This window comes from Thermicanus aegyptius DSM 12793 (assembly GCF_000510645.1).
Lineage (GTDB): Bacteria > Bacillota > Bacilli > Thermicanales > Thermicanaceae > Thermicanus > Thermicanus aegyptius.
Map to the genome: position 1 here is coordinate 159,668 of NZ_KI783301.1, position 115,343 is coordinate 275,010.

General features: G+C 49.6%; 103 protein-coding genes, 1 rRNA gene, 4 pseudogenes and 1 other annotated feature (1 of these 109 cut by a window edge). Of the genes and pseudogenes, 78 read left to right on the forward strand and 30 right to left on the reverse strand.

Going from position 1 to position 115,343, the window contains the following annotated elements:
* Window positions 1-125 precede the first annotated feature (125 nt).
* The 15 genes and pseudogenes from rrf (at window position 126) to THEAE_RS0100925 (ending at window position 16,658) form a co-directional block, all read left to right on the forward strand.
* Window positions 126-242: ribosomal RNA gene (rrf, locus tag THEAE_RS0100845) — 5S ribosomal RNA — on the forward strand.
* A 190-nt stretch (window positions 243-432) separates the two neighbouring features.
* Window positions 433-2,793, forward strand: coding sequence for an RNA polymerase recycling motor HelD (helD, locus tag THEAE_RS19560; RefSeq protein ID WP_039944165.1), 2,361 nt, complete (start codon window positions 433-435; stop codon window positions 2,791-2,793).
* Between the two features lie 69 nt (window positions 2,794-2,862).
* Window positions 2,863-4,359, forward strand: coding sequence for a glycerol kinase GlpK (gene glpK / locus THEAE_RS0100855; protein WP_028986224.1), 1,497 nt, complete (start codon window positions 2,863-2,865; stop codon window positions 4,357-4,359).
* A gap of 58 nt (window positions 4,360-4,417) precedes the next feature.
* The gene (locus THEAE_RS0100860) at window positions 4,418-6,139 is read left to right on the forward strand and encodes a glycerol-3-phosphate dehydrogenase/oxidase (RefSeq protein WP_028986225.1); all 1,722 of its coding nucleotides are present in this window, start codon (window positions 4,418-4,420) and stop codon (window positions 6,137-6,139) included.
* A 62-nt stretch (window positions 6,140-6,201) separates the two neighbouring features.
* Window positions 6,202-6,648, forward strand: coding sequence for an Hsp20/alpha crystallin family protein (locus tag THEAE_RS0100865; protein ID WP_005587239.1), 447 nt, complete (start codon window positions 6,202-6,204; stop codon window positions 6,646-6,648).
* A gap of 135 nt (window positions 6,649-6,783) precedes the next feature.
* The gene (locus tag THEAE_RS0100870; protein ID WP_052329662.1) at window positions 6,784-7,611 is read left to right on the forward strand and encodes a sugar phosphate isomerase/epimerase family protein; all 828 of its coding nucleotides are present in this window, start codon (window positions 6,784-6,786) and stop codon (window positions 7,609-7,611) included.
* 117 nt (window positions 7,612-7,728) lie between these two features.
* A complete protein-coding gene (locus tag THEAE_RS0100875; RefSeq protein ID WP_005587241.1) occupies window positions 7,729-8,697 on the forward strand; it encodes a sugar phosphate isomerase/epimerase family protein in 969 nt (322 codons plus the stop codon).
* Window positions 8,698-8,759: 62 nt separating this feature from the next.
* The gene (locus tag THEAE_RS0100880) at window positions 8,760-9,839 is read left to right on the forward strand and encodes a Gfo/Idh/MocA family protein (RefSeq protein ID WP_028986227.1); all 1,080 of its coding nucleotides are present in this window, start codon (window positions 8,760-8,762) and stop codon (window positions 9,837-9,839) included.
* Between the two features lie 66 nt (window positions 9,840-9,905).
* On the forward strand, window positions 9,906-10,973 hold the full coding sequence (locus THEAE_RS19565; protein ID WP_039944168.1) for a Gfo/Idh/MocA family protein: 1,068 nt from the start codon (window positions 9,906-9,908) through the stop codon (window positions 10,971-10,973).
* A gap of 20 nt (window positions 10,974-10,993) precedes the next feature.
* Entirely contained in the window at window positions 10,994-11,164 is a 171-nt protein-coding gene (locus THEAE_RS22780; RefSeq protein WP_156920516.1) for a hypothetical protein, read from the forward strand.
* A 208-nt stretch (window positions 11,165-11,372) separates the two neighbouring features.
* Window positions 11,373-11,648, forward strand: coding sequence for a UPF0236 family transposase-like protein (locus tag THEAE_RS23785; protein ID WP_084213625.1), 276 nt, complete (start codon window positions 11,373-11,375; stop codon window positions 11,646-11,648).
* Window positions 11,639-12,061 (forward strand): annotated as a pseudogene (locus tag THEAE_RS23645) (UPF0236 family transposase-like protein); the annotation flags it as partial. The gene THEAE_RS23785 and the pseudogene THEAE_RS23645, both read left to right, overlap by 10 nt.
* Window positions 12,062-12,131: 70 nt before the next feature.
* A pseudogene (locus tag THEAE_RS23650) lies at window positions 12,132-12,662 on the forward strand (UPF0236 family transposase-like protein); the annotation flags it as partial.
* A gap of 313 nt (window positions 12,663-12,975) precedes the next feature.
* A complete protein-coding gene (locus tag THEAE_RS0100920) occupies window positions 12,976-15,969 on the forward strand; it encodes a DEAD/DEAH box helicase (protein WP_028986230.1) in 2,994 nt (997 codons plus the stop codon).
* A 251-nt stretch (window positions 15,970-16,220) separates the two neighbouring features.
* Window positions 16,221-16,658: a hypothetical protein gene (locus THEAE_RS0100925; protein WP_028986231.1), complete on the forward strand. Its 438-nt coding sequence runs from the start codon at window positions 16,221-16,223 to the stop codon at window positions 16,656-16,658.
* 40 nt (window positions 16,659-16,698) lie between these two features.
* Here THEAE_RS0100925 and THEAE_RS0100930 read toward each other — a convergent pair whose 3' ends face one another.
* On the reverse strand, window positions 16,699-17,928 hold the full coding sequence (locus THEAE_RS0100930; protein WP_028986232.1) for an IS256 family transposase: 1,230 nt from the start codon (window positions 17,926-17,928) through the stop codon (window positions 16,699-16,701).
* 247 nt (window positions 17,929-18,175) lie between these two features.
* Here THEAE_RS0100930 and THEAE_RS0100935 point away from each other — a divergent pair, with 247 nt between their 5' ends.
* Complete coding sequence (locus THEAE_RS0100935; protein WP_028986233.1) at window positions 18,176-18,751, forward strand: S-layer homology domain-containing protein; 576 nt, start codon at window positions 18,176-18,178, stop codon at window positions 18,749-18,751.
* A gap of 239 nt (window positions 18,752-18,990) precedes the next feature.
* On the opposite strand, the gene THEAE_RS0100945 is transcribed toward THEAE_RS0100935, so the two are convergent.
* Window positions 18,991-19,890 (reverse strand): Rpn family recombination-promoting nuclease/putative transposase, encoded by a 900-nt coding sequence (locus tag THEAE_RS0100945; RefSeq protein ID WP_084213396.1) that lies wholly within the window; start codon window positions 19,888-19,890, stop codon window positions 18,991-18,993.
* 391 nt (window positions 19,891-20,281) lie between these two features.
* Between THEAE_RS0100945 and purE the strand changes: the two genes are divergently transcribed.
* The 12 genes and pseudogenes from purE to purD all read left to right on the forward strand — a co-directional run bounded on the left by purE (window position 20,282) and on the right by purD (window position 32,925).
* Window positions 20,282-20,794 carry a 5-(carboxyamino)imidazole ribonucleotide mutase gene (gene purE, locus THEAE_RS0100950; RefSeq protein ID WP_028986235.1) on the forward strand — a complete coding sequence of 171 codons (513 nt, stop codon included), beginning with the start codon at window positions 20,282-20,284 and terminating at the stop codon, window positions 20,792-20,794.
* Window positions 20,795-20,805: 11 nt separating this feature from the next.
* Window positions 20,806-21,000: a hypothetical protein gene (locus tag THEAE_RS0100955; protein WP_028986236.1), complete on the forward strand. Its 195-nt coding sequence runs from the start codon at window positions 20,806-20,808 to the stop codon at window positions 20,998-21,000.
* A gap of 95 nt (window positions 21,001-21,095) precedes the next feature.
* Window positions 21,096-22,406, forward strand: coding sequence for an adenylosuccinate lyase (gene purB, locus THEAE_RS0100960; protein WP_028986237.1), 1,311 nt, complete (start codon window positions 21,096-21,098; stop codon window positions 22,404-22,406).
* A 59-nt stretch (window positions 22,407-22,465) separates the two neighbouring features.
* Window positions 22,466-23,182: pseudogene (gene purC, locus THEAE_RS0100965) on the forward strand (phosphoribosylaminoimidazolesuccinocarboxamide synthase); the annotation flags it as partial.
* Between the two features lie 18 nt (window positions 23,183-23,200).
* Window positions 23,201-23,449, forward strand: coding sequence for a phosphoribosylformylglycinamidine synthase subunit PurS (gene purS, locus THEAE_RS23450; RefSeq protein ID WP_245605593.1), 249 nt, complete (start codon window positions 23,201-23,203; stop codon window positions 23,447-23,449).
* 1 nt (window position 23,450) lies between these two features.
* Window positions 23,451-24,131 (forward strand): phosphoribosylformylglycinamidine synthase subunit PurQ, encoded by a 681-nt coding sequence (gene purQ, locus THEAE_RS0100970; protein ID WP_028986239.1) that lies wholly within the window; start codon window positions 23,451-23,453, stop codon window positions 24,129-24,131.
* Window positions 24,115-26,355 carry a phosphoribosylformylglycinamidine synthase subunit PurL gene (purL, locus tag THEAE_RS0100975; protein WP_005582777.1) on the forward strand — a complete coding sequence of 747 codons (2,241 nt, stop codon included), beginning with the start codon at window positions 24,115-24,117 and terminating at the stop codon, window positions 26,353-26,355. The genes purQ and purL overlap by 17 nt, the downstream gene beginning before the upstream one ends.
* 35 nt (window positions 26,356-26,390) lie before the next feature.
* Window positions 26,391-27,809, forward strand: coding sequence for an amidophosphoribosyltransferase (purF, locus tag THEAE_RS0100980; RefSeq protein ID WP_028986240.1), 1,419 nt, complete (start codon window positions 26,391-26,393; stop codon window positions 27,807-27,809).
* A gap of 200 nt (window positions 27,810-28,009) precedes the next feature.
* Window positions 28,010-29,059 carry a phosphoribosylformylglycinamidine cyclo-ligase gene (gene purM / locus THEAE_RS0100990; protein ID WP_005582776.1) on the forward strand — a complete coding sequence of 350 codons (1,050 nt, stop codon included), beginning with the start codon at window positions 28,010-28,012 and terminating at the stop codon, window positions 29,057-29,059.
* Entirely contained in the window at window positions 29,056-29,706 is a 651-nt protein-coding gene (gene purN / locus THEAE_RS0100995; protein WP_005582775.1) for a phosphoribosylglycinamide formyltransferase, read from the forward strand. Before purM ends, purN begins: the two co-directional genes overlap by 4 nt.
* Window positions 29,706-31,283: a bifunctional phosphoribosylaminoimidazolecarboxamide formyltransferase/IMP cyclohydrolase gene (gene purH, locus THEAE_RS0101000; protein ID WP_052329663.1), complete on the forward strand. Its 1,578-nt coding sequence runs from the start codon at window positions 29,706-29,708 to the stop codon at window positions 31,281-31,283. The genes purN and purH overlap by 1 nt, the downstream gene beginning before the upstream one ends.
* A gap of 385 nt (window positions 31,284-31,668) precedes the next feature.
* Window positions 31,669-32,925 carry a phosphoribosylamine--glycine ligase gene (gene purD, locus THEAE_RS0101010; RefSeq protein WP_005582772.1) on the forward strand — a complete coding sequence of 419 codons (1,257 nt, stop codon included), beginning with the start codon at window positions 31,669-31,671 and terminating at the stop codon, window positions 32,923-32,925.
* A gap of 257 nt (window positions 32,926-33,182) precedes the next feature.
* Here purD and THEAE_RS22345 read toward each other — a convergent pair whose 3' ends face one another.
* A complete protein-coding gene (locus THEAE_RS22345) occupies window positions 33,183-33,689 on the reverse strand; it encodes a YgaP family membrane protein (protein WP_005582771.1) in 507 nt (168 codons plus the stop codon).
* A gap of 442 nt (window positions 33,690-34,131) precedes the next feature.
* Between THEAE_RS22345 and THEAE_RS23790 the strand changes: the two genes are divergently transcribed.
* From THEAE_RS23790 to THEAE_RS23455, 3 genes and pseudogenes are all read left to right on the forward strand, one after another.
* Window positions 34,132-34,287 carry a LuxR C-terminal-related transcriptional regulator gene (locus THEAE_RS23790; RefSeq protein WP_084213626.1) on the forward strand — a complete coding sequence of 52 codons (156 nt, stop codon included), beginning with the start codon at window positions 34,132-34,134 and terminating at the stop codon, window positions 34,285-34,287.
* Between the two features lie 269 nt (window positions 34,288-34,556).
* A pseudogene (locus THEAE_RS23795) lies at window positions 34,557-34,664 on the forward strand (AAA family ATPase); the annotation flags it as partial.
* A gap of 320 nt (window positions 34,665-34,984) precedes the next feature.
* Window positions 34,985-35,170, forward strand: coding sequence for a hypothetical protein (locus THEAE_RS23455; protein ID WP_005582770.1), 186 nt, complete (start codon window positions 34,985-34,987; stop codon window positions 35,168-35,170).
* Window positions 35,171-35,229: 59 nt separating this feature from the next.
* Here THEAE_RS23455 and THEAE_RS19580 read toward each other — a convergent pair whose 3' ends face one another.
* The 6 genes from THEAE_RS19580 to THEAE_RS19590 all read right to left on the reverse strand — a co-directional run bounded on the left by THEAE_RS19580 (window position 35,230) and on the right by THEAE_RS19590 (window position 40,071).
* Entirely contained in the window at window positions 35,230-35,595 is a 366-nt protein-coding gene (locus tag THEAE_RS19580) for a hypothetical protein (protein ID WP_052329664.1), read from the reverse strand.
* A 497-nt stretch (window positions 35,596-36,092) separates the two neighbouring features.
* Window positions 36,093-36,941, reverse strand: a complete 849-nt coding sequence (locus THEAE_RS19585) for a class I SAM-dependent methyltransferase (RefSeq protein ID WP_052329666.1) — start codon at window positions 36,939-36,941, stop codon at window positions 36,093-36,095.
* A 284-nt stretch (window positions 36,942-37,225) separates the two neighbouring features.
* Window positions 37,226-38,653, reverse strand: a complete 1,428-nt coding sequence (locus THEAE_RS0101060; RefSeq protein ID WP_005584994.1) for a zinc ribbon domain-containing protein — start codon at window positions 38,651-38,653, stop codon at window positions 37,226-37,228.
* Window positions 38,607-39,266, reverse strand: a complete 660-nt coding sequence (locus tag THEAE_RS0101065) for an IS607 family transposase (protein WP_005584993.1) — start codon at window positions 39,264-39,266, stop codon at window positions 38,607-38,609. The genes THEAE_RS0101060 and THEAE_RS0101065 overlap by 47 nt, the downstream gene beginning before the upstream one ends.
* Before the next feature lie 87 nt (window positions 39,267-39,353).
* Entirely contained in the window at window positions 39,354-39,512 is a 159-nt protein-coding gene (locus THEAE_RS22790) for a hypothetical protein (RefSeq protein WP_005584992.1), read from the reverse strand.
* 94 nt (window positions 39,513-39,606) lie between these two features.
* Window positions 39,607-40,071, reverse strand: a complete 465-nt coding sequence (locus tag THEAE_RS19590) for a hypothetical protein (RefSeq protein WP_052329668.1) — start codon at window positions 40,069-40,071, stop codon at window positions 39,607-39,609.
* Between the two features lie 239 nt (window positions 40,072-40,310).
* Between THEAE_RS19590 and THEAE_RS19595 the strand changes: the two genes are divergently transcribed.
* The 11 genes from THEAE_RS19595 to THEAE_RS0101140 all read left to right on the forward strand — a co-directional run bounded on the left by THEAE_RS19595 (window position 40,311) and on the right by THEAE_RS0101140 (window position 49,103).
* Entirely contained in the window at window positions 40,311-40,913 is a 603-nt protein-coding gene (locus tag THEAE_RS19595) for a hypothetical protein (RefSeq protein WP_052329669.1), read from the forward strand.
* A gap of 109 nt (window positions 40,914-41,022) precedes the next feature.
* Complete coding sequence (locus THEAE_RS0101085) at window positions 41,023-41,346, forward strand: hypothetical protein (protein ID WP_028986242.1); 324 nt, start codon at window positions 41,023-41,025, stop codon at window positions 41,344-41,346.
* 15 nt (window positions 41,347-41,361) lie between these two features.
* Entirely contained in the window at window positions 41,362-41,838 is a 477-nt protein-coding gene (locus tag THEAE_RS0101090; RefSeq protein ID WP_005585139.1) for a hypothetical protein, read from the forward strand.
* Between the two features lie 412 nt (window positions 41,839-42,250).
* A complete protein-coding gene (locus THEAE_RS19600) occupies window positions 42,251-42,541 on the forward strand; it encodes a helix-turn-helix domain-containing protein (RefSeq protein ID WP_052329671.1) in 291 nt (96 codons plus the stop codon).
* Between the two features lie 15 nt (window positions 42,542-42,556).
* Window positions 42,557-42,877 (forward strand): IS66 family insertion sequence element accessory protein TnpA, encoded by a 321-nt coding sequence (gene tnpA, locus THEAE_RS0101105; protein ID WP_028986164.1) that lies wholly within the window; start codon window positions 42,557-42,559, stop codon window positions 42,875-42,877.
* Complete coding sequence (gene tnpB, locus THEAE_RS0101110; protein ID WP_028986163.1) at window positions 42,874-43,230, forward strand: IS66 family insertion sequence element accessory protein TnpB; 357 nt, start codon at window positions 42,874-42,876, stop codon at window positions 43,228-43,230. Before tnpA ends, tnpB begins: the two co-directional genes overlap by 4 nt.
* Before the next feature lie 71 nt (window positions 43,231-43,301).
* Entirely contained in the window at window positions 43,302-44,894 is a 1,593-nt protein-coding gene (gene tnpC, locus THEAE_RS0101115) for an IS66 family transposase (protein WP_039944592.1), read from the forward strand.
* A gap of 129 nt (window positions 44,895-45,023) precedes the next feature.
* Window positions 45,024-46,031: a tetratricopeptide repeat protein gene (locus THEAE_RS0101120; protein ID WP_028986243.1), complete on the forward strand. Its 1,008-nt coding sequence runs from the start codon at window positions 45,024-45,026 to the stop codon at window positions 46,029-46,031.
* Window positions 46,032-46,211: 180 nt separating this feature from the next.
* Window positions 46,212-46,799 carry a hypothetical protein gene (locus tag THEAE_RS0101125; protein ID WP_005585135.1) on the forward strand — a complete coding sequence of 196 codons (588 nt, stop codon included), beginning with the start codon at window positions 46,212-46,214 and terminating at the stop codon, window positions 46,797-46,799.
* A gap of 1,037 nt (window positions 46,800-47,836) precedes the next feature.
* Window positions 47,837-48,919 (forward strand): hypothetical protein, encoded by a 1,083-nt coding sequence (locus THEAE_RS0101135; protein ID WP_005583427.1) that lies wholly within the window; start codon window positions 47,837-47,839, stop codon window positions 48,917-48,919.
* Window position 48,920: 1 nt separating this feature from the next.
* On the forward strand, window positions 48,921-49,103 hold the full coding sequence (locus THEAE_RS0101140; protein ID WP_005583425.1) for a hypothetical protein: 183 nt from the start codon (window positions 48,921-48,923) through the stop codon (window positions 49,101-49,103).
* Between the two features lie 536 nt (window positions 49,104-49,639).
* Here THEAE_RS0101140 and THEAE_RS0101150 read toward each other — a convergent pair.
* Both THEAE_RS0101150 and THEAE_RS19605 read right to left on the reverse strand, forming a co-directional pair.
* On the reverse strand, window positions 49,640-50,077 hold the full coding sequence (locus tag THEAE_RS0101150) for an HI0074 family nucleotidyltransferase substrate-binding subunit (RefSeq protein ID WP_039944176.1): 438 nt from the start codon (window positions 50,075-50,077) through the stop codon (window positions 49,640-49,642).
* On the reverse strand, window positions 50,032-50,376 hold the full coding sequence (locus THEAE_RS19605; protein WP_052329672.1) for a nucleotidyltransferase family protein: 345 nt from the start codon (window positions 50,374-50,376) through the stop codon (window positions 50,032-50,034). Before THEAE_RS19605 ends, THEAE_RS0101150 begins: the two co-directional genes overlap by 46 nt.
* A 580-nt stretch (window positions 50,377-50,956) precedes the next feature.
* Between THEAE_RS19605 and THEAE_RS0101165 the strand changes: the two genes are divergently transcribed.
* The 6 genes from THEAE_RS0101165 (at window position 50,957) to ligA (ending at window position 59,970) form a co-directional block, all read left to right on the forward strand.
* Window positions 50,957-52,759, forward strand: coding sequence for an adenine deaminase C-terminal domain-containing protein (locus THEAE_RS0101165; protein WP_169729946.1), 1,803 nt, complete (start codon window positions 50,957-50,959; stop codon window positions 52,757-52,759).
* Window positions 52,760-53,120: 361 nt separating this feature from the next.
* Window positions 53,121-54,197: a DUF3048 domain-containing protein gene (locus tag THEAE_RS0101175; protein ID WP_052329675.1), complete on the forward strand. Its 1,077-nt coding sequence runs from the start codon at window positions 53,121-53,123 to the stop codon at window positions 54,195-54,197.
* A gap of 128 nt (window positions 54,198-54,325) precedes the next feature.
* A complete protein-coding gene (locus THEAE_RS19610; protein ID WP_005583416.1) occupies window positions 54,326-54,673 on the forward strand; it encodes a YerC/YecD family TrpR-related protein in 348 nt (115 codons plus the stop codon).
* Window positions 54,674-54,784: 111 nt separating this feature from the next.
* Window positions 54,785-55,501, forward strand: a complete 717-nt coding sequence (locus THEAE_RS0101185; protein ID WP_084213400.1) for a geranylgeranylglyceryl/heptaprenylglyceryl phosphate synthase — start codon at window positions 54,785-54,787, stop codon at window positions 55,499-55,501.
* 139 nt (window positions 55,502-55,640) lie between these two features.
* Window positions 55,641-57,842: a DNA helicase PcrA gene (pcrA, locus tag THEAE_RS0101190; RefSeq protein WP_028986250.1), complete on the forward strand. Its 2,202-nt coding sequence runs from the start codon at window positions 55,641-55,643 to the stop codon at window positions 57,840-57,842.
* Window positions 57,843-57,942: 100 nt separating this feature from the next.
* A complete protein-coding gene (ligA, locus tag THEAE_RS0101195; protein ID WP_245605505.1) occupies window positions 57,943-59,970 on the forward strand; it encodes an NAD-dependent DNA ligase LigA in 2,028 nt (675 codons plus the stop codon).
* Between the two features lie 8 nt (window positions 59,971-59,978).
* Here the strand turns inward: ligA and THEAE_RS19615 are convergent, their stop codons facing one another.
* The gene (locus THEAE_RS19615) at window positions 59,979-62,279 is read right to left on the reverse strand and encodes a GGDEF domain-containing protein (protein ID WP_052329676.1); all 2,301 of its coding nucleotides are present in this window, start codon (window positions 62,277-62,279) and stop codon (window positions 59,979-59,981) included.
* A gap of 314 nt (window positions 62,280-62,593) precedes the next feature.
* On the opposite strand from THEAE_RS19615, the gene THEAE_RS0101210 reads away from it, so the two are divergent.
* The 9 genes from THEAE_RS0101210 (at window position 62,594) to THEAE_RS0101250 (ending at window position 68,843) form a co-directional block, all read left to right on the forward strand.
* Window positions 62,594-63,661, forward strand: coding sequence for a CamS family sex pheromone protein (locus THEAE_RS0101210; protein WP_028986252.1), 1,068 nt, complete (start codon window positions 62,594-62,596; stop codon window positions 63,659-63,661).
* 129 nt (window positions 63,662-63,790) lie between these two features.
* Window positions 63,791-65,338 carry an L-glutamate gamma-semialdehyde dehydrogenase gene (gene pruA / locus THEAE_RS0101215; protein WP_005581962.1) on the forward strand — a complete coding sequence of 516 codons (1,548 nt, stop codon included), beginning with the start codon at window positions 63,791-63,793 and terminating at the stop codon, window positions 65,336-65,338.
* Window positions 65,339-65,471: 133 nt separating this feature from the next.
* Window positions 65,472-65,693, forward strand: coding sequence for a spore germination protein (locus THEAE_RS0101220; RefSeq protein ID WP_005581964.1), 222 nt, complete (start codon window positions 65,472-65,474; stop codon window positions 65,691-65,693).
* 36 nt (window positions 65,694-65,729) lie between these two features.
* A complete protein-coding gene (locus THEAE_RS0101225) occupies window positions 65,730-65,951 on the forward strand; it encodes a spore germination protein GerPB (RefSeq protein WP_028986253.1) in 222 nt (73 codons plus the stop codon).
* Window positions 65,952-65,976: 25 nt separating this feature from the next.
* Window positions 65,977-66,564, forward strand: a complete 588-nt coding sequence (gene gerPC / locus THEAE_RS0101230; RefSeq protein WP_156920519.1) for a spore germination protein GerPC — start codon at window positions 65,977-65,979, stop codon at window positions 66,562-66,564.
* A gap of 3 nt (window positions 66,565-66,567) precedes the next feature.
* Window positions 66,568-66,798 carry a hypothetical protein gene (locus tag THEAE_RS23460; protein ID WP_005581968.1) on the forward strand — a complete coding sequence of 77 codons (231 nt, stop codon included), beginning with the start codon at window positions 66,568-66,570 and terminating at the stop codon, window positions 66,796-66,798.
* Window positions 66,770-67,165, forward strand: coding sequence for a spore germination protein GerPE (locus THEAE_RS0101240; RefSeq protein WP_169729947.1), 396 nt, complete (start codon window positions 66,770-66,772; stop codon window positions 67,163-67,165). Before THEAE_RS23460 ends, THEAE_RS0101240 begins: the two co-directional genes overlap by 29 nt.
* Before the next feature lie 115 nt (window positions 67,166-67,280).
* Window positions 67,281-67,853, forward strand: a complete 573-nt coding sequence (locus THEAE_RS0101245) for a hypothetical protein (protein WP_156920521.1) — start codon at window positions 67,281-67,283, stop codon at window positions 67,851-67,853.
* A 204-nt stretch (window positions 67,854-68,057) separates the two neighbouring features.
* Window positions 68,058-68,843 carry a TIGR00266 family protein gene (locus tag THEAE_RS0101250; RefSeq protein ID WP_005581971.1) on the forward strand — a complete coding sequence of 262 codons (786 nt, stop codon included), beginning with the start codon at window positions 68,058-68,060 and terminating at the stop codon, window positions 68,841-68,843.
* Between the two features lie 103 nt (window positions 68,844-68,946).
* Here the strand turns inward: THEAE_RS0101250 and THEAE_RS0101255 are convergent, their stop codons facing one another.
* The 8 genes from THEAE_RS0101255 to THEAE_RS21810 all read right to left on the reverse strand — a co-directional run bounded on the left by THEAE_RS0101255 (window position 68,947) and on the right by THEAE_RS21810 (window position 78,518).
* Window positions 68,947-69,729 (reverse strand): alpha/beta fold hydrolase, encoded by a 783-nt coding sequence (locus THEAE_RS0101255; RefSeq protein ID WP_028986257.1) that lies wholly within the window; start codon window positions 69,727-69,729, stop codon window positions 68,947-68,949.
* A 124-nt stretch (window positions 69,730-69,853) separates the two neighbouring features.
* Entirely contained in the window at window positions 69,854-70,216 is a 363-nt protein-coding gene (locus THEAE_RS0101260; RefSeq protein WP_169729948.1) for a DUF4830 domain-containing protein, read from the reverse strand.
* A 162-nt stretch (window positions 70,217-70,378) separates the two neighbouring features.
* Window positions 70,379-71,470, reverse strand: coding sequence for a C39 family peptidase (locus THEAE_RS0101265; protein WP_005581974.1), 1,092 nt, complete (start codon window positions 71,468-71,470; stop codon window positions 70,379-70,381).
* A gap of 84 nt (window positions 71,471-71,554) precedes the next feature.
* Entirely contained in the window at window positions 71,555-72,001 is a 447-nt protein-coding gene (locus tag THEAE_RS0101270; RefSeq protein ID WP_245605506.1) for a sigma-70 family RNA polymerase sigma factor, read from the reverse strand.
* Window positions 72,002-72,084: 83 nt separating this feature from the next.
* On the reverse strand, window positions 72,085-72,336 hold the full coding sequence (locus THEAE_RS0101275; protein ID WP_005581976.1) for a helix-turn-helix domain-containing protein: 252 nt from the start codon (window positions 72,334-72,336) through the stop codon (window positions 72,085-72,087).
* Between the two features lie 229 nt (window positions 72,337-72,565).
* The gene (locus THEAE_RS0101280; protein ID WP_028986258.1) at window positions 72,566-73,789 is read right to left on the reverse strand and encodes an S-layer homology domain-containing protein; all 1,224 of its coding nucleotides are present in this window, start codon (window positions 73,787-73,789) and stop codon (window positions 72,566-72,568) included.
* Complete coding sequence (locus THEAE_RS0101285; protein WP_039944179.1) at window positions 73,786-74,442, reverse strand: dockerin type I repeat-containing protein; 657 nt, start codon at window positions 74,440-74,442, stop codon at window positions 73,786-73,788. Before THEAE_RS0101285 ends, THEAE_RS0101280 begins: the two co-directional genes overlap by 4 nt.
* A gap of 143 nt (window positions 74,443-74,585) precedes the next feature.
* A complete protein-coding gene (locus tag THEAE_RS21810) occupies window positions 74,586-78,518 on the reverse strand; it encodes a S8 family serine peptidase (RefSeq protein ID WP_028986260.1) in 3,933 nt (1,310 codons plus the stop codon).
* A gap of 366 nt (window positions 78,519-78,884) precedes the next feature.
* On the opposite strand from THEAE_RS21810, the gene THEAE_RS0101295 reads away from it, so the two are divergent.
* Window positions 78,885-84,188: a S8 family serine peptidase gene (locus THEAE_RS0101295; RefSeq protein ID WP_028986261.1), complete on the forward strand. Its 5,304-nt coding sequence runs from the start codon at window positions 78,885-78,887 to the stop codon at window positions 84,186-84,188.
* Between the two features lie 222 nt (window positions 84,189-84,410).
* On the opposite strand, the gene ptsG is transcribed toward THEAE_RS0101295, so the two are convergent.
* A complete protein-coding gene (ptsG, locus tag THEAE_RS0101305) occupies window positions 84,411-86,447 on the reverse strand; it encodes a glucose-specific PTS transporter subunit IIBC (RefSeq protein WP_028986262.1) in 2,037 nt (678 codons plus the stop codon).
* Between the two features lie 243 nt (window positions 86,448-86,690).
* On the reverse strand, window positions 86,691-87,536 hold the full coding sequence (gene glcT / locus THEAE_RS0101310) for a glucose PTS transporter transcription antiterminator GlcT (protein WP_028986263.1): 846 nt from the start codon (window positions 87,534-87,536) through the stop codon (window positions 86,691-86,693).
* A 149-nt stretch (window positions 87,537-87,685) separates the two neighbouring features.
* Window positions 87,686-87,969: a binding site (T-box leader), on the forward strand.
* Between the two features lie 86 nt (window positions 87,970-88,055).
* On the opposite strand from glcT, the gene THEAE_RS0101315 reads away from it, so the two are divergent.
* The 4 genes from THEAE_RS0101315 to THEAE_RS0101330 all read left to right on the forward strand — a co-directional run bounded on the left by THEAE_RS0101315 (window position 88,056) and on the right by THEAE_RS0101330 (window position 92,318).
* A complete protein-coding gene (locus tag THEAE_RS0101315) occupies window positions 88,056-88,946 on the forward strand; it encodes an SAM hydrolase/SAM-dependent halogenase family protein (protein ID WP_052330178.1) in 891 nt (296 codons plus the stop codon).
* A gap of 41 nt (window positions 88,947-88,987) precedes the next feature.
* The gene (locus THEAE_RS0101320) at window positions 88,988-89,542 is read left to right on the forward strand and encodes an ECF-type riboflavin transporter substrate-binding protein (protein ID WP_005581985.1); all 555 of its coding nucleotides are present in this window, start codon (window positions 88,988-88,990) and stop codon (window positions 89,540-89,542) included.
* Between the two features lie 236 nt (window positions 89,543-89,778).
* Window positions 89,779-91,491, forward strand: coding sequence for an ABC transporter ATP-binding protein (locus THEAE_RS0101325; RefSeq protein ID WP_028986265.1), 1,713 nt, complete (start codon window positions 89,779-89,781; stop codon window positions 91,489-91,491).
* On the forward strand, window positions 91,482-92,318 hold the full coding sequence (locus tag THEAE_RS0101330; protein ID WP_028986266.1) for an energy-coupling factor transporter transmembrane component T family protein: 837 nt from the start codon (window positions 91,482-91,484) through the stop codon (window positions 92,316-92,318). The genes THEAE_RS0101325 and THEAE_RS0101330 overlap by 10 nt, the downstream gene beginning before the upstream one ends.
* A gap of 93 nt (window positions 92,319-92,411) precedes the next feature.
* Here the strand turns inward: THEAE_RS0101330 and THEAE_RS21815 are convergent, their stop codons facing one another.
* Window positions 92,412-92,855: a helix-turn-helix domain-containing protein gene (locus THEAE_RS21815; RefSeq protein ID WP_051430683.1), complete on the reverse strand. Its 444-nt coding sequence runs from the start codon at window positions 92,853-92,855 to the stop codon at window positions 92,412-92,414.
* A gap of 175 nt (window positions 92,856-93,030) precedes the next feature.
* Here THEAE_RS21815 and THEAE_RS0101340 point away from each other — a divergent pair, with 175 nt between their 5' ends.
* Both THEAE_RS0101340 and sda read left to right on the forward strand, forming a co-directional pair.
* On the forward strand, window positions 93,031-93,261 hold the full coding sequence (locus THEAE_RS0101340) for a hypothetical protein (RefSeq protein WP_028986267.1): 231 nt from the start codon (window positions 93,031-93,033) through the stop codon (window positions 93,259-93,261).
* A gap of 100 nt (window positions 93,262-93,361) precedes the next feature.
* Window positions 93,362-93,550: a sporulation histidine kinase inhibitor Sda gene (gene sda / locus THEAE_RS19640; protein WP_039944183.1), complete on the forward strand. Its 189-nt coding sequence runs from the start codon at window positions 93,362-93,364 to the stop codon at window positions 93,548-93,550.
* A 133-nt stretch (window positions 93,551-93,683) separates the two neighbouring features.
* Here the strand turns inward: sda and THEAE_RS0101355 are convergent, their stop codons facing one another.
* The 3 genes from THEAE_RS0101355 to THEAE_RS0101365 form a co-directional block, all read right to left on the reverse strand.
* Window positions 93,684-95,087, reverse strand: a complete 1,404-nt coding sequence (locus tag THEAE_RS0101355; RefSeq protein ID WP_028986268.1) for an ABC transporter substrate-binding protein — start codon at window positions 95,085-95,087, stop codon at window positions 93,684-93,686.
* Between the two features lie 86 nt (window positions 95,088-95,173).
* Window positions 95,174-95,992: a carbohydrate ABC transporter permease gene (locus THEAE_RS0101360; RefSeq protein ID WP_028986269.1), complete on the reverse strand. Its 819-nt coding sequence runs from the start codon at window positions 95,990-95,992 to the stop codon at window positions 95,174-95,176.
* Window positions 95,989-96,957, reverse strand: a complete 969-nt coding sequence (locus tag THEAE_RS0101365) for a carbohydrate ABC transporter permease (RefSeq protein WP_028986270.1) — start codon at window positions 96,955-96,957, stop codon at window positions 95,989-95,991. Before THEAE_RS0101365 ends, THEAE_RS0101360 begins: the two co-directional genes overlap by 4 nt.
* 432 nt (window positions 96,958-97,389) lie before the next feature.
* Between THEAE_RS0101365 and nifB the strand changes: the two genes are divergently transcribed.
* The 13 genes from nifB to THEAE_RS0101430 all read left to right on the forward strand — a co-directional run bounded on the left by nifB (window position 97,390) and on the right by THEAE_RS0101430 (window position 109,778).
* Window positions 97,390-98,805, forward strand: coding sequence for a nitrogenase cofactor biosynthesis protein NifB (nifB, locus tag THEAE_RS19645; RefSeq protein WP_039944184.1), 1,416 nt, complete (start codon window positions 97,390-97,392; stop codon window positions 98,803-98,805).
* A gap of 84 nt (window positions 98,806-98,889) precedes the next feature.
* A complete protein-coding gene (locus THEAE_RS19650; protein WP_039944186.1) occupies window positions 98,890-100,041 on the forward strand; it encodes a homocitrate synthase/isopropylmalate synthase family protein in 1,152 nt (383 codons plus the stop codon).
* 50 nt (window positions 100,042-100,091) lie between these two features.
* On the forward strand, window positions 100,092-100,901 hold the full coding sequence (locus tag THEAE_RS0101380; protein WP_169729949.1) for a helix-turn-helix domain-containing protein: 810 nt from the start codon (window positions 100,092-100,094) through the stop codon (window positions 100,899-100,901).
* Window positions 100,902-101,009: 108 nt separating this feature from the next.
* Window positions 101,010-101,912, forward strand: a complete 903-nt coding sequence (gene nifH, locus THEAE_RS0101385; RefSeq protein WP_028986272.1) for a nitrogenase iron protein — start codon at window positions 101,010-101,012, stop codon at window positions 101,910-101,912.
* Window positions 101,913-101,937: 25 nt separating this feature from the next.
* On the forward strand, window positions 101,938-103,362 hold the full coding sequence (gene nifD / locus THEAE_RS0101390; protein WP_028986273.1) for a nitrogenase molybdenum-iron protein alpha chain: 1,425 nt from the start codon (window positions 101,938-101,940) through the stop codon (window positions 103,360-103,362).
* A 15-nt stretch (window positions 103,363-103,377) separates the two neighbouring features.
* Entirely contained in the window at window positions 103,378-104,913 is a 1,536-nt protein-coding gene (gene nifK / locus THEAE_RS0101395) for a nitrogenase molybdenum-iron protein subunit beta (RefSeq protein ID WP_028986274.1), read from the forward strand.
* Between the two features lie 23 nt (window positions 104,914-104,936).
* A complete protein-coding gene (gene nifE / locus THEAE_RS0101400) occupies window positions 104,937-106,301 on the forward strand; it encodes a nitrogenase iron-molybdenum cofactor biosynthesis protein NifE (protein WP_028986275.1) in 1,365 nt (454 codons plus the stop codon).
* Window positions 106,291-107,589, forward strand: a complete 1,299-nt coding sequence (gene nifN, locus THEAE_RS0101405) for a nitrogenase iron-molybdenum cofactor biosynthesis protein NifN (RefSeq protein ID WP_028986276.1) — start codon at window positions 106,291-106,293, stop codon at window positions 107,587-107,589. Before nifE ends, nifN begins: the two co-directional genes overlap by 11 nt.
* 6 nt (window positions 107,590-107,595) lie before the next feature.
* Window positions 107,596-107,985: a nitrogen fixation protein NifX gene (gene nifX / locus THEAE_RS0101410; RefSeq protein ID WP_005582001.1), complete on the forward strand. Its 390-nt coding sequence runs from the start codon at window positions 107,596-107,598 to the stop codon at window positions 107,983-107,985.
* A complete protein-coding gene (locus tag THEAE_RS0101415; protein WP_028986277.1) occupies window positions 107,982-108,431 on the forward strand; it encodes a DUF269 domain-containing protein in 450 nt (149 codons plus the stop codon). Before nifX ends, THEAE_RS0101415 begins: the two co-directional genes overlap by 4 nt.
* Before the next feature lie 13 nt (window positions 108,432-108,444).
* Window positions 108,445-109,257 (forward strand): HesA/MoeB/ThiF family protein, encoded by an 813-nt coding sequence (locus THEAE_RS0101420; protein ID WP_052329678.1) that lies wholly within the window; start codon window positions 108,445-108,447, stop codon window positions 109,255-109,257.
* Window positions 109,223-109,534: a nitrogenase-stabilizing/protective protein NifW gene (nifW, locus tag THEAE_RS19655; RefSeq protein ID WP_084213404.1), complete on the forward strand. Its 312-nt coding sequence runs from the start codon at window positions 109,223-109,225 to the stop codon at window positions 109,532-109,534. Before THEAE_RS0101420 ends, nifW begins: the two co-directional genes overlap by 35 nt.
* Window position 109,535: 1 nt before the next feature.
* On the forward strand, window positions 109,536-109,778 hold the full coding sequence (locus THEAE_RS0101430; protein ID WP_028986279.1) for a nitrogen fixation protein NifZ: 243 nt from the start codon (window positions 109,536-109,538) through the stop codon (window positions 109,776-109,778).
* A 42-nt stretch (window positions 109,779-109,820) separates the two neighbouring features.
* Here THEAE_RS0101430 and THEAE_RS0101435 read toward each other — a convergent pair whose 3' ends face one another.
* The 4 genes from THEAE_RS0101435 to THEAE_RS0101450 form a co-directional block, all read right to left on the reverse strand.
* A complete protein-coding gene (locus THEAE_RS0101435) occupies window positions 109,821-111,110 on the reverse strand; it encodes an MFS transporter (RefSeq protein WP_028986280.1) in 1,290 nt (429 codons plus the stop codon).
* A 15-nt stretch (window positions 111,111-111,125) separates the two neighbouring features.
* On the reverse strand, window positions 111,126-111,941 hold the full coding sequence (locus THEAE_RS19660; RefSeq protein WP_052329681.1) for a PIG-L deacetylase family protein: 816 nt from the start codon (window positions 111,939-111,941) through the stop codon (window positions 111,126-111,128).
* 146 nt (window positions 111,942-112,087) lie between these two features.
* Window positions 112,088-113,425 (reverse strand): GH1 family beta-glucosidase, encoded by a 1,338-nt coding sequence (locus tag THEAE_RS0101445; RefSeq protein ID WP_028986281.1) that lies wholly within the window; start codon window positions 113,423-113,425, stop codon window positions 112,088-112,090.
* A gap of 147 nt (window positions 113,426-113,572) precedes the next feature.
* A complete protein-coding gene (locus THEAE_RS0101450) occupies window positions 113,573-114,478 on the reverse strand; it encodes an AraC family transcriptional regulator (RefSeq protein ID WP_028986282.1) in 906 nt (301 codons plus the stop codon).
* Window positions 114,479-114,602: 124 nt separating this feature from the next.
* Here THEAE_RS0101450 and yicI point away from each other — a divergent pair, with 124 nt between their 5' ends.
* On the forward strand, window positions 114,603-115,343 hold the 5' portion of the coding sequence (yicI, locus tag THEAE_RS0101455; RefSeq protein ID WP_028986283.1) for an alpha-xylosidase. 1,587 nt of this gene lie beyond the right edge of the window; the window shows 741 of its 2,328 coding nt (coding positions 1-741); its start codon is at window positions 114,603-114,605; its stop codon lies beyond the right edge, outside the window.

Below are 115,343 nucleotides of genomic sequence, written 5' to 3' on the forward strand. Positions count from 1 at the left end.
CATGGAGCTGACGGATACGAATCGGTCGACCCCTTAACCATAGAGAAGCGATCTTCGCTTTTTCCTGATCCGGTTTTGAGGGAACGGAAAGTTCCCGAAAGAAGCCGAAAGGCGAAAGAGAGAAGTCTGGTGACGATGGCGAAGAGGACACACCCGTTTCCATCCCGAACACGGAAGTTAAGCTCTTCAGCGCCGAGGGTACTTGGGGGGCGACCCCCTGGGAGAGTAGGACGTTGCCAGGCAAAAAGAAAGACCACCTTTCAAAAGGGTGGTCTTTTTTGCTATGAATAGGATCTTCTTTTTCTGTTCATAAGCCATGAGGATAGTATACCATAAAATAGTAAAATTTTCTAGTCTGTTCTTTCCACTGCAAATTGTTTAGAATAAGGAATAACAAGAATCTTAGGTATCTGAATTAAAGGAGAAAACGGAATGGCGATAGATGAACGTGAACGTTTGGAAGAAGAGAAAAGGGTAGAGGAAGTTGTAGGGAAGATCAAAAGACGTATTCAGGAATTGCGGGAAGCTACCGGGGAAGAAAAAGGTAAAGTGGTTACAATGCAGGAAGAGTTTTGGGAAGATCTCTCTGTAAATATTGAGAACCCGGATGAGCTCTTTGAGAGCTATGCAGATATCTCCCAACAATCCCTCGTCGTCGCAGAAGAAGAAAAAAAGGTGAAAGAGGCTTTTCTTGCTTTAGAGCGGCTAAAAAAGCTGGCCCATTCTCCCTATTTTGGACGAGTTGATTTTAAGGATGCCGTGATCAATGAAGAAGAGAAGATCTATATCGGAACATCTTCCTTTCTGGATGAAGAGACCGGCGAATTTCTGGTTTACGATTGGCGTGCTCCTATTTCTTCTCTTTTTTATGACCATATCCCAGGAAGAGCAAGCTATGAGGCACCGGGTGGCGTGATTGAAGGAGAGCTCACAAAAAAACGTCAGTATGAGATCAAGGGCGGAAAATTACAATATATGTTTGATACCGGAGTAACCATTGGGGATGAAATTTTAAAAGAAGTATTGGGAAAACAAGCGGAACCCGTTATGCACTCCATCGTTGCCTCGATCCAAAGGGAGCAAAATCGCATCATACGGAATGACAATCGACGCGTCCTTTTGGTTCAAGGAGTAGCCGGGAGCGGGAAAACCTCCGTAGCCCTTCAGCGCATTGCATACCTTCTCTACAAATACCGGAATATCCTGAGTTCCGAAAATATGCTTCTTTTCTCTCCCAATCCCCTTTTTAAGCAGTATGTCTCCAAGGTTTTGCCGGAACTTGGAGAGGCCAATATGTTGCAGACAACACTTTTTGAATATATGGAAAGCCGTTTGGGGAAGACGGTTCTTTTAGAGCATCCATTTACCCAATTGGAAGAGCTTCTGGAAGGTCAACCCACACATGCCGGAAAAGAAGGGGTATACCTACGGCATATCGGGATACGCTTTAAGGGAACCCATGATTTCTATCAGATACTGACCCAGTATGCCAACCTGTTGAAGTGGAAAGGGATGATCTTCAAGGACCTTAAATTCCGTGGGGAGAACCTCATTTCCGGGGAAGAGCTTCGAGAGCAATTTTATCAAATGGAAAGCCGTTTAAACATAAGCAAGCGGATGGAGCTCTTATCGGAATGGGCATTGGCGGAGTTGGACAAGAAAGAGGAGGAGATGCTGAAGGAAGCGTGGGTGGAGGAGGAAGTGCAACTCCTCAGCACGGAGGAATATCATAAAGCGCATCGGTATTTTCTCCGTACCCATAAAAAGCGGCATACCTTTGATGATTTTAAGGAAGAAGAAGCCTTCTTAAAGCGTTTGGTGGTCAAAAGACATTTGAAGAAATATCGAAGGAGGATAAAGGAACGGCGCATAGTGGATCTCCCCGGGTTATATCGACAACTATTTGCCGACGATTCCATTTGGGAAGAGGCATCTAGGGGAATACTATTACCGGCGGAGATCGGCGCTATTCGGAGGGATACCCTGGGGAGATTGGAACGAAATGAAGAATGGCCATTTGAAGATGCGCCTCCTCTCCTCCTTTTAAAAGAATGGGTGGAAGGTTTCCGCACCTATCTTTCGATTCGCCATGTGGTGATCGATGAAGCCCAGGATTACTCCCCCTTTCATTTCCGCTGGTTAAAGCAGATTTTCCCCCGGGCCTCCTTTACGATTCTGGGGGATGTGTACCAAACCATGAGCCTCCATACCTCCATCATGGCCCCGGAGAATCTGAGGTGGATCGAAGAAAATGAGAAAGATGTAGAACGTTTTTCCATGACGAAAAGCTATCGTTCTACAAAGGAGATTGTGGAATTTTCCCGGAGAATTTTGGGAGAGGGAAAAGAGATCGAACCTTTTGAACGTAGTGGAGAACATCCCCGCCTGATTCGGGTGGAGACGAGGGGAGAGCTGGCTGAGAGAATCTCCTCCAGCGTAACCGAACTGCAAAAGAAAGGAGTTGGGTCCATCGCGATCCTCTGTAAGACGGAAAAGGAGTGCGACGAGGCAGAGATGCGCCTTTCCGAATGGGTCACTTTGCAGCGGATCCGCCGAGATACGAGAACCTTGCGGCGTGGCCTCCTCCTGCTTCCCATTTACTTGGCCAAAGGGGTGGAATTTGATGCGGTCATCTTTTATGATGTCTCCAAGGAGAGATATCACCGGGAATTGGAGCGGAATCTCCTTTACACCGGCTGCATGAGAGCTCTGCATGAGCTCCATCTATTCTACGTGGGAGAGCCCTCCCCTTTCCTCCATGAAGCGATGCTTTTTTCCTCCTCTTCCCGTTGAGGAAGGGGAGATGTCTCATAAAGATTTGGAAGGTTAACGAGATGCGTGAGAGCAGGGGGAGGGTGAAGAGTGAGGAAAAAAGTGGTGATTGCCCTGGATCAAGGAACCACCAGCACCCGGGCGATTCTTTTTAATCAGGATGGGGAAATGATGGGCACCGCCCAGGAGGAATTGGCGCAGCATTATCCGAAACCAGGTTGGGTAGAGCATGATGGCCTTGAAATCTGGGAGAGCGCAGTCCGGATGATCAAAAAGGTGTTACAGGAGAATCAGATCCTCCCGTCTGAGGTGGCAGCCATTGGGATTACCAACCAACGGGAGACCTCCCTTCTTTGGGAGAAGGAACGGGGGAATCCCGTTCATCGGGCCATCGTGTGGCAGAGCAGGCAGTCGGAAGAGATCTGCAAGGAGCTAAAGGAGAGGGGATATGAGGATAGGGTGAAGGAGAAAACAGGCCTCCTCCTAGACCCTTACTTTTCCGGGACAAAAGTAACCTGGTTATTGCGCCGATATCCGGAGATGAACAAGAGGGCGGAGCAGGGGGATCTCCTCTTTGGCACCGTCGACACATGGCTCATCTGGAAGCTGACGGGAGGGAGAGTACATGCCACCGATTACACGAATGCCTCCCGCACGTTGATGTACAACATCAGAGAGCTTCGTTGGGATGAGGAATTATTAGAGATCTTGGAAATTCCTCCTACCCTACTGCCGGAGGTTTATCCTTCCAGTCACATCTATGGGGTTACGGATGCCTCACTCTTTGGAGAAGAGATTCCTATTGCCGGCAATGCAGGAGACCAGCAGGCGGCCCTTTTCGGTCAAGCCTGTTTTCGACCTGGGATGGCGAAGAATACCTACGGAACCGGCTGCTTCATGCTGATGAATACCGGCGAGCATGCGGTTTTATCTCAGCATGGGCTTATTACCACCCTGGCCGCCAGCCGATCCGAGGGAGGACGACCCCATTATGCCCTGGAGGGGAGTATCTTTGTTGCCGGAGCGGCGATTCAGTGGCTTCGTGACGGGCTCAGGCTGTTTGGGCGATCCGATGAGACGGAAGCGATCGCCTACTCCGTTCCTTCCAGCGGAGGAGTTTACGTCGTTCCGGCTTTTGTCGGATTAGGGGCCCCCTATTGGGTCAGTGGGGCACGGGGGGCCGTCTTTGGTTTAACCCGCGGGACAGACAGGGCTCACTTGGTGCGGGCTACGTTGGAATCGCTTGCATATCAGACAAAAGATGTCCTTTTGGCCATGGAACAAGATGCGGGTCTCCATTTACACTCTCTCCGGGTGGACGGGGGCGCGGCCGCCAACCGGTTTCTCATGCAATTTCAGGCCGACCTGTTGGGGGTTGAGGTTATCCAACCTAAGGTGTTGGAGACTACGGCCCTGGGTGCAGCCTACCTTGCCGGGCTGGCTGTTGGATTTTGGAAGGATGAGGCGGAGATTGAGGAAAGGTGGGCAATGGACCGCAAGTTTCTTCCGAAAATGGCGGAGGAGGATAGAGAAAGACTCTATCAAGGGTGGAAAAAGGCGATTGAAGCAACGCTCTCCTTTGTATGAGTGGAAACAGCCCAATGACGATGAGAAATGAAAAGAATTTGCAAAAGGGTGGAATGGAATGGCGGATCTAAAGCCGGATCAAGGGTTTATTGACCAATTAAAGGGGGAGTTTGACCTTCTTGTGATCGGAGGAGGGATTACCGGTGCGGGGATTCTGTGGGATGCGGTGAACCGAGGACTGCGAGCCGTATTGGTAGAAAAAGGGGATTTTGCCTCCGGCACAAGCAGTCGCTCTACGAAATTGATTCATGGTGGGCTTCGCTATCTGGAGCAGTTTGAATTTGGTTTGGTAAAGGAGGTAGGCAGAGAACGGGCAATTCTTTACCGGAACTGCCCCCACTTGGTCCATCCCGAAAAAATGCTCCTTCCCCTGATTCGAGGAGGAAAGCTAAACCGCCTTACCGCCTCTTTTGGCATCTGGCTGTATGACCGTTTGGCAGGGGTTAAAAGGAACGAACGCCGAAGGATGCTCTCCAGAGAGGAAACCTTGTCCCTTGTCCCCCTGCTCGATCCCGAGAAAGTGATGGGGGGAGCACTTTATATCGAATACCGGACGGATGATGCCCGCCTCACCATGGAAGTGATCAAATCGGCCGTGGCCCATGGTGCCCTCGCCATGAACTATACCGAAGTGATCGATCTTCTCTACGACGGGGCAGGAAGAGTAAAGGGAGCGCACCTGTTGGATAAACGGACTGGAGAGAGCATGGCTCTAAATGCAAAAGCAGTTGTAAACGCTACAGGACCTTGGGTTGATTTTCTGCGGCGGATGGATCACTCCCTGGATGACAAGAGGATTCATTGGACCAAAGGGGTTCATCTGGTGATCGATCAAAAGGATTTCCCCTTAGCGCATTCGATCTATTTCGACACCCCCGACGGCCGGATGGTTTTTGCCATTCCCCGGGATGGAAAAACGTATGTAGGGACAACGGATACGGATTATAAGGGATCTTTGGAAGAGGTACGCGTGGAATCGGAGGACCGGGATTATTTGCTGAGGGCTATTCGTCATCTCTTTCCCTCCCTTTCCCTTGCTCCGAGTCAAGTCGAATCAGGCTGGGCAGGAATCCGTCCCCTCATCCATGAGGAGGGAAAGGGCGTCTCGGAAATCTCCCGCAAGGATGAAATCTTCCTCTCCCCATCCGGATTGATCACCATCGCAGGAGGAAAGTTAACGGCTTTTCGGAAGATGGCGGAACGGACGGTGGATCTGGTCTGCGCCCAATTGGGCATGGGGAAGGAGAAAAGATGCACCCCTTGCAGAACCGAATATCTCCCACTAAGCGGCAGTGAGGGAGGAGTGGAACGGTTTGAGGAAAAAGAGAAAGAGATGATTCGAAGAGGAATAGAGGAATTTGAGCTTACGGAGAAACGGGCCAGGGAGCTCTTTTCCCGTTACGGAACGAATGTGGGGGAGATTTACGCCCTGATAAGGAAGTTGAATCAGGCTTCAGACCGAGAAGAGGAGAGGCTCATAGAGAAAAACGAGACCAATCATCCTCTGCCTGATTCGGATGTGGGTAAGGACGAAGGGATTTCTTCTGATCTTTTAGCGGAACTTCGTTACACCTGGGAGAAAGAATTCGTCTATACCCCTGCCGATTTTCTCATCCGTCGCACAGGGCTCCTCTTCTTCAACCGCTCTTTATGTCGAGAGATCTTTCCCTTCGTTTCGGAAAGACTAACCGAATGGAACGGATGGAATGAGAGAGAACGGAGAAGATGGGAGGAAGAAATGATCAAAGAATTTGAATGGGGGGATACCCTTTATGCATAATCCTCCGCATCTTCGGCAAACTAAAGAAGGAGCCAGTTGAAATCGCTTAAGGAGGTTTTTTCATGTCGATGATGCCTTATGAACCATTTCGTCATCTCTCCCAGATCAGGAGGGAAATGGGCCGCTTTTTCCAGCTGCCGTGGAACATCCCCTGGTTTTCGGACACCGATTATTTTGGAAATGTCCGGGTTGATGTTTATGAGACAGAGGATGAAGTGGTAGTGCGAGCCGATATTCCTGGAGTAGAAAGGAAAGAAGATATACAGCTTGACCTGGACCGGGATATTCTTACCATGAGTGCTACCATTGAGAAGGAAGCGGAAGCGGCAGAGGATCAATTTCATCGGAAGGAACGGTTTTATGGACGATTTCAGCGTTCTGTCCCCCTTCCCTCCCCCGTAAAGCAAGAAGGAATAAAAGCTTCTTATCGCAACGGGGTTTTGGAGGTGCGAATGGCGAAGGAAAAGGATGCGACAACGCGCAGGAGAATTAATGTGGAGTTTCATTAACCGGAGAAGGATCCCCAGCAAGGGAAAAGAATCGACTTCCCCACTTTATCGTTGAGTGGGGGCTTTTTTTTTTAAACGCCCGATCAAAAAAAGAATTGACAATGAAAGCTGTTTCTATAATAATGGAGGTGGTAAATGAACGCGTGTACATTTATCCCGGGATACAAATCGAACGTAGAGGATGGGATGCTGGAAATGGAGAAAAGAATTCCGATCGGTCTTCAGCTTTATACCTTACGCAATGAACTGCAACAAGACTTTTGGGGGACGCTGAACCGGGTTTCCGAGATGGGTTATGAGACGGTAGAGATGGCGGGGTATTATGGGCTCTCGGCAAAAGAGTTGAAGGAAGGTTTAAGGGAAATTGGACTGACGGCCATCTCCTCTCATGTGGGATTTTCACGTTTGAATGAGAACTTGGAAGAGGAAATCCTTTATGCGAAGGAATTGGGAATTTCCTATTTGGTATGTCCTTATCTTGCTCCAGAACAGCTGGAAACAAAAGAAGAGCGCCGGAAGGTCGCTCTTGCGCTAAAGCAGATCGCCGAAAAGTGCCGTGAGCATGGCCTGATGTTCGCCTATCACAACCATGCCCACGAGATGAAGGAAGAGGAGGGAAAGCGCATATTGGACCGCCTTTTTGAAGAGGCGGATGCATCTTCCCTACAGGCGGAGTTGGACCTTTATTGGGTGAAAAAAGGGGAAGCAGATCCTCTGGAATTGATGGAGAGATATAAAAGCCGCCTGCATCTCTTACATATTAAAGACATGGCTCCAGATGAGGAAAAAAGCTTTGCGGAAGTTGGTCACGGAATCATGGATTATCCCTCGATTTTTGCCAAAGCGTTGGAGTATGGGGTAAGGCACTACATTGTGGAACAGGATTTATGCAAGCGACCTCCTCTACAAAGTGTGGAGATGAGTATTCAATACCTGAAGTCCTTGGGGTTAACGGCAAAATAAGGTCGTGGCGAAGAAGCGCCAGGGTTCGATCTGGTGCCTGATTGCGCGAACGAAAAAAAGAAATCGGGAAGCCTTCCGGTCAGGGGGATAAATAGAAATCATAGGAGGAGAAGAAAGATGAAGTTAGGTGTTTTTACTGTTCTTTTTTCCCAAAAGCCTTTTGAAGAGATGCTGGATTATGTAAAAGACGCCGGCGTAGAGGCGGTAGAAATTGGAGCAGGAGGGTATCCCGGTAACGCCCACTGCAATCCTGATGAGCTGTTGGAAAATCCTGAAAAACTTCGTTCTTTTAGGAATGCTATAGAGAAGAGGGGACTGATGGTTAGCGCCATCAGCGTCCATGGAAATCCCCTTACTCCGGATTCCTCTTTTGCGAAGTATTCCCATGAGGTATTGCGCAAGGGAATTTTACTGGCCGAACAGCTGGAAGTTCCGGTGGTGAACGCCTTCTCCGGAACCCCCGGAGATCATGATGGGGCGAAGTATCCGAATTGGCCGGTTGCCCCATGGCCGAACGAATACCGGGAAGTCCTGGAGTGGCAGTGGAACGAGAAACTCATCCCCTACTGGAAGGAAATGGCCTCTTTTGCCGCTGAACATCATGTAAAAATCGGATTGGAATTGCATGGTGGCTTTCTCGTTCATACCCCCTATACGCTCCTGAAATTACGGGAAGCGGTCGGGGAGGTGATCGGGGCCAATCTTGATCCCTCCCACATGTGGTGGCAGGGCATTGATCCGGTTGCAGCCGTAAAAATTTTGGGTAAGGAAGGGGCGATCCACCATTTCCATGCGAAAGATACTTACATTGATCCGGAGAAAGTGAACCTTTACGGTCTGACCGATATGGGCTCTTACGGAAACCTGAGGGAGAGGGCGTGGTATTTTCGCACCGTAGGGTATGGCCATGATCTGAAGACCTGGGCGGACCTATTAAGCGCTCTTCGGTTGTTCGGCTATGATTACGTGATTAGCATTGAACATGAAGATGCTCTCATGTCCGTTGAAGAGGGATTTCAGAAGGCGGTAAACAACCTAAATTCACTGATCATGAAGGAAAGCCTTCCCAATGCGTGGTGGGTGTAATATAGCGGTTGTCGGCAGGGATATTGTTAGTGTGATCATTAAATGAAAGGGAGAGTTGATCGATGGGGAAATTGCGTGTAGGAATCATCGGATGCGGAGGAATCGCTTTTGGTAAACATATGCCTTCCCTAAAAAAAATCAATGAGGTAGAGATGGTTGCTTTTTGTGATCTGGTGGAGGAGAGGGCGAAAAAGGCGGCCGAAGAATTTGGCGCAGAGGGGGCAAAGGTTTTCACCGATTACCGGGAGCTTTTGAAAGAGCCCCTCGATGTGGTCCATGTTTGCACCCCAAATGCCTCCCATGCGGAGATTACCGTAGCTGCTCTAGAATCGGGAAAGCATGTCATGTGTGAAAAACCGATGGCGAAAACCTCTGCAGAAGCGAGGAAAATGATCGAGGCGGCGAAGCGGACAGGGAAGAAATTGACGATCGGCTATCAGAATCGGTTTCGGCCGGACAGCCTTTATCTCCACCAGGTTTGCGAACGGGGGGATTTAGGAGAGATCTATTTCGCCAAGGCTCACGCGATCCGCCGCCGTGCCGTGCCCACTTGGGGAGTATTTCTGGACGAAGAGCAGCAAGGCGGGGGACCGTTGATCGACATCGGCACTCATGCCCTGGATCTTACTCTCTGGATGATGAACAATTACAGACCGAAGATCGCTCTCGGCACCGCCTATCACAAGCTTGGCTCAAAAGAGAATGCGGCCAATGCCTGGGGGCCATGGGATCCGAAGAAATTTACCGTGGAAGACTCTGCTTTTGGTTTTGTCGTCATGGAAAACGGGGCCACCATCTTTCTGGAATCAAGTTGGGCATTAAACACGCTGCAGACAGGGGAAGCGAAATGCACCCTCGCCGGAACGAAAGCAGGAGCCGATATGGATCATGGGCTAAGGATAAACGGGGAGGAATTCGGAAAACTTTATACCACTGAAGTAAACCTAGGGGCTTCTGGAGTAGACTTCTATGATGGAAGAGAGGAAAGCGCATCGGATCTGGAGGCGAGACTGTGGATCGAGAGCATCCGAGAGGATAAAGAGCCTGTGGTAAAGCCGGAAGAAGCCCTCGTAGTGACGGAAATTCTGGAAGCGATTTATGCCTCGGCGAAGACCGGAGAACCTTATTATTTTCGTAAATGAATCCGGAGGATTGGATTCGATCGATAAAATGAGTCTTCCTATTTAAGATTTAAGGAGTTTTTATGGATGGATCAAGTCAAAGTTGGAATCATCGGTTGTGGGAACATTAGCGGAATTTACATTGAAAATATCCGAAAATCCCCTGAACTGCAGTTGGTAGCCTTGGCAGACCTTGACTCTCGGAAGGCGATGGAAAAGGCGAAGGAAGAACCGGGAGTCAAGGTCCTCTCCCCTGAAGAGCTCATCATGGATCAGGAGGTGGAAGTGGTTCTCAATCTGACGGTCCCGAAGGCCCATGGTGAAGTTTCCAAAGCTTGCCTCCAAGCGAAAAAGCATGTCTATGTTGAAAAGCCGCTCTCCTTGCGGAAGGAAGAGGGAATGAAACTTCTTCAGCTGGCGGAAAAAGAAGGACTTTATCTAGGCGGGGCACCGGATACCTTCTTAGGGGCCGGACTTCAAACGTCCCGGAAGTTGATTCATGAGGGGTGGATCGGTCGTCCCGTAGCCGCTGTCGCCTTTATGATGGGACATGGACCGGAGAGCTGGCATCCGGAACCCGATTTTTTTTATAAAGAAGGGGCGGGTCCCCTCTTTGATATGGGACCTTATTATTTAACAGCTTTTATTCACCTCCTGGGACCCATCCGCAGTGTCATGGCATCCACACAGATCAGTTTCCCGGAACGGCTGATTACCAGCTCCCCGCATGATGGAAACCTTATTCGCGTGGACACGCCGACACATATTGCCGCCAATCTTGAGTTCCATTCAGGAGCCATGGCGACGCTGATCACCAGTTTTGATGTGTGGGAGCACGGTCTGCCCCATATGGAGATCTACGGGAGTGAGGGAACGCTTCGCGTTCCGGATCCGAACACGTTCGGCGGCCCCGTTTTCCTCTTTTCCCTGGGAAATGAAGGGTTTCGGGAGATGCCCCTCACCGGAGGTCCTGTTCATAACGCCCGGGGAATCGGATTAGAAAAAATGGCAAAAGCGATCCGCTCAGGTACGAATCACCCGGCAAACGGGAAATTAATGCTCCATGTCCTGGATGCCATGGAATCGATTTTACAATCGGGGAGGGAGGGAAGAAGAATTTACCTGACCACCACCATTACGAGCCCTGAAGGCTAGAAGAAGGGAAGGGCATTTCGATGGGCAAAGTTCTGGCAAATCATATTGTGATGGGCGACAGCCCATCTTTTTGTATTTTTAACGGGAGGAGAGCTTTAGGAATTGTTCGCCCTATGGGGAATGAAACATTGATATTTGTGGGCAAAATCCCAAAAAATATAGAAAGAGGATCTCTTTCCTTGTATCATTGAAAGTGACGAAACTCCAATGAAAGGAGAAGAGATCCTCATGAATGATTCTAACATGAAGATTCCCACATTCAAAGAGCTTGAACAAATCTTTTTTTCCCTTTTAAGCAACATCTTTGTTGAAGAATTCGTCGACTTTCTTCATACTGATGGACGAAAAGATCATGGAACTTCGGGACAAAAATCGGTATCGGCTTAAAGACCACAAACCCTGTTTGGAGAAGTCACGTTTCAAAGGCGGTTATACGACGATCGAAAAACCGGACAAATCGTCTATCTTCTCAACCAATACTTAAGCATAGAAGAGAGAGAACCGATCAGTCTCCACCGGGACGAATGGGCGATATATCTCACAGCGGAAGGAACCTCCTACCGTAAAGCGGCAAATCTCCTCAAAGAATGGTTTGGGAAGCCGATCTTTCTCACGAACCAAACGGCAAAAGCTGATCGAACGAGGAATCGCCCCCCCAAGAAGAAGCTCCTATGAAAGAAGAAACCAAACCGAAGGCGGAAGTGCTGTTTATCGAAGTGGATGGGATCTATACCTCGATCCAACAATCAAAACGGAAGTCGAAAGAACATCGAATGGCACTTGTGCACCGGGGGTGGGAAAAAAGAGGAGATCGGGTATGAGCTTCAGGATAAGCATTATTACCGGCATGAAGGGGAGATTTTTGGGAAGGATTTGGAGAATTCATCCTTCAACACGATGACGTCGATGAGAAGACCTGGTGGATTGTGGGTGGAGATGGAGCCGAATGGATTAAAGAATATGAGAACCATTTTCGGAACGTGATCTTCGTCATTGATCGCTTTTATCTTGCCCAAGAACTCAAAGAAAACCTAATAAAGGACCATCCGGAAGCGTATAAACAGGCACGGGAAGCCTTTTTGGCCTAAGAAGGAGAAAAGATCGTCCAAATCATAGAGAATCTAACCGTAGGGCACACCGACAGCAAAGCAAAACAAAAATGGGGAACGTTTTGTGACCTACATCCAAAACAACGGGAAATACCATCGAAACTACCGGAACCTTCTCAAAGCCCTAGGCAAAAAGACGTCAACCTACCAACCCATGGGAGGATCGGAAGCGACCATGCGGTTATTCGCGCGGAGGATCAAAAGTGGAGGATACAGCTGGAGTATCCCCGGCGTAAACGCCATGATCCAAGCTCTCCTCTCCCTTAAGACCACCGGGCGGATTCCAGGAGAAAGGGAAACAGGGATCGGCGAAATCCATCAGATCGAACAGAGCCGAAATCTCATGCCAAAGAACATTTCGAGATCCGTTCAAAAGATCAAAGAAATGAGGAACGGAGTGGTTCAAGGCGCACTCCCATATCTAGCGAATACATCGCGTACGAACCCCATGCACCAAGCACGAAGAGGGCTTAGGGATATAAGAGCGATGAAAGCATCCGGCATCGAAGGAGGCACAGCCTCACGTGCAAAGAGGGGGATTCCCTTTTCCCTATTCGCAGAAGCCCTTGCTCGCCGATGAACCTGAAAGGGGCGCTTCCGTCGCGAAGCGATTGAAAACCCTTGACAAGGGCGGGCGAGCAAGGAAGAATCAGCAAGGGAAAAAGGAGAAAAGCTAGGAGACTTTACGGATTACGGATCAAAACATAAAGCCAAGATCATCTCACTTTCAGTGATACCAAAAAGGATTAGAAAATGCACGATATACTACAATGAATATAGTGCAAAAAGGGTTGCCCACATTCACTTGACTAACACCCTATTGATTCATTGATTTCATTGAATTTGTGATCGTGGTATAATTTCACTAATATCAGTATTATTCGGAGGAGAATATGAGCAAAACAAATAACTTGATTAAATATTGGAGAAATAGTCTTGCGGATGCGGAAAGAATGAATATTGATCCGAAAAGGCTGGAGGGTGCCTTTCCAATTTCTAAAGATGCGATAAAAAAAGGCACGATCGATTCCACATTAACAGAGAAAATATTTCAAGAAGTCTTGCGTCTCAAAAAAGAAGACAGTTCTATCCAAGATATATTCAAAGGTTTTGTATATGTATTAATCTGTCCGATTAAGGCGATGGCAAAAGTAGAGCGAGGAGCCGAAAACAATACATATGACCGGATCATTACTCCGCTCTGGATTCCTGCAGTCGTCTCAAAAACCGGCGATATTCAACCTAAAGCGGATAGTTTCCCTTGGATTCCAAGGGATCTGCTCGAACCAAGTTTTGGTAGAACGGTAACCGTCGGGAGTGTCTCGGATGTTGACGACTACTTGACGATTCATAGACAGACATTTAAGCAGGAAGATACCTGGAAATCCCTTTGGGAATACAGTAATGCCCTGTTTAAACATGTGACGAACCAATTGCTTGATGAGTTTGAATTAGAGAATTATGAAGTTGACCCTTATGCATACATACTGATCGAATCAACCGAACAAGGTTCGGCTAAGAATATCATAAAATTGTATGACATGATCATCAGAGACAATCAGATTCCTTCATTGCTGAAACAGTTTGCAAGTCCAGTTGAAGAACGATTGTTACCCCTATTGAACGATGCCGATGAACGAACTATTTGTAAAAAGCATATTGGACAGATGGGATATAAATACCCGCTCTCAAGTTCCCAGCGGGAGGCTTTGCATCATTTTCTTACGCTTGAACATGGAGAGATCTTAGCCGTAAATGGTCCACCTGGAACAGGAAAAACGACGCTTTTACAGAGTGTAATTGCCACGTTGTGGGTAGAGGCGGCATTAAATAGGACAGAACCTCCTGTTATCGTTGCTGCTTCTGCAAACAATCAAGCTGTTACGAATATCATTGATAGTTTTGGTAAAATTGATGAGCCGGAAAATTGGCCACTAGCGGGCAGATGGCTTAATGGTGTTTATAGTTATGGTTTATATTGCCCATCTCAAGTAAAAATTAAGGAAGCGCAAGATAAATTTCAGGTGGCGAACTATTTGCGTGAGGATAAGGGGCCGTTCCCACAGACAGTTGAAGATCCTTCGTATGTGGAAGAAAACAAAAAATATTTCCTAAAGAAATGTTCCGAATATGTGCAACGGAAAGTCTCTACTCTATCTTCATGTCTGAAAATTTTACATGCTAATCTAAAAAATACCGTGTCTGAAATTACAATGGGAGTTGAGTTATTTCAAAGATATACTGAACATAAAGAAGAAGTTACAAACCGCTACCTTCCGTATAATGGAGTCGAGCAATTTATCGAGTTCAAGGAACTTGAATTAAAGCGATTGGACAATGAGATGAATGAACTTAGAGCAGTTGAGGATGGGTGGGAAAAACATTTCAGTACTGAACATTGGCTTTTAACCCTATTTGCTTTTCTACCCCCGGTAAAGAATAGAATAATGATTAGAAATAGATATTACAATAATTCTAATGATTACAAAATCGAGGCGGATTTTTCTAGTAAGATTGACATATTAAACGTAATTGAAGGAAAAAAGAAAGAACTTAAAAAAAAGAAAGAAATGGTTGAAGGTGAGTTGAAATATGCAAAAATGGAAGTAGTGAAATTGAAAGATTTGGAAAATAGCTTTATGCGTTGGTTAGATAAAAACAAGATGGAATGGGAGAAATACGGCGTCAATTCTCATACGGTTAAAATGAAGGAAATTAACAATCTGTATCATATGTTGGAATTTATGGATACAAATTTACGGTATAAAGCCTTTAAGATAGCAACACATTACTGGGAATGCAGTTGGCTTATCCAAATGGAAGAGCAGATAGAGGGGAATTATAAAGAAACATTGAGTAAAGAGAATTTACAGAGAAAATGGCGAAGGTATGCAAAACTTACGCCCTGCATAGTATCAACATTTTATATGATTCCCAAATATTTTAATGCATGGCAGGGAGACGATCAGCCGCTGTATGAATTCATAGACCTTTTAATTATCGATGAGGCTGGACAAGCATCTCCGGAAATTGCCGCGGCTTCCTTTTCTCTGGCTAAGAAATCGATTGTTGTAGGAGATACCCTCCAAATAGAGCCGGTATGGAGTATTGGTAAGCGCATTGACATTGCCAATCTGAAAAGCCATCAGCTAATCACATCTGATAGTGATAGAGAAATCGATGCTTTTTTCGATACTGGTCTTGCTGTATCCTGTGGGAATGTGATGAAAATCGCCCAAAGAGTGAGTAAGTATCAAAAATATCCAGATGAACGTGGGATGTTTCTATCAGAACATAGAAGGTGTTTCGATGATATTATTGCGTATTGTAATGAGCTTGCTTACAAAGGGAGGCTTCAGCCAAAAAGGGGTAATGAGTCCGGCATGATACTACCGTATATGGGGTTCAAGGATATTAAGGGTAAGGCCACAAAATCCGGGGGTAGTTGGGGAAATAAGAAAGAAGCGGAGGCTATTGCTCGATGGATCAAGGGAAATAAGGAAGCCCTTGAACACTTTTATACTGAGAGAGATGAGAAGAAAAGAAAACGAGATATTAAAGATATTATTGGTATTATAACCCCATTCGCCTATCAGGGGAAGTTAATAAAATCAGAACTTAGGCGATTGAATATAAAGGACATTACCGTTGGAACAATTCATTCACTTCAGGGAGCAGAACGGAATGTTATTATCTTCTCATCGGTATATGATTTTAGTCAAAAAGGGGGCAATTATTTTTTTGATAATGGCCCGAATATGTTAAATGTAGCGGTATCCCGAGCGAAAGACAGCTTTTTGGTGTTTGGAGATATGGAAATCTTTAATGCCAATGACGATAAGAAACCATCGAGTATTTTATTAAAGTATTTAAAAAAACTCGAGTAGTTTTTTCCAAATATGTTCGAAAGTGAATTCAACCACAATCGACATTCCTCTATTTACTTCACCTACTTCACCCACCTATGGAAGAAGGGGGAGTACACGATACATGATCTAACAAAATTTATTGCCATATGTAAATGTTGACTTAATTCATGACATTATTATGGAATGGATAAAAGAGTTTGGTGATGAACCTGATTTTATCGCGATCATCGAAGATGTAGAAAAAAGATTTCTAAAGGAGGAGAAAGAACATGAAGCGGATTTTAGGTATCTTTTTAGCTGTTGCCATGCTGTTGATTTTCCCGTTTGGGGGTGTTTACGCTCAAAATCAGGACCAAGACATTGAAGAAATGTTTAGCCAAGACCTGGACCATACGCCGTTAGATCAGTTAAAGGCTTTCTGGGACAAGAATAAGGACAAGCCTCTTGTTAAGAAACAATATAAAGGGGATTTTGATAAATTCTACAAGGCCGTTAAAGGCGGATATGAGATTTATGATAAGGTTCAGGTGGTGAACGAGCCGGATAAAAAACGGGTAAAAGTAATTATTCCTAAATTCGATACGGAGAATTATTATTTCGTTTTTGGATATGCCCCGAATGGGAAATATGATAATGTGATGGTCAACAAAGAAGGGTTTTATTACTTTCCTTACAGTTATGCTAACCCATCACGGGTCAAGTCCTAAATGTGGTGTAAATTCTCCCCTCCCCGGTGATTGCATTATGTTAACTAACCTTTCGGACGCTCTGCTGTGACTCCGCCACCTCCTTCTTCCTACGCTCCTCCCGCCAGACGTAATAGTCTTCCATGTCAAAGTACCGGTGACCAGATTGCCATTTCTCGTCAATCTCCATCAGCAAGGCACCTAGAAGCCGTATCGCCGAGTCTCGATTCGGGTAGATTCGAATCACCCGATCTCGCCTGCGGATTTCCTCATTAAGGCGCTCCTGACCGTTGGTAGTACGCAGACGTTTCCTGTACCGTTCTGGTAGCTCCAGTACTGCCGTGATGTCATCAAAGCCCGACTCGAGGATATCCACAGCCTTACGGGCTTTATCACTGTAATTATCCACAACCTGCTCCATTAATAAACGGGCTGTCTTCACATCCGGCGCATCAAGGATGGCCCGCATTTTCCCATACAGCTCCTCCTGTAAACTCTTAGGCACGGCGTCCAAGAAGTTGCGCATAAAGTGCGTTTGGCATCGTTGCCAGGTACAGCCTTGAAACTGGGTGTGTAGGGCTTTCACAAGCCCGCTGTGGCTGTCAGAGACAACGATATCCACACCATGCAGNCCTCGGTCNTTCAACCAGCCGAAAAACGCACTCCAACTGGCTTCAGACTCGCTATCCCCGATCCGCATTCCTAGCACTTCACGGTATCCGTCTTCACCCACACCAGTAGCAATCAAAGCAGCCCTCGAGCGCACCCTGCCATCCTCACGAATCTTTAGCACCATGGCATCCACGATCACAAAGGGGTATTCCTTGTCCTTCAGGCTTCGTTCGTTCCATCCTTGGACAACGGGGTCCAATCGTTTACAGAGCTCCGATACGGTAGACTTGGAAAACTCTTCACCACATAGCTCCTCCGTGATGGCAGCTACCTTCCTTGTGGATACACCATTAATAACCATCTCCATCATCGCCAGTAAAAGTGCCTGTTCACTGCGCTGATAACGGGCAAAAAGCTCTGTGGAAAACTTGCCGCTACGGAGTCGTGGCACCCGCAATACCAGCGTACCGACGCGGGTCGTAATGGGATGGGGGCGAGTACCATTGCGATAACCCTGACGATCTTCAGACCGTTCGTAGGGCTCCGCATTCAACTGGTCAGTGGCCTGGGCTTGAAGAACCTGATTCAGCACCTGTTCTAGTAAGACAGCCACCCCCTTATCTCCAGAAAATAGATCTTTCAAAATTTCATCGTTCAAGGTAATATTATATTGTGCCATCTCCATACCTCCCTGTAGATTTTGTTCACAAACTCATTCTACCAGAGAAGGGCGGGGGTGGCACCTGTGTATTATGTCACCCAGCTGAACGATTGATTTTACACCAATTATACGGACTCAACTCCCATCACGATTGAATTCTATATTTAATATTAACGTTGTGGATTATAATACCGCTTATCCTATTGTAAGTTATGATTATCTCTTACAGGAAGGAAATCAGATTGTTCGAAAGTCCGGAAAGTGGATGTCCATTCAGCTATACAAGATTGATGAAAGCCAAGGCACTTATTTTTGGGACTTAGAAGGACATTGGGCTTATGATTCAGTCATCAATGGCGCAAAGAAAGGATTCATCAAAGGTTACCCGGATGCTACATTCAAACCAAACAATTCCATCACAAGGGCAGAATTCACAAAAGCCTTAGTTGAAGCTCTTGGTCTTCCGGTTATCTATGGAGAAAAGAGTAACTTGGTAGGAGAAGGTAAATGGTATACGCCATATTATTACTCTGCGGAAAAAAAAGGACTAATCCAACCATTTGACTATGACCGGAAGTCATATAACCCTGACAAATCCATTACTCGCGCAGAGATGGCCCGAATGATTGCGAGAGCCTTTCCTAATGAGACACCAAAAGGGGCGACGGACTTGACGGACATAGAAAACCTTCCAAACGATTTAAAAGATGCCGTTCTCTTGGCTTATGAAAAGGGGATTATCAAGGGTTATCCGGATCATACCTTCCGTCCGGATGGAAAGTCTACTCGTGCGGAAGCGGTCGTAATGATTGTGCGGCTCTTGGAGAAAAAAGCACAGTAAGGAGAGACCTTTAATGAAAAAGAAAAGTATCATTGTCACTTTATTCATTTCCCTGCTTTTCCAGCCGATCGTTATGCGTGTTACGATCCAGGAGGCCAAAGCCTCTCTTTCTAATCCCGAAACCCATAGTATCAGGTTGCGACAAAGTTAAATTCCTTCAAAGGAGTCAATCCGGGAGAAAGAATTAGTCTTCATTCATTTACTTTTGGGTTACAAGGCAATCATGAAGGGCAGTATGCTTACGATCTTTCTAACGACTTTTTCAATTCTTCAATCTTCTGTAACGGTAATTCTGTAATTTCCTGAATAAAATTCATATCCATCCCCTTTAGAAGCAACTTTCGGGCTGCCTCCATTTTTCCTTGCTCAATTCCCTTTTCTATTCCTTTTTCAATCCCCTTTTCAATTCCTTTCTCATATCCTTTCTTCTCATAAGAGTTCATGATATTCAGGATCGCTGCACCTTCCTCTTGCGGCAGCTGCCCAATCTCTTCGCGCAATTTCCTCTCCTCCTCTTCGTTTAAGGTTAGATAAGTATCGAAGAATCCCGTAATCAGGTTGAGCCGAGCGGGATCTAGTTCAAGGCGTGTGATCATCCGTAGAAATTCTTTCTTCACTTCAACTCTCTCTTCTTTAGTATATCCCATTTTACTGAGAAGCGCAGCAGCGATTGGATGATCATAACGGAATTGAAGGACTTGAAGCTCCGGGAACTCAATGGTGAACGTATCCGGTTCATCATGTTTCTCATCATAGGAAAATACCGCAATGGGCAAAATCGGGCGGCGATGATTCTCATAGAGCCGGCTATAGTAAATGAACATCCGCTCATGAAAGTCATTCTGGTAATAGGATTGGGCTTCAATATGGATGATGATAAGACGCTCGACTCCTTTGATCTTCGTTTCTACCAGAAGGTCAACCCTCCGTTCGCCTCCTTTCACCACATCGGTATAGACTTCCTCGGAAAGAAAGGTGACCGAGTCGAAAGAAATGAGAGGGTGAAAATTTGGAAAGAATAATGAAATGAAATCTTCGAAAAAGATTTTAATCAATTCTTTAAATAAACGATCATGATGAATATACTCCGTTTTGTCCTGGTTGTCTTGCAGGAATTGCTGATTCTGTTTCTCCTCCACCGTTCATCACCTCACCGATACAATAGATAAAGCGAACATATATGCCTGTGTTGAGTATAGCAGATGATACGATAGATTGCAAACATATTTTCGATATTTCAACTCATTCCCGCGATTCCTCACACTTTCAGCTTTTATTGCTATGCTGGATCAGACTTTAAAAGCGAGGGGTATGTGCGAAGGGGCTATATTCCTCATCTTTAAAATCCATGTATAAAGCAGTGAACCCTTAGAAAAAAACCGTTCATTAAGAAGGTTCCCTTTCATAAAAACCGAACATTAAACTTCTTGCCGTCATAAAAGTTAAGTTTTTACTTGTCTATTTCCCTGTTTTATGGTTTACTATAGATGTGAAATTCGTTTTTAACAGACTGAAGGGGGATATTACAAAATGCAGAAAGTGCTCATCCTTATGGGGAGCGATTCCGACCTAACCGTGATGAAGGGGGCGGCCGATGCGCTTGCGGAGTGCGGTATTTCTTATGAGATTCGCATCTCCTCGGCACACCGGACGCCGGAGCGAACCGCTCAGATCGTAAAGGAGGCGGAGGCGAAGGGGGTAAAGGTCATCATCGCCGGGGCCGGGCTTGCCGCCCACCTGCCGGGCGTGGTCGCCGCCTATACGACCTTGCCCGTCATTGGGGTTCCCATCCAGGGAGGAGCGCTTTCCGGAGTAGATGCGCTCTACGCCATCGTGCAAATGCCGAAGGGGATTCCGGTGGCTACCGTGGCTGTAAATGGGGCTTATAATGCTGGGCTTTTGGCGGCCGAGATGTTGGCGATCGCCGATCAGGACGTGAAGGAACGGTTGGTTCAGTTGCGGCGCAGGATGGCCGAAGAGGTGGAACGGAAGGATCGGAGCTTGGCTGAGTTGGGGATCGAGAATTATTTGGTTAAGAAATAGGTCTCTTATCTTTGCCATTGAAGTACGGGAACGACGGAGAAAGAGAAGAAATAACGCAAAATAAAGAGAGTAACGCGGGAAGAGCGGAAGAAAAGATAAAGAGGACCGGTAAGAACGAAAGAGAACTGCCAAAAAAGAGCAGTATCCAAAAAAAGAGAGAACCATCAACAGAGGAGAAAAAAACAAAAAAAGAGAGAGAAAGATAGAATGGAGTGCCGGAGTGAATAGGTTATAGGTATCTATGTAGAGAAACAAAGAAGAACGGAAGAAAGTGTATGATGGATAGAACGGGGGGCTTTCGGTGATCGAGCGCTATTCCAGACCGGAAATGCGTAAACTCTGGACGGATGAGAAGAAATATGAGGCGTGGCTTGAGGTGGAGATCCTCGCCTGTGAGGCCTGGTCAAAGCTCGGGGTGATTCCTCCTGCCGATGTGGAGGCGATTCGCAGGAATGCCCGCATCGATGTGCGCCGCATCTTGGAGATCGAGGAGGAGACCCGCCATGACGTGGTCGCCTTTACCCGGCAGATCTCCGAGACGCTGGGGGAAGAGAAGAAGTGGGTTCATTATGGTCTTACCTCCACCGATGTGGTGGATACGGCCCTCTCTTATCTCTTGAAACAAGCGAATGAGATCTTAGAAAGGGATTTAAAACGATTCATCGAAGTGCTTGCCAAGCAGGCGAAGCGGTATAAGTATACCGTCATGATGGGAAGAACCCATGGGGTGCATGCCGAACCGACCACCTTTGGATTGAAGATGGCCCTGTGGTATGAAGAGATGAAGCGGAATTTGGAACGTTTTCAGCAGGCGAAGCAAAGGGTGGCCTACGGGAAATTGTCGGGGGCGGTAGGCACGTATGCCAATATCGATCCCTTTGTAGAAAAATATGTATGCGAACGGCTGGGGCTTACCCCCGCTCCCATCTCCACCCAGACGCTTCAACGGGACCGTCATGCGGAATATATGAGCGTCCTCGCGCTGATCGCCACCTCCCTGGAGAAGTTTGCGGTGGAGATTCGAGGATTGCAGAAGACGGAAGTGCGGGAAGTGGAGGAACCTTTCGGAAAGGGACAGAAAGGCTCCTCCGCCATGCCCCATAAGCGGAACCCCATCGGCTCGGAGAACATTACGGGACTGGCCCGCCTGATGCGGGGCTATATGTTGTCCGCCTATGAGAATGTGCCGCTCTGGCATGAACGGGATATCTCCCATTCCTCCGTGGAACGGGTCATTCTTCCCGATGCCACCATGCTTCTCAATTATATGCTCAACCGTTTTACGGGCATCGTGGAGAATTTGACGGTTTTCCCTGAAAACATGAAGGCGAATATGGAGAGAACCTATGGTCTGATTTATTCCCAACGCGTCCTGCTTGCCCTCATCGATAAAGGGTTAAGTCGGGAAGAAGCATATGACATGGTACAGCGGAGGGCGATGCAGGCTTGGGCGGAGAAGGTTCCTTTCCGCTCCCTCCTTGAACAGGAAGAAGGGGTGATGAAGCACCTCACCCCTGCAGAATTGGATGCCTGCTTCGATATCCATCATCACCTCAAAAACGTTGACTTCATCTTCAAACGCCTCGGCCTTGCCGATGAAGGAGAAGGATGAAGGAAGCATAGAACTGAAAAAACTTTTGCATAAGATGAAAGAAGAAGGGAAGGGGAAGCATGGAAGGCGTAGTTAAGCAAGAGATGATTTATGAAGGGAAGGCAAAGAAGGTATACCGCACTTCCAAGGATGGTATTTATTGGGTGGAATATAAGGATGATGCCACCGCTTTTAACGGGGAAAAAAGGGGGAAGATCCGGGGCAAAGGGGAGCTAAATAACCGGATTAGCAGCATCTTCTTCACCATGTTAAAAGAAAAAGGGGTGGAGAACCACTTTATCGAGCGCTTGTCGGAGACGGAGCAGTTGGTGCGGCAGGTGAAGATCTTGCCCCTTGAGGTGGTGGTTCGCAACATCGCAGCCGGTTCTTTGGCGAAGCGCCTCGGTTTGCCTGAAGGGACGGAACTGCCTAAGCCCGTCGTCGAATTTTATTATAAAGACGATGCGTTGGGTGATCCGATGATTAACCACTCCCATATTGAAGTGTTGAAACTGGCGACGAGGGAAGAGGTGGAGGAGATCACCCGCTCCGCTCTCCGCGTCAACGAGATCTTGAAGGATTATCTCGCCACCCGCAAGGTGATCCTGGTCGATTTTAAATTGGAATATGGCATTACGCCGGATGGGGAACTTCTCCTCGCCGACGAGATCTCGCCGGATACGTGCCGATTCTGGGACAGTGAGACGAAGGAGAAATTGGACAAAGACCGCTTCCGCCGCGATTTGGGCGGGGTGGAAGAAGCGTACCAGGAGATTCTCCGCCGTCTCACCGGAGAGGGAGAAACCACCCATTACTTGGCTCGTGTCTTTGTCACCCTAAAAAAAGGGGTTCTGGATCCCCAAGGAAACGCCACGAAAAAAGCGCTCCACACCCTGGGATATGAAGGAGTCGATGAGGTCAGGGTGGGGAAATATATTGAGCTCACCTTAACGGCGGTAAGCCTCGCGGAGGCGGAGGAGAAGGTATCCAAGATGGCGGAAAAGGTTCTTTCCAATCCCGTCATTGAGAATTTCCGTTATGAGCTGGAAGAGAGGATTGGATAAGATGCGCTTCGCCGTGGTGGTCTTCCCCGGTTCCAATTGCGACCAGGATTGCTACAAGGCCGTAGAGAAAATCGGAGAGCCTGTGGAGTATGTCTGGCATACGGAGAAGGATCTCTCCTCCTTCGATGCCATCATCCTTCCCGGAGGATTCTCCTATGGAGATTACCTCCGTTCCGGAGCCATCGCCCGCTTCTCGCCTGTGATGGAGGCGGTACAAAAGGCGGCGGAGGAAGGAAAGCTGGTTTTAGGAATCTGCAATGGGTTTCAGATTCTTTTGGAAAGCGGTCTTTTGCCTGGGGCAATGCTTAAGAACCAGGGGCTAAAATTCCTTTGCCAAACGGAAGAGTTAGAAGTGGTTAACACCAACACTCCCTTTACCCTTGATTTTAAGGAAGGGGAGAAGATCCGCCTCCCCATCGCCCACGGAGAAGGAAATTACACCTGCGATCCGGATACCCTAAACAGGTTGAAAGAAAATGGGCAGATCGTCTTCCGCTACCGGAGTAATCCCAACGGATCCCTCTTGGATATCGCCGGGATCGTCAATGAGAGGGGAAATGTGCTGGGGATGATGCCCCATCCGGAGAGGGCGGTAGATGCCCTCCTCGGTTCCGAAGACGGCATAAAACTATTTACCTCAATGGTACGTGCTTGGAGGGATCGACATGGGCAAGCCTTTTGAACCGACGCCCCAGGAGATTCGGGAGAAAGGCCTCTACCGGGAGATGGGGCTTACCGATGGGGAATATGAGCGAATCGTTGCCATGATCGGAAGGCTTCCGAACTATGTGGAGACCGGCCTCTTCAGCGTCATGTGGTCGGAACATTGCAGTTATAAGAATTCAAAGCCGGTCCTTCGCCGTTTTCCAACCCAGGGAAAGAGGGTGCTCCAAGGGCCCGGAGAGGGCGCCGGAATTGTAGACATTGGAGATGGATTGGCCGTTGCCTTTAAGATCGAAAGCCATAACCACCCTTCCGCCATCGAGCCCTATCAAGGGGCGGCCACGGGGGTGGGGGGGATCATCCGTGACATCTTCTCCATGGGGGCTCGTCCCATCGCCCTCCTCGATTCTCTTCGATTCGGCTCCCTCAAAAATCCCAGGGTCAAATATCTATTTGAACATGTCGTGGAAGGCATCGCAGGGTATGGAAATTGCATCGGCATCCCTACGGTGGGCGGAGAGGTTCTCTTTGATGAGGCGTATGAAGGAAATCCGCTGGTCAACGTGATGTGCGTAGGTTTGATTCGCCATGAGAAGATCCAAAAGGGGCAGGCCACCGGAGTGGGAAACCGGATCATCTATGTGGGCCCGCCTACGGGCAGGGACGGGATTCACGGAGCCACCTTCGCCTCGGAAGAACTGACCGAAGCTTCGGAGGAAAGGCGGCCTTCGGTGCAGGTGGGAGATCCCTTCATGGAAAAGCTGGTGATGGAGGCTTGCCTGGAACTGATCGAGAAAGACCTCCTGGTGGGAATTCAGGATATGGGAGCGGCAGGCTTAACCAGCTCCAGTTCGGAAATGGCAAGCAAGGCAGGGACCGGGCTCATCCTGGATTTGGATGAAGTGCCTCAGCGGGAGCGGGATCTAAGCGCCTATGAGATGATGCTCTCCGAATCCCAGGAACGGATGCTTCTGGTCGCCACAGGGGAGAAACTGCCGGAGATCGAAGCCGTTCTGGACCGGTGGGGCGTTCCCCATGCGGTTGTAGGGGAAGTGACGGCGGATAAGCGCTACCGCATCAAGCATAAGGGGGAGTGGGTGGTGGATCTTCCGGTCGACGCTCTGGTGAAAGAGGCTCCGGTCTATGAACGGGAGGGCATAGAGCCTCTCTACATTCGGAAGATGAGGCAGGAAGCTCCTGCGGAGATTCCTGCGCCCCAGGGAAATCTGGAGGAACTCTTCTTATCCCTTCTCTCTTCCCCCTCAATTGCCAGCAAGGAATGGGTTTTCAGGCAGTATGATCATATGGTGAGAACCTTAACGGCGGTAGGCCCCGGCTCCGATGCTGCCGTTCTATTGGTGCCTGGAACGAGGAAGGCCATCGCGATGACGACGGATGGAAATGGGCGCTATGTTTACCTCGACCCCGCAACCGGAGGGAAGATCGCGGTGGCGGAAGCGGCTAGGAATCTGGTCTGCGCAGGAGCGGAGCCTCTCGCCGTCACCGATAATTTAAACTTCGGCAATCCGGAAAAACCGGAGATTTTCTGGCAGTTTGAACAGGCGGCGGCGGGGATCTCCGAAGCGTGCAAGGCGTTGGATACCCCGGTGATCGGCGGCAATGTAAGCTTTTATAATGAAGCGAACGGAGTGGCCATCTATCCCACCCCGGTGATCGGGATGACCGGGCTGGTCAGCGACGTGGATCATATCACCCCTTCCTCTTTCCAGGGAGAAGGGGAGGAGATCCTCCTTTTGGGGGAGACCTATCCTGAACTGGAAGGGACGGAGTATCAGAAGATGGTGACGGGGGAGACGGCAGGCCGTCCGCCTCGAATCGATCTGGAACAGGAAAAAGCGGTGCAAACATTTACCCTGGCCGCGATTCGTCAAGGGCTTGTCCGTTCCGCCCATGATCTCTCCGACGGAGGACTGGCGGTGGCGCTGGCGGAATCGGCCATCGGCGGGCGTGTCGGCGTCCAAGTCGATTGGGAGATTTCCCTCACACCGGAAGCCGCTTTATTTAGCGAGAGTCAATCTCGCGTCCTCCTGTCGGTGCGATGTGAAGATGTGGATGAAGTAAAGAGATTGGCCGCATCATTCAAGGTACCCGTCACCCATCTGGGAACAACAGGAGGGGATCGCTTCATCCTTCGCATTCGAGGCGAGAAAATCCTCGACCTGCCGCTTAGCCGGGTTGAGGAAACGTGGAAGGGGGGTCTTTCGTGCTTGATGAGCGAATAACGTCTTTACAGGATCCGCTCCGGCCGGGGGATCGCTTGGAAGAGGAGTCCGCTTTCGATGACCTGCACGAAGAATGCGGCATCTTCGGCCTCTTTGGCCGTCTCGATGCCGCCCTCCTGACCTATTACGGATTGCATTCCCTCCAGCATCGGGGACAGGAGAGCGCCGGCATTTGCGTTTCCGATTTTTCCCGCTTTCATTTTCATAAAGAGATGGGACTTGTTACGGAGGTTTTTAACAAGGATCAAATTCGTAAACTGACCGGTTCCATGGCCATTGGCCATGTTCGCTACTCCACCACAGGGGAAAGCAGGCTTTTAAATGCCCAGCCCCTTATTTTTACCACTGTGGAAGGGGAATTAGCCCTTGCCACCAATGGAAATCTGGTCAATGCGTTGGAGATCCGCAAGGAGTTGGAGAGGAGCGGTTCCATCTTTCAGACGACCAGTGACACGGAGGTGATCGCCCACCTCCTGGCCCGCAGCCGAAAAAGGGAACTTCCGGAGGCGCTTGCCGAAGCTTTGCATCAAATTCGCGGAGCCTATGCCCTGCTGGTGATGACACGGGATCTTCTGATCGCGGTGCAGGATCCGAATGGACTTCGCCCCCTTTCCATGGGGAAATTGGGAGAAAGCTATCTCTTCTCTTCGGAAACCTGCGCTTTCGATGCGGTGGGGGCAGAGTACATCCGGGAGGTGGAGCCGGGGGAGATGGTGATCGTAAGCCGAGAAGGCTTACGTTCGCTGCGCTTTGCTCCGCCGGCGAAACGGGCCATCTGCTCCTTTGAATATATTTACTTTGCCCGACCCGATAGCAATATCGACGGAATTAACGTTCATCTGGCTCGGAAGAGGCTGGGAAAGCAATTGGCCCTCGAAGCTCCGGTAGAGGCCGATCTGGTGACGGGGGTTCCCGATTCTTCCATTTCCGTTGCCATCGGGTACGCGGAGGCGACGGGGATTCCTTATGAATTGGGGTTAATCAAGAACCGCTATGTGGGGCGGACCTTTATTCAACCTTCACAGGAGATGCGGGAACAGGGGGTAAAGATGAAACTCTCCGCGGTCCGGAAGGTGGTGGAGGGGAAACGGGTCATCCTGATCGACGACTCCATCGTGCGGGGAACGACGAGCCGTTATATCGTCCAACTCATTCGGGAAGCCGGGGCAACGGAGGTACACGTCCGCATCAGTTCCCCGCCGGTTAAATATCCTTGTTTTTACGGGATCGATACCTCCCATCGGGAGGATCTCATCGCGGCCAGTAAGAGCGTTGAGGAGATCCGCCGATTGATCGGAGCCGATTCCCTGGCTTATCTCTCCCCCGAAGGGATGGTGGAGGCGATCGGACGCACTTCAACGGAGCAATATCGGGGACATTGTCTTGCCTGTTTTAATGGGGATTATCCAACGCCCCTCGCCGATGACTTGGAAATGCCTTATCAAAAATGTTAAAAAAGGATCGAAAATCCGGGATAAACCGATATTCCCGCTTAAAGCGAAATCAGAGAGAGGAAACCGATCGACAGGGATCGACGGAGAGAGAAAACGGATAGAATAAAGGAAACGGAGAGAGGAAACGGATAGAGTAAAGAAAACGGATAGCACGATGCGGATAAGAAGATAAGGAGTCGCAGTAAAGGGAGGGATGGGGCGTGAGCGAAGCGTATAAGAAAGCCGGGGTTGATATTGAAGCGGGGTATGAAGCGGTATCCCGCATGAAGCGGCATACCGCCCGGACGAAGCGCCCAGGGGTCCTTTCCGATCTCGGCGGTTTCGGCGGGCTCTTTCAATTGGACCTAACGAGATACAGGGAACCGGTCCTCGTATCGGGCACCGATGGCGTGGGGACGAAATTAAAAATCGCCTTTGCCATGGGAAAGCATGACACCATCGGCATCGATTGCGTCGCCATGTGTGTCAACGATATCTTGGTTCAGGGGGCGGAGCCCTTATTCTTTTTAGATTACATCGGGATTGGCAGATTAGATCCGGGAACGGTGGAGGAGATTGTATCCGGGGTGGCGGAAGGGTGCGTCCAAGCCGGGTGTGCCCTCATCGGTGGGGAGACGGCGGAGATGCCCGGACTCTATCAGGAAGGGGAGTATGATCTGGCCGGCTTTGCCGTTGGAGTGGTGGAGAAAGGGGATTTGCTCGATGGCTCCCGCATCCTCCCCGGGGATCTCCTCGTAGGGATCGCCTCCTCGGGACTTCACAGCAACGGATTCTCCTTGGTCCGCCGCCTCCTGCTCTCGGAGAGGGGGTATTCCCTCGAACAGTATCTGCCGGAACTGGGGAAACGTCTGGGGGAGGAACTCCTCACCCCGACGAAAATTTATGTAAAATCCCTCACACCGATCTTAAAGCGTAAAGGGCTGAAAGGAATGGCCCATATTACGGGGGGAGGATTGGTGGAGAACATCCCCCGCATGCTCCCGAAAGGGGTCCGGGCGGAGATTGACTTTGGGTCCTGGCCGATTCCTCCCATCTTTGAGCTTTTGCGTCGCGAAGGCAACCTCTCCTATCGGGAGATGGTAAACACCTTTAACATGGGAATTGGCATGGTCCTCGCCCTCGCCAATGAAGAGGAAGAGGTGATGAGGATCATCCGGGCATTGGAGGATGCCGGGGAGAAGGTTTATTTCATCGGCCGGGTGGCTCATGGAGAGGGCGGTATCTATATTTCCGGGGTGGATCAGGGATGAGAACCCCGATCGCGGTTTTCGCCTCCGGAACCGGAAGCAACTTTCAAGCTTTGGTGGAACATATGGAAAATAGAGAGACCTCCTACCGGATCGTCCTTCTCGTATGTGATCGTCCGGATGCGCCTGTACTTCAAAAGGCGGAGCAGTTCGGTATTAAGGCTCTCGCCCTTCGTCCCAAGGATTACCCGACCAAAGAGGCATATGAGGAGGAGATCCTTGGGCAGCTCAAAACGTTAGGAGTGAAATGGATCATCCTGGCCGGATATATGCGCCTCATCGGTCGGACGCTCCTTCAGTCCTATCCCCAGCGTATCGTCAATCTCCATCCCTCCCTCCTCCCCGCTTTTCCCGGAAAGGATGCCATCGCCCAGGCCTTCCGGTATGGGGTAAAAGTGACGGGAGTGACGGTTCATCTGGTGGATGAAGGACTCGACTCCGGCCCCATTCTGGCGCAAAAGGCGGTTTCCATCCAGGAGGGGGAGAGTTTGGGAAGGATTACGGAAAAGATTCACCATACGGAGCATCTCCTTTATCCCATGGTGGTGGACAGGTTGGTCCGCGAGGGGATCATCGTTGAAGGGCGAAAGGTGACCTGGTTAGGTTCCGCTTCACAGGCCGATATGGGGAATATGCCGGAATTTCAGTAATGCTAGGAATTTTATCAAGATATGAAGGAGGGATACCCTTGTCCATCAAAAGAGCACTCATCAGCGTCTCGGACAAGCGGGGGATCGTTGAATTTGCTAAATTTTTGCAGGATAGGGGAATTGAGATCGTCTCCACGGGAGGAACCTATCGGGTCCTGAAAGAAAACGGAATAAAGGCGACGTATATTAGCGAAGTGACCGGCTTCCCGGAAATATTGGATGGGCGGGTGAAAACCCTTCATCCTCACATTCACGGCGGGTTGCTGGCAAAACAGGACAACCCGAAACACCTGGAAGAGTTAAAAGATCTGGGCATCCAGCCGATTGGGTTGTTGGTGGTTAATCTCTATCCTTTTCAGGAGACGATTCAAAAGCCGGGGGTATCGCTGGAAGAAGCGATTGAGAACATTGATATCGGGGGTCCTACCATGCTCCGGGGAGCCGCCAAGAATTACGCCCATGTTGCCGTCGTTGTAGACCCGGACGATTATGGGCGGGTGATGGAAGAGATTCGGGAAAACGGGCAGGTGAGCGATGAAACGCGGGAGAAGCTGGCAGCCAAGGTATTTCGCCATACCGCCGCTTATGATGCCCACGTGGCCCGTTATTTGAGCGAGAGGGTGTGCGAACCGTTCCCCGAACGGCTTACCATCACCTATGAAAAAGTGCAGGATCTTCGGTATGGAGAGAATCCCCACCAGCAGGCCGCTTTTTACCGCCTACCCTCTCCAGGAAAAGGAAGCCTTCCCGCGGCGGAGCAGCTCCAGGGAAAAGAACTTTCCTATAATAACATTCAGGATGCGGAGGCCGCCTTAAATCTGATCAAGGAATTTCAGGAACCGGCCGCGGTGGTGGTGAAACATTCCAACCCCTGCGGCGTGGCGGTGGGGAGTACGGTTCAAGAAGCGTTTGCCAGGGCGTATGAAGCCGATCCCGTCTCCATCTTCGGAGGAATCGTCGCCTTAAACCGGCCGGTGGATGGGAAGTTGGCGGAACGCCTCAAAGGAATTTTCCTGGAGATCATTCTCGCCCCTGATTTCGAGGATGAGGCGGTAAAGGTTTTGACCGCCAAGAAGAATCTCCGCCTGCTGAAAGTGGGGGTTTCCCCTGAACATGAGAAGGAATGGAAGCTCACCTCGGTGACCGGAGGGCTCCTCATACAATCCCCCGATGATGGCCGGGTGGCGAGAGAGGAGATGAAGGTGGTCACCGATCGCGCCCCCACCGAAGAGGAATGGGCCGATCTCCTCTTTGCCTGGAAGGTGGTAAAGCACGTGAAGTCAAATGCCATCGTGGTCGCCAAGGGAGGGTCAACCCTCGGGGTAGGAGCCGGGCAGATGAACCGGGTCGGAGCGGCCAGGATCGCCCTCGCGGAAGCGGGAGAAAAAGGAAAGGGGGCCGTTCTCTCCTCCGATGCGTTCTTTCCGATGCCGGATACGGTGGAGGAGGCGGCGAAAGCGGGAATTACCGCCATCATCCAGCCGGGGGGCTCGATCAAGGATCAAGATTCCATTGATGAAGCGAACAAGCACGGGATCGCCATGGTCTTTACCGGGATGCGCCATTTCCGCCATTGACCGGTGGTTTGCAGGAGCCCCCAAAACCTCAGGGAATGGACGGAAACGGTTTTGGTACACGTGCAGTTCATTTTCATGGGTTCTTATGTCCTTACCCGCCTAGGGGTGCGGACGGATTCAGCGCACTTGAGGTTCAATCCATGAGCTCTTATGCCCCTTACCGCCCACAGGTGGCGGAAGGGAATTCATTCAGCGTGAATGATGTTCAAATTCATGCGTTCTTCTTCCTTCACCTTCCCAAGGATGCGGGCGGAAATTGAGCTAGCGATTCGGATCTCACGATTCAACGCACAATCGAAATCGAGTCATCCATTGAAGATGCATAACATTGAAGATGCATAAAGAAATGTTTAATAAATAAAGCATAAATAAAGGAGGCGATGGGATGAAAGTGCTTGTCATCGGAGGCGGGGGCAGGGAACATGCGCTGGTATGGAAGATGGCCCAAAGCCCAAAGGTGGAGAAGATTTTTGTGGCTCCCGGAAATGGGGGGACGAGAGATTTCGCCGAAAACGTCCCCATCGGGGCCAATGAAGTGGAGGAACTCCTCACCTTTGCCCGGGAAAAGAAGATCGACCTCACCGTGGTGGGGCCTGAAGAACCCCTTTTATTGGGCATCGTCGACCGTTTTGAGGAAGAAGGGCTCCCCATCTATGGTCCGAATCGGAGGGCTGCCCTGATCGAAGGAAGCAAATCCTTTGCCAAAGGATTGATGAAAAAGTACGGTATTCCCACCGCCCGCTATGAGGAGTTTACCTCCTATGAAGAGGCGGCGGAAGCCCTCCGCGAAGCACATTACCCCCTCGTCTTGAAAGCCGATGGCCTGGCTGCCGGCAAAGGGGTGGTGATCGTCCGTTCCCAGGCGGAAGCGGAGAAGGCATTGCGGGAGATGATGGTGGACCGCATCTTCGGCAAAGCAGGGGAGAAGATCGTCATAGAAGAATTCCTCGAAGGGGAGGAAGTAACCCTCCTTGCCTTCGTAGATGGAAAAACCGTCCTTCCGATGGAGGAAGCCCAGGATCATAAACCGGTCTTTGACGGGAATAGGGGGCCGAACACAGGGGGGATGGGGGCTTATTCTCCGGTTCCGCACCTTCCTTCCGGATGGAAGGAGATGGCTTATCGTACGATTTTATTCCCCATCGTAGAAGCGATGTGGCGGGAGGGGATTCACTACCGGGGCGTCCTCTACGCGGGCCTGATGCTGACGCAGGAGGGGCCCAAGGTGATCGAATTTAATTGCCGCTTTGGAGACCCGGAAGCCCAGGTGATCCTCCCCCGCCTGGAAAATGATCTGCTCGAAATCATGGAAAAAAGCTTGGAGGGGCGATTACATGAGGTCACCTTAACGTGGAAAGAAGAAGCCTGCCTCACGGTGATCCTCACCTCGCCGGGATATCCCGGGGCGTATCCGAAGGGGCTTCCCATCTCCATGAAAGGAGAGCTCTCGCCTGAACTCCTCCTCTTCCACGCGGGGACGAAAGAAGAGGCAGGACGGCTTGTCACCGCCGGAGGAAGGGTATTGGCGGTTACCGCCCTGGGCTCTACCATATACGAAGCCCGGGAAAAGGCATATAGAGAGGTGGGAAAGATTGATTTCGAGGGAATGCATTATCGGACCGACATCGGACTGAAAGGGTGAAGAAGTCTCTCAAGGGATTCTATTCGGATGTCCGTTCCCTTGATCTCTTCTTTAAACCTTTTTATCATCTCCAATTGACATCAGGGGTTGCTCCCAAGATGTCTCCTAACGCCCTTCCGGCATCTCTAATTGCCATGCGGCATGGGGTTTTTTCCTATCAAGTCTTCTTACGCTCCCGCCTGGGCCGATAAAGAAGGAGGACGGCGAGGAGGGAACCGATCGCCAGGATTCCTGCAAACCACGAATGGCTTAAGAACTCATAGAGATTCATCTTCTCCCCTCCTGTTCGTGCCTCCTTCATGGCGGCCTTCTCTCCAGGAAGTGCCGCCATCGCTATGGTCTTCTTTCCTGTTTGTGCTGCCATCATTCTGTTCTTCTCTCCTATTCGAGCTGCCTTCACCGCGGCGCAGGCTTGCCCTCAGGGAGCGGTATTTCCCAGACTCCCCTCGCAGTCCGATCTCCCCCCGGATTTCCCGCTTACCCTCATCTTCCCTTTTTCCTTCGCCCTCCGAGGATTGAATCCGACGAGATTCTCCACTTTTTTGTGCCCCTGGGGCGATGCTGTCCATGCCGAAATAGGCGAGCAGGGGGCAAAAGCGGGTGATACCTTCCGCCACTTTCATCGCCGAGAGGAAGGCGACGAGACCGGCCCCGCCGCTTGAGCGGCGGCGGACCATTCTGGCGGTGGCCCAGGCTAGTCCGGTCAAGCCAAGCGTGATGCGGAACAATGCGTCCACAGTGCCTACATTTTTTTCAACTTTCATCATATGTCCTCCATTTTTCATTCCTTTTTTCCGGGGTCTTTTTGTTCCCCAAATCCCTTATCTCTGTTTCCCCGACAATCCATCAATAGTCTGCCCCTTTTTTCCGAACTTACCCATTTTCGGTCCTTTTGGGGCCAAAGATTTACAACCCCCCCTGCAAATCCCTACCTGATTTGGCCTTTTAAAAGCATCAACGGCCCCATGCAGAAGACTATGCATTCCCTCCTTTCATACGGTGGCTGTCCCCTCATAAGGTTTGTCCTATTTCTAGGGGGACGAAAAAGATCGTGAAGATAAAAAAAGTACTACTTTTGGTAGGACAGACCCGAAAAGAGATTGGTATAAGAACTTCAAACGGATTAGGCCATCTGTGGCCGTTCGTCTTCCTGAAGTGGTGATGAAATCATTAACACCGCGTGAAATCGAGGTGTTGGAGTGATTAATCGCCGGCTTTAATATCAAAGCCATTGAGAAGAAACTTTTCGTAGAAAAAACGACGGTTAAAACCTATATTCGACGCATTGCGGAGAAGTTCAATATCGAAAATAGTATTGAAGCTTTGTTCCGCTGCATAGACGATGTGAATCGTCAAGGATGAATCAATAGAAGTTAGTTACCGCTCCTCCCGTAGACTTTCAAAAAAGTTCATCAGGGTTATTTATCGGCGCTCTGGTAACGATCATTCTCTTTTTATTCATCGGATGGAGGATGAAGAAGTTTATATCAAAAAGATATCCATTAATTGGAATCATTTTGATTCTGATCTCTCCAATTGGTGAAAAAGCGATCCCATGACTTCGAGCCCAAATGATTGCGAATGATCCCTTTCAATTATAAAATGCTTATCCACTTGAAGGTGAGCTCTATTACTTTTTTGATGAAGCGCAATATGCAGAGAATTGGGAGAGGTGGATTAAATCCTTATATGACTCACGTCCACGCCTGCGATTAGTGGCGACCGGCTCCACAAGCCCTACGCTTGAAAAGGGTTCTTATTGCGATTTATTGCAATTACCCGCAAGACCCGAGTTGCCGGCCGGCATCCGACCAACGCAGTTGCACAGAATGAGCAAGGGTGAATTAAGCGAGTCGATGAATAAACTATCTCCCTTGCAACAGCATTTTAATCGCTATTTAACGGTTGACGGTTTTCCGGAGCTGGCCCTTTCCCATGATGATGCGTTTTCTCAACGTATGCTTCGTGAGGATGTTGTCGACAAGGTCGTTAAATGGGATATTCTAAGCCTTTTTACTGTTCGGAATCCATTACAGCTTGAGAAGGTTTTCCTGTATTTATGCATGAACTATTCAGCAACCCGGTTGCAGTGGATGGAAAAGGAATCCTCAAAGGGCGTCCAAAAATCTATGTCGCTGATGCCGCCATTCGCAATGCGGTTTTAATGCTTGAAGATGTGATAACCGACCCCGATCAACACATCGCCGCTTTTTACTATACGACGAATGCTCAGGTGGGACTGTGATATCCGACTCTCTCGTGTGTTTTAGTACGATGTGGATATGGAGAAAAAAAGCATCGCCTCTATCTTTTTTCAAAAGACAACGTAAAAAAGCCGTTATGGATTGTCATATGAATGGTTTTATTGTTTTTTTCAAATACGTACAATGCTCCCAGTTGGGCCTCATTCTTTTCCGTCCAACCCCATTTTTCGATCTCTCTGTGATAATAATCAGGGATGCCTTCTTCAAAATTTAATCCCTTCAATTCGTACGCTACATAAATTTGATTTGGGTTATTCGATTTATGTTCTGTCTTGATGGCTTCTTTGGGAACGGGAAAGTCCTGATCAATCGCCGAACCAACAAACGGATCCTGTGATGACAATGAGCACCCTGTCAGATCGATTAAGGTTAATAAGCTCATAAAAATAGTAAGAATCACCCGCATTGGAATCCCCCTTTTTTATGCAATAGGAATTAATCAGGAAAATTTTCCGAGACAGAGCTTAAAAAAACTCGTTTTTGAGGGTGGAAACTCCTGAAGTTTATCAATACACAGAGATGGAAAAACGGGATAATATAGAAATGTGTAAGTTCGTATCTATTACATTATAAAGAGGTGAGCGTGATAGGGAGAGAAGAGTCTAACGATTGAAGAGATTGTAACCTACATCGAAAATCAGTCGGATAGGAGACGTCAAATATGGAAGGGGTAGATTTTTATGATGCTCAAAGTGGCATTTGGTCTCTTGTTGGTAATAGGACTTTTACTAATGATTCGAGTACTTAAAAAATCTAAAAAGAGATCTGTTCATTCATTAGAATCGCTTCTCCTACTCGTATATGATTCGATTCTCATTTACTTTGCCGTTTTAGTGGTTGGCATTCTGCTTGGTCTTCTTTCTTCGTACCTTTTTGAGTGAATCATGGGCGAAGATGGTCATTCTATATCTGCGAAGGATTCTTTCCGCCCTTTTTTGCCTTAATGAGTACCGATTCGGCGGTAAATCCGATCACTTGATGATCTACGATCTCCACATTGAAGTAGCCTTTAATGAATGGAGCGGCGGAAAGGATTTTTTGTGTCAGGGACTCTCTTTCCGGTGAAGAGAGTTGTACACGGTCACACCAGTCTGGAAAGTGAAACCTTTTTTCATATCTAATCATCACTTCGATAAGAAAGCCTTCTTCTTCTAGAAAGCGAATCCATTCACTTTTCTTCCATGCTCGATGATGAGTATGGTCTCGTTCTTTTTCGATCCCGTTATAAAATTGATCAAGTTCTTCTCGTTCGGGAGCGACGTTATCAATCAGTAAGAGGTAGCCATCCCTTTTTAATACTCTATAACTTTCTTGGATAAAAAGATCAACCCTGGGAAAATGATGTGCCGCAAGTCGACATGTCACATAATCAAAGGTCTCACTTTCAAAGGGTAATGCCTCCGCGTCTCCTTGAACAAAAGTAACGTTTTTATGGCCATTCCCCTCGATAAACCTACTTGCCGCTTCCAGCATCTGCGGCGTAAGATCATACGCGATCACTTCTTTCACCAAAGGTGCAAATGCATTTGCCGTATGTCCGCCTGTTTCAATTTTACTATCAACTTCTATCAACCAATCATAAAGTTGACAGCAAAAGCAGTTTACGCTCTCCGAGAGGCTGGCTTTGACCCTGGATTTCCGGCTGGCGGAAAAGCGGAGCCAAGCGTCTGGAGTCCCGCCCGAAACAGTCACGCTGCAAAGTCGAGGAGCGTCATCCGGCAACCGTAAGTCACCGTCTTCTTCCAGCTCCACAACGCTTCCAAACGGCGGGGTGGTGTTGACACCCGGCGCACAGTTGCCTGAGTACCGGGCTCCCACCTGAAGGGCAGGAACGGTTTGGCCGGCCAAAATGCCGTTCGCCGTACATCTCAGCCCCAGCTACCCGGCGGCGCTCAGTTTCCCGGAGGGGAAACCTCATCGTTAAAGCCCGCTTCGCGTGCGGCTCAGAAGCCAGCCGGCCGCACGTTCCGCGGGAGCTTTCTCCCGCCCGGGCCAATCCCTGCCCTTTCCCGGGAACATCCCGGGAGACTAAAAGGTTAATTGGCTTGTTGATAATAACGCTGGAGCAATATTTCTTTCACTCTTTTATACGGGGTGTAACGGGTTATCTCTTCGTCGTGCAGCCTTTTTTTCAGGTTCATGGCTGCTACCTGGTCAGCATCGGCAGTAAAACCGCATTGGCGGCATTTGAAAATGTCTCCATTGCGATTCTTGGCGTCAACCCACCCGCACTGCGGGCACTCCTGGCTGGAATAGGCCGCGTTTTGCGGTCCGGGGTCGGTGACGGAGTAGACGTAGTTCTTGTATTCCCGGCGCTCCTTAATGATGTTTCGCTGCCAGCCGCTCACCTTGCGGGAGAGGCCTTTGCTTTTGGCTTTGCCGCGCAGGTGGGCGAGGTCTTCGTAAGCGATGATCTGCGGCCAGCGTTCTTTGTAGAGTTCGTTAAACGCCCGGTTGATTTCGTTTTCGCACCTGGTCCGGTATCTTTTATTCCTTTTCGTCTGCTTGATCAGGCCGAGGTTGTGCCTGAGAATCCGCCGGGCTTTGTTGGGATCTTGCTCCAGGAATTTCCGGCGCAAGGCCCAGAGTTTTCCGCGTTTCCGGCTCTTGTCCAAAATATGGTCGGACATCTCCTGCAGGGCTTCGCCGTACTCGGGCCGGTACTTTTTGCCAGTATCATCGGTAAATACTTCCGTCACGCCCAGGTCGATGCCGGCTTCTTCCTCGCCGGACGGGCGGATTCGCGGTTCCCTGCTCAGGTGGATTTCCACCGCTTGTTCGTCCGGCAAGAGGACTACCCGCAAGTTGCCTCGCATGGCGTGTATCCCAGTCAAGGGTATGACCGCCCTTTCGCCGGGGGTTAATGTCGCTACGGCGATATACTGCCGCTTTCCCGTGTTAAATACCCGGTACATTTGCTGGTCTACCACGAAACTGCGTGCTTTTTTGACGCAAGGCCTTGTGCCTAAGATGCGGCGAAAGGCGCGCTTCAGATAATTTCTCACCTTGGCACGGCCCCCTGAGTCCAAACTTATTTTTTGATTAACCACGTCTTCATGAGTGAAAATCGCCTGGAGCCTCTTCCAATCCCGGCCGCGCTTTTCATCTCTATATAAAAGCCAGAAGGCGTAGTGCTTTTCTTCGTCAGACAGGCCTTCATGACGGTAAAGCCGCTCTTTGACCCCGACGATGGCGGCCTCCCACTGCCTCTCCAGGGTGAACAGGGCGTCGTCCAAAGCCAGCTTCCACTGGCGGGCCTGTAGCCCGAAAGGGCTGGTGAAACCGGCTGCAACCAGCTCGTCCCGCAGTCTGCGCTTTGCACCTAAGTGATGCAGGTATTGGACGTGCCCGTATTTAACCAGAAACGTGTCCTTCTGGCGGGCGTAGGCTTCTATTGTTTGTGCGATTTTGATCCACTTATCCTTGTTCAGCGGCAGACTTTTCTGCTTGACCGTCTGTTGCACTGGCTAACGCCTCCCTCACCGTTTTGGTCAACTTGCGGGCTTTATAGGTCCTCTGGCCGTACAGCCGTGCCGCGAAATGCTGGACGATGCTGATCAGGTCTTCGGCCAACTCCTGGGCTGGGGACATGTCTTCGGCTTTGTTGACCACGAGGATTTCGCAGCCGAATTTGGCGAACAATTCCTCGAAGAAGTCGAATCCAAACCGCACCAGCCGGTCTTTATGGGCGACGATGACCGTTTTGACTTCTCCCCGGGTGACCATCCCGCACAACTTCAAAAAATTCTTGCGCTTATAATTGAGGGCGGAGCCGACATCGGAAAGTATTTCGTCCACAGCCAGCCCTTTGCCGGCGGCGAATTCCTTCAGATAATGCAACTGGTTTTCCAGATCAGGCTTTTGCCTGGAGGACGATACCCGGGCGTATAATACGATTTTTTGGGGTTCCTGGCGGTTCTTTATTCCCAGCGCCCGGTATAACATTTCTTCCGTGTATCTTCTTTTATTGGTAGGCGTGCGCAGGGGGACCAATTTGCCTTCTTTGTCCCATGCACGCAAGGTCGATACGCTTACCCCAAGTTTTTCAGCGAATTCGCTCACTGTGTAAAGTTTCATAAAACATCACCTGACATTAGTTTATATCAGGTGATATTGGTTGACAATGCCTATTTTGGATAATTGTTAAAAGAAAAGAAGCTGTTTCTAACCTCCTGTTGCCACATCCAAGAGGATATCGTCTCGGTCAACACCTGAAAACTCTACCATCAATTTCAGATCGTTGCCTTTGGCATGAATTCCGCTCTTAACATAGTGATCCGCATGACTCCCAAACCGGTTGATGATCTCTTTTTTGATATCCATGAAAACCCTCCTTTGTGATCATCTTCATTTAAGTTCCGTACCAATTTTCGATTTTAGAAACCCTATACAAAAGTCCTGCTGTTCTTTAATACCATCATATCAGAAGAGGTATTCCAAATGAAAAAGATGTTAAATTTCGTGGGTCCTCTTTTAGTATATGAACTCTTTTGGAGAGAGGAAGAGGGTACCCGTATTCGTAATATTCAAAAGACAATGTAAAAAAGCCGTTATGGATTGTCATACGAATGGTTTTATTGTTTTTTTCAAATACGTACAATGCTCCCAGTTGGGCCTCATTCTTTTCCGTCCAACCCCATTTTTCGATCTCTCTGTGATAATAATCAGGGATGCCTTCTTCAAAATTTAATCCCTTCAATTCGTACGCTACATAAATTAGATTTGGGTTATTCGATTTATGTTCGGTCTTGATGGCTTCTTTGGGAACGGGAAAGTCCTGATCAATCGCCGAACCAACAAACGGATCCTGTGATGACAATGAGCACCCTGTCAGATCGATTAAGGTTAATAAGCTCATAAAAATAGTAAGAATCACCCGCATTGGAATCCCCCTTTTTTATGCAATAGGAATTAATCAGGAAAATTTTCCGAGACGAGATCTAAAAGACCTCATTTTAAAGGACGAAAGAACCGAATTTTATCAATACACAGATATAATAAAACATGCTATGATCTTAGTGAACATAGAATATCATTCTGCCGGAATAACGATTTGATGTCGGTCGGGTGTTGTGACATTTATATTTTATTCTTTTTAAGGAGGTATTCCGAGATACTTCAATGAAACTGAAGGTGATCTATTTAACCCTGGTTCTAGTTCTGGTTGGAATTGTAGGTGTAGGTAACTTAGAGGCTTCTTCAAGGGCAAGTGGAGCAAAAAGTGATGCGGTTAAGGAAAAGAGTATTGCTGCATTGGAAGCATATTGGAACATTCTTCTGACAGGGGAACCGAAGCTTGAACAGATTTACGATTTGACAGGATCCGAAGCTGTAAAAAATATGGAGGAGATGAAGTCTAGGATTATCCGACACTACCTAGATCCTGCAAAACGCGCCGGCTTTAAGTACACCTCTATGAAAGTTATACCCTTTTTTGAAAGCGTAGAATTTTCGGATGAAATTGTCAAGGTTCGCGTTCGTGTTAATCTCGAATACACCAGCCAATATCCTAACTCTACAGAAACTATTGTAACAAAAGAGGAAGATATTCCTTATGAACTTATTTTTATCGAACGCGATAACGCCTGGAAACTTACTCATTTAAGTTCATCTGATGTTTTTTCAAAGCGTGGGAATATGAAATTCCTTAATTCTACGGAACAATCGCAGGAATCATCACTGATACTTAACAAAAATAAAGATGTAGGCATTAATGGATTCTAAATATAACTATGATCGCTCCGGTGCTGCCGCTTGCCCAATTCTATGATGATATTCGTCATGAATCAGAAAAATTTTCCGAGGTAGGGTCTAAAAAACCTAGTTTTTGAGGGTGAAAAAACTGAATAGTGTATCAGTTATCGGAGAGGATGGTGAGGCTGAAGAATACTTTGATTATACTCCATCAGAAGTAGAAGCGAATCATGAATCTATTTATGCTGATTTGTGGAGAGGGGATGTAATACAGATTATGAAGAAGACTTGGTGGTGGTATGAAGGGTATCACACCATGATTGTTTCGAATTATATTAATGGGGATTTAGCTATGTCTTATCATACAGATGATGTACAAGATAAACCATTATTAGACATTGTTGAAACATATAATACAGATACTTGGCATTTTGATTTCTTTGAGATAAAAAGTGATTTTTAATTAGGTTTAGAAAAAATGATTATTTCTAAAAAGGATCTATTACAAGTCTTGATTGTTGCCATTGTTGGATTAGCTATTTTACTGCTGATCTATTATTGGTTCTATGAACGAAATGATTATTCTCTCGAAGATAAACAGCGTATAATCGCTCAGTTTTATGAGCAGGCTAACGATCCTGTGGTAGTTGTGGAAACTTTTATGTGGGGACTGGTACATGAAGATAGTCAAATATTAGAATTAACTGCTAGAGCCCCAGAAAATTTCTTAACCAATATGGATGGGATATACAGTTGGGATATTGAAAAAGTTGAGGATATTAAATACGAAGAAGGTAAAGCAAAAGTTACTATTCGAACAAGATCAAGAGTAGGATTATTTTTTGAGCAGAGGAATCAAAAATTTAAAAAAATAATACCAGCTGGTATATCGGTTTTTTCACTAGTCAAAGATGACCTCGATTATTGGAAAGTGGATGAAGTAGGGAAACCTTAGTTGGATATTTCATTATCTTTAAGCCTACTTCTATGGTTGTAGTCTCAGGGTGAATCTATCTTGAGATTACACGATCATCAAGAATGTGGAAGGTAATTCATCAAGACAAACTGACGAAAAGAAAATATAACCGAAAGGAGGGACTAAATATGCGGAAGGTGCTATTCCTCGTTTTGGCTCTCTTCACTTTCCTTTTCACCGGCGTTGCGGGCGCCGAAGAGCATCCGCCGCCAAATTCGGCCTTTACAGTGACCAAATAATTTCAGCATGATCATTCATTTGACTTACAATGAATTATTGAGCAGTAACTGTAGGACGGTTACTGCTCTTCTTTTTTATCTTTACATTTTTGCATTATTCATGTTAACCTATTTCCAGATACAGATAATGCAAAACAAGGAGGGGGTTCGATTTGCAGATAGGGAGACTCATTTTGCGAAGGCGTAAGGAACTTCATTTAACGCAGGATGCCTTAGCTGTAGGAATCTGTTCCACCTCTTATTTAAGCAAAATTGAAAATGGACAAGTGACCCCGCATACTGAGGTATTGTCTGCTTTACTAAAAAGACTCGGGCTAGATCCGGATTTAGCCAGGGAAACGGATAAGAGAGAGATGGAATTTGACGATCAGCTACGTAAGCGTCAAATAAAACCCACCTACAATCTTCACCGCCTTCGTGAGATAATCCTCCAAAAAGAATAGAATGGAGGCTTTTTCATGACGAAACTCACTTTACGTGAAGAATGGGAAGCTCGGGTGGCTGACTTTAGGGCAAGTGGGAAGACAGCGAAAGCATGGTGTGACGAACATCAATTAAAGCTACATCAGTTATGGTACTGGGTTCGAAAGATTGAATCCACCAGACTGTCTAAATCAAGTGGGAAAGCCTTGTCTCCTCAATGGGTTCGCCTCCCAATGGAAGGTCCATCATCCCATGATGCCTTGACTTTAAAAGTGGGAAATGTCGCCCTCGAGGTAAGGCCCGGAATTGATCTTGCCTTCCTCGCCGATGTAATCAAGGTGCTGAAGGCGTTATGATCCCAGACGTGAGTGCGGCACAGGTTTATCTTGCCTTGGGCAGTACCGATATGCGTAAATCGATCGATGGACTCGCTGTACTTGTGAAAGAGAGTTTTCGGCTTGATCCTTTCTCCAATGCCCTCTTTGTTTTCTGTAATCGGAAACGGGACAAACTAAAGATCCTCTATTGGGAAAACAATGGTTTTTGGCTCTATTACCGGCGCCTTGAACGGGGGAGGTTTCAATGGCCGGATCACGTGACAGACCAAACGATGCATGTGACGAAGCGTCAGTTGCGCTGGCTGCTCGATGGGCTTTCCCTTGACCAAAAACAGGCGCATCCCCCGGTTACGGCGCGTACCATCCTTTAAATCCCGGGAGAATTTTTTCTTTTCTTTCGCTATTAAAAGGGTTTAAGGGGGGAATGTCGAATAAAGAAAGTATGGACAAAACGACGACCCTAACCATCGAACAACTTCAAAATCAAATAGAAGAACAGAATCAGCAAATTGCACTTCAAAATCAGCAAATTGCTGAACTAACGTTAAAGCTGAAATGGTATGAGGAGAGACTTCTCCTAAACCAGAAAAAGCGGTTTGGCTCATCCAGCGAGAAAACGGATGAGGCTCAACTAACACTTCCCCTCTTTAACGAAGCGGAAGAAACCGCCGATCCTGCTGCCGAAGAGCCGACGCTTGAAACGATTACTTACAGCCGTCATAAACAAAGTGGAAAGCGCGAGAAAGAGCTGAAAGACCTGCCGGTAGAAGTGATCGAGTACCACTTACCTGAGAACGAACAAACCTGTTCTTCCTGTGGGAATCCCCTGCATGAAATGAGCGTAGAGGTCCGGCAAGAGTTAAAGGTCATTCCTGCTCAAGTGAAGGTTGTAAAGCATGTCCGGCACGTTTATGCCTGCCGCCACTGCGAGCACCATGAAGCGCACACCCCCATCGTCACGGCACCCATGCCTACGCCAGTATTTCCAGGGAGCTTAGCTTCTCCGTCCGCAATGGCCTACATTATGTCGCAAAAATATGTGTATGCCCAGCCGCTCTACCGGCAAGAGAAGCATTTAGAACGCTTGGGAGTGCCCTTATCCCGGCAAACCTTGGCCAATTGGATGCTCTATGGTGCTCACCAATGGCTTCATCCGCTCTATGAACGGATGAAGGAGCACCTCATTCGTCAAGAGATCCTGCATGCGGACGAAACGACGGTACAAGTACTCCGGGAAGAGAATCGGGCTGCGGAAACCACCTCCTACATGTGGCTATACCGTACCGGAAGAGATGGACCGCCCATTATCCTCTTTGATTACCAAAAGACAAGAGCGGGAGAACATCCCAAAGCCTTCTTAGCTGGGTTCCGCGGATTCCTCCATGTGGATGGATATGCCGGATACAACCAATTAAAACCGGAGGTTACGCTAGTAGGATGTTTCGCCCATGCCAGAAGGAAATTTGATGAGGCACTAAATGCCCTTCCTCCATCGGATCGAAATAAAAACGTAGCAGCCAAAATCGGGCTTGGGTTTTGCAACCAGCTTTATGCCGTCGAACGGGATTTAAAAGAGGCTTCCCCGGAAGAACGGTATGAAGAACGCTTAAAACGAAGTAAGCCCATTTTGGAGGCTTTTTCCGTATGGCTTCACCAAATGAAGGATCAAGTCCTACCCAAAAGCACCTTTGGGCAGGCGGTTCAGTATTGCCTTAATCAGTGGGAGAGCCTCACAAACTATCTCAAAGATGGGAGACTTGAAATCGATAATAACAGAAGCGAACGCTCTATTAAGCCATTTGTCATTGGGAGGAAGAACTGGCTCTTTAGCAACACACCAAGGGGAGCGAAGGCGAGCGCGATCATCTACAGTATCATAGAGACTGCGAAAGAGAATAACCTTAATCCGTACAACTACCTCACCTATCTCTTTGAGCGGCTACCGAATATCGATTTGAAGGATAAAGACATGATCGATCAGCTCCTTCCTTGGTCGGCCGCCTTGCCTTCAAATTGCCGGGTAAACCAAAAGTAAATTTAACGAAACGAAGCTTCGTCTCCTTCTTGGTGACGGAGCTTTTAATTTTGGCGGCATGTGGTCCGTATTTGACGCTTACATCAGCTACATCAATGGTATGCGGCGATCAAGCAACATGACCTCCATTTGGCGTGGAAGCTATATCAAAATTTAAAACAAACCAAAGGAATAGTCGTTGACTCTGCTCTCCTCATCACCTATACATTATTTGAAGTGCGTTATTTCCTCATGAATAAAGAGCTGAAGCAGGCGATGAAGGGTTTAACCGCATTAAAAAAGGAAGAGAATCTTTTCTCCCCGCTTCAGTCCTCCTACTATTATCAATTTCTCGGTCTCTATCATCTCCTGATGGAAGAATACGATCTATCACTTAAAGCCTACGCCACAGCGGAACAATATGCCAAAGAAGCTCGGATCGAGGACCCTGAACTTTACTACCAACTGGCGAATCTCCGCAGTCGTCTCTATCATATTTCGTATGCTTTATTTTACGCCGCCACAGCATTAGAAAAGTATACGGATGAGAGTAATCTTTTTCGTGTGATTGATACATTAATCCTCATGGGAATTAATCAGCAACGGTTGAACATGTTCGACGAATCCTATCAGTCCTTTGCTCGGGCATTAAAGATCGCCGATCAAATCTCTGAGGAACAGAAGAAAGCAACGATCTATCACAATATGGGATATCTTTACTTCAAACAATCGCGGTTTGAAGAAGCGATTGAGATGTACCGTCAGAGCCTCCAGTTAGGAGAAGAAAGAGAAAAAGAGAAAAAAGCAAACACGTATTACTATCTAGCTATGGTCTATCATGCGCTGGGGGATAAAGAGAATGCCGAATCGGCCAATCAAGCCGGAATGGAATTGATTCGCGAAGAACCATCTGCGCAGACGACGTTCTATCATCTGACTTTGCAATCCTTACGCTTTAAGACCGAAATACATACTCAAGACCTTGAGCTCGTTGAAAAAACGATTTTGCCCTATTTTCAGAAAAAAGGGATCTGGATCACAGTCGCGGAATGCGCAGAATTTCTCGCAGGGAAATATCGTGAATTGAAACGAACCGGCAAGGTGATTCGATACCAACAGGTAGAGATTGAAGCGCTTCGCCGCATGAGAGACATATAAATTGGGAATTAGTCAGGAAAATTTTCCGGTCTAGGGTCTAGAAACCCCCTGTTTTTTAGAGGAAAAGGCCGAATTATTTCAATACACAAAAATAAGAAAACGCGATATCATCATACTAAACATAAAGTCACTTTTCTGTCGAAGAGAAACTTTAAAAGTTAGATCCTTGGAGGGATTTCGTTGGGAAAATTCGTATTAAGTATTTTTGGGATATTTGTAACTGTTGCGTTGCTTTTTTTGCTTTGGCTTTCTCAAACCCCAACGATCTCACCGAAAGATGTAGAGCTAAAAATCACTATGGACAATATTCCTGGCTCAGGACTGTCAGAAGAAAACCAAGTTCCTAGGCAAAAGTTGACGATTCTCCTCGATAATAAATCCTCCAATCCTCTGATTGACATGTCAAAAGGCTATTTTTATACGGTGTATGTCTATCACCCTCTTAACTATAGATATATATTTATTGAAAAATCTCATCTTTTAAGTCCAAAGGAATTGGTTATGGGTGGTGATTCTCGTACCGAAAGACAGGCAATTAAGGATTTAAAAAAAATTATTCCGCAGTTAAATGATCATTTTTTTTCTATTGGAACTCCAGGTTTTTATTATATGGGCAAAGAGATCCCAATTATAATAGACTATTATTTCAGTAAGGATCAGCAAATTGAGGATGAACAGAATTTTTATGTAATCTTTTCATTCTACCAGAAGAAGTTCGGAAAAAATCTAAGCTGGTCTAAAATCTATACAGTAGAACCCTCTGAATAAAATGAAAGGAAATCGAATCATGGATAATAACACAAAAAAAGAAATCATCGTTCGGTAATTTAGCTGAATTATCACTTGGAGTGGTTGTCAAATACCATTGATAGGCCATTGACAATTTATCTCATAAGATGATTAAAAGGAGTTTCTACCATGAAATCTATTTATGCTCGCTATTCCTATAATATCTAATGATAAGTGAAAATTCTTAGCAAAAGGAGGAAGCCCTTGTCTACTAAAATATTGCATGCTGCATTCGTTCTGATTATCTCCATCCCCATAAGCTATATAAATTTCAGTGCATATTTAAAAGGGTACCAACCAAATACCGTGCAAATTCTTTTTTCCGTTGCATATGTATTTATTTGGGGCGTCTATGGTTTTCTCTTAGGAAGGAAAGGGCTTCAGTTCGTCAGATTCTCAACATATTATTGGGGGATCGGAACTTTGCTATTGATCGTGAGCGGCTCGTTCCGTCTTTTGATTGTTGCTTTTCCCTTACTATTCATTCTCGCGGGACCTTTATACGGGTTAAGGTATTTCTTCGGACTTCCGCCGGGGGTTGCCTTGATTAGCATAAATTCGCTGATCGTCTATGCCTTTAGCATACTTGGATACTGGCTTGGGAAAAGAATCCGCGAAACAACCAAAAACCGGTGAACACTTTTAGCGATGCGGTTGAATGGACGATCTTCGGTTTATCTCGCTATGGCGTGGCGATTTATTCTGGTATGCTATTAAGGATCGAATTGAGAAAATATAGTACCATTACCATCGATTAGGCCAACTACATGCTATCGGCCGATTTATAAATTGGGAATGAGTCAGGAAAATTTTCCGAGAAGAGACCTAAAAACACCATTTTTCAAAGCCAAAAAAACGGAATTATATCAATATACAGATATGGAAAATCGTGCTATGATGATCGTGGACATAATATTCCTCTCTGGCCAGAAAGAATATGTAGGTTTGAATAATCAGTTTCGATCTTTCGAAAAGCTGCAAAACACTGTGTAATTTTAATGGAGAGGAGAAATGAAATGAAGCACAAGTTAAAAGTCATTGTTGCGGGAATCGGCGTGTCGCTCATGCTTTTCGTAGGCGTAGTTAGCGCCTTCAATTACGATGCCTTGCAAAAATATTTCTCGAAGGATGAAGAAACAATTCAAAACAATATTAAGGCTATGTCGACGGAAAAGCTGATCTCAGAAATGAACATGCTTAGCCCCGTGCTAGTAGGCGCGAATGAAGTTGATTCTCTTATTCCATTTGCCGCCGAGTTGCGCAGGAGAAAAGATGTAATTCAAAATTCGGACATTATCAAAGAACTGAAAAAAAATACCAATTCACAGTTAACGAAGGAAATCCTAGTTGACTTATATGCTGACAAAAATGCAAATCAACCGAATCAAGATGATCTTAAACAACTTCTTCAAGACGAATCGATCGATAATCGGTTGAAAACCAAGATCGTGAATGTAGCTCAATTTAACTCCAATGATACAAAGATCTTAAAAAAATTGATTGAAGGACAAGACGCCGGATTGGCTTTCGCCAGCTTGAAGCAGATGTCGCGTATCGATCTCGAGGAAGCGGATAAAAATTCGAACCAGATTCTTTTGAATTACAAGACGGAGCCGGCAGAGAAGGTTTCTGCGGCTTTAAAAGCAAAATCCAAGTATTTAGTGACAAAGAAATCGAAAGGCGATTTTGAAGCACAAGCAAAAGAGTTTATACAATTAGGTTTTGACATTATCACTACTTCCAACGATACCAAATTAAGGGATGCTGCGTTTTTTGCCATTTCCGATCTTAGGATCAAAGAATCAATTAAAAACATTCTAAAAAACGATCTTATCGATCGAGAATTGAAAGTGTATGCTGTAGATCAACATTTTGAGGTATTAAACGAAATGTTAATCAATCAGCCGACAGAAGAAGAGATCGAAACTGTCGTGGAAGCAATGGAATTACTCCCAATTTCGGATCTTATCGTTCCTCTGGAAGAATCATCGAAACGAATCGAGAACGCTGATTTAAAGCAGCGTTGCGAGGAAGTCCTAGCTTTCATGAAGACGAACGGAGTTAGCGGAAACAAAAAATGGTCAGATGGGGTGAAGTAAGATGAAAAAAGGAATTTGGTTTTTTTCAATTTTGTTGCTTTCAGCGGTACTTTTCACCTCAGCTTTTTTACGTGTTCACGCGGCAACGGGATATCAAGGGTATGCCATTTATGGTGACGGAGTCAATTTTCCGCTTTTAGGAGATATGTGGCATGCGGGTTTAATGGATTCACCTGATATGTAATGGGAAATAGGAAAACGAGGTAAATGGAAGACAACTATGTCCACAAAAATATTGCATGCTGCATTCGCTTTGGTCACCTCTATCCCATTAGGTTATATAAATTTCAGCGCATTAATGCTATCTCGTGAACCAAATACCGTTCAAATTTTGCTTTCTGTTATCTATGTCCTTATGTGGGGGGTCTACGGTTTTCTCTTAGGAAGAAAAGGACTTAAATTTGTGCGTTTCTCCACTTACTATTGGGTGATGGGAACGCTGATTCTTATCGTTAGTAGCTTATTTACCTTTTGGTTTATTAAATTTATCCTTTTTCCCTTACTATTCATTCTCTTAGGGCCTTTATACGGATTAAGGTATTTCTTTGATCTCTGTGGTCTTCCGTGGGGCCACCTAGGAATCATTCTTACGCTGGTGGTCTATGCCTTTAGCATGCTTGGATACTGGCTTGGGAAAAGAATCCGCGAAACATCCCAAAACCGGTGAACACTTTTAGCGACACGATTGAATGGACGATCTTCGGTTTATCTCGCTTTCGATTACTCTCTATCGGCATTCTCTCTTTTCATAACTGAATCGATCGCATTTGACCTTGCTTCCATTTCTTTAATCCATTCGGTTAGAATCTGATAGTAGGACGGCAGAGATTCGGAGATTTGCAAAACCAGTTTCTCAGTATAGGCGTGAACGGTAAGATTCCGGTCATCCGCCATCGTTAATGCGAGTACCGTTTCTTCATCGGTTAAAAGTCCTATCTCCCTCGATGAGCGGATTACTCCCTTCGGCGAGGCAAGATCAATCCCCTCATATTCATAAAGAAAGTGTTTAGCCGCTTTCCATACTGCCTCAAAGCTAAACTCAAAGCGTTGGATCGCCGCATCTCTCTCAATACCGGTATGATCCTTTAATGCGAGCACTTCCGCAAAGGCGTTTAAGGCTTGTTTCGCAAACTTGATTCTTTCTCTAACGTCAACCATGAAATTCCCTCCTTCATCACCTTCTCCCGGAACGAATCCTCCGCTTTCGATAAATCGACAAGATCAACGCGATACGGAATGGGGGACTCCTCAATTCGTTCGCGAAGCATTGCCCATACTCCCCTGGGAATTTCCCCTCTCGGTAAGATCCCTACGTCGATATCGGAGCTCCTTTTTTCTTCCCTATGGGCCCAGGAACCAAAGAGATATACATCTGCCGGAAAATCTCCAATTGCTTTACGGACGATCTCCCTAAGGTTATTTAAAATCTCCTCTCTTGCATCAGTTTGACGATTCATCTCGCCCCTCCTCCGTATATGAAATTTACATTTCCCTATCAACACAGTCTCCATATGATTCTTTTTGCTACATTGATGCTGATTTCAATCAAACCATCACACTTTTATTATACATATCCCATTCCATGCGAACGTGAACGGTCTCTTGGGATTCCATTATTTTTCCTTTACTCACCTCAGAAAAGCCGGCCTCTTTCCCTCGACTCGGAGGAACGTTTCTGATGGTGGATCGAGGGAATGAACAGAAAATTTAAGGAATGTCATTAACCATACAATGTTTACTCAGATATAATATGGATTATTGGACATACAACAAAGTGATGACAAGAATGGAATGTTAAGTGAAGAAGGCATGAGCCATCTAAAAACGATTGAGGAGGTAATGCATTCCGTCAACGAAGCATTGCGGAATCCGGTAAGTTGGTTTGACCAACAAACGTTAGAGAAAGCCGTTAAAAAATGTAAATATTGCAAACAGAAAAACGGAGGTTTTAAATTTCTATTTTTTAACCCCATCGCAAATTAGGCATGAAATGGTATGATGGAGGAAAAAGGGAGAGGAAAAGGGGGAGGAGATATCGTGGAAATAAACCGTTTAGCTCCCATGGGAGTGGAAGAACGGAGGAATCTGATCCAGGTGGTCCGGGGGGAGAAATCTCCCACCGTCTGGATCCGACGGGCCCGTTACGCCAACGTGGTGACCGGCGAATGGGAGGAGGGGGAGATCCTCCTCTACGGACGAAGAATCGCCTACATGGGGAAGAAAGAGCCCAACGTTTCATCGGAAACGCAGATCATCGATGGGCGGGGTTTCTATCTCGTGCCCGGATATATAGAGCCCCATGCCCATCCCTTCCAGCTCTATCATCCCCTTACTCTGGCCGACTATGCCCTGGAGAGGGGGACAACCCTCCTTATTAACGACAATATGATCCTTTTCCACACCTTTTCCCCGGATGAAGTGATCGCTTACATGGAACGGTTTGCCCGGCATCCGGTGAAGCTTCTCTGGTGGGTGCGGTTAAGCCCCCAAGCGACGGATCAGACCCTCGCGAAAAGGTTCCGTCGGGAAGAGATCCGCCGTCTGGCGGAGCATCCCCTCGTCCTCCAGGGAGGGGAGGTGACGGACCTTTTTCCCTTATTTCAGGGGGATAGAGAGGCTTTAGAAAAACTTCAGGAAGTGACGGAGGCGGGGAAACGGATCGAGGGACATGCTCCCGGCGCCTCCCTCGAAACCCTGACCGCCCTCGTCCATGCCGGCATCACTTCCGATCATGAAGCGATCAATGGGGAAGAGGCGTTGAGGCGCCTCCGCCTCGGTCTCTACGTTCCCCTGCGCCATTCTTCCATCCGCAGGGATTTGCCGGAATTGTTGCGCGGTTTGCGAGATCTTCGCTATGGATGGGAGCGGCTCATGTTTACGACGGACGGCTCCACCCCTCCATTCCTCCGCCACGGTCTGACGGACTACCTTCTTCGCATCGCCATGGAGGAAGGTATGGATCCCCTCCTCGCCTACCGAATCGCTTCCCTGAACCCGGCGGCTTATTACCGCATTGACGGGGAAGTGGGCATGATCGCTCCAGGAAGGTTGGCCGACCTTAATTTCCTGGAGGATCCGAGAAATCCCACCCCTGTCCGGGTGATGATCGAAGGAGAGATGATGTGGGACACGGAGGGGAAGACCGGTAAAGCGGCAAAAAAGAACGATCCTAGGATAAACGCAGAGCGCAGGGAACGGATTGAGGTGGATTGGACCGCCTGGGCGAAAGGAGGCGCCTCCTTTTCCCGGTCCATCGCACCGAACCAATTTCGCATTCCCTGGGAAGATGGGAAACCTTTTCCCGTGGTTCATTTTATAAGTGATGTGATTACCGTGGGACGCGAGGTGCTCCTCCCGGTCCGGGACGGATATGTAGAACCAGATGGGGAAGATCTTCTCTATGCCGCATTAATCGACAAGAACGGCCGATGGATCACGAGGGGGGTGGTGAGCGGTTTTGCCAAAGAAGTCGACGCATTAGCCAGTACCTATACGGCAAGCCAGGATCTCCTTCTCCTGGGGAAGGATGTGGAACGTATGGCGGAGGCGTACCGAAGGGCGCAGGAGCAACCAGGAATTTTCATCTATCATGGAGATGAAGTGGAACATCTCCCCCTCCCCATCGGGGGCGGATTAAGCCCTCTTGCCCTATCCGACCTGATCGGGGAGAGCGCGAGGATACAAAAAAGCATGGAGGAGATGGGATTTTCTCATCTCGATTTATTCTATGCCCTGCTCTTCTTCACCTCGACCCATCTTCCCAAATGGCGCTTCACCGAACAGGGAATCCTCTCGGTGAAGGACCGGCGCATCATTCTCCCCTCGGTGCCCCTCGTCTAGGGAAAGGGTTAACGGTATTTTAAAGCGCTTTAACCATATAACTTTTTTGCCACGAAAACCCGGCGACTTGGCCGTCAGGATGAATGGGATCAAGACAGGAGCTTTGAACCATGAGATCAAAAAGTCTACCTGTGGTGTACCCGCGAACGGAAGGAAATAGAACGCCCGCGGGGATCCCAGGTGGTGAAGGGGATGAAGCAGGAATAAAAGGCAAGCCATCGGGACGGAGAAGAAATCGATGAGACCTCGTTGTAAAGGGGATGAAGCGGCAATTGGCGGGGTTTGCTCCATGTATCCGTCAAAAGAGAGGGTTTTTCAGGTTCCGTGGAGAATTTCTTAAAGGAGGCCATGTGAAAGGAGGATGACTGAAGCGTTGCAGGCTTCGGTCCTCGACAGGATGAAACGGAAAAAATTTGTCCCCATCCTCATCATTTTGATCGCCCTATTGGGAAGTGCGTGTACCAATACCCAGCAAGAACCGCAAAATCAGGATACGACGCTCCCCCCTTCCAATGTGGAACCGATAGAGCCCACTGCCCCGGCGCCCCCCGCCTATACCTCCCCTTTAACCGGCATGGGTGGGGATGAACCCTTTACCCAGCGCCTCTTCATGGTGATGGTGGAGAATGCCCCGGCCGCTCGCCCCCAATCGGGGCTCAACAAGGCCGACCTCGTCTATGAAGTGCTGGCGGAGGGGGGGATTACCCGGTTCGCCGCCTTTTACCAGAGTGAATACCCGGAAAACGTAGGCCCTGTCCGCAGCATCCGCCCCTATTTCCTCGACCTGGGCGGAGGGTTTGACGCCATCCTGGTCCATGCGGGCGGGAGTGAAGAGGCGAAGTCGATCATCACCAAGAAAGGGCTTCCCAGCATTAACGGCCTAAATGGCGGAATGGAGCCCGACTATTTCTGGCGTGTCCCGTTCCGCAAGAAGCCCCATAATCTCTATACCGATTTTACCAAGCTAAAGGCGGCCGCGGAGGCATTAAAACTTCGGAAAGAGAGTGAGATCCCGGAGTTTTACTTTCATGATCCCGATGATCCCGTCATCGGGGAGGATGCGGCGAAGATCACCATTACGTATAATCCCAGCTATACCGTAGAGTACCAATATGATCCGGTCAAAAAAGCATATCTCCGCAGCATGGATGGAAAGCCCCATAAGGACCTGATTACCGATGAGCAGATTGCGCCCACCAACATTTTGGTGATCAAGGCGAAGCATCGGGTCTTGGACCGGGAAGGGAGATTGGCCGTCGATCTTCGAAGCGGGGGAAGCGGCACCCTATTTGAACGGGGCAAAGGAATTCCCGTGAAATGGGTGAACGTCAAGGGAGTGATCCGCGCCTCCGTAAATGGGGAAGAGGTGAAGTTCTATCCGGGGAAGACATGGATAGAAATCATCCCGGAGGAAGGAGCCTCTCTCTCTTATGAATAGGCGTTTGAATAGGCGTTTCTTTAGTGAATCAAAATTTTTATGTTTTACAACGGCAAAGCGGGGTCGTATAATAAGAGATAAACATGTCAAATCAAGGATGAGGGTCTTCTTCTTGGGAGCGTGAGATCGTGAGATTGGAGAAATTAAAAAAGCATGGAATCGATCAACTATTCGAAGCCGTCCTATCGTTGGAGACCAGCGAAGAGTGTTACCGCTTTTTTGATGACCTATGCACGGTAAATGAACTAAAAGCGTTGGCCCAACGTTTGGAAGTGGCCCGCATGTTGAAAGAGGGCCATACCTATAACGTGATTGAGGAGAAGACGGGGGCGAGCACCGCCACCATCTCCCGGGTGAAACGAAGCCTCCACTATGGAAACGACGGCTATGAGTTGGTCTTTGAACGGCTGAAAGAGAAGAAAGGGAAAGATGGAGATCGAGAAGATCTCAATGAAAATGCCAACCATGGAGAATAATCAAAGAGGAGGGGAGCTCCCTCCTTTTCTTATAGATTCCCATCGGGTAGAATGATAAAGTGGAACGGTAAGCGGAAAAGCTCGGATTTGCAAAGGATAGGCAAATAAAAAATGAAGAAGAGAAACGATTGGACAGGGAAGAACATGCTGGAGAAGATACGCCATCTGTTTAAATTAGATCCGGCTAGGGAACTTTCCGATCCCGCCTTAAGCCGGGTGCTCCACTCGGGAACCGGAGGAATCGTGATCGGTGGAACGGACGGAATTACGAGGGAGAATACGGAGAGGTTGATCCGGCGTGTGCGGCGAGAAGCTCCTCCCCATCTCCCTCTTTTCTTGGAAGTCTCCTCGTATGAAGCCGTTTTTCCGGGGATGGATGGATACCTCATCCCCTTTGTCCTGAATGCGACGGACCCTTACTGGATCCTGGGAGCCCATGTGGCGGCGGTCAAAAAAACGGGACTCTTTATTCCCTGGGAAAAGATTCAGGTTGAAGGTTATATCATCCTGAATCCCGCAGCGAAAGCCTTTCAAGTGACGAAGGCACACCTTCCCCGGGATGAGGAAGAGGCGTTGGCCTATGCGGAGACGGGGGGACATCTCCTCCGCCTTCCCCTCCTTTACCTGGAGTACAGCGGCCGATACGGGGATCCCGCTCTGGTCCGCAAGGTGAAGGAAAGACTCCCGGAGACGCATCTCCTCTATGGAGGAGGAATCACCTCCAGGGAGGAGGCGGAAGAGATGGGGCGGTATGCCGACACCGTCGTCGTCGGCAATATTCTTTATGAGGACCTGGAGAAAGGGCTCTCCACCGTCCTCCCGGCGTAAATCGCAGGGGACCACTTCGCCATTTGGCGATCCTAAAAGCACCGGGAGCGTGACTCGTCGTTCCTCATATCAATAAGCGAGCTTGCGCCATGGCAATCTAGAACGAAACGATAAAGATGGATAAGATTCGGAGGAGAACATGTCTGAAACGATCATCCAATCCCTGTTGCAAGGGTTAAACGAGACGCAGAGAAAAGCCGTTTTAAGCACGGAAGGTCCTTTATTGATCCTGGCCGGAGCCGGCAGCGGAAAAACGAGGGTGCTGACCCACCGGGTGGCCTACCTGATCGCCCAAGGAATATCCCCATGGAGCATCCTGGCCATCACCTTTACCAACAAAGCGGCGAAAGAGATGAAGGAGCGGGTTGAAAAACTGGTGGGGCAGGGGAGTGAGGAGATCTGGATCTCCACCTTCCACGCCCTCTGCGTCCGCATCTTGCGCAGAGATGGGGAGCAGATTGGTCTTAGCCGGAACTTTTCCATTTTAGACACCCAAGACAGCTTGTCCGTCATCAGGGGGGTACTGAAGGAGAAAAATTTGGATCCGAAAAAGTATGAGCCGAGATCCGTGTTGGGAAAAATAAGCGGATGGAAGAACGAAGGGAAGAAACCCGCCGATGTGGAAAGGGAACTTTCCCACCGGGATGTTGCCTTGCGCACTTTCCTGGAGATCTATAAAGGGTACGAGGCGAAGCTTGCGGCGGCGCAGGCCCTCGATTTTGACGATCTTCTTCTGAAAACGATCGACCTCTTCGGTTCCGCCCCCGAGACGCTCCGCTATTACCAAAATAAATTCCGCTACATCCATGTGGATGAATACCAAGATACCAACCATATCCAATACCTGTTGGTGAAGATGCTTGCTTCCCTGCACCGGAATCTTTGCGTGGTGGGAGATGGAGACCAATCCATTTACCGCTTCCGTGGGGCCGACGTCCGGAATATCCTCCTGTTTGAGAGGGATTATCCGGAGGCGAAGACGATCCTTTTGGAGCAAAATTACCGCTCCACCCAGACCATCCTGGATGCGGCGAACGCGGTGATCGCCAACAACCGAGCCAGGAAAGAGAAGAATCTTTGGACCGAGAATGGGCAAGGGGGGAAGATTCGCCTCTTCCGCGGCTTGACGGAGGAAGAGGAGGCTTTATTTCTCGCCGCCGAGATCAAAAAAACGGTGGAGGAAGGATACCGCTATGGGGAGATTGCCGTCCTCTATCGGACCAACGCCCAGTCCCGTCTCTTTGAAGAAACGCTGATGAAGGCGAATATCCCTTATACGATCGTGGGCGGCATCCGCTTCTATGAGCGGAAAGAGATTAAGGATCTAACCGCCTATCTTCGCCTCATCGCCAATCCCCACGACGACATCAGTTTCCAACGGGTCGTCAACGTACCCAAGCGGGGGATCGGCGAGGCGACCCTGGACCGCCTGGAGGAAATCGCCGCCCGGGAGGGCATCTCCCTCTTTACGGCGGTGGAGGAAGGGGAGGAGTGGGGCATCTCGCCGGCCATCCTTTCCCGCCTCCGCCAGTTCCGGGATCTCATCCTCTCCCTGAACGAATTGAGCAAGGAGCTTACCGTGACGGAAATCACCCGGGAAGTGTTGGAGAAAACCGGATACCGCCTGGCGTTGGCTGCAGAAAAAGATCTGGAAGGGCAAAGCCGCCTGGAAAACCTGGAGGAGTTTCTCACCGTAACGAAAGCCTTTGATGAAGAACACGAGGGAGAGAGGGGCCTGCTCATCGATTTCCTGAGCGACCTGGCGTTGGTCTCCGATATCGACCAACTGGAAGAAGGGGAGGGGAGCCCCGTCACCCTGATGACCCTCCACAGCGCCAAGGGGCTGGAGTTTCCTGTCGTTTTCCTCGTCGGCATGGAGGAGGGGATCTTTCCCCACAGCCGTTCCCTCATGGACGAAGAGGAGATGGAGGAAGAACGGCGCCTCTGCTACGTGGGGATTACCCGGGCGAAGGAGCGCCTCACCCTTACCTATGCGCTGAGCCGCACTCTTTACGGGCGAACCAATGCAAATCCCCCTTCCAGATTTCTTCGGGAAATCCCGGATGATCTCATCGAGGAGATCGGAAAGGAAGAGAGACGGTATCCTGTGGCGGAAACCAAGATTCCCTTCACGAAAAAGGGTTTCGCTCCCACCCCTTCTGTCGGGGAAAAAGAGCGGGACTGGAAGGTGGGGGAGAAGGCGAAGCACCGGAAATGGGGAGTGGGGACCGTGGTGGCCGTAAAGGGAGAAGGGGAGAACATGGAGGTGACCATCGCCTTCCCAGCACCCACCGGCATAAAGAAACTGCTCGTCGCCTTCGCTCCCATCGAGAAGGCGTAAAACATCCCTATGATGAGCCGATCGTCATGAGGGTTCATTTTCTTCCGCTAGCGATGATGTGAAGTTCAAAACAAGTGAAAAATCATACATGAACGGGAGGATGGACGTGGATTCTCGCAAGCGAATGGAAGAATTGGTGGCGCTCTTAAACCGCTATAATTATGAATATTATACCTTGGGGGAGCCTACGGTAAGCGATCCGGACTATGACGCCCTTTACGATGAACTGGTGCGTCTGGAGAAGGAGACGGGGGAGATTCTGCCCGATTCTCCCACCCGCAAGGTGGGGGGGGAGATTCTGCCCGGCTTTCTCCCCCATACCCACCTCAATCCCTTGTGGAGTCTCGATAAGGCACAAAACATGGGGGAACTGGAAGAGTGGTACAACCGCTTGCTCCGCCTGATCCGAGAGTATAACCGGACCGCGGAAAAGCCGTTGCCGGAGCGGCCCACCCTCGTGATGGAACAGAAATATGATGGGCTAACCATCAACCTCACCTATGAGAATGGGATTTTGACCAAGGCGGCCACCCGGGGGAACGGAGTGGTGGGGGAGATGGTTTACGATACGGTGAAGGTCATCCCCACGGTTCCCCTTTCCATTCCCGAGAAAGAGGGGGTCTTTGAATTTCAGGGAGAGGCGATCATGCCCCTCTCCGCATTGGAACGGTATAATCAAACGCACTCCAATCCGTTGGCCAATCCCCGGAACGGGGTGGCGGGGGCGCTCCGCAACCAGCGGAACGAAGAGGTAAAGGAGCGGGGGATCGACGCCTTCTTCTACCACGTCAACTATTCCAATAGCCGCACCTTTGCCACCCATACCGAAATGATTCAATTCATGAAAGAGATGAGGCTAAAAGTAAACCCATACCTAAAAGTTTTCCATTCGCTGGATGAAGTAAAAAAGGAGATTCAGGATTTTACCGGGAAGCGTTTTTCCCTCGATTATGAGATCGACGGCTTGGTCATTAAGGTAAACGAGATTCCGATTCGGGAAGCGGTGGGCTTTACCGCCAAGTTTCCCCGCTGGGCGGTGGCCTGGAAGTTTGAGGCGGTGGAAGTAACCACCTTTCTAACGGATGTGGTCTGGAACGTGGGCAGGACCGGCGTCCTCACCCCGGCCGCCAAGCTAAGCCCGGTGCAGGTGGCGGGGGTAACGGTACAAAACGCCACGTTAAACAACATGGACGACATCCGGCGGAAAGGGTTGGAGTTTGCCCTGGGGAGGAGAGTACGCCTCCGCCGGAGCAATGATGTGATCCCCCAGATCTTAGGGCTTGCCGAAGGGGAGGAGGAGACGCCCTCCCCCGAACACCGCATCGTGCCTCCTACCCATTGTCCGGCCTGCGGAACGCCTCTGGAGTGGGACGGGATTCATCTCTTCTGTCCCAATTCCCTGAGCTGCAAACCCCAATTGGTTCGCCTCCTGGCCCATTTTGCCGGCCGTGACGCCATGGATATTGAGGGCTTTAGCGAAAAGACGGCCGCACAATTCATCGATGATCTCAACCTGACCGACATCGCCGATCTGTATGCCCTCACCTTTGATGATCTGATCGGCCTCCCCCGCTTTGCCAAAAAGAAGGCGGAGAACCTCCTGAACGCCATCGAAAAGAGCAAAGAGGTTCCCCTGCACCGCTTCCTCTATGCCTTGGGAATTCACAACGTGGGGAAAGAGACGGCGAAATTGTTGGCCAACCATTTCCATACCTTGGAGAGGGTCTGCGAGGCGGAGGAAGAGGAGTTGACCGCCATTGAAGGAATCGGCCCGATCATGGCGGCAAGCATCGTCCGTTTTTTCCGTTCGGACCGGGTGAAAAATTCCATCTCCCGTATGTTATCCCTTGGCGTTCATCCCCTCCCCCAGGAAGAAAAGAGGGAAGAGATCCGGGAGAATCCCTTTAAGGGAAAGAAGATCGTCCTTACGGGCAGCTTCTCATCCATGACCCGGGAAGAGGCGACCCGGAGGATTGAAGCCCTCGGGGGTAAGGTAGTGGGGAGCGTTTCGAAAAAGACGGACTTGGTCATCGCCGGGGAGCAGGCAGGCTCCAAGCTGGAGAAAGCGAGGGAATTAGGGATTCCCGTTTTGGAAGGGGAGGAAAACTTTCTAAAGCTGCTCTCCTAGAGAATTATTTATTCCCCGGCGAGGGGGAGGGTGCCCTGGGTTGACCCCGACTCCTGCTCCGGGTAGGTATAGACGGCATAAGCGCTTCCACTCAACTGCTTTGCCTCTTTTTTTACCTTCGCCGAGATGAAGGAGAGGTGCTCGGTTGTAAGCCCGCCGGGATTTGAAATCTGCAAAACTCCCAGGGAGAGGGTAAGACCGGTATAGGGGACGGCATTCCCTTCCCGGTCATAGATCACCTTCTCCGTTTCGTCGAAGGAATCATAAAACCCCTTGATTTGCTCGTCAAATAGCCGAATCAGCTCTTGGGCGATCGGGACTCCTTTCTCGAGGGAGGTAATGAGGAGGAAGTCGTCGCCGCCGATGTGGCCGATAAAGTCGGAGTCATTCCCCTTTAGGGAGACCACTTCCATCAAGAGTTGGGAAAGATAGCGGATCACCTGGTCACCCCGCTGGAAGCCGTATTGGTCGTTGTACCACTTAAAATAATCCAGATCGGCGTAGATCAAGGAAAAAGGAATTTCACTCTGCAGCCGATTGGAGAGCATCTTGTCGATCACCTGATTCCCGGGGAGGCCTGTGAGGGGATTGGAGAGACGGACCATTTCTACCTTCACGTGGGCCAGATAGTCGAGGATCGCTTCGACGGAGACCACTCCCTTTAACTGATCCTCATCCCGGACGATAATCAGATCATAGATCTGTTCCGAAGGGCGTGAAATGGCAAGCTGCGCCACCGCGTCGATGGGGATGTTCTGATCCACGATCAAAGCATCGGTATCCGTAATCTTCTCGATGGGTTGCCGCGCATACAGGGCGCTTCCATACTGGGTGGCGAGGATCTGGTTTAACTTCGACTTCATGACCAATCCGAAGACCTTTCCATCCTTTAGGATGACGACGCCTTGTTCTCCCCGCACCTGTTGGAAGTATTCGGCGACCAGGGCTGTGGGCATGGCCGCCAGGAAGGACTTCGCCGAACTGGTGATTTCCCCGACCCTCATCCTGGAGAGGGAGAGATTAATCACGCGCCGGTTCCTGTCGATGATCTCCAGCGCTTCCGAGGCGCAAGCGTGGGGAGGATCGTGGGGACGAGCCAGGAAAAAGCCTTGTCCATAATGGACGCCGAGGCGGATCACCCGTTCCAACTCGGCGGGGGTTTCGATCCCTTCCGCGATCACCTTGCTGTTCATCTTCAAGGCGAAGTTGACGAAACTCTCCAGCATATTCTCCTTCACCTTATTCTGTTCGATGTTCTGGATGAGGGAACGGTCCACTTTAATATAATCGGGTTTCAGCTCCAGGATGGCTTGCAGGGAAGCATACCCTGCCCCCGCGTCATCGACGGCGATGAGGAAGCCCTGGTTCCGGTAATGGGCAATCGCTTTCTTAAAGGCGTCAAAATCCTCGATGGCATTCCGCTCCGTAATCTCAAAGACGATATTTCGAGGGGTAAGCCCGGCTTCTTCCACCCTTAGAAGGGTGTGTCCGGGGGTAAACATGGGGTCATAGATGACATGCGAGTTCATGTTGATAAAGAGCTTCTGCGTCGCATGGATGAGGGGAGCCCCCTTTTGAATCGCCCTTTCCCTAGCGATTTTCTCCAAGGTGTAGAGGGAGTTTTCCCATTCCGCGAATTGGAAGAGATTAAGGGGAGAATGAAAATAGCTGCCTTCCGGTCCCCGGGTTAACGCTTCAAATCCAAGGGGTGTACCTGTGGAAAGGGAGATAATGGGTTGAAACAGGGTGCCGATTTTTTGGTTCAGCAGAATCTCCTGGAATTCTTTTTGGTGAATGGTGTGCAGATCGCTGTGATAAGACTCTTTTGCGCGTTGAAGAGCTTGTTTTATGGCGTCATAGAGGATGATCTCCGTACTTTGCCCGTCCTTTTTCGTCATGATTACCAGGCTTAAATGGAGTTCAATCCGCTCCCGGAGAAAAGGAAACTCCTTCTCCAAGGAAGTAACCAGGTGGGTATAGAGGACCTGGGTCTTATTCTTCAGCATCTCTTCCAGGGATTCATGGGATGCGGGATGAAGCTGCACGAAGATGTAGAAATCATCCCCCAGGGCGCGAAAACTGTGGAGGACGAAAGGGAACCGTTTAGAAAGGCGATCCAGATGCTGCTCTATGGAGGAGAGAATCTTTTCGCTCACCTCCCTCCCATATTCCTGCTCAACCTGGGAAAAATGGACGATATCAAAGTAGATGAGTCCTACGGGACCTTGGGCTAATCCCATCTGGATCTCTTTTGCCAGGGTGCTTTCCGCATCCTGTGTTTTATAACGAAACGGAAGGTAAGGGTACACGGAACAAGCCCTTCTTTCTCAATGAAAACATGCTCTCTAGTTCTTTACGCCTATCACGTTATCAGAGGGAAGTAAAGAGGATGTGAAGGATTTGTAAATTTATTGTTGAGAGATGGGAAAAAAGATCGATTACTATCATCATAAATGGGAAAGAAGAACGAGGCAAGCATTTTTTACCGGATCAATATCCCGCGTCTGAAGATCGTGAAAGGATGGTCAGAAAGAATTGCCGGCAAGAGAAAAATGTGATTCTCCCTGGGAGGATGATATAATAAGGAAGAGTTTTAGGAGAGAGGGAGAAAAGATTGAAGAGAATGAAGCGAGTGATTCCCTTTACCGTTCTGTCCTTTCTGCTCTTCTTATCCGGGTGTATTCCCCTGGGTGAACCGAAGGCACCGACGACTCCCCAGGATCAGACGGTGATTACCCCGTCCATTCCGGTGGGGGAGGAGTATTATCAGACCCTTCTTCCCTATGTGAAGAGCAGTGCGGAGGGGACGTATGCGGAGATGGGCAATCGTGTCGATGCCGATCGCCTGGAACTAGGATTGATGGAACTATCCCAGAAGATTTTTTCGCCCAGCCGGTATATTCTTCAGGAAGGACAAATCATCTCCGCTGATGATGCGGTGGATTGGCTGGCCCGTTACGACGCCTCAAAGAATTCCCAGGGGTTAAATCCGGCTTCCGGGAGTAAGCCCATCGTCCATATTTATGAACAAGATTATCTGGACATGGGGACAAAGAAACTGGCCGGTTTGTCCATCGCGATCTCCTTAAATCCGATGACCACCGTGACGGAGAATGGAAAGGAGAAGGAGGTTCGCCGGAGTGATGAGGCGTTGCAAGGAATCTTACAGGAAGCCTCGGCCAAAATCGTGGACCGGATTCGGGCGAAAGGGATGAAGGGCCCCCTCCTCATCGCCGGTTTTTTGCAAGAGCCGGCCATCTCCCTCGTCCCCGGCCATTACTTTGTTTATGGCACCGTTCCCGCAAATGGGACCGGGGCCGAGTGGAAGCCTTTTAAGGAACGGTATCTCCTCTATCCGGGGAGAATGGCGAAAAGCGATCTGGAGAAACAGGTAGGGGCCAATTTTTCCGACTTTCAAGGGAAGCTACAAGAATTTTTCGGCCGCTATGCCGGAGCGATGGGGCTCGCCCGTTTTGTCGATGATCAATTGGTGGAGTTTACCGTTACTTTGGAGACGGAGTATTCCTCTAAGACGGAGGTCCTTTCGCTGACGCAATACATTGCCGGGCTAATCCCCCAGTATTTCCCCCAAAAAGCGCAAGTAAACGTGTATATCCGGTCGGTGGATCGGCCTGAGGCCCTCTATGTCCGCCCGACGAAAGGAGATCCCCTCTTCCATATTTATCGGTAGACGGGTCTTTGCAATTTCACGGCTGGAACGGGAGTCTGTCCAAAAAAGCCGTCCGGTTGAACTTCCTTCGGATTGAGGATAGAATGGAATGGAAGCGGTGCATGATTCCTATACAAAGGAGGAAAAAGAATGATCCCTCTATTTCGCCCTGAACCGTTAACCGATTTTTCCCTGGAAGAAAATCGTAAAGCCTTCGCCCAAGCCCTCGCAAAGGTTGAGCAGGAATTGGGCAGAGAGTACGATCTGGTGATTGGCGGGGAAAGGATTAAGACGGAGAAAAAGATCATTTCCACCAATCCGGCCAACACCCGTGAAGTGGTGGGCATCGTCTCCAAAGCGGATCAAGCTCTAGCGGAGAAGGCGATTCAGACCGCAGCCAAAACGTTTGAAAGTTGGAAGGCGATTCCCGGAGAACACCGGGCCCGTTTTCTTTATAAAGCGGCCGCCATTTTAAGGCGCCGGAAACATGAATTTAGCGCGTGGATGGTGAAGGAGGCGGGGAAGAGCTGGGCCGAAGCCGATGCGGATACGGCGGAAGCCATCGATTTCATGGAATATTATGGGCGTGAGATGGAACGATATGCGGCTCCCCAACCTTTAATCCCTTATCCGGGGGAGAATAATCACCTTTTTTACATTCCATTAGGCGTCGGCGTCGTGATTCCGCCGTGGAACTTTCCCCTTGCCATCATGGTAGGGATGACCACATCCGCCTTCGTCACCGGAAACACCGTGGTGCTAAAACCGGCCAGTTCAACCCCCGTGGTGGCTGCTAAATTTTTCGAGATTCTCCAAGAAGCGGGAGTCCCGGACGGTGTGGTAAACTTCGTGCCCGGCAGCGGTGCCGAGGTGGGGGATTACCTGGTAGATCATCCCCTCACCCGTTTCATCTCCTTCACAGGGTCCAGGGAAGTGGGACTTCGGATTAACGAACGGGCTGCAAAACGGGCTCCCGGCCAGAAGTGGATTAAGCGGGTGGTCGCCGAGATGGGGGGCAAGGATGCCATCATCGTCGATCAGGATGCGGATCTGGATGAAGCGGCCAAGGCGATCGTCACCTCCGCCTTTGGCTTCCAGGGACAGAAATGCTCCGCCTGCTCCAGGGCGATTGTGGTGGAAGAGGTATACGATGCCGTCTTGGAGAAGGTGGTGGAGCGGACCAAAGCCTTAAAACAGGGAGATCCCACCCTTCAAGAAAATACCGTCGGTCCCGTCGTCGATGAAGCCGCATTTCAAAAAATTATGGATTACATCGAGATCGGAAAGAAGGAAGGGCGCCTCGTATACGGTGGGGAAGGAAAGAGCGAGACGGGCTGGTTTATTACGCCCACCATCTTCGCCGATGTGGACCCGAAAGCCCGCATTGCCCAGGAGGAGATCTTTGGTCCCGTCCTCGCCTTTATTAAAGCGAAGGATTTCGACCATGCCCTGGAGATCGCCAATGATACGGAATACGGGTTAACCGGTTCCGTCTTTACCCGAAACCGCGCTCATATTGAGAAGGCTCGGACGGAATTTCACGTGGGGAATCTCTACTTTAACCGGAAATGTACCGGGGCCATCGTAGGGGTTCATCCCTTTGGCGGATTTAACATGTCCGGCACCGATTCGAAGACGGGCGGTCCCGACTACCTCCTTCTCTTTTTGCAAGCGAAGGTAGCTTCTGAGGTTTTATAAGCAAAAGCATAGATCAAAAAAGAATAGAGGCATGAAAGAAGACCGGGGAGATCCGGCCTTCTTTTTTTGTCGCACACTCGAACCCGCCCACATAGTATAAAGGGTGAAAACCTGAAAAAAGGGTGTTTGCCCTATGCCCTCCATCGTTGGTGTTGTAAAAGTGATCAGCGTGTCCTCAAGTGCGGTGGTGAACTTTGGAGATGTCCTAAACATGGCGCCGAAAAGCGCAACCAAAACCTATGCTGGATCCGGTTCTTTCAGCACAGGGGATTTTCCGGTCACGTATAATCCCATCAGTTCCACCAACACGGTGGACCCCGATCTCTTTGATAACGACACGCTAAGCGGGAATTAATAGCGGGAATTAGCATAGAGGAGGACAGGAAGCACGATGCGCTTTTTTATCAGCCAGAACATCATCATTTACACCCTATCGATTCGGGATCTCTCAACGGCATCCGTTCTTCAGATCGGAAGTTCAGGCAAGATCGAAACGCTGGCCAATGTTTACAACACGGGGGGATTTCCGGATCGCCCCGCAGTTTTCCCCCCTGTGAGGCGCACCGTTCTGGTCCCCCTTCCCCCCACCTCACCTTCTCAAACCGGCAGGTAAACTTTAGGAAAAGCGGGGTTTGATCATGTACACCGATCCTTACGTGGAGAGTTACCTCCTTCAAGTATCCGAGTATCTGAAGCAACAATATGAGAAAATCGTGGAACTGGAACGAGAGATTGTTACCCTCCGCCAAGGATTGGAAGAACTTCAAATGCGCCCACCTTTTCATATTGACAAGATGGAATACAAATTTGACCAATTAAAAATCGAAACCCTGGAGGGGACATTGAACATCGGGATTAGTCCGGAGAACGGGAGAACCTTAAAGGAGATCTCCTTGGGTAAACAGAATCTTACCAATCCCCATCCCGATTGGGATGAAGAAAAGGAAAAACGCTTTAGGGAGGTGAAGGAGGAAATGGATCGTTTTCTCAAGGAAGAGATTCCCCCACGTATTATTGCCCTGGCAAAAGAAGCGAAACAAAAGATTGACCCCTTTGCGGTCTCTTTTATCACGGAAGATCTGAAAAATCAGGTGGAGGACCGGCTCCGTCATTACATTCTCATTCATCCCGAGTGGACCGCAGAGAAAGTAACGACGAAGACAAAGGAAGATCTGATGCAGGCGGTCCGTGACTTTATCGCCATCTGGCCAAAAATGGAGGAATAAAACATGGATTTTCAGGTGATTAACCGCAGCATCCATGCGGGTGAAATTCGGGTGTCTTTGGTGACCACCGCTTCCATTCTCCTCGTGGGGGATGCGGAGAAGATCTCTCTATCTTCCCTCTTTGATACCCCTCCCGAATCGGTGGAGTTTATGACAGAACCACGCTTTGGAATCGAAATGAAGAATCATGGGGTGGGGGGATGCGATGAGGAATCGTTTGACGGCCATCCGTGAGATCGATGTAAACGTGGTGGGACAAAGTTCCATTCTCCTCGTAGGGGACGGAGGGGAGGCACGACTGGAGAACAAAGGGATCGCCCTGATCTTCGCAGATGCTCAGGCGAGCGGAGCCACGGAAAGGAACTTTAGCGACTATCCCATTTTCCGGCGAACCCCACCACCTCCTCGAGGCCGAACGGAGGATGTTCTGTTTAGCCGGAGAAATGAAATCCCCCTCATTTCGGTAAAGAAGGTAAGAGTGGTTGGAGCAAGCTCCTCCTCACTGATCCAGGCGGGTTCCATCGGCAGTATCGAGTCGATTTCCAGATTGCATTTTATTCGGCAAATTTCTGCCGAAGCGCTGGGGGAAGAAGCGTTATGATCAATGCGTTATGATCACAAGATCATTCATGGGAAGAGGCATTTTTTATGGCGTTCATTCGATAGAACGATCGATAACGATAGGTCAAAAAGTATGGATGAGGAGCGTGAAAATGATGTTTAAGAATCCTAGCCTTGAGCAGGATCAAATCCCCTTTCCCCTAGAAGTTGAGCGTCACTTCCCCGGTCATCCCGGCTTACCGGGCCACCCGGGCATTCCCGGGGTGCCCGCCCCTTTGGGGTTTCCCGGCTATCCCGGGATTTCTCTTTATCCCTTTGTTCCCGGTTCGCCCGCTTATCCCGGTACCCATCTTTATCCCGGCTCTCCTTTTTATCCCGGAACTCCCTATTATTCCGGTTTTCCTATATACTCCTTTCCTTTCACAGCTCCGGCGTCTCCCCTGTTTTCTCCTTTTCATAGACATTTCCCTCCCCTTTTCCATCCTTCCTATTTTCCCGGCCATCCAACCCATTACCTAAGCCATCCCTTCCCTTTTATTTACGGCCACGATTCACATACTTTTTTTCCCAAGGGGTATGATGGAGAATGGGAGGTAAATGTCCACGTAGGAGTGGAGAAGGACCCGGGACCGCCGGGAGTGCCCGGCCATCCCGGAGTGCCCGGCCATCCGGGAATCCCGCCCCATCCGGGAATCCCGCCCCATCCGGGAATTCCTGCCCAAGGGTAAGGGTATTGAAGTGTATCGGAACAATATGTTCCCCCTTTTCACAACATCTCGAGGAAGATATGATGAGAAGGGGGTTTTTCTACATAATCAAGGGACGGGGTGCAAAGGGGATGTGAGCCCCGTCGAAAACAGGTAAATCCATGGATCGATCTTTACCATGGATGTTGAAGAATCGGAAATAAGCGAAAAAGGAGACGTGAATGAATGAACGCTCATCAAATTGATTACCGGATTTATGGGGAAGAGATGCAGTTTGTGGAGGTAGAACTTGATCCGGGCGAATCGGTGATTGCCGAGGCAGGGGCTCTCATGATGATGGATGATGAGATTCAAATGGAGACCATCTTCGGGGACGGGACCCATCAAGGCGGGTTTATGAGCAAACTCTTTGCCGCGGGAAAACGGGTTTTGACGGGGGAGAGCCTCTTTATGACCGTCTTTACCAATGAAGGCCGGGGGAAGAAAAGGGTCTCCTTCGCCTCCCCTTATCCCGGCCGCATTATCCCTTTGGACCTTAGTGAGTTAGACGGAAAAGTGATCTGCCAAAAGGACGCCTTCCTCTGTGCGGCGAAGGGGGTATCGGTGGGCATTGATTTTCAGCGCAAACTGGGAACCGGATTTTTCGGCGGGGAAGGGTTTATCATGCAGAAGCTGGAGGGGGATGGCCTCGCCTTCGTTCATGCCGGAGGGACGATTGTGGAGCGGACGTTGGCTCCCGGCGAGAGGCTGAAGGTGGATACGGGCTGCCTGGTCGCCCTGACGCAGGATGTGGATTACGACATCCAGTTCGTCGGGGGCATTAAAAACACCCTCTTTGGGGGAGAGGGCCTCTTCTTCGCTACCCTGACCGGACCGGGAAAGGTATGGATCCAATCCCTGCCCTTCGCCCGTCTCGCCGACCGGATCTTCGCCAACGCTCCTTTCCGGGGAGGAAGAAAGGATGAGGGAAGCATCCTTGGACCGATCGGCAATCTCTTCGACGGGGATTAACGATGCACCGTTCATCCCGTACGGTTAAAGCTTCACTGAAGGCGGATCGAAGTGAATCGGATTCTGACGAAGGAAACTGACCGGGCGACGGATAGAGGCAGGATCAGGTCGGATCGGAGGAGAGCACCTCCCCGATGTATTCCTCCATGATTCGGTTGAGTGAATCCGTGGCTTTTAGAGGCATTTGATGTCCCGCTTTTTCAATCCATCTCAGCCTGCCCTGGGGGAGATTTTCCTGCAGGGTGCGGGCGAGGGGATAAAAGGCGGGTTGTTTTTTTCCTTGAATATCGAGGATGGGGAGTTGGATCTCCGTTAACCTCTCCACGAGGGAATAGGTTGCGCTTTCGTCCAAATACTCCCGGAATGAGGCGGAGTGGCCCATCCGGGCTTCGGAATAAAGGCGGAAGAAATGGGAGAGGTTGGCGCTGTTCCCCAGGGAAAAGTGGAAGGCGAGCCAGCGCTTCATTCCCATCCCGGCTAAGGAGCCGGCCAGTCGGGTGAGACGGATCAGGGAGGGGTGGTCCATTTTCGCCATGCCTCCGATCAGAATCCCCGCCTTGATCCGGGAGGGACATACCAGTGCGGCCTTAAGAACCGCCATGGCGGCGGCGGAATAGCCGATCAGGATGGCTTCCTTCTCTCCCATTTGATCGAGGAGGGCGAAGAGGTCTTTCACAATGAGGGGGTAGGTGAGGGGTTCCTCCCCTTTTTCACTTCTCCCGTGGCCCCGGATGTCGAAGGCGATCACCTTATACTTCTTCTTAAAGTGCCGGATCTGATTCATGAAGACGGAATGGGCGATGACCGGAGGATGGAGAAAGAGGAGGGGAAAGCCTTCCCCTTCGATCTGAACCCAGATCTTCACCCCGTTGAGAAGAATATGCATCGTTCGCCTCCCATAAGTTACCTCCCCTCTATATTCTTTTTCCCAAAACCATTTTTTATGCCAATAAACGGAGTTGATCTTCTTTTCCTTTAATGCAGAATAAGCGGTAGCATGTGCTCTCTGGTCATTTATTTCCTTGCCTCGAATAGAAATGGGAATAAAATTGTTCTTTTTCTTCAAGTTTGACAATACCGGGTATATAATCTTCGATACTGATCACCCCGCCAACGATCTGCTTGTCGGTGAAAAAAATTTCTACGATTAATTCTAAATTCTTTCCATTATCATATAATTTATCTTTTAAATCATAGCTTTTCGTTTTAAGGTTTTGCCCTTTATATGGGAGGAGATCTAGGCCGGCATTTTTGTAAACCTGAAGAAATTCAGGGAAATTAAAACGTGTTTCGTCAAATGGAGTAGCATCTCCTCTTGCCTTTTCAATGGTCCACCCCAATGATTCAATATATTTCACGTGCTCCTGGATCAAAGGGTATGTTTTTTCCTCCTCTTTGTTACAGGCGCTTATCCCTGTGCTGACCAACAGCAAAAGACTTAAGAGAAGCACGCTCCTCATTTTCTCCTTCAAAGTGGATCTCTCCTTTATTACAGAATAAGCGGCAGCATAGGCTACCGCAAAAAAACATCAAAATCATGGGACCACCGTCCATATATCGGTTGTTTCACCTCCACCCCTGCCGAAGGATATCCATACATCTTCAGGAGTAATTTCCCAATTGTCGTGAATAACTAGGTTATAATAGTAATTCCAATCCTCCGTATCCATGTACGATTCGGTTCCAACGATTGTTACTAAATGTCCGTCGTCTTTTTCAGGCCATTTTGTATAACCATATCCTTCAAGTCTTAATAGCGTAGGCTGATCTCTCTCGATCTGGTAATCAATATCTGAAAATGTAGGTGATGTGTCTCGGCCGACCGAAAAATTGGTATAGTTGCGCCCTGTTATATACGACTCGATGGCAGGCTCAATTTTGTCGGATGTAACACCATTTTCATCGTTGTGGTCCATTAAATCACCTAAAACGTTTGCGACGTCTATCCAGTTGTTGGTTGAAGATAGATTTGGATAGCCATGGGAGTCCCAATACATTATAACAGTAGCTGCAGCCGTCGGTGCACAGTCGTTATCCATACTTGTATTATCGGATTGTTGATAATCAGGTACATTATCAATATAGTCATAGTCGTAATAGATGATCGTGTCTGGGGAAATCGACTTTGATGTGAAATCTGCCTTTCGTTTCCGTATTTTCTCCAAGATATCTTCACTAATTTCCTTCTTGGTCCGAAGATCTATGATTTTCCCGGCATTATCCACTTCACCATAAAACAGAGGACCTAAGTAAAAGATCTCACCTGTTTTATGCAGTAAAGGATGGACATTACCTAACGCGAATTCGACAACCATGCCTTCAAGTGAATCCACAACCATATACCCAGCTAAACTCCCGTTTTTCTCTAGCTCAACTAAGTACTTCGTTTCTTTTCGGTTTTCATCCTTCATGTTGAAAACTTTCCCCGGAGTCAATCCCTGAAAATCTTTAAAGCCTAAATGGATCCGCTCCTTCAGCTTGTTTTCGATAATTTGATAGACTTCACCTTTATAATCGGTACTTTCTTCTGCAAAGATAGGTTGAGAATCAATCAATGATAAAAAGGAACCTAACATGAACGAAATGCATAAGAAGAAAGGGGTAAACATAGTTCTTAATTTTTCCATCTTCATACCTCCTCGCAAAAAATTTGTAAACCATTTAATTGGTAATTCAAGGATAGCTAAAGACAGATACTATGTTGCTTCATCTTAAACGGGGTCTGCTGAACGAGTGTCTCCCATCGTATAATGTTTCCTTAACCTTTTTAACGCCCGCCTTTTCATTCGGTGTACTACGGGTTGTGAAATTCCCAATTGTTTGGCTACTTCCTGTTCTGAATATCCTTCCAAGATCGTTGCTATTATTACAGTCTTCTGCATCGCTGTGAGCAACGAAAGGGCTTCTTGAAGAAATACATTTTCCTCAACTTCTGCACGAGAATGATAATTAACAGCAAAGATATCAACCGATTCTGCCGTGTCATTTTCATAATTCTTTTGCAAATTGTCGTTTAAAATCAATCGTTCATATTGTTGCAATCGTTTCTGTTTCTTAGCTAACCGGACAGCTTCGTGACGCAAGCCGATTATAAACCACGCCATGATTCGTGCTTCTTCCATATCATCCGCTTCAACTGTAGGGAACAATTCGATCAACCTCCTTTCAGATTTGTCATTTGCCCTCTACTATATAAAGAGAAAATACAGCTGAATTTAATACCCACCGTATCAAAAATTTTTCAATTCTTACCATCATTACTTTTATTGATATGATCTTTTTTTGACTCATCATCCCTCGCAGTTGCAGGTGCGTAGCGGTGAACAGCATTCACTACCCATAGAACCAAGTCTGAATATGCTTCATCATAACCCAGATCCCTGCTGATTTTTTTAATCATTGGGTTGAGTTTGCTGATGATCTGTTCCAACGCTTCTAAATCACCACTTTTGGCGCGTACCATCAATTCTCGAAGTTTTGGGCTTCGTTCCATTGGCATCCCCTCGACTTCGCTCTTTTAAAAGATATAACGTTTTTACACCAGAAAAGGTTGCATTATCCTTTTAAATTTTAAATCCTCGTTTTCAATCCATCAAAATCAGGGGAGAAACGAGAAAGACCCAAGGGATGCGTTCGATAGGAAGAATAGACCCAAAAGGCGCAACGAGACCCCCATCCCCGTTTATAGGGTGGGGGTGCAGCCTTTTTTACGGCATTCTGGGTCACTTATCCCTTTGCAGGAGGCGGTAGATGAGGGTGCTGATCTCCGCCCGGGTGGCTTCTTCCATCGGAGCGAAATGATCGGGGGATCTTCCTTTCAAGATGCCCGCCCGATAGAGGGAGGCGATCTCGTTCTTCGCCCAGAGGGAGGCGTCGATGTCGAGGAAGGGAAGGTCGGCGGCGGGAGGCAGCTCTTTCTTGCGCAGGAGGGTTTCCCCCCGGGCTAGAATCGCGGCGATCTCCGCCCGCGTGATGGGGTCCTGGGGGGCGAAGCGGAGAACTCCGTTCACCGGTTTTCCTTTGATGAGCCCGTGGATTCGCGCCGTTTCCACATCATCATAGAACCAATCCTTTTTGTTCACATCGGGAAAGGAGGGGGTGCCCACCTGTTCCATGTCGAGGCCGAAAGCCTGAACGGCGATTTTGGCGAATTCGGCCCGGGTCATGGGGCGACTGGGGTAGAAGCGGCCGTCGGGCATGCCCACCAGGATCCGTTTCGCCGCAAGATCATAGACGGCATCGACGGCCCAGGAGAGGCGGTACAGATCCTCCCTGTCCAAGAAACGCCCCAGAAGCTCTTCCTTGCCGGCGAGGGGGAGGGGAGCCTTCACCGGATCGCCGACGGTGAGGATCTTCTCCTCTCCTGCCGCTTTCTTTCCGATGCTAACCGTTGCTTCATTGGCTGTATGGCGGATGTTGATTCCCGGGTTGCCGGGGAGGATGAGGATCGATTTTTCCGGGGTTAAGCGAGTTGTTCCTTCTTTTAAGGCCCGGAAGGTGAGGGTGCCGATCTTGCCGTAGCCGTAGAAGAGATGGTCATACCCCTCCACCGCCTGGGCGATTTCGATCGTGCCGTCCCTTCCGATCCGGTTGGCCAAGGTGATGGGAGAGGCGGATGGCGGGAAAATGGACGGATGTTCAAATTTCCCTTCTTCCCCATCCGGGACGGGTTGAAGAAAGAGGGGGTCATAGCTCAGTTTCAGTTGATACCCCTGTACTCCGCCAAATGGCCCTGTCCACCCCTGCAGCCAGATCCCTACCTCCAGGAGATCCCCCACCTCCAGCCGCTGGCCGGAGAGGGCGATCCGCACCTTTGGCTCTTTCATTCCCGACTCCGCTGCCGCAGTGGAGAGGGAAAGGAGGAGGAAGGAGAAGAATAGGCAGAGGGTGAGGAAAGGGGCGCAGGTCCGCTTTAGGCCTCTTTTTTTGCTCTTTTCGATCATCATTCGAAAATCCCCCTATCCGTCGCACTTGCATTTTGCAGGCTGATCCTTAAGTTTTGCAGGATATAGTGAGCGTCGAGGAGGTTGACTTCTTGGTCACGGTTCAGGTCGGGCAAGGCATGTTCCCGGTCGGTCCAGGGGCCCTTTTCTTGAAAATGCTTCGCCAGTCGGAAGAGGTCTTTCAAGTCGATGGCGCCGTCTCCGTTCACATCCCCTGCGATGAGCATGGGAAACGTCACGGTGAGATCCCGGGTGGCTTCCAGCCGAATCGTCTGGGGAAGGTGTCCGGGAACCCTTGCCTGTAAGATCACGGAAGAGGGGGGCAGGATCAATTGAAAGGAACCGTCCGGATTTAAGGGGAACTGGGCGGTATGAAGGTCGTTCGGAGGGCCGTAAACGGCATGGATGACGCCGGGTAACGGGGGCTCTTCTCCCTGAAACTTAAGTTCCGCGTATTGACCGCTCCCCATGAACGCCTCCGCCGAGATCTTCCCGGTGAGGGTGACGAGGGGCAGATAGACCTCCCCATAGACGCTCTCCACAACGGAGGGAGGTTCCGGAGGAGAGGCTTGTACCCTTGGCGAAGATGGAAGCAAGAAGAGAATGGCAAGGAAGAGGAGAAGAGCAGGGATAGGAAGAATGGCGCTTTTGTTCACGATAAACCTCCTTTGCGTTGGGCGAACCCAATCGGGATTGGGAAGAGGGGAAAACGATGGGGAGGAGGAGGGATGGGGTGGATCTCCCATCCTTCCTCTCCTTTTATTTCCCGTATGCCTTTTGACGAAGTCCTTCCGTCCTCTTATTTTCTTTCTCCATAGCGGTTCAGGATGAAGGAGATGTCGAGGAGGTCGATGCTGCCGTCCCGGTTCAGATCGGCGGCGCTTATGCGGGCGTTGGGCCAGCCGCTTCCCTTTGCCTTGCCGAATGCTTTGGCGGCCTGCTGCAGGTCTTTGAGGTCGATCACTTCATCCCCGTTCACATCTCCGGCAGGGAGGGGACCGAAGTGAAGGGTGGTATCGGCATTTACATTAACGCCTTGAGCCGCGCCGAAGTGGCCGGGCACCGCTACCCGCACCGTGTAGGTCCCTGCGGGAACCGTGATGCGATACGATCCGTCCGGTGCGACGCGTCCTACTCCTTTCACATTTCCTTGAGCGTCGACGGCCTCGACGGTTACCTTGTGGACACCGTCCGTTCCTTCATACCAGGTCTCGCTGTAATCTACCCCCGCACCGAAGGCTTCGGCCAAGATGTTCCCTGTGATGGTGTATTGATCTTCACCGCCTCCTCCGGATGGGAGAATCTCAATCGATGCGCCGCTTGAGGTTCCCATGGTGAGATCCTCCCCGTTGCTGTTTAACATCCGGGCATTGGAGAGGCTGAAGAGATAGGTTCCGGGCTCCTCGCCGCTAAAGTGGAAGGTGGCGAGCGTTCCGTCACCGGTGTAACCGGAGAAATCACCGGCGAGGCTTACCACATAATCGGAACGGAGGAGCCCATCGGGAAGCTCATAAACGCTTTCGTGGACGATGAGACCCGCCTCTCCATGTTCCGCTTGATACCCTGAGAGCTCTGGGCTCGGATCAATGCTTCCTTTATTGAGGGATGCGTCATAGGTGAGGCTAAATTGGGCCGAATAGAGGTCCTCGGCGGGGGAGAAACGAACGCCGATGGTAAAGGCTTCCCCACGATGCACCTGTTCCGAAGAGGAAACCGCGCTCAGATCGACCGGCCCGGGTTCCTCCTCCGCCTGATAAGAAACATGATGAGCCGGTTCCAAGACCCCGTTCATGGCCGCATCGTAAACGTAGATGTCAAAGTTGTTCTCGCCGCTGACGATCGGGACGGAGATGCTGAAGTGGCCGTTCCCATCGATGGTTCCATCCGCCTGGGCCACATGACCGTTTGTTTCATACAGGGCGGCCACACCGACGGCGGAGAAATCGCCGAAGAGGCGAACGAGGAGGTCGTCATGGATCACGCCGGTGATCGTTCCGACCCCGTTGGCCACGGCAATGGCCGGATCATCCATCGTCGATACGGGGGATTCCCGATCGATGACAAAGGCGGTTGCCTCTTCTTCGATGGGATAATAGCCTTCCGCGTCTCCCCAGTAGGGAACCGCAAAATAGACCCCATCCGGGAGAGAGAAGCTGTTCTCATAATCGGAGACCGTCCCGTCCCAACCGCTGATTCCATAACTTCCGGGGGGAAGGCCCCCTTCTTCTTCCGTGATCACTCCCACCCAATCCCCGTTTTCGTCGAACACATCGAGGGAGACGTAATCGGTGGCCAGATTTACCTTAAACCCGATCTCCGTGGTATCTTGGGCTCCATCCCCATTGGGGGAGAAGAACGGGGGAGCAAATTGCACATCGGAGATCACATTGGGCAAATCGGCTTGCCCCACATAGACCAGCAAGGGGAGATGAAGTTCATTTCCTCCTTCACCGGTGAGGAGAAGCTCCCCTTCATACTTCCTATCCGCCGTCCCTTCCGGAATGCTCAATTGCAACGAGAAGGAGGATTCTCCCCCGGCGGGAACGGTAAGGGTAGAACGGCTTGTGGTTACCGTACCGCCTTCGGCGCCGAACCAGTGGAAGGAGACGGCATAGGAAGAAGAGGTGCCGGCGATGTCCCTCACCGTGACCGTTCGTTCCGCCCCGCTTCCGGCGTTCAAGATCCCGAAGGAGAAACTTCCCGTTTCATAGGGGGTATTCACCCCGTCCCGGACGGCGTCACTCCTCTCTTCCACGAGGGCGACCGCCTTTGCCCCCGCTGTCTTCGTCAGGTCAAGGCGTCCCGCCCCCTGGGCGAGAAGGGAATAGCGGTCCCCCTGGAGATCGGAGATTTCCGTGGCATTGTTCGTAAGGATTCCTTTGACCTCAAAGGGGAGAAGGGTGGGATTTTTATCCAAGAGGAGGGCGGCGGCTCCGGCGACATGGGGGCTCGCCATGCTGGTTCCCTCCAAATCCGCATAGGCGTCGGAATAATCCCCATTCCAGGAAGGAACCGAGGAGCGGATCCCCACGCCGGGAGCGGTGAGGTCGGGTTTTAATCCCAATCCGGGAAGAGACGGGCCCCGGGAACTAAAATCGGCCATCACGTCTTGCTGGAATTCATGGCTGAAGCGGATGGTGAGGCTCCCTTCCTCTTCCTTTTTCGCCTTTAAGGCGCGTCCCTCTTCCTGGGATAAGCTCAGGGTGGGGATATAATCGCCGGGCGAACCCAGCGTTCCGCCGAAATTCCCAGGGGCGTTGTTATAGATTACTGCGGCGACGGCTCCGGCAGCCCGGGCGTTCTCGCTTTTTTCTTTAAAGGTGCGGGCCCCTCGCTCGATGAGGGCCACTTTTCCGTGAAAATCTTTCCCTTGGAAATCTTCCGGTGCACCCAGTCCGGCCGTTTCCACTTCGAAATCCCGTCCGACCAGCTCTCCCAAGTCAGGGGAGTAGGCCATGATGCTGGCGTACATCGTAGCCAATCCGTCGGCTGAGATGGTGGGGACCTGCAGGGGAGGGGTGGATGCTCCTACGGAGATCGCCATTTGGGCTGCGGCAGGGCTTCCTGTGGTATATTCATCGGGGCCGTTGTTTCCATTGGAGGTAACGGTAACGACGCCGGCCAGCATCGCATTGTTTAAGGCGATGGAATCGGCGGCGTATTGATCGTTGGCGTCGGAACCGAGAGAGAGGTTGATTACATCCATGCCGTCCAGGACCGCCTGTTCAACCCCGGCGATGACATCTTCCTCCGTTCCGTAACCGCCCGGTCCCAGGACCCGGTAGGCATATAGATCGGCTCCGGGCGCCACACCCCGGACCCAGCCCGTCGGGCCGTCGGGATGCCCGGGATCTCCCCTCCCCAAGACGGTGCCTGAGACGTGGGTGCCATGCTCCGTAGCCGCATTGGGATCACGAGGGTCGGGAGGAGTCTCCATCGGATCGCCGTCATCATCGACGAAATCGTACCCTCCCTTATATGCGTCCCGCAGGCTGGGATGGCGGTAGTCTACCCCGGTATCAATGACCCCTACTTTAATGCCGGTTCCATTGATTCCCTGGTCCCAATAGGTTTGGGCGCCGATGAAGGGGGCGCTTTCATCCATATTGGGGGTAATGCTCTTTAATGGAGCGGCGAACACCTTGTGATTGGGATAGATGGCCTTAACTCCGGGCAAAGAGAGGAGTCTTTCCACCTGATTGGCGGGAATGGAAAGGGAAAATCCGTTAAAGACCTCCTTGTACGATCTCCGAATACCTGCCTTTAGTTTCTTGACGGCGGCGGAGAATTCCGTCTGTTCCCTTTCCAACTGCGCTTTTCCTGCGGCGAAGGACTTCAACGGATCTTTCTCCGCTTTTGTTCTCTGGACCGCCAACGGTTCACTCTTCAATTCTACGATGACGGTTATTTTCTCTCCGCTCGTGGAAGCCGGAACATAGTTGAACGGTTTTACGCCCTCATTCGCCGTGGGGGAGAGGGCTTCCCTCTTTTCCGCATGAAACGGAGAAGGGGAGGTTATCCCTTCCTTCTTTGCCGACCATTTCCGATCATGGTGATAGACGGAAGGCCTTTTCCCGGCCGGAATTTGCAATGAATCGACGGGAATCTTGGCGTTAATTCCCCTTTTCCCTCCCTGGTCCACCCTTTCCCGGGCATTCGAAATCCCCAGCGGAAGGATGAGAAGGAAGATGAGAAAAAGGAGAAACGCTCTTTTTGCCACTTTGCTCTTCAATCCACTTCCCTCCTTGATAGACGATGAATGGATGCCCCATCAACAAAAAGTCCCTCTTTTATTTCCCCTCTCAATCCTCCCTTTTTGAAAATCGACCGACATCACGCAAATCTCATCCTGCTGCAGAAAGCCCTGCTGAAACCGTGGATCTTCGCCGATGTCCTTTCTATCTCTATGTCTCGCTGCGCAAAACATGCTAAAAAGTTGGGACAAAACTCAAAAAAAATTACAATTCCCATGGTTATAGACCTTGCGGAAGGTCCATAAGATTAGCTATGGATCAACCCGCTTGACAGGTTGCTTTTCACCTGTGAGCAGGTGGATCCGGGTGGGTTAAAGTTGATAAGAAAAAGGAGGAGAAATGGCTTGAAGAGGAAGAGCTGGAAGAGGAGTTTATCTCTTCTGCTTACGGCGATACTCGTCTTTTCCCTGTGGATGCCGGTGATGGCCGCCGAAGCGGCGAGTCCGGCGTCTGTCAAGGCAGAGCGAGGGGCCGTAACGGCAGTCGAGGCTCCGGCCAAGGTAAGCGAGGAGGTTGTCTCGCAGTTCAAGGAAGATACCTATGTAACCTATCTCGTGAAATGGAAAGAGCAGACGGATGTGGGGAAAGTCTCCCAGGAGGCTTACCAAAAGGCGGTTTCCGCCAAAGCGACTCCCCATGCCCAAAAGATGGCGATGAGGAATGCCGTCGTGAGTGCCTTGCGGGAGACGGCCATCCGGACCCAGGCCGAGGTTTTAAAATATCTCAATCTCATGAAAAAAGAGGGGAAAGTAAAAGAGTTTAAGAATTTCTTCATCGTAAACGGTTTGGCCGTCACCAGCACCAAGGAGGTGATGGAGGAACTGGCCAAGAGAAAGGATATCGAACGGATTGATCTTAACCATGAGATTGCTCCACCTGAGGTGGAAAAAGGGAAAGAGGTAAAGGGAGTCTCCCCGAATCAGGTCGAATGGAACGTGGATAAGATCGGGGCGCCGGCCGTTTGGCAGATGGGCATCGACGGGACGGGAATTGTGGTGGCCAACCTGGATACGGGAGTCGATTACACCCATCCCGCCCTGGCCCGGAAATGGCGGGGATTGGAGACGGGTCCCGCGTTGAGCTGGTACGATGCTCATAGCCATAGCCCATTGCCGCGGGATGATCACGGACACGGGACCCATACCATGGGAACCATGGTGGGTTCGGAGGAGGATGGATCGAATCAGGTGGGAGTGGCACCCGGGGCAAAATGGATTGCGGTTCGCATCTTTAACCCCTCCACCACCGATGCCATCATCCTGGATGGGGCGCAATGGCTCCTCGCCCCGGTGGATGAGGAGGGGAATCTCCATCCGGAGTTGGCTCCCGATGTGGTGAACAATTCCTGGGGTGGGGGGCCCGGAATGGATGAATGGTTCCGCCCCATGGTGGAGGCCTGGAGAGCGGCCCAGATCTTCCCCGAGTTCTCGGCGGGAAATGATGGGCCCGGAGATGGGACGATCGCCAATCCGGCCAATTACCCGGAATCCTTTGCCACCGGCGCGACAGATATCCAAGATCACTTAGCCTCTTTCTCCTCCAGAGGTCCTTCTCCTTATGGGGAGATGAAGCCGGAAGTCTCTGCCCCTGGGGTCAATGTCCGCTCTTCCGTCCCGGGAGGAGGCTATGAAGGGGGCTGGAGCGGCACTTCGATGGCGGGCCCCCATGCGACGGCGACTGCGGCTCTCTTGCTCTCCGCCGATCCTTCTCTCACGGTGGATCAATTGGAATACATCCTAAAGAGTACGGCGACGCCGCTGACGGACTCCCAGTATCCGAATAGCCCCAACAACGGCTATGGATCGGGATTGGTCAATGCCTTGGATGCAGTGGGTTCCGTGGTAAGCGGCCTTGGGACCATCGCCGGGCGGGTGACGGTGTCCGGAGATGATTTTGATGCGCCCGTCATGGAACACACTCCGGTTACCCATGCGTTTACGGGCTTCGATATTCCCCTCACCGTCCATGCCGCCGATAACGTGGGAGTGGTGCGGGTGGAAGGCTTCGCCCGGAAGGTGGGGGAGACATATTGGACCTATATTCCCTTTACCCGTACCTCAGGCGATGCGAAAGACGGAATCTATGCGGGGACCATCCCCTATACCCTGGTCACGACGGCGGGTGTGGAATATTATCTCCGCATTAACGACTACGGCAACAACGGCTTCGATAGTGAAACGTATCGGGTAGAAGTCTCCAACGGGGTAACCCCGGGATATTTTCAGGATTTTGAGAATGACGCGGCAGGATTTGAAATGGGCGGTGAAAACAGCACATGGCAATGGGGTGTACCCACCGGTGGACCGGGTGCGGCCTACTCCGGAGAGAAATTGGTCGCCACCAATCTGTCCGGCAATTATGCCAATAACTCCAATTCCTATCTCCTCATGCCACCCATCGATTTGACCGGAAGCGGAACAGGGGTAAGCCTAAGCTTTAAACACTGGTATAGTTTGGAGAATAACTACGATTACGGCGTCGTCTTTATCGCCTCCCCGGAGAGCGGTTATGAGTTCCAACCCGTGTTGGAATTTACGGGAGATAGCAATGGGTGGAGGAACCAGATCATCGATCTATCCCCCTATGCCGGAGAGAGGGTTTATCTCCTCTTCAACCTCTTCAGCGACGGTTCGGTGACGCGGCCCGGCTGGTACATCGATGACATTGCCGTCCATGAACCGGATCGGACGGCCCCCGGTGCTCCCGCCGATCTGACGGCGACGACAGGGCCTACAGGAAATGTGAGTCTGACCTGGAGGCCCGTTTCCGATGCGGACTTGAAGGAATATCACGTCTATCGTTCCACCACCTCGGGGAGCGGATATGAACAGATCGCGACGGCAACCGATCCTTCCTATACTGACGGCGGCGTGGTGGCGTCACAAACCTATTATTACGTGGTGACCGCTGTCGATTATAGCGGGAACGAGAGCGGATATTCCAATGAAGCCTCCGTCACTACGCCCGGCATCCAAGTGATCTACAGCGACGGTTTTGAAGGGGCCGACGATAACGGCTGGACCCACTCCGGGACGAATGATGAGTGGCAGCGGGGAACGCCGACCTCAGGTCCGGGAAGCGCTTATACCGGGGAGAAGGTGTGGGCGACGGATCTTACCGGCAATTACGAAAATGGTACGAATGCCTTCCTCTATTCTCCTGTCATCAACCTCTCAGGTGTGACGAATGCTTCTCTCTCCCTCATGCACTGGTATGAGGTGGAACGAAACTACGATAAGCTCTTTGTAGAGATCACCACCGACGGGGGAGCCACCTGGACGGAGTTGGCCCGTTTTTCCGATGCGGAGGCAGGGAAGACATGGACCAACCTCATCCTTGATTTAACCCCTTATGTCGGAGGAAATGTTCAGTTCCGTTTTCATATCACCTCCGATTCATCGGTGGTTAAAGCGGGATGGTACCTGGACGATTTCAAGGTTTTAACCGTCTCGGCTCCGAGTTCCGTCGCGCCTCCCAAAGAGGAGAAAGGAGAAGCGGTTAAGAAAAAGACCGAGTACGGCAAACCCGCCTTCTCCTTAACCCGTACGGAACCGGTAAAGAGCTCTCCTCCGAAGGCGGAGGGAGAAAAGGGCGTGACCAGTCTCCCGGCGGGGGCCGTCGTTACGGTTCTGGAGACGGGACGATCGGCCCATACCGATCCGGCCACCGGACGCTACAGCCTCACCCATGTGGCAGGGGACTACACCTTGCGGGCGGAAAGCTATGGTTATTATCCTGCGGAGCAATCGGTCACGGTTGCCGATGGCGGAACGACGACAGCCAATTTCCAACTGCAGCCCATTCCCCACGGATGGATCAGCGGCCGGATCACCGATGAGCGGACCGGTGAAGCTATTGCCGGCGCCACGGTGTTGGTGAAGGAAGACGCCCACGTCACTCCCGCGGTTACCGATGAGACGGGACGCTACACCCTGGAGGTGATGGAGGGGAGCTATACCCTCTCCGTTTCTGCCGCAGATTACTACGGCAAAGAGCAAAGCGTAACGGTAACAGGGGGAGAGACGCTCCCTGTGGATATGGCTCTGAAGCCTTTTGTCGGCGTTCCGGGGGAATTGGGTTATGACGATGGAACGGCGGAAAATGCCCGGGCTTTCTACGACGCAGGGAACGGTTGGGCGGTTCGCATGACTCCGCCGGGAGGGGCGGCGATGGTAACGGGAGGGCTCTTCCGCTTCTGGGATACGGAGTGGCCGGTACCCGGAGGGACCGATTTCCAATATGCCATCTATGATGCCTCCGGTCCGGATGGAGCTCCCGGGCGCCTGATCGCCGGACCCTTCCAAGCGACGGCCAAGCGGGACGGAACCTGGACCGAAGTCACGTTACCCACTCCCGTGATGATTCAAGGCGATTTCTACATGACCTATATTCAGACAGCGCCTTACCCGAATTCTCCCGGCCTTTCTACCGATGAGGACGGCGAAAATGCAGGCCGGAGCTGGCAACTGGTGGGAGGCGGGTGGAGTCTATCTCCTGCAGATGAAGGAAACTATATGATCCGGGCCAAGATCGTAAACGAGGTAACCGTGCCCATCATCACCAGCCCCGAAGATCACTCATACACCCATCAGCCTGAAATCACCGTAACAGGTGCAACGGCCAAAGGGGAGGGCATCTCGGTCCAGCTCTTTAACGGAGAGGAATTGGCCGGAACCGCCCCGGCGACCGAAGGGGTCTTTACTCTGCCCATCACCCTCCACGAAGGAGAAAACCGCCTCACCGCAGTGGCCGTGGTGAATGGGAAGAACACCGATCCCTCCCAACCTGTGGTGGTCACGCTGGATCGGGAAGCGCCCCTCTTGACCGTTTCCACACCCGCCGATGGAACCGTGACCGATAAAGAGGTGGTTTATGTTACAGGGCAGAGCAGCGACGATCACCTTGAAGGAGTTTACGTGAATGGAACGAAAGCCAACCTGCGCACCAACGGTACTTTTACGGTACGCATCCTGGTGGATGAGGGGGAAAATACGATTACCGTTCGTGCGGTTGACTTGGCAGGAAATGAGACCATCGTGACGAGGACGGTGGTGGTCGATCTCCAGATTCCGGAGATTACAAATGTTGAACCGTCCCAGGATGTGCATATCGCCGCAGGAGATCCGGTCCATGTCTCCTTTGACAGTGAGCCGGGACTCCACGCTTCTTTCCGCATCGAGCTGCCTCTCGCTCCGTCGGGCCGCAATGAGATCTCCATGACCGAAACCTCCCCCGGCCATTATGAGGGAAGCTACACCACCCCGGACAACTTGAACGTGGAAGGGGCCGTGATCGTCGTCAAGGCGGTTGATGCGGCTGGGAATGTGGTGGAAGCGGAAGCGACGGGGAAACTTTATGTGACCGCCGGAGGCGGTGGGGATGAACCGGAGAATCAGGCTCCCATCGCCGTCATCCGGGCGATCAGCTCCACGAAGCAGAATAAACCCACCACCTTTGACGCCTCCCAGTCGCGGGATGTAGACGGGACGATCGTAAGCTACTCCTGGGACTTCGGGGATGGTGGGACCGCCGGCGGGGCCAACGTCTCCCACCGCTTCACCGCGCCCGGCACCTACACGGTCACCTTAACGGTAACCGATAACGATGGAGCGACCGACACCGTCACCCACATCATCGAAGTTCATTAGTCCGCATCGATTTTTTCCGAGTGAACGGATTTTCCACACCCCCCGATGGGAGGACGCTAAAGAATGAGAAAAAAGGCTGCCCAAGGTTCGCTTTTTGCGAACCTCCGGGCAGCCCCCGTTTTTCCCCATTCGCCGATCGCCTGGGAAAGATGAGCCTATTCCATCATTTCCTTTGCATTGCAAAAAACTCTCACTCTCTTTTGAAAATGGACCTGTCCTCTCTTATGACCTTCCAATGATGGCGATGATCTCTTCCCCTTTTTTCACGTTCCCACTTTTCTCGATTTGGACCGATTCATTCTCCTTCAGGTTCGTCAAGATGACGGGAGTAATGATCGAAGGGGCATTCTTTTTCACATATTCCAAATCCACCTTTAATAACGGCTGTCCTTTTTTCACCTTATCTCCTTCCGCCACCAAGGGTTCAAATCCCTGTCCATTTAATTTGACGGTATCAATGCCGACATGAATCAAAATTTCCCGCCCCTCTTTTGATACAATGCCAATCGCATGTTTCGTGGGGAAAAACGTTGCAATTTCCCCGTCTACCGGAGAAACGACGATTTCTTCCGTGGGCATAATCGCAAAGCCATCCCCCATCAATTTCTGGGAAAAAACTTGGTCCGGCACTTCAGAGAGGGGAAGCACCTCGCCTGTGATGGGCGCGGCAATCGCTTCCTCCCCTGCTTCTCTATCGTTTTTTTCCCGAGAATCCGTTTCGTTTTCTTCCCCTTTTCCCGGGGAGGGGGTGCGTCCTTCCATAATTTGTTTCATTTGACCTTTTAAAATGTCCGATTTCGGACCGAAAATGGCCTGTACGTTGTTTCCCACTTCAAGCACTCCTGCGGCCCCCAAGGTTTTTAAGCGCTCCTTATCCACCCGGTTGATGTCGTTCACGGAGACCCGCAGGCGGGTAATGCACGCATCGAGATGAGCGATATTCTCTTTGCCGCCGAATGCTGCCAATACTTGATGGGGAAGATCGCCGGCCCCCTCCATTATGGTTGTTTTCTCTTCCGTATTCTTTTCACGTCCCGGCGTCGCCAAGTCCCATTTGCGAATCGCAAAACGGAACCCAAAGTAGTAAATGGCCGAAAACACCAAGCCCACCGGGATGACCAGCCACCATGGGGTGCGATTCGGCAACACGCCAAACAACAAGAAATCGATGACGCCGCCGGAAAAGGTCATTCCGATCTTAACGTTTAAAATGTGCATCATCATAAACGACAGACCGGCAAAAATCGTGTGAATCGCAAACAGCACCGGGGCTACGAATAAAAAGGAGAATTCGATGGGTTCCGTAATCCCCGTTAAGAACGAGGTTAATGCGGCGGAGCCCATAATCCCGGCAACCAGTTTTTTATTTTCCGGCCGTGCCTCATGATAAATCGCTAGCGCCGCCGCCGGAAGTCCGAACATCATGAAGGGGAATTTTCCCGTCATAAATGTACCTGCGGTTAATGCAACGCCATCTTTTAATTGGGCGAAAAAGATTTTTTGGTCGCCGTGGACAATCTCTCCCGTTTTGCTGATATACTCACCAAATTCATACCAGAACGGTGCATAAAAGATATGGTGTAAACCGAAGGGAATGAGTGCACGCTCAATGACGCCGAAAACAAAAGCAGCCAATGTTTTGTTGGCGTCAATCATGTTATGGGAGAAAAGGTTTAAGCCTTGTTGGACGGGAGGCCACAAAAAGGTCATTGCAATCCCTAAAATGACGGCGGAGGCGGCGGTGACGATGGGAACGAAGCGCTTTCCGGCGAAGAAGCCTAAATATTGAGGAAGCTCAATGTTGTAATACTTGTTGTACATATAAGCAGCCAATATTCCCACAATAATGCCGCCGAAGACTCCAGTTTGCAAAGTAGGAATCCCTAAGACGTTTGCAAAGGCCGGGTTTGCACCGACACTTTCAGGGGTAACCCCCAAAATAACGCTCATCGTAATGTTCATGATCAGATAGCCGATGATGGCGGCAAGGCCGGCAACTCCTTCCCCCCCTGCTAAACCGATCGCTACTCCGACCGCAAAAAGCAAAGAAAGGTTGGAGAAGACAATTCCCCCAGCTTGCTCCATAACCTTCATAATGAGGACCACCCACTCCGCTTTCAGCGCCGGAAGTTTGTCGGTTAACGCCGTGTTTTGCAAGGCATTCCCGATGGCTAGCAAAATACCGGCCGCCGGTAAAATCGCCACGGGAAGCATTAAAGCTTTCCCCACTTTCTGTAATGTACCAAATGCTCTTTTCATCATGACGAACCTCCGTTTTGTATTTTTTTTGGATTACTTATGCATACACTGCGAAGTTTAAGGGCAGAGCGCCGAATAATGTAAGCATTTGCAAAGGAGGAAAGCGTTATAACACAAAAAGGCATGAATAAAGAACAAACAAAATAGAGCGCTTCCAAAAGGGGCATTTGAGCCTCTCGCACCTATTTTGCCTTCTTTACTCATGCCTGATCTACTCAGTAACACGTAAAACGAAGACTGCATTTATTCAGTTTTCTCTGCAAGCCTTTGCAAATGCATGGTCAAAAAGACCGTTTCGGCCTCATCAACGGGTGCCTGCAATGCCTGTTGCATCACTTTGACGAGCTTCCATGCGAGATTATAACATATTGGGTACTCTTCTTTCAAGATATTCGACATTTTTTTCGGTTCCGTCATCCGTTCCCCTTTTTTGATGCGTTCGATGGCATATCGCAGATGGCGGATGAATCGCAAATAATGAACGCTTTCCCGGTCAATGGAGATGCCAAGCTGTTCTTCCACGATTTCAGTAAGCTTTGCGATTAACTGGGAATGCCGATTTACATCGGAGAGGCTCTGTTGGGAAATACCGCTGTGGATGTGTAAAGCGATAAAGCCGGCTTCTCCTTCGGGCAATTTCACATGCAGTTTTTCATTTAGCATTTTGACCGTTTCCAGGGCGATCTCATATTCCAGCGGATACAAGCTTTTGGTTTCGAGTAAGAAGGGGTTTTTTAATTCAAGGCCTTGTTCTATCCTTTTGACGGTGAAGGAAATATGGTCGGTCAGAGCGACGTGGATATGTTCATTGAGCGGTGCCTTGACTCGCTTTTGAATCAGTTGTAAAACCTCGTTCATAAGACCGATAAATTCCTCATCAAGCTCGGGGAGGAGTCTTTTGTATTGTTCCTTTTCCCGTTCACTTTTTAAAATGAACCATTTTTCGACTGCGCTATGCTCGATTTGGTCCCCTTTATTCTTGCCGAATCCGATCCCTTTCCCTAATAAGACGACTTCCTCGTACTCAGGGTGGGAGGCAATTAAAACATTGTTATTGAGTACCTTTTCCACGCGAAAGGACTTTTCCACGAAGTCCAGCTCCCTTGGCTTATATTATCCCCTTGTTCATCTTACGAAAGGAATTTCTCTTCGTCAACGGCTCTGCTCCAATCTTGATTAAAACCCTATTGATTTTTATCCGACTTTCGTGTATATTGGAAAAAACGACGGTACAGAACACAAAGGCGATGAGGAGAAAAAGTAGAATCTGGCCATTTTTTACAGAGAGCTTCGGTTGGTGAAAAGAAGCAAAAATGCGGATTCGAACATGGTCTCTAAGCTCCGTGCTGAACGTGCTCTTATTCATAAGGGCATTAGTAGGTTCCGGCGAGGTTGGCACTCGTTACAAAGGCCGCAGTATAAGAGTTCAAACCGGTTTTTGAGCTCCGTACTGGCTGAGGCTGCTTTGCGCGAGCGGGCAGCGAAGTAAGGTGGTACCACGTAAGTCAACCACGTCCTTATCGAGATGATAAGAACGTGGTTTTTTATTTTAGCGAAAGGGGGGATTTCATGCAGCCGTGTATCCCTTTACGAGGAAGAGAGGGGAGCATGCCACAGGTAGATTATGAACCGCGGACCAGGGAGAAGAGAGTAAGAAGGCTATTGGTTTTGCAGACGGATTTCGGAACCAGCGACGGCGCCGTTTGTGCCATGTACGGTGTGGCCAATTTGGTGGACCCGTCCATACGGATTTTCGATTTAACCCATGATATTCCTCAATTTAACATTTGGGAAGCTTCGTATCGCCTTTATCAAACGATTTCTTACTGGCCGCAGGGGACCGTCTTTGTTTCCGTCGTGGATCCTGGGGTCGGTTCGGATCGCCGAAGCATAGCGGTTCGGACGGAAAGCCATCATTTTATCATCACGCCGGATAACGGAACGCTTACCCATATAAAGAGATGCATCGGGATTAAAGAAGCGCGCATCCTCGATGAGATGGCTAATCGGCTGCCGCATTCCGGGGAATCCTATACCTTTCATGGCCGGGATATCTACGCCTATACAGGGGCCAGACTCGCCTCGCGCCAGATTTCCTTCGCCCAATTGGGGCCGGAAGCGGAGATTCGTTCCATTGTGGAGCTGCCTGTGTCGGAAGCCTGCATAAAAGAAGGATATGTGATCGGAACGATCGACATCCTGGATATTCGGTTCGGCAACCTCTGGACCAACATCCATCGCCATCTTCTCCGGAAAGCGGGGATAGAATATGGGGATCGGTTGGAAGTGGTGATTCATCACGATTTTCGCGAAGTATTTAAAAATACGATGAAGTTTAGCCGTACATTTGCCGATACAAAGATCGGGGAACCGCTGGTTTATGTCAATTCGCTGGACCATCTGGGCGTAGCCATCAATCAGGGCTCTTTCGCTGAGGCAAACCGCATCGGAACGGGCAGGAATTGGCGAATTTCCATTCGGAAGGTCTCTCATTTATAAATTCTTATGTATAAAATGATGAAAAAAGGAGATGAATTGGTTTGCGGCAAGAAAAATTGTCTATTCAAACGATTGTTGCCATCGGAATTGGCGCCGCGGTATTTGTGATTTTAGGAAGGTTCGTATCCATCCCTACCGGAATTCCCAATACCACCATTGAAACCTCCTATGCTTTTCTCGCTTTAATGGCGGTCATCTTTGGCCCCGTCGCGGGGGGATTGATCGGCTTGATCGGACATGCTCTTAAGGATCTCATCATGTACGGTTCTCCGTGGTGGAGTTGGGTGGTTGTATCCGCGTTGGTAGGATTGCTCATTGGTTTGTTATCTAAGCGGATTAATATTCAAGAGGGAGAGTTTGGCGGGAAGCAGATCATCTCGTTCAATCTCTTTCAGGTGATTTCCCAGGCCGTCGGATGGTTTCTCGTCGCCCCGACCCTGGATATTCTCATCTATGCGGAACCGGCGAATAAGGTATATGTGCAGGGAATCGTGGCCGGCATTTCCAATATGGTGACCGTCGGTGTCATCGGAACGCTTTTGCTCATCGCCTATGCCAAAACCCGCCATAAGAGCGGAAGTCTTGATAAAGAGTAGCCTTAAACGGCGACCTCCTTGCGCCGTTTAGGTCCGGAGAAAAGCAGAATCCGCATAACCTCTTTGTCCGGGGGATTTCCTCCGGTTTTTTTCTGAACCGATCAGAACACCATCGGCGCTTAATCACCGGAATCGCAGATGGCATATCAGATGAGGATCATGAACTCGGTCCATGAGGAAGTGGCTCATCCGTACGGCCATCGATCAATTTAATCGTGTATTGGATGGAGAAACCGATGAGAAAACCCGTCATTCAATTCGAAAACTTCGGCTTTAAATATCGCAGCCAGGCGAAACCCACCCTGTATGATATAAATCTCACCGTCTACGAAGGGGAGAAAGTTCTGATCGTAGGCCCTTCCGGATCGGGAAAGAGCACGCTGGCCCATTGCATTAACGGATTGGTCCCCTCTTCATACAAGGGGGATGTAACCGGAAGCTTGAAGATCATGGGCAAGGAGGCGAGGGAAGAGGGGATTTTCTCCCTTTCCAAAATGGTCGGCACCGTTTTGCAAGATCCGGACGGGCAATTTATCGGACTGACCGTGGGGGAAGATATTGCCTTTACCTTGGAAAACGAATGCGTGCCTCAAGGGAAGATGAGGGAACGCGTTGAGGAAGTTTCCAAGATGGTAGATATGGAGAAGCATCTTCAATCATCCGTTCATCAGCTCTCCGGAGGGCAAAAACAGAGGGTAGCCCTTGCCGGAGTTATGGTCGATCGCGTCCAAATCCTCCTCTTCGACGAGCCTTTGGCCAATCTGGATCCCGCCACGGGGAAGCGGGCCATCGCCCTCATTGATCGCATCCAAAAGGAGACCAACACCACGGTGGTGATCATCGAACATCGGTTAGAGGATGTGCTGCACGGGAATGTGGATCGCATTATTGTGATGTATGACGGCCGCATCGTGAGCGATACAACCCCAGATCAACTGCTTTCTTCTTCGATATTAGAAGAATATGGCATCATGGAACCTCTCTATGTGAAAGCGATAAAATATGCCGGATGCCGGGTAACCCCCGAGATGCACCCGGCCCATCTCGATTCCATGGATCTAAGCGGCGCGAAAGAGAAACTGATACGGTGGTATGAATCAACCCATCCCCCCATCGTATCGCCTAAAGAAACGCCGGCCTTGGAATTACAAGAGATTCATTTTGGCTATACTCCCGATCGCCGGATCATCCATGGGATCTCCTTTGCGATAGGAAAAGGAGAGATGGTAAGCATCGTCGGGAAAAACGGAGCCGGGAAATCGACGCTTACGAAACTGATCTGCGGATTTGAAACGCCGAATTCCGGGAGAATTCTCGTGAACGGAGAGGATATAACGGGGGATACCATCAAGGAACGCGCTTTAAAAATCGGATTGGTGATGCAAAATCCGAACCAAATGATCTCAAAGCATAGGATTTTCGATGAAGTGGCTTTGGGGCTTCTGGTCAGAGGTTGTCCCAAAGAGGAAATTAACGAACGGGTTGAAAAAACCTTAAAAATCTGCGGCCTTTACCCTTTCCGTAACTGGCCTATCTCGGCGCTCAGTTTCGGGCAAAAAAAGCGGGTTACGATTGCCTCCATCCTGGTGCTGGAGCCGGAGATCCTGATCCTCGACGAACCTACGGCGGGACAGGATTTCCGACGTTATACGGAGATCATGGAATTCCTGACGGAGTTAAACCGCCAAGGGGTTACGATTCTCATGATTACCCATGATATGCATCTCATGCTCGAATATACTCCCCGTGCCATCGTAATCGCCGATGGGGAAAAAATCGCCGACGATACCGCCGTTCATGTTCTCACCGACCCTGATGTGATTCGGCGGGCCAACTTGAAACAGACCTCCCTGTTTGAACTGGCGGAGCGGGCCGGTATCGGGGATGCGAAGGGGTTTGTGCAGCGTTTTATTGCCTACGACAAGGAGATGAGACAGGGATGGCGGTAGAGATGTTATCCTATATCGAGAGAAATTCCCCGATCCATCGGCTGACCGGGGTGACGAAACTGCTCTCGTTTATCCTATGGTCCACGGCGGCCATGCTCACGTATGATACCAGAATCTTATTCTTTTTGCTCATGGCGAGCATCGCTGTTTTTGCCGTTTCAAAGGTAAAATGGAGGGAAATCTCCTTTGTTTTGATCTTTATTCTGATCTTTCTTTTGCTGAACGATGTCGCCATCTATCTCTTTTCACCCCAGGAAGGGGTTAAGATCTACGGAACGAGGCACGTCTTGTTTAACCTTCCCGGAGATTATGACCTCACCCTGGAGCAGCTCTTTTACCAGTTGAACATCACCATCAAATACTTAACCGTCATTCCCGCCGCCCTTCTTTTTATCGTTACGACCCATCCCAGTGAATTCGCCTCGTCGCTCAACCGAATCGGAGTAAGTTATCGGATCGCTTATTCCGTCGCTCTCGCTCTTCGTTATATCCCCGACATTCAGCGGGATTACCGGAATATCGCCCTTTCCCAGCAGGCCCGGGGGATCGATTTGTCTCGAAAGGAAAAGTTGACCAAACGAATAAAAAATGCGCTTTCCATCATTATCCCGCTTATCTTTTCCAGCCTGGATCGGATTGAGGTGATTAGCAATGCGATGGAGCTTCGCGGATTTGGAAAAAAGAAGGAGAGGACCTGGTATAGCGCCCGCCCCTTCACGAAAGGGGATTATATCGCTTTGGGTTTAGTAACCGCCTTTTTCATTCTTTCTCTGATCATCACATTTCACGACGGCACACGTTTTTATAATCCTTTTTTGAAACCGTAGCGCTTCCGCTTTGAATCATACTTCAAAGTCACCCCTCCCGATTTCTCTTCCCCTGTTTTAATCTATTGGGGGATCGATGAACTGTGGTTGATATTATGGCGCATCCTTTCCCGTGAGCCTGGAGAGAAGGACGCCGAGCAGTTCAATGTCCCTCTCCGAAAGGAGCGTTATCTTTTCGATGAGAGAGAGGATCGCCTCTTGGCGGTGCTTGTCGTCCTCCGTCATATAGTGGCTTGAACGGCAAAAAATTTGCCACTTGTCGTGAAAAAAAATAAGCCGATCGTTTTTCTCATAGACCTGTTCATTTTCCGGCAACGTCCCCCTTAGGATCCAATCGGAAGAGACGTGAAACGCCTTGGAGATGTTGAGCAAGATGGCCCCACCGGGGATGCTTTTCCCATTTTCGATATTTGAAATCGTTGCCGACGTGGCATGAATCCGTTGGGCAAATTCCTCCATGGATAATCCTGCTCCGGTCCGTAATTTCCTCACTCGTTCACCGATCTGTTTTTTTAATTCCTTCTCTCTTTCCTTCACGATCCGTTCCTCCATGGTCCAAAATGTAAGGGGAAAATCGAGCAGATCTGGACACTAAATAAAATTAGTGTTAGAATTTATGTATAAATAAAACTAATAAAAGAATCGACGCGATATGCCAATACTCATTATATCAAGAATCAATTCGATCGTCATTTCGGGGAGGAGTTGGCTCATGTCTAAAAAGCAGAAGCCAATCACACCGCTGGGCTGGTTAATTATTAAGAGATTGGCAGAAAGAAAGATGACGAGGAAAGAATTTTGCCTTAAGGAGAACATCCCGGAGAGCCGCCTGTCCAATTTAATCACAGGGCTTAGACCGGCGTTGAAGTATCGGAAAAAGGTGATGGATGCCCTCGGGATTAAGGAAGAAGAGATTACGGCCCACGAGGAGAGGAAACTGTGAAAGAAATCGGGCATTGGATTCCGATCCACTCGGAGTGGGTCATTCACTGGGAAACGCGATGGAAAGTACTTCGCATTACATAGGAGAGAGGGGAGGCATCATGAGGGAGCTATCGGATGAGAGCTTAATAGAGGTTTATCGAAAAGCGGTTCAATATCATCTGGACAAGGAATTTATCGATTTGATCCTGGAGGAAATGATGCGGAGGAAACTCTATCTTCCAAAGGAACAGAATAGCATGGCGTCTCCGGATCCATCGTCCGAAGGGGAACCTGACAGGCTCTCTTAAATTCTCTGATTTTTTTGCAGTTAATGATTTCCTCGCTGGTGGGACACAAACGATAAGATCACCCTGGCAAAAAACAAAGGCTGCCTGGAGATTCCGTGAGGAACCTCCGGGCAGCCTTTCTTTTTGGGAAGAATTATTTTCCCACCGTTTTGTTATATTCCTGGATCTTGGCCGTGATCTCCTGCGCAGCCTGATCCAAGGCATCTTTAGGTGATTTTTGGCCGTTTAAGGCTTCTTCTATGGCTCGTTCCGTAATCTGTCTTGCTTCCGGGAAAACACCCATGAGGGCTCCCTGTGTAGCCCGGTTCAGCTTCGTAGCATGGAGTTGATCCACGGCAGTCTGGAATTGAGGGAACTTCCGCATATTCTCCTTCAGGATCGGTTCATCATAGGCCGCTTTGGTGATGGGGAAATATCCCGTGTTAATATGCCACTGGGCTTGTTGAGCGGGAGAGACGAGGAACTTAATAAATTCCCAGGCGGCTTTCTGCTCTTCTTCCGGCCGATTGTTCAAGATATAGAGGCTGGCTCCTCCTACGATAACGCCTCCATCCTTTGCGTCTTGGGGTCGAGGGAGGAAGGCGGTACCTACTTCAAACTTATTTCCCACCGCATCGACGATCCCTCGGAGAGAGGCGGTGGAATCCAGGGTCATGGCCACTTGTCCCCCTACGAAGGCCGCCTTCGTGTCATTGGTCTTCCTTCCCAGGTTTAGCATCACCTTATCATCCACCATCTTCTTCCACCATTCCAGGGTTTTTACCCCTGCATCGCTGTTTACTAAGGATTTTGTCGCCATTCCATCCCGCCCGTTTCCATGATCAACCAGTTCCGCTCCCTGATTGGCGAAGAATTGCTCCATAAACCAACCGTAGATGGCAAAAGAGGCGCCGTATTTTCCATCCTTGGTTAACGCCTTGGCCGCCTGAGCTACCTCTTCATAGGTTCGGGGCGGTTTATCCGGATCAAGTCCGGCCGCTTTAAACATATCCTTGTTGTAGTAGAGGATGGGATTGGAGGTGTTGAAGGGCATAGAATTTAATTGGCCATCGATGGTGTAATAGCCCAGAATGTTTTCTTCCAGCCGGGAGAGGTCAAAGTGATCGGCATCCACAAACGTCTGGATGGGGGTAATCGCCTTGGAGTCGATCATAAACCGGCTGCCGATCTCATAGACCTGCATGAGGGTAGGGCCTGAATTACTTCCCAAGGAAGCTTTCAGCTTATTGAGCGCTTCGTCATAGGTACCCTGGAAGACCGCCTCCACTTGGATATCGGCGTGGGAGGCGTTAAAATCGCTCACGATCTGGTCGACGGCTTTTCCCAGTTCGCCGCCCATGGCGTGCCACCAAATCACCTTTATCGGTTTTTTCTCCGACATTCCGGAGTTCTGGGTGTTCTGGCTGTTGGCAGGCTCCGTTCCGCCGTCATTTTGGGTACCCGTCTGGGCAGGGGCTTGTCCGCAGCCGCTTAAGAGCAGAACGAAGAAGCTTAACAAAATAAGAAGAGAGCGCATTTTGCCAAAAGACCGATTCATGGGGTGGATTCCTCCTTCGCTTTCGAATGGGATTTATATGAACCTGCCGGATGGCAGGAGAATACCCGCAAAGGGTCTTGTCGCCTCTATCCCTTCAGGGCTCCGGCGGATAAACCTTGGATCAGTTGTTTTAGGCCAAAGAGGAGAACGAAAAGGCTTGGGAGGAGGACGATGGTAATTCCGGCCAGTACCAGATTCCATGCGGTAGACTCCTGCCACTGGAGCATGCCGACGCCGATCTGGACGGTGCGCATCGTCTCACTGTTGGTGATCAGAAGGGGCCACAGGTACATGTTCCATGTGGTGAGAAAGGCGTAGACACCCAGCGTGGCTAGGGCAGGCCTTGCGATGGGGAGCACGATGCCGGCATAGATGCGCAAATGGCCTGCTCCGTCGATCTTGGCCGCTTCGATGAGATCCTTCGGCAATTGCAGGAAGGACTGACGGAGGAGGAAGGTGCCGAAGGCGCTGGCGAGGAATGGGACGGTTAGCCCCTGGTAGCTGTCCAACCACCCCCAGGATTTGATGGTCAGATAATTGGGGATGACGGCCACCTCCCATGGGATCATCATGGTGGAGAGGAAGAGGGAGAAGAGTAAATTTCGACCCTTAAACGGAATAAAGGCAAAGGCATAGGCGGCAAGGCTTGATGTGAGAAGTTGTCCAACGGTAACGATCAGGGAAACGGCGGTGCTATTGAGGAGAAACCGGACGAGCGGAGCCGTCTCCAACGACTCCTTAAAATTAGCGAGATAAAGGTGACTGGGGAGGAGTTTGGGCGGATAAAGCCCCGATTCTTCCGGCGTCATAAGGGAGGTGGAAAAGGTGAAGAAGAGGGGATAAAGCAGAAAGAGACCGGCTACCATGAGGAAGAGATAAAGGAGGAGATGTTTGATACCTCTCATTGATAATGCACCTTCCTTTCCAAGAAGAGAAATTGAATCGCGGTAAGGAGCAAAACGAGGAGGAAAAGGAAGATGGCTTCCGCACTGCCGATGCCAAACCGATAGTTGATAAAAGCATCCTGATAAAGGCGGTAAACCAAGACATTGGTCGCCTCGGCGGGTCCACCCTGGGTGAGGAGATGAATCTGGCCAAAGGTTTGCAACGCGCTGATGGAGGAAACGATGACGAGGAAGAAGAGATTCGGCGTAAGAAGGGGAAAAGTGATGCGGAAGAAGCTTCGAACAAGTCCCGCCCCGTCGATCTTAGCACTCTCGTATACCTCTTCCGGGATGGACTGCATTCCACTTAAAAGAATGAGATAAGCGAAGCCGAAATTAAGCCAAATGGTCATCAGGGAAACGGAGGGCAAGGCCCAACGGGGATCGGATAGCCAGAAGATGGGGGATAAACCCAACCAACTGAGAAAATAGTTCAGCATCCCCATGCTGGGATGAAAGAGAAGCAGCCAGATGATGGAGGCTGTCCCTACCGACAAAGCGAGGGGAAGGGAGAAGATGAATTGAAAGACTCGCCTCCCTTTGATCTTCTGATGGGTGAGATAAGCGATCGGCAAGGCGAGGAGAATGGTGGTTGGGACGGTATAAAGGGCGAATAACCCTGTGGTTTTAAGACTTTGGAAGAAATGGGGATCGGTGAAGAGGGCTACGTAGTTTCCCATCCCCACATACTCGACGATCCTGCCCTGGGGATCCGTGAGGTAGAGGCTCATATAAATGGAACGGAGGAGGGGAAAGAAGAGAAAGAGGGCAAAAAGGGTCAGGGATGGCATGAGAAAGAGATATGCCCATCCATTCTCTTTCAGATGATTTATGGAATAGGTACGGGTGATCCGAGAGGTTTCTTCTTCGACGTTCAAACCGGTCTCGATGGAAAATTCGGATTCTTGCCGACCATGAAAAGACATGGATCCGCCTCCCTTCGATCTGTGCCTTACCATTGTATCAAGGGAGTGTGGATTCTTTGTAATGTTAGGGTAAAGGTTTCGTAAAGAAGCTCCTCAAATAGGTTGGGACCTGTAACGAGAAAAAACATTCCCCCGGCATTTGTCGTATAAGAAAATACGTTTCCTCCCCCCACGATAGGTTACCGATAGGTCATACATAAAATGTAATATAATATAACAGTCAGCGTAATAAATAAGAAAAAAATCACAAAAACTTACGGAAAAATATGAAAGTCATTAGGATTCTTTTTTCATAATGGTATATAATTTAACCGAACAACTCAATATAAGCCGCTCATCCTTTAGGATTCATTTGATTACCACTGAAAAGAGAGAAATGAAAGGGGTGTATGTTAGGAAATATGACAAGAAAGAAAGGAGAGGATCAGGAGAATGAATGAAAATTCTTGTTCCATGGTGGAAGGAACGGGAGCGCATGGAAAATCGACCTTAAACCTGCCGGAAGAAGTCGTTAACCGAGTCAAAAGGCATCCTTGTTACAGTGAAGAAGCTCATCATTTTTTTGCCCGTTTGCATGTGGCGGTCGCGCCGGCTTGCAATATTCAGTGCAAATACTGTAACCGGAAGTATGACTGTGTGAATGAAAGCAGGCCAGGCGTTACCAGCGAGGTTCTTACACCGGAGGAGGCGGTGGAGAAAGTATTGGCGGTGGGCACCGTGATAAAGCAAACCAGCGTCGTCGGCATCGCAGGTCCGGGAGATCCTTTGGCCAACCCGAAGCGAACCTTTAAAACCTTTTCCCTTTTGCGGGAAAAAGCGCCGGATATGAAATTATGTTTGAGCACAAACGGTCTGGCTTTACCGGATTACATCGATGCGATAAAGGAGTTGGGGATTGATCATGTCACCATTACCATAAATGCCGTAGATCCTGAGATCGGGAAACATATATACAGGTATGTGGTATGGAAAGGAAAAAAGCTGACCGGATACGATGCGGCGGCGGTATTGCTGGAACGGCAACTTACCGGATTGGAAAAACTGGTGGAAAACGATATTCTTGTCAAGGTTAATTCGGTGCTGATTCCAGGCATCAATGATGCGCATATGAAAGAAGTGTCCCAAATCATACGGAAGAAAGGGGCGTTTTTACACAATATTATGCCCCTGATCATCGCCGACGGTTCAGATTTTGAAAGGGAAGGACGAAGGCCCGCCTTGATGGAGGATGTGGCATTGGCGCAACAAAGCTGCGAACGAGAAAGCCGCTTGATGAGGCACTGCCGTCAATGCAGGGCCGATGCGGTGGGGTTATTGGGAGAAGAACGGAGTGAAGAGTTTACAAAAGAAAAAGTCCGTCAGCTATCGGCAACCTATGATGTTTCTTCCCGCCAAGCTTTACATGCCGAGCTGGATGAACGGATTGAAAAAATGAAAGAAGCCCGTAAAAAAGCGGCGCGACTCATGGAACTGAGGGCAAGAGCCGATTTTATCCCCTTTAACGTAGCGGTCGCAACAAAAGGGGATGGAAAAGTAAACCAACATTTTGGGCAAGCCAAAGAATTTCAAATCTTCGAGGTCTCCAGGAAAGGCTTAAAATTTATAACGGTTCGGCGAGTTTCCTCTTACTGCTCCGGAAAGGAAACATGCGGCGATCATATCGAACGGATGGGTGAGATTGCCGGGATGCTCGGGGATTGTCGGTATCTTTTATGCAAGCGCATCGGAACGGAACCGATGAATCGTCTCCGAGAATACGGCATCGAATCGGTGATGGCCAATGGCTCGATTGATGATGAACTTCTTCGTCTTGCGGAACGGCAATATCCCGTCCAAAACCAGGTTTAAGCCTTTAGTGCGACGATAATTTTTTAAAAAATCAGTCCATTCGTCCCGGATCATTCTATTTTATCGAAGGAAGATGAGGAAAGGATGAAAATTTATTTTTGCGATACCACTCTTCGAGATGGGGAACAAGCGGCTGGGGTTTCTTTTTATCCGGAAGAGCGCATAGCCCTAGCCAAAGCGCTTGACCGGGCCGGCTTGGATCTGATCGAGGTTGGGATCCCGGCGATGGGAGAGGCGGAACAGGAGAATATCGCCGCCATCCTCTCCCTCCCCATGCAGGCGAAGCGAAGCACATGGAATCGGGCGCGCCGGGAGGATATCGATGCTTCGCTTAAGTGTGGAGCTCAAATCGTTCACATCGCTTTGCCCGTTTCCGATCGAATGCTTCGCTGGAAATTGGGGACGGATTACCGCGGGGCAAAACTCCGCTTACTTGAAGTTATCGACTATGCGAGGGGAAGAGGGCTGGAAGTATCGGTGGGGTTTGAGGATGCGTCCAGGGCGAAACCTTCCTTTTTAAGGGAACTGGCCGAAGCGATTGAACCGTTCGGAGTGATGCGGATCCGTTTTGCGGACACGGTGGGAATCCTTACCCCGTGGGATACGGAGCTATTAATCGGGCATTTGCGGAAATCAACATCGATCCCCATCGAATTTCACGGACATAACGATTTTGGTTTGGCGGTGGCCAATTCCCTGGCGGCTGTGCGCAAGGGAGCCGATTGGGTAAGTACGACCGTTTTAGGGCTCGGTGAACGGACGGGAAACGCTCCGATGGAGGTTGTAGCCCTTGCGGTAAAGCGATTGCTTGACTTTGATGTGGAACTTCGCTTCGATTCCTTTCAGCCCTTAGCCGAGATGGTTGCCACAATGTCCGGAAGAGCCATTCCTGAACAAGCGCCCGTCGTTGGGTCCCATGCTTTTACCCACGAGTCCGGAATTCATGTGGATGGTTTATTGAAATCGAGCGATATGTACGAGTCTTATCCTCCGGATGTGGTGGGGCGAAAGCGCATTTTCTTATACGGAAAACATTCCGGAAGAAATGGTGTGCGAAAAGTTTTAGAAAATGCCGGTGAGACGCCAACGCCGGAAGCGGTGGAACTTCTTCTTGAGGAAGTTCGAAAATTTTCAAGAGAATGTAAACAATCGTTAGAAGCGCGCCAAATCCTTGATCTCTATTACCGGGAGGTACGACCCAAAATTTCCTTTCAGACGATCGGTCAGACAAGTTGATCGGGCGATTGGAAAGGGAAGGGGGAAAAATGAACGGGGAGGTGGCTCTATTGGAAGTCGGGTTGTTTAGTGCAAGGGGGCTTTTGACAAGAATTATATCCGCCATCCTGGAAGAGGACGGTCATCACTTATACTCCAGCCGTTACTGGTCGATTTTTGAGAAAGGGGCAAAAAATCATTTTTTTGACCTTTTACTTTACGATTGCCCCGGCCAATGTCCGTTTTCAAAAAAACGGTGTCTTATTCTTGCCGATATGCTGAGAACACCTTGTGTCGTCATCAGTCCCGACCCCGACCATCTCAAAAACGATTTGAGGTGGTCAAGCGATTTTGCCGTCTTGCAAGATCCATTTTATCCAGTAGAACTCCTCCAAATCATCCGGGAAATGGTAAACCGGTATGATCCGATTCAAAAAAACAGGCCGGCACCTTTTCGTGAACATCATCGAAAACAACTGGTTATTGCAGATGAAAAGATGATTGAACTATCACCCGTCATATTTCTTGACACAATTGCGGAAGTGTTGATTCACGAAGGGCTTCGGTTACAGCTTTCATCGAGGGAATACCGGTTGTTGGAAACCTTGCTTCGCAACGAGGGAAAAGTGGTTGATTATGATACGCTTTTAACCGCCATCTGGGGTGATGAAGACAAAGGAAGTTTCGATAATTTGTACACCGTCGTTCGCTCTTTGCGAAAAAAACTCGGGGACAAAGGAGATCCGGACGATATCATCCAGAATAAATATGGCCGGGGGTATGTGTTGAAGCGGCGGGAAGTGAAAGAAAATGAAAAATGTTATGGAACGACTCAATCCTTACAAATAGAGAAAAAAGCAAAAAAAGGGAATTCTTATTAAAACGGCGGTTTCATGTAAGGATATTTAACATACAACGTGGTATGGTTATGGCAGGCCGGTGCTGTTGTAAGCTGCCGATGAAAAATGATCAAGAAGGGAGAAAAAGAGATGCGACAAATCGCTTTTTATGGAAAAGGCGGAATTGGAAAGTCAACCACGTCCCAGAATACGTTGGCTCAACTGGCAACAAGGTTCGGGCAAAGGATCATGATCGTCGGGTGTGACCCCAAAGCGGATTCAACGCGGCTGATTTTAAACACCAAGGCCCAGAAGACGGTTTTGCACCTGGCGGCCGAAAGGGGTTCCGTCGAAGATCTGGAGTTGGAAGATGTGCTGGCGACCGGCTTTGGCGGAATTAAGTGTGTGGAATCAGGGGGGCCTGAACCAGGCGTGGGTTGCGCAGGAAGAGGAATCATTACCTCAATCAATTTCCTGGAGGATAACGGGGCATACGAAGATTTGGATTTCGTCTCCTATGACGTATTGGGAGATGTGGTTTGCGGCGGTTTTGCCATGCCGATCCGGGAGAATAAAGCACAGGAAATCTATATTGTCGTCTCCGGTGAAATGATGGCGATGTATGCGGCGAATAATATTGCCCGGGGAATATTAAAGTACGCCTATAGCGGCGGCGTCCGCCTCGGCGGATTAATCTGCAACAGCCGCAATGTGGACCGGGAGGCGGACCTGATTACCGAATTGGCTAAACGATTAAATACCCAAATGATTCACTTCCTCCCCCGGAACAATATCGTTCAACATGCGGAACTGAGAAAAATGACGGTAGCCCAATATGCTCCGGAGCATCCCATGGCGAAAGAATATGAAACGTTGGCAAAGAAAATTCTTGAAAACGATCGGTTAACCATTCCGACCCCGATTAGCATGGATGAATTGGAAGATCTCCTCATGGAGTACGGAGTCATTGAAGACGAAGAGACGCAAATCAAGAAGTTGGAGGCGGCCGAGGCGGCTGAAACCAATTCATTATATCTTGGAATCAAGGGATAAATCTACCATCACGGAGGTGGGGCACATGGCTGAGGTTGGGGGACAGAACGTGATCGAGGAATTGTTGGAAGCCTATCCCGAAAAAGCGCGAAAAGAACGGAAGAAACATTTTGAAATCAATGATATTGAAAAGATTTCCACCGGGAAGTGCTCCATCAAATCAAACGTAAAATCCCGTCCCGGTGTCATGACGGTTCGCGGATGCGCCTACGCCGGTTCTAAAGGGGTGGTGTGGGGACCGATTAAGGATATGGTTCATATCAGTCACGGGCCGGTTGGCTGCGGCCAGTACAGCTGGGGTACCCGCCGGAACTACAGCAATGGAGTCCTAGGTGTCAATAATTTTGTGGCCATGCAGGTGACCAGCGACTTCCAGGAACGGGACATCGTATTCGGCGGAGACAAGAAACTGGAAAAAGTATGCCGGGAAATTAAGGAAATGTTTCCCCTTGCGAAGGGGATCACCATTCAATCCGAATGTCCCATCGGGTTGATCGGGGATGATATTGAAGCCGTGGCGAAAAAGATGACGAAGGAATTGGGCATACCGGTCGTTCCCGTTCGATGCGAAGGCTTTCGGGGTGTGAGCCAGTCCCTGGGCCATCACATTGCCAACGATTCGATTCGGGACCATGTTTTGGGGACCCGGGATCTAAATGAACCGGGCCCGTACGACGTGGCGATCATCGGGGATTACAATATCGGTGGGGATGCCTGGGCGGCCAGAATTTTGCTCGAAGAAATGGGCCTTCGGGTGATTGCCCAATGGTCGGGGGATGGAACCCTCAATGAATTGGCCATCACCCACAAGGCGAAGCTAAACCTGATCCACTGTTATCGTTCTATGAACTACATCGCACGACACATGGAAGAGAAATACGGCATCCCTTGGATGGAGTATAATTTCTTCGGCCCCACGAAAACGATTGAAAGCCTGCGCAAGATAGCGGCCTTCTTTGATGATCAGATTCAGGAACAAGCGGAACGGGTGATCGCGAAATATAAGCCGGAGATGGATGCGGTCATTGAAAAATATCGCCCGCGGCTTGAGGGGAAAAAAGTGATGCTATTGGTTGGCGGCTTGCGTCCACGCCATACGGTGGGCGCCTATGAAGATCTGGGGATGGAAGTGGTGGGAACCGGATACGAGTTTGCCCATAAGGATGACTATGAGCGCACGTATAAGGAACTGAAAGAGGGTGCGGTGATTTACGACGATCCCTCCGAATACGATCTGGAATACCTGGCCAAAGCGCTCGGGGTAGACTTGGTGGGTTCGGGCATTAAGGAGAAATATGTGTTTCAAAAAATGGGGCTTCCTTTCAGACAGATGCATTCCTGGGATTATAGTGGCCCCTACCATGGCTTTGACGGGTTTAAAGTTTTTGCCCGGGATATGGATATCGCCATGAATAGCCCGGTGTGGAATCTCATGCAAGTTCCATTTTAAGGGAGGTGAGGAGTTATGGCCAAAAACGTGGAGATCAAAGACCATAACACGTTATTCCAATCGGAAGAGTATATGAAATCGGCGGAAAAGAAGATGGAGTTTGAGGCCCCTTGCTCCCTGGAAGAAGTGGAAGATACGGCGGCCTATTTAAAAACGGAAGAATATAAAGAAAAAAATTTTGCCCGGGAAGCTCTTACCATTAATCCGGCGAAAGCCTGCCAGCCCCTCGGCGCGGTTTTGGCCGCCTTGGGTTTTGAAAAAACGTTGCCTTTTGTCCACGGCTCACAAGGATGTGTGGCTTATTTCCGGAGCCATTTTGCCAGGCATTTTAAAGAACCGGTGCCGACGGTATCCACCTCGATGACCGAAGATGCGGCTGTCTTTGGCGGACTTCGCAACTTGATCGAAGGATTGGAAAACGCCGTTTCCTTGTATAAACCGGATATGGTGGCCGTGAGCACCACTTGCATGGCGGAGGTGATCGGAGATGACCTGCAGGCATTTATTGAAACGGCCAGGAACGAGGGGGCGATTAGCAAATCCTTCCCCGTGCCCTTTGCCAATACGCCCAGTTTCGTCGGCTCCCACATTGTCGGCTACGACAGCATGATGAAGTCGATTCTAAGTTATCTGAACGGGCGGGAGGGCGATGGGGAGAAGATGGCGGCTGAGGCGGCGGAAAAGATTAACGTTATCCCCGGATTTGAACCGTATACGGGCAACATCAGGGAGGCAAAACGGATCCTTGACCTGATGGATGTTCGCTACACCATTCTGGGAGATCATAGCGATATGCTCGATTCGCCGGCAAACGGAGAGTATCGGACCTATTACGGCGGAACGAAGCTTTCAGACGCGGCTTATGCCTCAAGGGGAAAAGGAACGATCGCATTGCAAAAGTATTCCACGAGGAAAACGGCGAAATATATCGAAGAAAATTGGGGCCATCCGTTCATTGCCGGTCCGATTCCCATCGGCATTCGAAACACCGATGCGCTCCTCATGCGAATCAGCGAATTAACCGGCAAACCGATTCCCCAATCGCTAAAAGATGAAAGGGGACGTGTGGTGGACGCGATGACCGATTCCCATCCATATCTTCAAGGGAAACGAGTGGCGATGGCCGGCGATCCGGACCTCTTGTTGGGGCTCATCTCGTTGTCCCTGGAGTTGGGAATTGAACCGGTTCATATCCTTTGTACCAATGGCGATAAGGAATTTGAAGAAGAGGCACAGCGATTGCTTGCAGAAAGCCCCTACGGTTTGGATGGAAAGGTTTATGTGGGGAAAGACTTATGGCACTTAAGATCTCTGTTACTCACGGACCCCGTTGATTTTGCCATCGGCAGCACCTTTTTAAAATTCGCGGCAAAAGATGCGAATATTCCATTGGTTCGTGTCGGCTTCCCCATTTTTGACCGCCATCATATGCACCGCTATCCGATTATCGGATACCAGGGAACATTAAACCTCTTATCCTTAATGGTCAATATGGTTTTGGAGCGTTTGGACGAGGAGGCACCGGGTCATAGCTTTGATGTGGTCCGTTAATCTTTATCAAAGGGGGGAGGAACGTGAGGCGTCAAGTGTTAGAAGCGCTGGAAGAGCCGGCTTGTGAGCATAGTACAAACGAGAATCTTAAAGTTTGTGCGAGACCTAAGCCGGGCCAAGCCTCAGGAGGCTGTTCATTTGATGGGGCGCAAATCGCGCTTCTCCCCATCGCCGATGCGGCTCATCTGGTCCATGGACCTTTGGGATGCAGCGGAAACAGTTGGGAAGGAAGAGGCAGCCTGTCGTCAGGCCCTCACCTTTACCAATATGGACTTACGACCGATCTGAAAGAATCGGAAATTATCTTCGGCGGTGAAAAAAAATTACGGGAAGCGATTGGGGAAATCATGGAGCGTTTTTCACCTCCCGCCGTATTTGTTTATTCGACCTGTGTTACCGCATTAATTGGAGACGATTTAGAGGCGATCTGCCGGGAAGAAACGAGGAAATGGGGCGTTCCGGTCATTCCGGTAAACAGCCCGGGATTTGTGGGAAGCAAAAATTTGGGGACGCGTCTTGCCGGAGAAACACTCTTCCAATATGTTATCGGTACCTCCGATCCTCCGGAAACGACTCCCTACGACATCAATTTAATAGGAGAATACAATATTGCCGGAGAGATGTGGGAGATAAAGGAATTGTTGGACAAGGTGGGGATCCGAATCTTATCGCGAATTACAGGAGACGGGCGGTTTCAGGAAATCCGGTGGGCGCATCATGCCAAGGTAAACATGGTGGTTTGTAGCCGGGCATTGATCAATTTAGCCCGCAAAATGGAGGAACATTACCAGATCCCCTATTTTGAAGGTTCCTTCTACGGGGCGGGAGAAACCGGATCTTCCTTGCGGAAAATCGCCGGTTTGCTGAAAGACCGGGAATTGGAACGGCGAGTAGAGGAGCTGATTCAAGAGGAAGAGAAAAAGTTGCATCGTGACCTGCTTCAGTATCGCCCGGTCTTAAAGGGGAAAAAGGTCGTTTTGTATACGGGAGGAGTAAAAAGCTGGTCCGTCATCAGCGCTTTACAGGAGCTGGGGATGGAAGTGGTGGCGGTGGGAACGAACAAAAGCACCCAAGAGGATATTGCCCGCATTAAAGAGAGGGTAGGAGCCGATACGGAGCTGATCGATGAGGGGGGATCCGGCAGCATTTTAAAAGCCGTTCGATCCAAAAAAGCAGATATGATGATCGCAGGAGGGCGCAACATGTATGTGGCGCTAAAGGAAAAGATCCCTTTTTTGGAGATTAATCAAGAGCGCCACACCGCTTATGCGGGCTATACAGGGTTAAAAAGGTTGGCGAAACATATCGCCCATACCCTTTCCCACCCCGTATGGCAATTGGCCCATAAAAAAGCGCCGTGGTGTGAGGGGTGGGCTGATGACCGTTAAAATAAAGAAAAAATCCGTATCGGTCAATCCGTTAAAAGTAAGCCAACCGTTGGGAGGTTCCCTAGCCCTGCAAGGGTTTTATCGTTCCATTCCCATCCTCCACGGTTCACAGGGATGCGCTTCATTTGCCAAGACGCTTTTAACCCGGCATTACCGGGAGACGATCGCCATGCAAACCACAGCGCTGCAAGAGATGAACGTGATCTTCGGGGCCGGAAAATCATTGTTTGAGGCGTTGGATACCATCATTCATAAACTTAAACCCGATCTTATCGGGGTTCTCAGTACCGGTTTAACCGAAGTGGCCGGCGATGATCTGGTCGGAAACATTAACGAGTACATCAAAGAGAGAAACATGGAACAACCTTTCATCATTCCCGTAAGTCTCCCCGATTACCAAGGGTCGCTGGAATCGGGTTATGCAAAAACGGTGGAGGCGATCGTTGGGCGCCTTTTGGAATCAAAGGATCAATGGCCGACGGAGATCGTGCGGGGGCGAGTCAATCTATTGCCTGCCTCCCACTTGACGCCGGGAGATGTGATGGAAATCAAAGAAATTATCCGAGCGTTCGGATTGGAGGTGATTTCCATCCCCGATTTATCCACTTCCTTATCGGGACATCTCATCACCGGTTTTTCTCCCCTTAGCCGTGGAGGAATTCCCCTCGATGCTCTTCCTAAAATGATTACGGCCGAACGAACCCTTGTGATCGGAGCCAGCATGGAGAAGGTGGCGAAAAAAATCGAAGAAGCCGCAGAGATCCCATATCATGTTTTTCCCAGCCTGACCGGGCTGGAAGCAAGTGATCGGTTTTTCACCTTCCTTCAATCCGTGACAGGTCATGAGATCCCCTTGAAGTATGTATGGCAACGTGAAAATCTGCTGGACAGCATGCTTGATGCCCATTTTTACTTTGCAGGCAAGTCGGCGGTGGTCGCCCTGGAACCGGACCTCCTTTATTCGGTCATCACTTGGCTGCATGAGATGGGAGTGGATTTGAAAGGAATCGTGACAACGGAATCTTCTCCGGTGCTTATGCAATTGGATGAAGAAATTTGGGTGGGGGATTTGGGAGATCTTGAAGAATGGGCCGACGGGGTTGACCTTTGGATAAGCAATTCCCATGGAAAACGAGGGGCCAAACGCAAAGGAGCGGTCTTTATGCCTTTGGGATTTCCGATTTTTGACCGGATTGGGGCTTCGTTATTTACCGGCATAGGTTACCGGGGCACGACGGAGCTGGTGATTCAGGTAGGCAATCTACTGATGGAGAAAGAGGAGGTATAATCTCCCATGAAAGTGGCGTTTGCGACCGAAGATGGATCCTTAGTCAACAGCCATTTTGGTCAGTGTAACACCTTTATCATCTATGAAGTGACCCTGGACGGTTACAGACTGGACGGGGTAAGGGAAATCATGGGAAAAAAAGAGGAAGAGGGGGATGAATATGGTCGCCTTGATCGACGGATTGATGCCATTGAAGATTGCACGCTGTTATTTATCACTCAAATCGGCCCGTCCGCCGCGGCAAGAGTGACCCGCAAAAAGATTATGCCGATTAAGGTGGAAGAGGGGACCCCCATCCTCCAACAATTGGATCGCTTATTGGTCATGCTGCATACAAAACCTCCTCTCTGGCTGGCTAAGGCATTAAAGCACCAAAAAGGAGAGGAAGAGAGTTGACGGGTGAAGAGAGAACCACAGCACATTCTCCCGCATTTCGGGAATCCCTTGTACAAGTGATCGATGCTTATGACACCCTGTCCGTCTTTCGGAAATGGACGGAAGAAGAAAAGATTAAAAAATGGTTTCTATCACCGGAAGAAGAAAAGAAAAAGACGGAATCCTGCGGGCTGACCAACGAAAAAATAGAAAGGCAAATCGGCCTTTTCTTTCAGGCCGTCGCATTGGCGATTGAAAAACGCTCGGGGAAAATGACAAGCAGTATGATTGAAATCGATCATGAAGGGATGGGGCGGGCCATCGTCTATTCCGGTCGGACCATTTTGATCAACCAAGGATTGCGCGGCATAAAGCAGTTTATGTTTACTCATGTTGAAGACCTGATGAATAAGGGGGCCAGGTTTGTAGAAAAAGGGCTTTCCCAGTTGGAGAAACCCGGCATTTAAATGGGGTGGAAAAATGGGGGGAAGAGAAGTGGATAAGGCCGGACCGGATGGAACCGTGGATCCCCACGAACGTTATCGAAGGCAGATCAAACTGATCGGAGAGAAGGGCCAGGAAAAATTAAAAAATTCAACGGTCTTTATTGCCGGAATCGGCGGACTGGGAGGAACGGCGGCGATTTATTTAGCCGCCGCCGGAATCGGCAAATTGATCATAGCCCATGAAGGAACGGTGTCCCTGCCCGATTTAAACCGACAAATTCTAATGGACAGCAGGAGAATCGGAGAGGAAAGAGTTGCGTTGGCCGTGGAAAACCTTCGTCGCATCAATCCAAATGTGATCATCGAAGCACACCCCGAACGGATTCGCTATGAACGGGCAAAGGCATGGGTTGAATCGTCCGATATTGTCGTCGATGCCCGCTATGATTTTTTGGAACGGTACGCGTTGAACAAGGCGTGCATAGATTGGAACAAGCCGATGGTGGAAGCGGCCATGTATGGGTTTGAAGTATCCATCACGACGATATGGCCGGGAAAGACCGCATGTCTTAACTGCATTTATCCGGAGCAATCGTATTCATGGGAGCCCTACGGTTTTCCGGTATTGGGAGCTACGTCGGGGATCGCCGGGGCTTATGCGGCGATTGAGGTGATAAAGGTAATCACCGGAATCGGGAAGCCTTATTTTAATCAAATGCACCGTTTTGACACGTTACATTTTCATTCGTATACGGTTTCGTTCAAACGGAACGAACGGTGCTCACATTGCGGTGAACAGGAGGGCGAATCTTATGAATCGGTCTATGAACGATTTGCACGACGCTGAGGATTTCTTTCATTTCTACCGGCTCACCTATGATCCAAAGGTTTTGTCCATCGCCAGGTTGCACATTCTTCAACGCTATAAACAGTATTTGGAACAAAATGATTTACACGAAGGGGACTCTACGGATCCCGAGATTTGGGGGAAAAAAAGATCCTTATTAAATCAAGCCTATCACGATTTTATCCGTTCAACCCCCTTGCAAGAAAAGGTTTTTCCCGTTTTTTACCGGAGGAGATCCTGCTTCATTTCCTTTTGCAGGATAGAGGGGGAACCCTAATTTGCTCGGGAAATTTGATCTTGAAGATATTGTAAGGACAACGAAAAAAATTCGTAATGACGGAACTTACCCCGGGATGGATCGGGGCGCGATCATCATCCGTGAAGGTGAAGTAGGAACCATTGTAGACTATGGATATTTCTTGCAGGATATATTGGTTTATACCGTTTTTTTTAACCGGGGACTCTTGGTCGGATGTTTGGAAAATGAACTGGAATTGGTTGAGAGGGGGAATCGGAAATAATTCCGGTATCCCCCTCTGCTCTTTCTCTTTTTCGTTATTTTTTTAATTCCTATTCCCTTCTTTTCTTCCCAACGGATAGAGATAGTAGAATAGGAGAGCGAGAAGAAGGGAGGCGATGGGGATTCCCGTCATCATGAGGCGGATGCCCGCCTCCACCGAGGCGGGCTGGGTGGCGGAATGTTGCACATAGCCGCTCCATTCTAGGACCGCCCCCATGACGATGGCTTGAAGGGAAATCCCCCAGCGGATGATAAACCCGTTCATGCCGAAATACATTCCTTCTCTCCGGGCTCCGCTTCGCTTCTCATCGTCGTCGATCACCTCGGCCAGGAGGACATCGAGGAGAATGATGATCCCCGCCAGACTGATCCCGATGGCGATGGCGGAAAGTGCCGCCGTGAGAAGAGTGGTGACGAATGCGAAAGGGATCAGGGAGAGGAGGAAGAGTAAGACCGCCGTCAGGATGGTCTTCCGCGGTCCCATCCTTTTTACGATGAAGCTCCAGAGGTAGACCATGGGAATGGCGGCGATGAAAATCGCTCCGGTCAGTATGGAATTCTCCGATTCTGGGATCTTCAGGACATATTTCCCATAAAAAGGAATAACCGCAGGGAGCAGAACAAAAGCGAATTGAACGAGAAAGCTGCCCACCACATAGGTCACAAAGGCTTTATTGACAAAGGTGTAGCGAAGCGCTTCCAAAAATGACGGAGAGGTGAACGAGAGATTGGGATTCTCTTTTGAACCGTAAAGGGAGAAAATGAAGCTGAGAAGAATAAGAAGTCCGAAAAGGATCCCCATCCGGCTCCAACCGATCGAAGTATAGAGGAGAGGAGGGATTGCAACCCCCAGAATCATGCCGATGAGGCCAAACATCTGCCGCCAAGCGGAGACGAATGACCGTTCGATCAACGTGGTAAACATTTCCGGAAAGAGGGAGGTCCAGTTGAGGACCACCACCACGAAGAAGATGTCGTAGAGGAGAACGGTGATCAGGAAGTACCAGAAGAGGTTCGCCCCTTGGAGAAGGGGAACCCAGATCATCGTAAAGGCGGCGGCGAGGGGAAGGATCCCCATGACGATATAGGGAAGGCGCCTGCCCCAGCGGGAATGGGTCCGATCGGAAATGTAGCCGAAGATGGGATTCATGAAGGCGTTAAAGATCCCATGGATAAACATGGCGAGGCCAATCCATCCGGGACGAACTCCTAAAACATCCACATAGAAAAAAACCGCATAGGTGGCAAAGGTTTGCGCCATTAAATTTATGGCAAAGTTTCCATTGCTGTAGGCCACCTTTTGGATCACGGTAAGAGATAGACCCGAATTCATCGCAGATTCCCCTCCCTACATTCTCTCCGCATCCACATTCATGTGGAGCATTTGCGGGGTTAATATTTTAAATCCTTCTCCATACGAGGCCCCTATCTTTCTTCCCCATTCGATTCCCTTTAGGGTTAGGTATTGTTGGACAAAGAGGAGTTCCTCCCCCTGGAATTGGCTTTGGTGAAGACTGATCGCCTTCATCTTACGGTCCCAATAGGAGCTGACATCTTCAATGTGGTTGGAGCGGGAAGAGGAGTAAAATGCGACATAACGGGGAACGTGGGGCATCACTCCTCTTCTGAGATGTTCGGGAAAAGCCAGGGGGAAAGCGGCGATGATCGCCGCGTAGGCGACCGCTTTTCCGGTATAAAGGTGATCAAAGTGAGCTTCATAGGGATTCCAAGGGTCCACGGTGAAGAGGAGATCGGGCCGCACCTCCCGTATGAGGCGAACCAGGGCCTCCCGGAGGGAAGGAGCATCATAGAGTTCGCCGTCCGGAAAACCGAGCCAATGGAAAACCGAGGCGCCGAGAAAACGGCCGCTCTCTTCATGTTCCCGGCGGCGGCAGGAGATGAGCTCCTCAGGAGTGATCTCCGGATCTAGCGTTCCCAGGCTACCATCGGTCACGGTGGCATAATGAACCTCCACCCCATGGGCTGCCAGTTTAGCGACGGTTGCTCCGGCTCCCACCTCGTTATCGTCCGGATGGGGTTGGATAAAAAGCACCTTTTTAAAGGAAGAGAGCGACAGGGATTGAAGCTCCTCCATTTGTTTTTGGATCATACCGGAATCCCCGTAGAGGGAAGGAGATGAATGTTCCACAGTTTGATGTTCCATCGGTGAACCCCTCTCGTTCATGAATGTAAAGTACAGGCTCCCTCCAACTCATTCAATCTCTCTAAAATTTTAATGATTGAAATATTTATTATCATAAGATTATACCAAAATTCATCTTGCTGCTTAATCAACTCATTGGCCATCATCTAGATCGTTACCGTTTTCGCGATAAGCTCACGGTACCAATAGAAACTCTCTTTGGGAATGCGCTTTAACGTGGCGTAGTCGATGTACAAAAGCCCGAAGCGCTTGCTGTACCCGTAAGCCCACTCGAAGTTGTCCATGAGGGACCAGACGCAATACCCGATCACCGGGATCCCCTGGGCGATGGCTTCGTCCACCTTTTCCAAATGGGATTTTAGGAATTGAATCCTTTTCCGATCCTCCACTCTTCCGTCAGGGGTGAGTAGATCGTCGTAGGCGGCGCCGTTTTCCGTAATCAGGATGGGAATGGATCCATATTGGGAGTGAACGTTCTTTAGAACCTCTAACAATCCTTGGGGATAAACTTCCCATCCCATCGCGGTCAACTCTCCCTGGGGAGGAAGGATTTCAAATCCCAGGGGCTGCGCTTCCGGAGCGTGGCGGACGATGTTTCTAAAGTAGTAATTGATGCCGAGAAAATCGATGGGTTGGTTGATCTTCTCCATATCCCCTTCTTTAATAAAGGAAAAATCGCTGTAAGAGGCCAGGATGGGGATAAGTTCGAGGGGATAGCTTCCTGTAAAGATCGGGTCGAGGAACCATCCGTTTTGCAACCGTTCGAACAGTAGGGCAATCTGCCGATCTTCATCTTTATCACTTGCCGGATACCCCTTTGTTAATACGTTGGTGATGCCGATCTTTCCATCGGGGAGGTGAAAGGTCCGGAATGCCTCCACCGCCTTGCTGTGGGAGAGGAGGAGATGGTGGGCGACCGTGAGGGCCGTGGGGAGATCTTGAATCCCCGGCGCATGTTCGCCTGTGAAGTGTCCCATAAAGGAGGCGACCCAAGGTTCGTTATGGGTGATCCAGTAAGGGACGAGATCGCCAAACCGCCGAAAGAGAAGATCGGCGTACTCCGCATACCGGTCGGTGGTATCCCGATTGGCCCATCCCCCTTTCTCCTGGAGGGCTTGTGGAAGATCCCAGTGATAAATGGTGAGAATCGGGGTGATCCCCCTATTGAGCAGGCCGTCGATGAGGCGGGCGTAGAAATCGAGCCCTTTTTCGTTGACTCTCCTCTTCCCTTCCGGTAAGACCCGGGACCATGAGACGGAAAAACGGTAGGCGGTAAGCCCCAGCTTTTCCATCCAGTCCAGATCTTCTTCATAGCGATGATAATGATCGCAGGCCACATCCCCATCATCCCCGTTTAACGTCTTCCTCGGAGTATGGGAGAAGATATCCCAGATGGAAGGCCCCCTCCCATCTTCAAAAGCAGCTCCTTCTACTTGGTAGGCAGCGGTGGCCGCTCCCCACAGGAAATCCTTTGGAAACGTCATGCATCTACCTCCTCCTGGGTTGGTATCTTCATTATATCGAAAATGGGGAAGGTTGGAAATAGTGATATGATCCCTAATGCGTTGCTCATGCGGGATTATCGCAGGCGCCCAACAGGATGGGGAAGCTTACACTAAGAGGAACTGTGATCAAAAAAGGATGTTAGGGGATGACGAGGCGGAAATGGTTCGCCTTCGGTACTGGGAAGGGGTTAACCCGTAACAACGCTTAAACAAACCAATGAAATAACTTAAATTGTTGAAACCGACATCGAGGGCGATATCCATGATTTTGCGATTCGTCTCTTTCAGTAGCGTGGCGGCTTGCTGCAGGCGGTATTGGTTAAGGTATTCGATGGGGCTCTTGGAAGTGATCTCTTTGAAAAAACGGCAAACATGTCCTTCGCTCATCGAGGCGATACCGGCTAAATCCCGCAAACGGATCGGTTCCCGGAAGTGGGTGTGGATATATTCAGCTACTTTTTTGAACCGTTCCATCTTCTGTTCGGCAGTAGATCGCCTTTCCGATCTCGTCGGCTTTCCGAGCAAAAATAACCGGTTCATCATGAGATAAAGAAGGCCTTTTGTGGCAAGTTCATGTGCCGACGATGAGTCTCCGTTCATTTTGTGAATTTCACGCAGCATGGAGAGCAGGTCCGCAGCCGGTGTAGTATCGGGAGTGATGTGAACGGGAACGGAATATTGCATACGGATCAATGGTTGAATGTATTTTTCCTGGATGATGTCGACGGTACCGCTAGTGAAAATCTTGGGATGAAAGACAATGGCCATAAAGGAGCAGGGCTCGCAATCCAGCGCGTAGCCGGAGTGGAGCAAGCCGGAATTGACGAAAATGGCTTCGCCGGCTTTAACTTCATAATCGATTCTATCGACGCGAAAGACCGCACGGCCCATGGTTAACAGGAGAAACTCAAATTCTTCGTGCCAGTGCAAATAAAGCAAGGGTTCCTCCGGAACGCAGGCAATCGAGTAGATGCTGACAGGATAAAGGGGCGTTCCGTGGGTTCGCTTTTCTTTCAACATCGCTCTATTCATTTTGTCCTCCCCGTTTCCATATCAATATTGTGATAAAAAAGAGCAAAATTGATAAAGAGATTAAGAAAATGGATGAATATCATTATATTATACGAAAATAAGATGCGAAATGGAGGAATCCTCGATGAAGTTTACCAACGGCTATTGGCTAGTGAAGGAAGGTATAGAGATTCAATATCCGATGGATCTTCGGGATGCTGAGATTAAGGGAAAAAAACTCATTGTTTATGCGGCAACCCGTAAAATCCGGCATAAGGGCGATACGTTAAACGGAGCGTTGCTGAGTGTGGAATTTAGTTCGCCCATGCCCGACGTGATCCGGGTTCGCTGGGCACATCATCTCGGCGGGCAACGGAAAGGTCCGGCATTTATTTTGCATGAATCTGCAGATACGCCGGTACAAATCGAGAATCGGGAAGAGAGGATCGTTCTTACAAGCGGCAATTTAAGCGTAAACCTCCGAAAGGGGGATGAGTGGGGAATCGATTTTTATTACGCCGGGAAACGAATGACGGGAACTGGAAATAGGGGGACGGCTTACATCACCACCCAGGAACGATCGGTCTATTTCCGTGAACAGCTGGATCTGGGCGTCGGGGAACATATTTACGGTTTGGGGGAAAGGTTCACGCCGTTTGTGAAAAATGGCCAATCGGTTGATATCTGGAATGAGGACGGTGGTACGAGCAGCGAACAAGCGTACAAAAACGTGCCCTTTTATTTAAGCAGCCGAGGTTACGGCGTGTTCGTCAACCACCCGGAGCGCGTTTCGTTCGAGGTGGCTTCAGAAAATGTCTCTAAAGTGCAATTTAGCATTCCCGGAGAAACGTTGGAATATTTTGTGATTGGCGGCGCAACTTTAAAG

Coding starts and splice junctions, on each gene's coding strand:
- helD (WP_039944165.1), top strand. CDS start 433: ATGGCGATAGATGAACGTGAACGTTTGGAAGAAGAGAAAAGGGTAGAG.
- THEAE_RS0100860 (WP_028986225.1), top strand. CDS start 4,418: ATGGCGGATCTAAAGCCGGATCAAGGGTTTATTGACCAATTAAAGGGG.
- THEAE_RS0100865 (WP_005587239.1), top strand. CDS start 6,202: ATGTCGATGATGCCTTATGAACCATTTCGTCATCTCTCCCAGATCAGG.
- THEAE_RS0100870 (WP_052329662.1), top strand. CDS start 6,784: ATGAACGCGTGTACATTTATCCCGGGATACAAATCGAACGTAGAGGAT.
- THEAE_RS0100875 (WP_005587241.1), top strand. CDS start 7,729: ATGAAGTTAGGTGTTTTTACTGTTCTTTTTTCCCAAAAGCCTTTTGAA.
- THEAE_RS0100880 (WP_028986227.1), top strand. CDS start 8,760: ATGGGGAAATTGCGTGTAGGAATCATCGGATGCGGAGGAATCGCTTTT.
- THEAE_RS19565 (WP_039944168.1), top strand. CDS start 9,906: ATGGATCAAGTCAAAGTTGGAATCATCGGTTGTGGGAACATTAGCGGA.
- THEAE_RS22780 (WP_156920516.1), top strand. CDS start 10,994: ATGGGCAAAGTTCTGGCAAATCATATTGTGATGGGCGACAGCCCATCT.
- THEAE_RS0100920 (WP_028986230.1), top strand. CDS start 12,976: ATGAGCAAAACAAATAACTTGATTAAATATTGGAGAAATAGTCTTGCG.
- THEAE_RS0100925 (WP_028986231.1), top strand. CDS start 16,221: ATGAAGCGGATTTTAGGTATCTTTTTAGCTGTTGCCATGCTGTTGATT.
- THEAE_RS0100935 (WP_028986233.1), top strand. CDS start 18,176: ATGTCCATTCAGCTATACAAGATTGATGAAAGCCAAGGCACTTATTTT.
- purE (WP_028986235.1), top strand. CDS start 20,282: ATGCAGAAAGTGCTCATCCTTATGGGGAGCGATTCCGACCTAACCGTG.
- purQ (WP_028986239.1), top strand. CDS start 23,451: ATGCGCTTCGCCGTGGTGGTCTTCCCCGGTTCCAATTGCGACCAGGAT.
- purL (WP_005582777.1), top strand. CDS start 24,115: ATGGGCAAGCCTTTTGAACCGACGCCCCAGGAGATTCGGGAGAAAGGC.
- purN (WP_005582775.1), top strand. CDS start 29,056: ATGAGAACCCCGATCGCGGTTTTCGCCTCCGGAACCGGAAGCAACTTT.
- purH (WP_052329663.1), top strand. CDS start 29,706: ATGCTAGGAATTTTATCAAGATATGAAGGAGGGATACCCTTGTCCATC.
- purD (WP_005582772.1), top strand. CDS start 31,669: ATGAAAGTGCTTGTCATCGGAGGCGGGGGCAGGGAACATGCGCTGGTA.
- THEAE_RS22345 (WP_005582771.1), bottom strand. CDS start 33,689: ATGAAAGTTGAAAAAAATGTAGGCACTGTGGACGCATTGTTCCGCATC.
- THEAE_RS23455 (WP_005582770.1), top strand. CDS start 34,985: ATGCATGAACTATTCAGCAACCCGGTTGCAGTGGATGGAAAAGGAATC.
- THEAE_RS19580 (WP_052329664.1), bottom strand. CDS start 35,595: ATGCGGGTGATTCTTACTATTTTTATGAGCTTATTAACCTTAATCGAT.
- THEAE_RS0101065 (WP_005584993.1), bottom strand. CDS start 39,266: ATGAAACTTTACACAGTGAGCGAATTCGCTGAAAAACTTGGGGTAAGC.
- THEAE_RS22790 (WP_005584992.1), bottom strand. CDS start 39,512: ATGGATATCAAAAAAGAGATCATCAACCGGTTTGGGAGTCATGCGGAT.
- THEAE_RS19590 (WP_052329668.1), bottom strand. CDS start 40,071: ATGCGGGTGATTCTTACTATTTTTATGAGCTTATTAACCTTAATCGAT.
- THEAE_RS19595 (WP_052329669.1), top strand. CDS start 40,311: ATGAAACTGAAGGTGATCTATTTAACCCTGGTTCTAGTTCTGGTTGGA.
- THEAE_RS0101090 (WP_005585139.1), top strand. CDS start 41,362: ATGATTATTTCTAAAAAGGATCTATTACAAGTCTTGATTGTTGCCATT.
- tnpA (WP_028986164.1), top strand. CDS start 42,557: ATGACGAAACTCACTTTACGTGAAGAATGGGAAGCTCGGGTGGCTGAC.
- tnpB (WP_028986163.1), top strand. CDS start 42,874: ATGATCCCAGACGTGAGTGCGGCACAGGTTTATCTTGCCTTGGGCAGT.
- tnpC (WP_039944592.1), top strand. CDS start 43,302: ATGGACAAAACGACGACCCTAACCATCGAACAACTTCAAAATCAAATA.
- THEAE_RS0101135 (WP_005583427.1), top strand. CDS start 47,837: ATGAAGCACAAGTTAAAAGTCATTGTTGCGGGAATCGGCGTGTCGCTC.
- THEAE_RS0101140 (WP_005583425.1), top strand. CDS start 48,921: ATGAAAAAAGGAATTTGGTTTTTTTCAATTTTGTTGCTTTCAGCGGTA.
- THEAE_RS0101150 (WP_039944176.1), bottom strand. CDS start 50,077: ATGGTTGACGTTAGAGAAAGAATCAAGTTTGCGAAACAAGCCTTAAAC.
- THEAE_RS19605 (WP_052329672.1), bottom strand. CDS start 50,376: ATGAATCGTCAAACTGATGCAAGAGAGGAGATTTTAAATAACCTTAGG.
- THEAE_RS0101175 (WP_052329675.1), top strand. CDS start 53,121: ATGACTGAAGCGTTGCAGGCTTCGGTCCTCGACAGGATGAAACGGAAA.
- THEAE_RS0101185 (WP_084213400.1), top strand. CDS start 54,785: ATGAAGAAGAGAAACGATTGGACAGGGAAGAACATGCTGGAGAAGATA.
- pcrA (WP_028986250.1), top strand. CDS start 55,641: ATGTCTGAAACGATCATCCAATCCCTGTTGCAAGGGTTAAACGAGACG.
- ligA (WP_245605505.1), top strand. CDS start 57,943: ATGGACGTGGATTCTCGCAAGCGAATGGAAGAATTGGTGGCGCTCTTA.
- THEAE_RS0101210 (WP_028986252.1), top strand. CDS start 62,594: ATGAAGCGAGTGATTCCCTTTACCGTTCTGTCCTTTCTGCTCTTCTTA.
- pruA (WP_005581962.1), top strand. CDS start 63,791: ATGATCCCTCTATTTCGCCCTGAACCGTTAACCGATTTTTCCCTGGAA.
- THEAE_RS0101220 (WP_005581964.1), top strand. CDS start 65,472: ATGCCCTCCATCGTTGGTGTTGTAAAAGTGATCAGCGTGTCCTCAAGT.
- THEAE_RS0101225 (WP_028986253.1), top strand. CDS start 65,730: ATGCGCTTTTTTATCAGCCAGAACATCATCATTTACACCCTATCGATT.
- gerPC (WP_156920519.1), top strand. CDS start 65,977: ATGTACACCGATCCTTACGTGGAGAGTTACCTCCTTCAAGTATCCGAG.
- THEAE_RS23460 (WP_005581968.1), top strand. CDS start 66,568: ATGGATTTTCAGGTGATTAACCGCAGCATCCATGCGGGTGAAATTCGG.
- THEAE_RS0101240 (WP_169729947.1), top strand. CDS start 66,770: ATGAGGAATCGTTTGACGGCCATCCGTGAGATCGATGTAAACGTGGTG.
- THEAE_RS0101245 (WP_156920521.1), top strand. CDS start 67,281: ATGTTTAAGAATCCTAGCCTTGAGCAGGATCAAATCCCCTTTCCCCTA.
- THEAE_RS0101250 (WP_005581971.1), top strand. CDS start 68,058: ATGAACGCTCATCAAATTGATTACCGGATTTATGGGGAAGAGATGCAG.
- THEAE_RS0101255 (WP_028986257.1), bottom strand. CDS start 69,729: ATGCATATTCTTCTCAACGGGGTGAAGATCTGGGTTCAGATCGAAGGG.
- THEAE_RS0101265 (WP_005581974.1), bottom strand. CDS start 71,470: ATGGAAAAATTAAGAACTATGTTTACCCCTTTCTTCTTATGCATTTCG.
- THEAE_RS0101275 (WP_005581976.1), bottom strand. CDS start 72,336: ATGGAACGAAGCCCAAAACTTCGAGAATTGATGGTACGCGCCAAAAGT.
- THEAE_RS0101280 (WP_028986258.1), bottom strand. CDS start 73,789: ATGATGATCGAAAAGAGCAAAAAAAGAGGCCTAAAGCGGACCTGCGCC.
- ptsG (WP_028986262.1), bottom strand. CDS start 86,447: ATGAAAAGAGCATTTGGTACATTACAGAAAGTGGGGAAAGCTTTAATG.
- THEAE_RS0101315 (WP_052330178.1), top strand. CDS start 88,056: ATGCCACAGGTAGATTATGAACCGCGGACCAGGGAGAAGAGAGTAAGA.
- THEAE_RS0101325 (WP_028986265.1), top strand. CDS start 89,779: ATGAGAAAACCCGTCATTCAATTCGAAAACTTCGGCTTTAAATATCGC.
- THEAE_RS0101330 (WP_028986266.1), top strand. CDS start 91,482: ATGGCGGTAGAGATGTTATCCTATATCGAGAGAAATTCCCCGATCCAT.
- THEAE_RS0101340 (WP_028986267.1), top strand. CDS start 93,031: ATGTCTAAAAAGCAGAAGCCAATCACACCGCTGGGCTGGTTAATTATT.
- sda (WP_039944183.1), top strand. CDS start 93,362: ATGAGGGAGCTATCGGATGAGAGCTTAATAGAGGTTTATCGAAAAGCG.
- THEAE_RS0101355 (WP_028986268.1), bottom strand. CDS start 95,087: ATGAATCGGTCTTTTGGCAAAATGCGCTCTCTTCTTATTTTGTTAAGC.
- THEAE_RS0101360 (WP_028986269.1), bottom strand. CDS start 95,992: ATGAGAGGTATCAAACATCTCCTCCTTTATCTCTTCCTCATGGTAGCC.
- THEAE_RS0101365 (WP_028986270.1), bottom strand. CDS start 96,957: ATGTCTTTTCATGGTCGGCAAGAATCCGAATTTTCCATCGAGACCGGT.
- nifB (WP_039944184.1), top strand. CDS start 97,390: ATGAATGAAAATTCTTGTTCCATGGTGGAAGGAACGGGAGCGCATGGA.
- THEAE_RS19650 (WP_039944186.1), top strand. CDS start 98,890: ATGAAAATTTATTTTTGCGATACCACTCTTCGAGATGGGGAACAAGCG.
- nifH (WP_028986272.1), top strand. CDS start 101,010: ATGCGACAAATCGCTTTTTATGGAAAAGGCGGAATTGGAAAGTCAACC.
- nifD (WP_028986273.1), top strand. CDS start 101,938: ATGGCTGAGGTTGGGGGACAGAACGTGATCGAGGAATTGTTGGAAGCC.
- nifK (WP_028986274.1), top strand. CDS start 103,378: ATGGCCAAAAACGTGGAGATCAAAGACCATAACACGTTATTCCAATCG.
- nifN (WP_028986276.1), top strand. CDS start 106,291: ATGACCGTTAAAATAAAGAAAAAATCCGTATCGGTCAATCCGTTAAAA.
- nifX (WP_005582001.1), top strand. CDS start 107,596: ATGAAAGTGGCGTTTGCGACCGAAGATGGATCCTTAGTCAACAGCCAT.
- THEAE_RS0101420 (WP_052329678.1), top strand. CDS start 108,445: ATGGGGGGAAGAGAAGTGGATAAGGCCGGACCGGATGGAACCGTGGAT.
- nifW (WP_084213404.1), top strand. CDS start 109,223: ATGAATCGGTCTATGAACGATTTGCACGACGCTGAGGATTTCTTTCAT.
- THEAE_RS0101435 (WP_028986280.1), bottom strand. CDS start 111,110: ATGAATTCGGGTCTATCTCTTACCGTGATCCAAAAGGTGGCCTACAGC.
- THEAE_RS19660 (WP_052329681.1), bottom strand. CDS start 111,941: ATGGAACATCAAACTGTGGAACATTCATCTCCTTCCCTCTACGGGGAT.
- THEAE_RS0101445 (WP_028986281.1), bottom strand. CDS start 113,425: ATGACGTTTCCAAAGGATTTCCTGTGGGGAGCGGCCACCGCTGCCTAC.
- THEAE_RS0101450 (WP_028986282.1), bottom strand. CDS start 114,478: ATGAATAGAGCGATGTTGAAAGAAAAGCGAACCCACGGAACGCCCCTT.